The organism is Pseudomonas sp. MAG002Y, from assembly GCF_019400845.1.
GTDB classification, from domain to species: domain Bacteria; phylum Pseudomonadota; class Gammaproteobacteria; order Pseudomonadales; family Pseudomonadaceae; genus Chryseomonas; species Chryseomonas luteola.
On sequence record NZ_WOEJ01000003.1, the window covers coordinates 284,532 to 366,585 of the forward strand.

The 82,054-nt window shown below is 59.2% G+C and carries 88 protein-coding genes and 1 pseudogene (1 of these 89 running past the window's edge); 41 read left to right on the forward strand and 48 right to left on the reverse strand.

Translation table 11 applies throughout. From position 1 onward, the window contains the following. Positions 1–396, reverse strand: partial view of a diaminopimelate decarboxylase gene (lysA, locus tag GM154_RS06520; protein ID WP_219651444.1) — the 5' portion only. Its footprint begins 852 nt before the window's first position; the window shows 396 of its 1,248 coding nt (coding positions 1–396); it begins with the start codon at positions 394–396; its stop codon lies beyond the left edge, outside the window. A 14-nt stretch (positions 397–410) separates the two neighbouring features. Further along, entirely contained in the window at positions 411–536 is a 126-nt protein-coding gene (locus tag GM154_RS06525; protein ID WP_010796522.1) for a lipoprotein, read from the reverse strand. A gap of 175 nt (positions 537–711) precedes the next feature. Between GM154_RS06525 and cyaY the strand changes: the two genes are divergently transcribed. The 3 genes from cyaY (at position 712) to rnk (ending at position 1,831) form a co-directional block, all read left to right on the forward strand. Continuing rightward, positions 712–1,047 (forward strand): iron donor protein CyaY, encoded by a 336-nt coding sequence (gene cyaY / locus GM154_RS06530; protein WP_219651446.1) that lies wholly within the window; start codon positions 712–714, stop codon positions 1,045–1,047. Continuing rightward, positions 1,022–1,249: a DUF1289 domain-containing protein gene (locus tag GM154_RS06535; RefSeq protein ID WP_219651448.1), complete on the forward strand. Its 228-nt coding sequence runs from the start codon at positions 1,022–1,024 to the stop codon at positions 1,247–1,249. The genes cyaY and GM154_RS06535 overlap by 26 nt, the downstream gene beginning before the upstream one ends. A 186-nt stretch (positions 1,250–1,435) precedes the next feature. Further along, entirely contained in the window at positions 1,436–1,831 is a 396-nt protein-coding gene (rnk, locus tag GM154_RS06540; RefSeq protein WP_074821715.1) for a nucleoside diphosphate kinase regulator, read from the forward strand. On the opposite strand, the gene GM154_RS06545 is transcribed toward rnk, so the two are convergent. Together GM154_RS06545 and GM154_RS06550 are read right to left on the reverse strand one after the other, a co-directional pair. Further along, positions 1,832–4,687 (reverse strand): class I adenylate cyclase, encoded by a 2,856-nt coding sequence (locus GM154_RS06545; RefSeq protein WP_219651450.1) that lies wholly within the window; start codon positions 4,685–4,687, stop codon positions 1,832–1,834. Between the two features lie 125 nt (positions 4,688–4,812). Further along, entirely contained in the window at positions 4,813–5,097 is a 285-nt protein-coding gene (locus GM154_RS06550; protein ID WP_219651452.1) for a hypothetical protein, read from the reverse strand. Between the two features lie 62 nt (positions 5,098–5,159). Between GM154_RS06550 and GM154_RS06555 the strand changes: the two genes are divergently transcribed. Then, on the forward strand, positions 5,160–6,146 hold the full coding sequence (locus tag GM154_RS06555) for a magnesium transporter CorA family protein (protein ID WP_010796528.1): 987 nt from the start codon (positions 5,160–5,162) through the stop codon (positions 6,144–6,146). Between the two features lie 3 nt (positions 6,147–6,149). Here GM154_RS06555 and GM154_RS06560 read toward each other — a convergent pair whose 3' ends face one another. Together GM154_RS06560 and GM154_RS06565 are read right to left on the reverse strand one after the other, a co-directional pair. After that, positions 6,150–6,587 (reverse strand): FlxA-like family protein, encoded by a 438-nt coding sequence (locus tag GM154_RS06560; RefSeq protein ID WP_219651454.1) that lies wholly within the window; start codon positions 6,585–6,587, stop codon positions 6,150–6,152. A 168-nt stretch (positions 6,588–6,755) separates the two neighbouring features. Continuing rightward, a complete protein-coding gene (locus GM154_RS06565; protein ID WP_125888128.1) occupies positions 6,756–7,280 on the reverse strand; it encodes a hypothetical protein in 525 nt (174 codons plus the stop codon). Positions 7,281–7,447: 167 nt separating this feature from the next. Here GM154_RS06565 and GM154_RS06570 point away from each other — a divergent pair, with 167 nt between their 5' ends. After that, entirely contained in the window at positions 7,448–8,116 is a 669-nt protein-coding gene (locus GM154_RS06570; protein ID WP_074821277.1) for a glutathione S-transferase family protein, read from the forward strand. Between the two features lie 85 nt (positions 8,117–8,201). Beyond that, positions 8,202–9,077: an NAD(P)-dependent oxidoreductase gene (locus GM154_RS06575; RefSeq protein WP_010796532.1), complete on the forward strand. Its 876-nt coding sequence runs from the start codon at positions 8,202–8,204 to the stop codon at positions 9,075–9,077. 41 nt (positions 9,078–9,118) lie between these two features. Here GM154_RS06575 and argH read toward each other — a convergent pair whose 3' ends face one another. Then, positions 9,119–10,513, reverse strand: coding sequence for an argininosuccinate lyase (gene argH / locus GM154_RS06580; RefSeq protein WP_219651456.1), 1,395 nt, complete (start codon positions 10,511–10,513; stop codon positions 9,119–9,121). Positions 10,514–10,655: 142 nt separating this feature from the next. Between argH and GM154_RS06585 the strand changes: the two genes are divergently transcribed. The 8 genes from GM154_RS06585 (at position 10,656) to GM154_RS06620 (ending at position 18,052) form a co-directional block, all read left to right on the forward strand. After that, entirely contained in the window at positions 10,656–11,732 is a 1,077-nt protein-coding gene (locus tag GM154_RS06585) for a sensor histidine kinase (protein WP_125888131.1), read from the forward strand. 4 nt (positions 11,733–11,736) lie between these two features. After that, positions 11,737–12,483: a LytTR family DNA-binding domain-containing protein gene (locus tag GM154_RS06590; RefSeq protein ID WP_010796535.1), complete on the forward strand. Its 747-nt coding sequence runs from the start codon at positions 11,737–11,739 to the stop codon at positions 12,481–12,483. 108 nt (positions 12,484–12,591) lie between these two features. Further along, positions 12,592–13,554 carry a hydroxymethylbilane synthase gene (gene hemC, locus GM154_RS06595; RefSeq protein WP_230382228.1) on the forward strand — a complete coding sequence of 321 codons (963 nt, stop codon included), beginning with the start codon at positions 12,592–12,594 and terminating at the stop codon, positions 13,552–13,554. Then, the gene (locus GM154_RS06600) at positions 13,551–14,312 is read left to right on the forward strand and encodes a uroporphyrinogen-III synthase (RefSeq protein ID WP_219651458.1); all 762 of its coding nucleotides are present in this window, start codon (positions 13,551–13,553) and stop codon (positions 14,310–14,312) included. The genes hemC and GM154_RS06600 overlap by 4 nt, the downstream gene beginning before the upstream one ends. Positions 14,313–14,335: 23 nt before the next feature. Continuing rightward, entirely contained in the window at positions 14,336–15,505 is a 1,170-nt protein-coding gene (locus tag GM154_RS06605; protein ID WP_308460597.1) for a uroporphyrinogen-III C-methyltransferase, read from the forward strand. After that, entirely contained in the window at positions 15,502–16,713 is a 1,212-nt protein-coding gene (locus GM154_RS06610; RefSeq protein ID WP_219651460.1) for a heme biosynthesis protein HemY, read from the forward strand. The genes GM154_RS06605 and GM154_RS06610 overlap by 4 nt, the downstream gene beginning before the upstream one ends. 160 nt (positions 16,714–16,873) lie before the next feature. Continuing rightward, the gene (locus GM154_RS06615; RefSeq protein WP_037030661.1) at positions 16,874–17,383 is read left to right on the forward strand and encodes a disulfide bond formation protein B; all 510 of its coding nucleotides are present in this window, start codon (positions 16,874–16,876) and stop codon (positions 17,381–17,383) included. Positions 17,384–17,545: 162 nt separating this feature from the next. Next, positions 17,546–18,052 carry an Rsd/AlgQ family anti-sigma factor gene (locus tag GM154_RS06620; protein WP_010796541.1) on the forward strand — a complete coding sequence of 169 codons (507 nt, stop codon included), beginning with the start codon at positions 17,546–17,548 and terminating at the stop codon, positions 18,050–18,052. Between the two features lie 63 nt (positions 18,053–18,115). Here the strand turns inward: GM154_RS06620 and GM154_RS06625 are convergent, their stop codons facing one another. Next, positions 18,116–18,943: an aldo/keto reductase gene (locus GM154_RS06625; protein ID WP_219651462.1), complete on the reverse strand. Its 828-nt coding sequence runs from the start codon at positions 18,941–18,943 to the stop codon at positions 18,116–18,118. Positions 18,944–19,019: 76 nt separating this feature from the next. Then, positions 19,020–19,949 carry a LysR substrate-binding domain-containing protein gene (locus GM154_RS06630; protein WP_219651464.1) on the reverse strand — a complete coding sequence of 310 codons (930 nt, stop codon included), beginning with the start codon at positions 19,947–19,949 and terminating at the stop codon, positions 19,020–19,022. 110 nt (positions 19,950–20,059) lie between these two features. Between GM154_RS06630 and GM154_RS06635 the strand changes: the two genes are divergently transcribed. Continuing rightward, complete coding sequence (locus GM154_RS06635; RefSeq protein WP_074821298.1) at positions 20,060–21,139, forward strand: tartrate dehydrogenase; 1,080 nt, start codon at positions 20,060–20,062, stop codon at positions 21,137–21,139. 61 nt (positions 21,140–21,200) lie between these two features. On the opposite strand, the gene znuB is transcribed toward GM154_RS06635, so the two are convergent. Genes znuB through GM154_RS06650 form a run of 3 tightly spaced genes read right to left on the reverse strand, consistent with a single transcriptional unit; the run spans position 21,201 to position 23,231 of the window. Beyond that, the gene (gene znuB / locus GM154_RS06640) at positions 21,201–21,986 is read right to left on the reverse strand and encodes a zinc ABC transporter permease subunit ZnuB (RefSeq protein ID WP_219651466.1); all 786 of its coding nucleotides are present in this window, start codon (positions 21,984–21,986) and stop codon (positions 21,201–21,203) included. Further along, positions 21,979–22,749, reverse strand: coding sequence for a zinc ABC transporter ATP-binding protein ZnuC (gene znuC / locus GM154_RS06645; protein ID WP_010796546.1), 771 nt, complete (start codon positions 22,747–22,749; stop codon positions 21,979–21,981). Before znuC ends, znuB begins: the two co-directional genes overlap by 8 nt. Further along, on the reverse strand, positions 22,746–23,231 hold the full coding sequence (locus GM154_RS06650; protein ID WP_010796547.1) for a Fur family transcriptional regulator: 486 nt from the start codon (positions 23,229–23,231) through the stop codon (positions 22,746–22,748). Before GM154_RS06650 ends, znuC begins: the two co-directional genes overlap by 4 nt. Before the next feature lie 65 nt (positions 23,232–23,296). On the opposite strand from GM154_RS06650, the gene GM154_RS06655 reads away from it, so the two are divergent. Then, complete coding sequence (locus tag GM154_RS06655) at positions 23,297–24,241, forward strand: zinc ABC transporter substrate-binding protein (RefSeq protein WP_374940301.1); 945 nt, start codon at positions 23,297–23,299, stop codon at positions 24,239–24,241. Between the two features lie 71 nt (positions 24,242–24,312). On the opposite strand, the gene GM154_RS06660 is transcribed toward GM154_RS06655, so the two are convergent. Further along, positions 24,313–25,263 (reverse strand): homoserine kinase, encoded by a 951-nt coding sequence (locus GM154_RS06660; protein ID WP_219651468.1) that lies wholly within the window; start codon positions 25,261–25,263, stop codon positions 24,313–24,315. Positions 25,264–25,385: 122 nt separating this feature from the next. Then, the gene (locus GM154_RS06665; RefSeq protein WP_010796550.1) at positions 25,386–25,667 is read right to left on the reverse strand and encodes a DUF2782 domain-containing protein; all 282 of its coding nucleotides are present in this window, start codon (positions 25,665–25,667) and stop codon (positions 25,386–25,388) included. 72 nt (positions 25,668–25,739) lie between these two features. Here GM154_RS06665 and polA point away from each other — a divergent pair, with 72 nt between their 5' ends. Next, positions 25,740–28,481 (forward strand): DNA polymerase I, encoded by a 2,742-nt coding sequence (gene polA, locus GM154_RS06670; protein ID WP_219651470.1) that lies wholly within the window; start codon positions 25,740–25,742, stop codon positions 28,479–28,481. A gap of 425 nt (positions 28,482–28,906) precedes the next feature. On the opposite strand, the gene yihA is transcribed toward polA, so the two are convergent. Continuing rightward, a complete protein-coding gene (gene yihA, locus GM154_RS06675; protein ID WP_074821308.1) occupies positions 28,907–29,551 on the reverse strand; it encodes a ribosome biogenesis GTP-binding protein YihA/YsxC in 645 nt (214 codons plus the stop codon). Positions 29,552–29,700: 149 nt separating this feature from the next. Here yihA and GM154_RS06680 point away from each other — a divergent pair, with 149 nt between their 5' ends. The 4 genes from GM154_RS06680 (at position 29,701) to GM154_RS06695 (ending at position 34,322) form a co-directional block, all read left to right on the forward strand. Next, the gene (locus tag GM154_RS06680; RefSeq protein ID WP_219651471.1) at positions 29,701–30,306 is read left to right on the forward strand and encodes a cytochrome c; all 606 of its coding nucleotides are present in this window, start codon (positions 29,701–29,703) and stop codon (positions 30,304–30,306) included. A gap of 216 nt (positions 30,307–30,522) precedes the next feature. Next, a complete protein-coding gene (locus tag GM154_RS06685) occupies positions 30,523–31,152 on the forward strand; it encodes a thiol:disulfide interchange protein DsbA/DsbL (protein WP_010796554.1) in 630 nt (209 codons plus the stop codon). Positions 31,153–31,408: 256 nt separating this feature from the next. After that, entirely contained in the window at positions 31,409–33,499 is a 2,091-nt protein-coding gene (locus GM154_RS06690) for a GGDEF domain-containing protein (RefSeq protein WP_219651472.1), read from the forward strand. Positions 33,500–33,542: 43 nt separating this feature from the next. Continuing rightward, a complete protein-coding gene (locus GM154_RS06695) occupies positions 33,543–34,322 on the forward strand; it encodes an N-acetylmuramoyl-L-alanine amidase (RefSeq protein ID WP_219651474.1) in 780 nt (259 codons plus the stop codon). Here GM154_RS06695 and GM154_RS06700 read toward each other — a convergent pair. Continuing rightward, positions 34,319–34,747, reverse strand: a complete 429-nt coding sequence (locus tag GM154_RS06700) for a MarR family winged helix-turn-helix transcriptional regulator (RefSeq protein WP_074821319.1) — start codon at positions 34,745–34,747, stop codon at positions 34,319–34,321. The two genes, GM154_RS06695 and GM154_RS06700, sit on opposite strands and share 4 nt — an antisense overlap. Positions 34,748–34,802: 55 nt before the next feature. Between GM154_RS06700 and GM154_RS06705 the strand changes: the two genes are divergently transcribed. Both GM154_RS06705 and GM154_RS06710 read left to right on the forward strand, forming a co-directional pair. Then, entirely contained in the window at positions 34,803–35,600 is a 798-nt protein-coding gene (locus GM154_RS06705; RefSeq protein WP_258019735.1) for a siderophore-interacting protein, read from the forward strand. Beyond that, a complete protein-coding gene (locus tag GM154_RS06710) occupies positions 35,597–36,970 on the forward strand; it encodes an MFS transporter (RefSeq protein WP_219651478.1) in 1,374 nt (457 codons plus the stop codon). The genes GM154_RS06705 and GM154_RS06710 overlap by 4 nt, the downstream gene beginning before the upstream one ends. Before the next feature lie 29 nt (positions 36,971–36,999). Here the strand turns inward: GM154_RS06710 and GM154_RS06715 are convergent, their stop codons facing one another. Then, complete coding sequence (locus GM154_RS06715; protein WP_219651480.1) at positions 37,000–38,790, reverse strand: ATP-binding protein; 1,791 nt, start codon at positions 38,788–38,790, stop codon at positions 37,000–37,002. Continuing rightward, positions 38,787–40,130, reverse strand: coding sequence for a sigma-54-dependent response regulator transcription factor AlgB (gene algB, locus GM154_RS06720; protein WP_010796561.1), 1,344 nt, complete (start codon positions 40,128–40,130; stop codon positions 38,787–38,789). The genes GM154_RS06715 and algB overlap by 4 nt, the downstream gene beginning before the upstream one ends. Positions 40,131–40,656: 526 nt before the next feature. Between algB and GM154_RS06725 the strand changes: the two genes are divergently transcribed. Then, positions 40,657–40,902 carry a hypothetical protein gene (locus GM154_RS06725; RefSeq protein ID WP_010796562.1) on the forward strand — a complete coding sequence of 82 codons (246 nt, stop codon included), beginning with the start codon at positions 40,657–40,659 and terminating at the stop codon, positions 40,900–40,902. Positions 40,903–41,200: 298 nt separating this feature from the next. Then, positions 41,201–41,362: a DUF1328 domain-containing protein gene (locus tag GM154_RS06730; protein WP_010796564.1), complete on the forward strand. Its 162-nt coding sequence runs from the start codon at positions 41,201–41,203 to the stop codon at positions 41,360–41,362. Positions 41,363–41,609: 247 nt separating this feature from the next. Here the strand turns inward: GM154_RS06730 and wrbA are convergent, their stop codons facing one another. Continuing rightward, positions 41,610–42,206, reverse strand: coding sequence for an NAD(P)H:quinone oxidoreductase (gene wrbA, locus GM154_RS06735; RefSeq protein ID WP_150348269.1), 597 nt, complete (start codon positions 42,204–42,206; stop codon positions 41,610–41,612). 224 nt (positions 42,207–42,430) lie between these two features. On the opposite strand from wrbA, the gene GM154_RS06740 reads away from it, so the two are divergent. Continuing rightward, entirely contained in the window at positions 42,431–43,660 is a 1,230-nt protein-coding gene (locus GM154_RS06740; protein WP_219651482.1) for a nucleoside recognition domain-containing protein, read from the forward strand. Between the two features lie 4 nt (positions 43,661–43,664). Here GM154_RS06740 and GM154_RS06745 read toward each other — a convergent pair whose 3' ends face one another. Further along, positions 43,665–44,312, reverse strand: coding sequence for a hypothetical protein (locus GM154_RS06745; RefSeq protein WP_073450068.1), 648 nt, complete (start codon positions 44,310–44,312; stop codon positions 43,665–43,667). A 156-nt stretch (positions 44,313–44,468) separates the two neighbouring features. Here GM154_RS06745 and GM154_RS06750 point away from each other — a divergent pair, with 156 nt between their 5' ends. Next, positions 44,469–44,702 carry a DUF1161 domain-containing protein gene (locus GM154_RS06750; RefSeq protein WP_010796568.1) on the forward strand — a complete coding sequence of 78 codons (234 nt, stop codon included), beginning with the start codon at positions 44,469–44,471 and terminating at the stop codon, positions 44,700–44,702. On the opposite strand, the gene GM154_RS06755 is transcribed toward GM154_RS06750, so the two are convergent. Further along, positions 44,699–45,136 carry a hypothetical protein gene (locus tag GM154_RS06755; protein WP_219651483.1) on the reverse strand — a complete coding sequence of 146 codons (438 nt, stop codon included), beginning with the start codon at positions 45,134–45,136 and terminating at the stop codon, positions 44,699–44,701. The two genes, GM154_RS06750 and GM154_RS06755, sit on opposite strands and share 4 nt — an antisense overlap. Positions 45,137–45,171: 35 nt before the next feature. Then, complete coding sequence (locus tag GM154_RS06760; RefSeq protein ID WP_010796570.1) at positions 45,172–45,591, reverse strand: hypothetical protein; 420 nt, start codon at positions 45,589–45,591, stop codon at positions 45,172–45,174. A 130-nt stretch (positions 45,592–45,721) separates the two neighbouring features. On the opposite strand from GM154_RS06760, the gene GM154_RS06765 reads away from it, so the two are divergent. Continuing rightward, the gene (locus GM154_RS06765) at positions 45,722–46,810 is read left to right on the forward strand and encodes an aminopeptidase (RefSeq protein WP_219651485.1); all 1,089 of its coding nucleotides are present in this window, start codon (positions 45,722–45,724) and stop codon (positions 46,808–46,810) included. Here the strand turns inward: GM154_RS06765 and GM154_RS06770 are convergent. Together GM154_RS06770 and GM154_RS06775 are read right to left on the reverse strand one after the other, a co-directional pair. Then, the gene (locus tag GM154_RS06770; protein ID WP_010796572.1) at positions 46,807–47,712 is read right to left on the reverse strand and encodes a D-hexose-6-phosphate mutarotase; all 906 of its coding nucleotides are present in this window, start codon (positions 47,710–47,712) and stop codon (positions 46,807–46,809) included. The two genes, GM154_RS06765 and GM154_RS06770, sit on opposite strands and share 4 nt — an antisense overlap. A 145-nt stretch (positions 47,713–47,857) precedes the next feature. Then, the gene (locus GM154_RS06775) at positions 47,858–49,528 is read right to left on the reverse strand and encodes a Na/Pi cotransporter family protein (protein ID WP_219651487.1); all 1,671 of its coding nucleotides are present in this window, start codon (positions 49,526–49,528) and stop codon (positions 47,858–47,860) included. Positions 49,529–50,042: 514 nt separating this feature from the next. Here GM154_RS06775 and GM154_RS06780 point away from each other — a divergent pair. From GM154_RS06780 to GM154_RS06795, 4 genes are all read left to right on the forward strand, one after another. After that, complete coding sequence (locus GM154_RS06780; protein WP_010796574.1) at positions 50,043–51,050, forward strand: methionine ABC transporter ATP-binding protein; 1,008 nt, start codon at positions 50,043–50,045, stop codon at positions 51,048–51,050. After that, positions 51,050–51,724 (forward strand): methionine ABC transporter permease, encoded by a 675-nt coding sequence (locus GM154_RS06785; RefSeq protein WP_219651489.1) that lies wholly within the window; start codon positions 51,050–51,052, stop codon positions 51,722–51,724. The genes GM154_RS06780 and GM154_RS06785 overlap by 1 nt, the downstream gene beginning before the upstream one ends. A gap of 89 nt (positions 51,725–51,813) precedes the next feature. Beyond that, positions 51,814–52,593, forward strand: a complete 780-nt coding sequence (locus tag GM154_RS06790) for a MetQ/NlpA family ABC transporter substrate-binding protein (protein WP_219651561.1) — start codon at positions 51,814–51,816, stop codon at positions 52,591–52,593. A 117-nt stretch (positions 52,594–52,710) separates the two neighbouring features. Next, positions 52,711–53,487, forward strand: a complete 777-nt coding sequence (locus GM154_RS06795; RefSeq protein WP_125888148.1) for a MetQ/NlpA family ABC transporter substrate-binding protein — start codon at positions 52,711–52,713, stop codon at positions 53,485–53,487. A 61-nt stretch (positions 53,488–53,548) separates the two neighbouring features. Here the strand turns inward: GM154_RS06795 and GM154_RS06800 are convergent, their stop codons facing one another. The 3 genes from GM154_RS06800 to GM154_RS06810 form a co-directional block, all read right to left on the reverse strand. Continuing rightward, complete coding sequence (locus tag GM154_RS06800; RefSeq protein ID WP_219651491.1) at positions 53,549–53,986, reverse strand: VOC family protein; 438 nt, start codon at positions 53,984–53,986, stop codon at positions 53,549–53,551. Positions 53,987–54,074: 88 nt separating this feature from the next. After that, positions 54,075–55,235: an MFS transporter gene (locus GM154_RS06805; RefSeq protein ID WP_150348261.1), complete on the reverse strand. Its 1,161-nt coding sequence runs from the start codon at positions 55,233–55,235 to the stop codon at positions 54,075–54,077. Positions 55,236–55,286: 51 nt separating this feature from the next. After that, positions 55,287–55,661 (reverse strand): MarR family winged helix-turn-helix transcriptional regulator, encoded by a 375-nt coding sequence (locus GM154_RS06810; protein WP_010796582.1) that lies wholly within the window; start codon positions 55,659–55,661, stop codon positions 55,287–55,289. A 337-nt stretch (positions 55,662–55,998) separates the two neighbouring features. Here GM154_RS06810 and GM154_RS06815 point away from each other — a divergent pair, with 337 nt between their 5' ends. The 3 genes from GM154_RS06815 to GM154_RS06825 all read left to right on the forward strand — a co-directional run bounded on the left by GM154_RS06815 (position 55,999) and on the right by GM154_RS06825 (position 57,926). Continuing rightward, positions 55,999–56,166 (forward strand): rubredoxin, encoded by a 168-nt coding sequence (locus GM154_RS06815; RefSeq protein ID WP_010796583.1) that lies wholly within the window; start codon positions 55,999–56,001, stop codon positions 56,164–56,166. A 148-nt stretch (positions 56,167–56,314) separates the two neighbouring features. After that, positions 56,315–57,469 carry an NAD(P)/FAD-dependent oxidoreductase gene (locus GM154_RS06820; RefSeq protein ID WP_219651493.1) on the forward strand — a complete coding sequence of 385 codons (1,155 nt, stop codon included), beginning with the start codon at positions 56,315–56,317 and terminating at the stop codon, positions 57,467–57,469. Between the two features lie 184 nt (positions 57,470–57,653). Beyond that, a complete protein-coding gene (locus tag GM154_RS06825; protein ID WP_010796585.1) occupies positions 57,654–57,926 on the forward strand; it encodes an HU family DNA-binding protein in 273 nt (90 codons plus the stop codon). 148 nt (positions 57,927–58,074) lie between these two features. Here the strand turns inward: GM154_RS06825 and GM154_RS06830 are convergent, their stop codons facing one another. The 3 genes from GM154_RS06830 to GM154_RS06840 all read right to left on the reverse strand — a co-directional run bounded on the left by GM154_RS06830 (position 58,075) and on the right by GM154_RS06840 (position 61,458). After that, a complete protein-coding gene (locus tag GM154_RS06830; protein ID WP_197872362.1) occupies positions 58,075–59,661 on the reverse strand; it encodes a SulP family inorganic anion transporter in 1,587 nt (528 codons plus the stop codon). A 200-nt stretch (positions 59,662–59,861) separates the two neighbouring features. Next, positions 59,862–60,572: a carbonic anhydrase gene (locus GM154_RS06835; RefSeq protein ID WP_074821361.1), complete on the reverse strand. Its 711-nt coding sequence runs from the start codon at positions 60,570–60,572 to the stop codon at positions 59,862–59,864. A gap of 487 nt (positions 60,573–61,059) precedes the next feature. Further along, complete coding sequence (locus GM154_RS06840; RefSeq protein ID WP_010796588.1) at positions 61,060–61,458, reverse strand: hypothetical protein; 399 nt, start codon at positions 61,456–61,458, stop codon at positions 61,060–61,062. A gap of 170 nt (positions 61,459–61,628) precedes the next feature. Between GM154_RS06840 and GM154_RS06845 the strand changes: the two genes are divergently transcribed. Both GM154_RS06845 and GM154_RS25585 read left to right on the forward strand, forming a co-directional pair. Beyond that, a complete protein-coding gene (locus GM154_RS06845) occupies positions 61,629–62,273 on the forward strand; it encodes a hypothetical protein (RefSeq protein ID WP_219651495.1) in 645 nt (214 codons plus the stop codon). Positions 62,274–62,365: 92 nt separating this feature from the next. Further along, positions 62,366–62,836: a hypothetical protein gene (locus GM154_RS25585; RefSeq protein WP_239382346.1), complete on the forward strand. Its 471-nt coding sequence runs from the start codon at positions 62,366–62,368 to the stop codon at positions 62,834–62,836. A gap of 36 nt (positions 62,837–62,872) precedes the next feature. Here GM154_RS25585 and ybaL read toward each other — a convergent pair whose 3' ends face one another. The 5 genes from ybaL to GM154_RS06875 all read right to left on the reverse strand — a co-directional run bounded on the left by ybaL (position 62,873) and on the right by GM154_RS06875 (position 68,658). Then, positions 62,873–64,579 carry a YbaL family putative K(+) efflux transporter gene (gene ybaL, locus GM154_RS06855; RefSeq protein WP_219651497.1) on the reverse strand — a complete coding sequence of 569 codons (1,707 nt, stop codon included), beginning with the start codon at positions 64,577–64,579 and terminating at the stop codon, positions 62,873–62,875. Positions 64,580–64,883: 304 nt separating this feature from the next. After that, positions 64,884–65,945, reverse strand: coding sequence for a PA0069 family radical SAM protein (locus GM154_RS06860; RefSeq protein ID WP_219651499.1), 1,062 nt, complete (start codon positions 65,943–65,945; stop codon positions 64,884–64,886). Positions 65,946–66,058: 113 nt separating this feature from the next. Further along, positions 66,059–66,586, reverse strand: coding sequence for a lactoylglutathione lyase (gloA, locus tag GM154_RS06865; RefSeq protein ID WP_122041061.1), 528 nt, complete (start codon positions 66,584–66,586; stop codon positions 66,059–66,061). Positions 66,587–66,704: 118 nt separating this feature from the next. After that, entirely contained in the window at positions 66,705–67,730 is a 1,026-nt protein-coding gene (locus GM154_RS06870; protein WP_219651501.1) for an LLM class flavin-dependent oxidoreductase, read from the reverse strand. A gap of 196 nt (positions 67,731–67,926) precedes the next feature. After that, complete coding sequence (locus GM154_RS06875) at positions 67,927–68,658, reverse strand: glutathione S-transferase (RefSeq protein ID WP_219651502.1); 732 nt, start codon at positions 68,656–68,658, stop codon at positions 67,927–67,929. 257 nt (positions 68,659–68,915) lie between these two features. Between GM154_RS06875 and GM154_RS06880 the strand changes: the two genes are divergently transcribed. Then, on the forward strand, positions 68,916–69,794 hold the full coding sequence (locus GM154_RS06880; RefSeq protein ID WP_010796596.1) for a YihY/virulence factor BrkB family protein: 879 nt from the start codon (positions 68,916–68,918) through the stop codon (positions 69,792–69,794). An 11-nt stretch (positions 69,795–69,805) separates the two neighbouring features. On the opposite strand, the gene GM154_RS06885 is transcribed toward GM154_RS06880, so the two are convergent. From GM154_RS06885 to GM154_RS06935, 11 genes are all read right to left on the reverse strand, one after another. Further along, positions 69,806–70,369 carry a GNAT family N-acetyltransferase gene (locus tag GM154_RS06885; protein ID WP_219651504.1) on the reverse strand — a complete coding sequence of 188 codons (564 nt, stop codon included), beginning with the start codon at positions 70,367–70,369 and terminating at the stop codon, positions 69,806–69,808. 4 nt (positions 70,370–70,373) lie between these two features. Next, positions 70,374–71,000, reverse strand: coding sequence for a LysE family translocator (locus GM154_RS06890; RefSeq protein WP_010796598.1), 627 nt, complete (start codon positions 70,998–71,000; stop codon positions 70,374–70,376). Positions 71,001–71,025: 25 nt separating this feature from the next. Next, a complete protein-coding gene (locus tag GM154_RS06895; RefSeq protein WP_219651506.1) occupies positions 71,026–71,292 on the reverse strand; it encodes a hypothetical protein in 267 nt (88 codons plus the stop codon). An 86-nt stretch (positions 71,293–71,378) separates the two neighbouring features. Continuing rightward, positions 71,379–71,747, reverse strand: coding sequence for a hypothetical protein (locus GM154_RS06900; RefSeq protein ID WP_219651508.1), 369 nt, complete (start codon positions 71,745–71,747; stop codon positions 71,379–71,381). 144 nt (positions 71,748–71,891) lie between these two features. Further along, positions 71,892–72,374, reverse strand: coding sequence for an AAA family ATPase (locus GM154_RS06905; RefSeq protein WP_219651510.1), 483 nt, complete (start codon positions 72,372–72,374; stop codon positions 71,892–71,894). An 11-nt stretch (positions 72,375–72,385) separates the two neighbouring features. Then, on the reverse strand, positions 72,386–72,955 hold the full coding sequence (locus tag GM154_RS06910; RefSeq protein ID WP_219651512.1) for a GNAT family N-acetyltransferase: 570 nt from the start codon (positions 72,953–72,955) through the stop codon (positions 72,386–72,388). Positions 72,956–72,980: 25 nt separating this feature from the next. After that, positions 72,981–73,538: a ribosomal protein S5-alanine N-acetyltransferase gene (gene rimJ / locus GM154_RS06915; protein ID WP_010796603.1), complete on the reverse strand. Its 558-nt coding sequence runs from the start codon at positions 73,536–73,538 to the stop codon at positions 72,981–72,983. Positions 73,539–73,616: 78 nt separating this feature from the next. Further along, complete coding sequence (locus GM154_RS06920; RefSeq protein WP_219651515.1) at positions 73,617–74,120, reverse strand: GNAT family N-acetyltransferase; 504 nt, start codon at positions 74,118–74,120, stop codon at positions 73,617–73,619. Positions 74,121–74,130: 10 nt separating this feature from the next. Continuing rightward, on the reverse strand, positions 74,131–74,442 hold the full coding sequence (locus GM154_RS06925; RefSeq protein ID WP_219651517.1) for a cupin: 312 nt from the start codon (positions 74,440–74,442) through the stop codon (positions 74,131–74,133). A gap of 18 nt (positions 74,443–74,460) precedes the next feature. Next, entirely contained in the window at positions 74,461–74,697 is a 237-nt protein-coding gene (locus tag GM154_RS06930) for a hypothetical protein (RefSeq protein ID WP_010796606.1), read from the reverse strand. 29 nt (positions 74,698–74,726) lie between these two features. After that, the gene (locus tag GM154_RS06935; RefSeq protein WP_219651519.1) at positions 74,727–75,344 is read right to left on the reverse strand and encodes a glutathione S-transferase; all 618 of its coding nucleotides are present in this window, start codon (positions 75,342–75,344) and stop codon (positions 74,727–74,729) included. 1,234 nt (positions 75,345–76,578) lie between these two features. Here GM154_RS06935 and GM154_RS25910 point away from each other — a divergent pair. From GM154_RS25910 to GM154_RS06945, 3 genes and pseudogenes are all read left to right on the forward strand, one after another. Then, positions 76,579–76,875: pseudogene (locus tag GM154_RS25910) on the forward strand (HAMP domain-containing protein); the annotation flags it as partial. A gap of 99 nt (positions 76,876–76,974) precedes the next feature. Then, complete coding sequence (locus tag GM154_RS25915; RefSeq protein ID WP_374940304.1) at positions 76,975–77,730, forward strand: methyl-accepting chemotaxis protein; 756 nt, start codon at positions 76,975–76,977, stop codon at positions 77,728–77,730. 7 nt (positions 77,731–77,737) lie between these two features. After that, positions 77,738–78,655 (forward strand): substrate-binding domain-containing protein, encoded by a 918-nt coding sequence (locus GM154_RS06945; protein ID WP_219651526.1) that lies wholly within the window; start codon positions 77,738–77,740, stop codon positions 78,653–78,655. 41 nt (positions 78,656–78,696) lie between these two features. Here GM154_RS06945 and GM154_RS06950 read toward each other — a convergent pair whose 3' ends face one another. Next, on the reverse strand, positions 78,697–80,286 hold the full coding sequence (locus GM154_RS06950; RefSeq protein ID WP_219651527.1) for a gamma-glutamyltransferase family protein: 1,590 nt from the start codon (positions 80,284–80,286) through the stop codon (positions 78,697–78,699). Positions 80,287–80,371: 85 nt separating this feature from the next. Then, positions 80,372–81,655 (reverse strand): oxalate/formate MFS antiporter, encoded by a 1,284-nt coding sequence (oxlT, locus tag GM154_RS06955; RefSeq protein ID WP_074821412.1) that lies wholly within the window; start codon positions 81,653–81,655, stop codon positions 80,372–80,374. Positions 81,656–82,054 lie beyond the last annotated feature (399 nt).

Below are 82,054 nucleotides of genomic sequence, written 5' to 3' on the forward strand. Positions count from 1 at the left end.
GCGCTCAAGCTCCACCCGGGACTCCACATTGAAGCAGTGCACGCCGACTTCCAGCGCGCGGCGCATGTCGTCACGGGTCTTGCCGACCCCGGAGAACACCACCTTGGTGGCTTCGCCGCCAGCGGCCAGTACACGCTCCAGCTCGCCACGGGACACGATGTCGAACCCTGCACCCATCCGTGCCAGGACGTTAAGAACGCCCAGGTTGGAGTTGGCCTTGACGGCAAAGCAGACGAGATGGGGCAGCCCGGCCAGCGCATCGGTATAGGCGCGGTACTGGCCCTCGATGTGTGCCCGGGAATACACGTAAGTGGGCGTGCCGAAGCGCTCTGCAATAGCGCTCAGCGGCACACCTTCCGCATGCAGGCTACCTGCGCGGGATGTAAATGACTCCATGGAAGGCTCCCTGGTCAGAACGTGTCGTGGCGATGCTCGTGAGCCGCTTTTTCATCGTCCGGAAGGTACAGGTCACCTTTTTGGCCGCAGCCTGCCAGCAGGCATGCGAAAGCAATTAGAGCAAGGGAAAGGCGCTTCATGGCGAATCCTTTGAAAAGCATGATTGACCCGGAGTATACCCGGCACCTGCCCCCTTGCCTATGTAACGCCGCGCGTGCCTGACAGGCCTGGGCGGTGCAGCCGTCTTTGCGACTGGACGAGGGGCGGTCGCCGGGGTAACGTCGAGGTCTTTTCAATACCGATTCAAGGAATCCCATGAGCAGTCTGAGCGAAGCCCGCTTCCACGATCTTGTCGATACTACCCAGCAGGCGGTCGAAGACATCCTCGACGACAGCGATCTGGACCTGGATCTGGAGAACAGCGCCGGTGTCCTCACGATTCGCCTGGAAAACGGCAGTCAGGTCATTCTGAGTCGTCAGCCTCCGCTACGGCAGCTCTGGGTGGCGGCCCGCTCGGGCGGCTATCACTTCGATTATGACGAGGCGGGCAACCGGTGGATCTGCGACAGCACCCAGGAGCCGCTGGGCGAACTGCTGACCCGTGTCATTCGCGAGCAGACGGGCGATGAGCTCGATTTCAGCCAGCTCTGATCCTGCGTCATCAGGCGAGGACGCCGAATCGGTGCCCTCGCCCTGCGTTCGGCGCTGTTGCCTGGACGATCACGATATCTGTCTGGGCTGCGGTCGCACGCTGGATGAGATTCTGGCCTGGGGCGAAGCGTCAGCCGAAGCGCGTCGGGCCATCATTCTGACCGCACAGGCGCGCAGGGACCATCGATCCAACACTGGCTGACCGGTGGTTCCGTCTACCCTGATCCCTGTGTTACGGTCAGGCCATCCGCAGCCGAAGGGCTGCACTCCCAACGCCGCCCGTGCGGCATCCGTTTCGGCATGAGACATGCTGTTCAGTACCTCGAAGCGCCGCCTGCAGCCGTTGCTGCAAGCGCGTTTCCGACATCCAGCCGCCAAAGGAGGCATCATGCGCCAGATCGCTCAGCCCATCATTACGCAGACTGACTACCAGCAGCTCGACCGCCTGCTCGATAGCCTTGAGGAATTTGGCCCGGCTGCCGAGGCGCTCGAAGAGGAGCTGGAGCGCGCCAAGGTGGTACCGCCTGATGAGGCGGAAGGTGTTGTGACCATGCATTCCCAAGTGCATTGCCGTGAAGAAGGCAGTGGCAAGGAATACCATCTGCGTCTGGTGTATCCCAACGAAGCCCGGGAAGAAGGCACCGTATCCGTGCTAACGCCCGTGGGCAGTGCACTGCTAGGGCAGACGGTAGGTCAGCGCGTTGAGTGCACGGCACCCGGCGGGAAAACGCTGCACCTGTCGCTACTGGAGCTGGAGCCGACGGCCAAGGCAGTCGGCTACTGATCAGACTGCCATGAATGCCTGGTTGAGCGCCTCTTCCAGCTCTGCCTTGAGCCTCAGGTAGGCCAGGGTGTGCGGGCGAGGCTCGCCAGGCACGTGCAGAAGATCCAGATCCGTCAGGTAGCAGCGATAACGTTCTCCGGTACGGCGGCGCGCCAGGATATGGCGTGCCACCTCCTGGTACAGCCGTGGGCCGTAGTCGAGCTCGGAAAACTCACGGTGATCGCAATATAGGGTTACCAGACGGCGCCCGGCCTTGGTGGCGGTCACAATGGCCTGAACCGCATAGTACGGCACCGTTTCCAGGGGCAGATCAATCTGTCGCCGCTCCAGATGCCGCGCCCGTTGAGGTGCTGGGGGCAGGACTTGGAAATAGTGCATCTCAGCCAGCGGCACCCGACTGGCTTCTAGGGGCATCTGGGCACTCTGCCGGCGGTGAATGGAATGCAGGAAACGCTGCAGGGGGGCCAGCAGCGTCTGCTCATCATGGAAAGGCAAGCGCTGTGACCAGAGGGCGTTGTGCTCATCCAGTACGTAGACACGTGCCGTTTCACCTTCCTGTCGATAAAATACCTGAATGCTGCCGGTACGGCCCAGCGGCAGGATAAGGCCGAGTTCGTCACCCTCTAATGCATGGGGGTCCAGACTCAGGGGCGTCCATTCCTGCTTTGGAGCGGACAGGTGCAGCAACAGCGAGTCCCGGTCGGCCAGGGGGGTATGGCTCAGCTTGCCCTCGCGCAGCTCGAGCATGTGGAAACGCTGCTGGATCTGGAGCAGATAGCGCGTTTTGTGCTCACGCAGCATGGCCGTGCGGACTTCGTCGAACACTGCTTCCACGCGTTCTACGATCAGCGGTGCCCGGTTCCGGCAAAAGCTGCGTATCGACAGGCGAGGCAATGACTCCTGATCGCCAGAGGGCAGGCTGTTGAAGTAGGCGCATAAGCAGTCGAGCAGGGCATTGGCCCCTTCGAAGCGGTTGACGTACAGTTCGTTCCAGCTGTTGAGAGTGATCTGGTCCAACGTCATCACCAGGTTTTCACGCATCCCGGCGTAGCCCAGGGCGTCGATACGATCGCTGGTGAGGTAGACGTTGCGCTGACTGTGCTGGTAGAGCGGATCGATCCCTACGTTGATCAGCAGCAACACCTCGCGGGGCGCGGCCGGACGAAGCAGGACGGCTTCCGGTACGGTGTCCGGTCGGTCGTTGAAGCTCTGCTGGAAACTCTGGATCAGGTTGTTGAGTTCGAACGGGGTAAGGTCGCTCTCGCCGGCATGCAAGGTCAGGCGGGTGGCATTGTCGATAATGCCGTTGTAGCGACACCAGGCCAGCAGCTCGGCCAGTTCCCAGGTGCGCTTGAGTGGGGAGTGCGAATGGCACTCTTCCGCCGTCAGGTTGCCACGGTGCAATGACCACGGGCGGCGGCGCTCGCCAAAGGGGCGCTCTTCCTGCACCAGGGTAACGAACTCTTCGGCCAGTTCTGGCGCAATGCCCGGGTTGATAAAGTCGATTTTGCCCGCCTTGCGCTCGAACGCCGCATACAGGCGGCGCCCCAGAATACTCAGGTCGCGCGGGGCGAGGTGGCTTTCAACCTGCTGTTGCTGGGCGAACTGCGCCAGGAAGCGGTAGCTGTGAGTCAGGGCATTGACCAGAATCCTACGCTCGGCGCTGACGTCATCTACCTTCCAGCCCTGGCGCTCGTCCAGCTTGCGCAGCATATGCTCATCCCAGCCCCAGGACTGGGTCAGCTTTTCCATCAGCAGACGTTGCCAGCTCTTGCGGCCTTGCCGGGGCGGACGGCTCAGGGGCTTGCCAACCTTGAGGTACAGGCAACGACGGACCAGCTCGAGCCGATCCAGGTCGCCGCGCAGGAGCAGATATTCTTCCAGGCGCTGGTACACCAGCCTATAGGGATCGACCTGATCGAGATCCGTGACGCCCGAATGGACCAGCTGTTTGAGGCGTCGGCTGAGCGTGACCGTGTGCGGGTGCTCGCAGGCGTACAGTTCGGTCACCATGAGTTTCAGGACTGATTTGTAGGGCGAGCTGATCCCTTTGAATAGTTGCCACAGCCCGGCGCCAATGTATTCGCCTGGAGGGATGTGGTCGATATGGCCGAAATCCAGTACCTCGCGCGCCTTGATGAAGCGATGGTGCAATAGTCGCTGGGTAAAGCCTTCGTAGTCGCTCTCCTCCTGAGCGACCGGCACCTGCCACCATAACGGCGTACGGCCGCCTAGCCAGATGGCGGTGCGATAGAACTCGTCGAGTAGCAGAAAGTGCTGCGCCGTACCGCAATCGTCCGACGTCAGGAGCCCCGGGCGCTGGCCCTGGCTGAACTGGTCGGCGTCAATCAGAAAGATGTGCAGCTCGGCATTGAGCGAGGCCGCCCAGGTTTCAAGCAGGGCGCACTTGCGCTTCAACTCGGCGAGCGCCTGTGCACTCATGCCGGGGGCATGGCAGAGCCAGATATCCAGGTCGCTGCTGTCGGCCTGGGTCAGGGTGCCCAGGCTGCCCATGAGGTAAAGGCCATGCAGCGGCTCGTCCCGATGTGTACGTGCGGGCTTATAGGCAAACGAGCGGGTAAGGCGACGGGCTTCTGCCAGCTGTTCGTCCGTCGGCTCAAAGCCGGTCAGGCCGGCCGGCGTACTGGCCGAGACATAGCCCGGCAGCATGGGATGGTTGACGTGCAGCAACAGGGGCAGCAGGGTCAATACCGGCTGCTGTCGGCTGGGCAGGCCTTCCAGAGCGCGAACGAGGCGACCAGTGTTGATGGTCAGAAAGCGCGCGCGTACCTGCTTGAGGGCTTTGCGATCAATGCCCTCGTCGTCATCCAGTTGAAGGTCAGGGAAACGGGTCATGACGGGTCCATAGCTAAGCCGCAAGCGTACCAGTCGTACCCATAAAGTACGACTGGTTCACAGTGCGTTCATCTCGCTGGACGCTACCGCCTGTCCAAAACCACCGGTGGGCGGTTCGCTCTGCGCTACTCCACGTCCGCACCGGTTTCCGGTAAATCCGGCAGCGCCCGCAGCAATTGTTCGTAGCGGGTCGTGTCGAAGGGGCGGTCTTCGGTCATCATGGTTTCGATCTCGTTGGCCAGCACAATCGCCATCAGGTGGACGATTTCCTCACGTTCGTGCCCTACCAGGGTCAGTTTATTGAAGACGGCCTGTGTAAAAGGCGGTTCGCCGGCCGCCAACTGGTTCTCGATCGCCGAGATCAGATGGGATTCGACAAAGGATTCTTCGTTGTCATCATGGTCAGACATGGTATTGGTTCACTCAGGATAGTTGATGCCAGTCACTGGCAGATAATGGAGTTCAAGCAGCAATGATTACCTGCTACACCCTCGTTAACGGTATGTTAACCCCTAAGACCATTACGCCCGACGAGCCTTTCCCTCAGGATGCCTTGTGGATCGATCTTTTATCGCCTACCGATGAGGAAGAGCAGTTCCTGGAAAAGAGCCTGGCGGTAAACATTCCGACCCGGGAAGAGATGGCCGAAATCGAAGAGTCGTCCCGTCTGTACGAGAGTGAGCGGGCCCTGCACATGACGACAACGGTCGTCAGCGGATTCAGCGAACACCAGCCGACGGCTTCGGTGCTCAACTTTGTTTTGACGCCCGAGTGGCTGGTAACGGTGCGTTACGCTGAGCTATCAGCCTTTCGTGCCTTTCGCACCAAGCTCAGCCAGCACCCCGGACTGCACAAGCGCAGCGATACCATTTTCATCTCGCTGCTCGACAGCCTGGTCGACCGGATTGCCGATATTCTCGAATCGGTTCAGGCCCATCATAACCGGCTGGCCAATGCCATTTTCCGGGAGCCCAAGCCTGATGACGAAGGGCCCAAGGCGCCCAAGTCGGATCTGCAATCCATTCTGAAGCAGTTGGGGCGCAGCAGCCTGTTGCTGGCCCGGTTGAGCGATAGCCTTCTGGGCATCAATCGATTGCTCAGCTACCTGCGCCGAGCCGCCAGCGAGTGGATCTGTCGTGAAGCCAAAGCCTGGATGAAAACCGTCGAGCGTGACTCCCGCTCGCTGGGGGACTACCAGAACCGCATGAACAACGAAATCAGCTTTCTACTTGATGCCACCCTGGGCCTGATCAATATCGAGCAGAACGGCATCATCAAGGTGTTCTCGATTGCTGCCGTTCTGTTCCTGCCGCCCACGCTGGTCGGTACGGTGTACGGGATGAACTTTGAAAACATGCCCGAACTGAGCTGGCACTTCGGTTATCCTCTTGCCCTGGTGGCCATGGTGGTATCGGCCATCATTCCATATGCCTGGTTCAAATTCCGCGACTGGCTGTAAGGGTCAGGCCGTTGTGCTGACAACGGAGCCCGTGCTACCGCTGGTGGCCTGCAGCAGCGCCGCATAGGCCTGTTGCAGCGAGGCACTGAGGCTGCTGATCTGGGTTTGTACCGCCTGTATCCGTACTTGTTTTTCTTCTTCGGAAGCGTTGCTGGCTTGGACTTGTTGCAGCTCTTTCTGGGCCTGCTGCAACTGCTTTTCCAGATCCTTGATGGTCTTTTTCAGCTTTTCGAGAGTGGTCTCGGACTCGCCGCCGCTTTGAACCTCACCACTACCAGCAGGCCCATGCTTGAGTGTCAGGCCTTGATCGGTTTTCCCGCTCTTTTCCACAGACGTCGTAGAGGTGTCATTGTCTGCAGAAGTGGCAGATGAAGGCGAAGTGGATGGCGGTTGGAAGGCAACGTTCAGCGAGGTGGCGAGTCGGTCGGTTATTGTGGACATGGCATCCTGTCTCTTCGAAAGGGTGCCATGCCATCGGCTGGTTATCGCGGAAGTTGATTCAATAGTGATGAGTGGTTGCTAACCGTTACTCGCCGGTCGTAACGGCGTTGTTGGCAACGTTTGTAGAGGCTGACCGATGATCAGCAGCTCACATCCGTAGCCTTTTACTTAGCCGTACAGCAGATGCAGCGAGACCGCCAGCACACCCAGAAACGCCCATACCACACTAAAGATAAGCGGGGAGCGCAGCGAAAACAGCAGCGATTTTCGGTAACGGCTGCCATTGAGAGGCTCGTTTCCTGCGCCGTAAAGCGGCGTCACGCGGGTTACACAGGGTTCGTTCAGGGTGTCCAGCAGCTCGCATTGTTTGCGGTGCCAATGCTCGATTACATCAAAGGCAGCCTTGATGCCAGGCCAGGCGTGGATCGATGTCACCAACCCCAACAATGCCAGCAGAGTGGGCACATATAGGGTGAACTGAGTGCCCCATTGGCTGTTGGTATTGCTCATTGAAGACGCGAACGCAATCATCAGAAAGGACTGCGACGACAGATAGGCGTTGGTCCGGTTGGACAACATCGACGACTCGAACTGGATCTCCGCGCGGTAGAAATCAAGCTGCTCCCGGAGGCTGCCAAAGAGTGTTTCCGCCTTGTCCGTACGGGGATGCGCGGCTCCCGTAGGGCTCATCATGTGGATCGCTCCTGCTCAAAAAAGCTCTCTTGTAGGGCTTTTAAGACCGTGTAGAGTTCCGTTTCAAAGGCAACGGGCGAAGCCTTGTACAAGAAAAACTTTTCACCGACGCATTGGGCGTCTACGGTTATCTGGCTTATCTGTCCAATGCCTTGGAGGCATGTCGAATGCTCAAGCTCTATGGGTTTCCCGTCAGCAACTACTACAACATGGTCAAGTTTGCGTTGCTCGAAAAGGGGCTGGAATTCGAATCCGTCACGGTTTTCCCCAGCCAGGACGAACAGTTTCTTACCATCAGCCCCTGCGGCAAGGTGCCGGTGCTGGAAACCGAACATGGCTTTATCAGCGAAACCAGCGTGATTCTCGAGTACATCGAGGAAACCCAACCGGGAACGCCGCTGTTGCCGACCGATCCGTTCGCGCGTGCCCGCGTGCGTACCCTCATGCGCGAGATCGAACTCTATATCGAGCTGCCGGCGCGTCAGTGTTACCCAGAGGTATTCTTTGGCGCCAAGGTCGACGAAGCCATCAAGGAAAAGGCCCGTCACGAATTAAGATCCGGTATCGCCACGCTCAAGCGGCAGGGGGCGTTCTCGCCTTATGTGGCAGGCGATACGCTGACCCTGGCCGATGTCTACTTTCTCTACAGCATCGACCTTGCCCGTGGGGTTGCCGAGCAATTGTTCAGCCTTGACCTTATGGCAGGCTTTCCGGCTGCCCAGTCGCTGCTGGATCGCCTGAAGCAGAACGCCCATGTGCAGCGGCTGTATGAAGAAAAGGCCCAATCCATGAGCAGTTTCCTGGCCATGGTTCGCAAGCGTCTGGAAAGCGCCTGACCCAAGCGTTTTGTCGGTCGCAGGGCACGCCTGTCTGGCATGATGGTCAATCCAGCACTTAGCCATCAGCAACGAGGACATTGTCATGCGTATCGGATTCATCGGTTTGGGTGGAATGGGCAAGGGCATGGCCGGCAACCTGATCAAGGCCGGCCATGAGGTCCTGGTCTGGAATCGCTCGCAGCAGGCGGTTCAGGAAATGGTCAGCCAGGGTGCCAAGGCCGCCAGCGAGCCCGCGGACGCATTTGATGCCGAGGTGGTGGTGTCCATGCTGGCGGACGATGCCTCTACCCGCGCCGTCATTCTCGACAGTGGCGCGCTGGACCGTGCCCGCGCGGGGGCAATCCACCTCAGCATGGCCACGCTGTCGGTTGCCTTTGTAGCCGAATTGATCGAGCGTCATGCCAAGGCAGGCGTCGACTACATCTCCGCGCCGGTCTTCGGGCGTACCGATGTGGCCGTAGCCGGCAAGCTGAACATTGTGGTGGCCGGCCCGCAGGCTGCGGTGGATAAGGTCCAACCGTTGCTGGATGCCATGGGCCAAACGACATGGCCGCTGGGTGAGGACCCGCTACGGGCCAATATCGTCAAGATTGCCGGTAATTTCATGCTGGCAAGCGCTATCGAGACGATGGGCGAAGCGTCCGCCTTGACCAAGAGTTATGGCGTCGAGCCAGCGGATCTGCTGAATATCCTCACCAACACCCTGTTTGCGGCACCGGCTTACAAGAATTACGGAGCGATGATTGCCGAGCAGCGCTTCGAGCCGGCTGCCTTCAAGCTGACCCTTGGCCTGAAGGATGTCGGGCTGGCGCTAAGTGCCGGTCAGGCGAAGAACGTACCGCTGCCGTTTGGCAGTGTGCTGCGGGATAACCTGCTGGAAGCCGTTGCCCAGGGCGAGGGGCATCTGGACTGGTCTGCATTGGGCGGTCGTGCGCTCAAGCGCTCCGGGCAGGCATAGGCAGAGCAGGGCGCCATCACGTGTATGGCGCCCGTTCCGGTTTACCGGCTCGCCAGTAATTCCCGGCCGCGCTGAACGGCGGCGCGGACCTGCGCCGGTGCGGTGCCGCCGATGTGGTCACGGGCGTTGACCGAGCCTTCCAGGGTGAGGACGTCAAACACGTCCTGCTCAATCTGATCGCTGAAACGGCGTAGTTCTTCCAGGCTCATCTCGGCCAGATCCTTGCCGGAGTCCACTCCATACTTCACGGCGTGTCCCACGATCTCGTGGCAATCACGGAAGGGCAGCCCCTTGCGCACCAGATAATCAGCCAGGTCGGTAGCCGTGGAGAAACCACGACGGGCGGCTTCACGCATAACGTCGCGCTTGGGCCTGATAGCCGGGATCATATCGGCAAAGGCGCGCAGGGAATCACGCAGCGTGTCGGCAGCGTCGAACAGCGGCTCCTTGTCTTCCTGGTTGTCCTTGTTGTAGGCCAGGGGCTGGCCCTTCATCAGCGTCAGCAGGCCCGTCAGGGCGCCAAACACCCGGCCCGTCTTGCCACGCACCAGCTCCGGTACGTCCGGGTTTTTCTTCTGCGGCATGATCGAGGAGCCCGTGCAGAAGCGGTCGGGCAGATCGATGAACTGGAACTGGGCGCTCGTCCACAGTACTAGCTCTTCAGAGAAGCGCGACAGGTGCATCATGGCCAGCGAGGCAGCCGAGCAGAATTCGATGGCGAAGTCGCGATCGGATACACCGTCCAGCGAATTGCCGCCAACGGCCTCGAAGCCCAGCAGCTCACGTGTGATCTCGCGTTGGATCGGGTACGTGGTTCCGGCCAGGGCGGCGCTGCCCAGCGGCATGCGGTTCACGCGCTTGCGGCAGTCCACCAGACGCTCATGGTCGCGTGACAGCATCTCGAACCAGGCCAGCAGGTGATGCCCGAACGTCACGGGCTGCGCGGTCTGCAAATGGGTGAAGCCGGGCATGATGGTGTCGGCTTCACGCTCGGCCTGCTCCAGCATACCCTGCTGCAAGCGGGTGATCTCCGCGAGGATTACATCGATCTCGTCGCGTAGCCACAACCGAATGTCTGTCGCGACTTGATCATTTCGGCTGCGACCGGTGTGAAGTTTTTTACCAGTGATGCCGATACGGTCAGTAAGACGGGCTTCGATGTTCATGTGCACGTCTTCGAGATCGACGCGCCATTCGAACTGGCCTGTCTCGATTTCGTGCTGGATCTGGTTCAGTCCGTCTGCGATGGCGTCGCGTTCGGCATCCGTCAATACACCCACTTTGGCCAGCATGGTGGCGTGAGCGATGGAGCCCATGATGTCGTGGCGGTACAGGCGCTTATCGAAGTCGACCGAAGCGGTAAAACGTGCGACGAAGGCGTCGACGGGTTCGCTGAAGCGACCGCCCCAGGATTGATTGGTTTTTTCGTTGCTCATTGGTGGGCTCGCAAATGGCACTGAACGTGAATGGACGTAACGGGATGATAACAGCCTTGCGCTGGTGCAACGTGCACCACAGTTATCCCGTTAACTTTAAAACAACCTTGCCGTTCGTCGGATAGTAGTAAACACTTTGACCATGCCTATCAAATACCTGACCAAGCGCCGGCCTGCCCCGGTCGATGAGTTTTTCGTACCGGAGCTATGCGAGTCGGAAGCCCTGCTTGTCCTGATTGTGCTGGCGGAACTGCTGGTCCTGGTGCTCGTTTTGGCCGATCCCCTGACCACATCCTTCAACTGGGTACGGTTGGCGCTGGTCTCGCTGTTCGTGCAATGGAACGTGCTGCTCTCGGCCGCTGTTCTCTGCCGTTTGCGGCCTTTTCTGGCACGCCTGAAGCCGGCATTGGCTGGAGTTATCTGCTGCGCCCTGGTGGTGGGGCTGACCCTGGCCTGCACTGCCGTGGCTGACTGGCTGGAGCTGGCCGGCCCTATGCAGCAGTCCGGCGAGGTCAAGCTGTATGAGCGGCATGCCCTTATTGCGCTGATCATGTCGGCCCTGATGCTGCGGTATTTCTATCTGCAGAGCCAGTGGCGGCGCCAGCAGCAGGCCGAACTCAAGGCACGGATCGAGTCGCTTCAGGCCCGTATCCGTCCGCATTTTCTATTCAACAGTCTCAACAGTATTGCCAGCCTGATCGCCATCGACGCCGACAAGGCTGAACGTGCCGTGCTAGACCTGTCCAGCCTGTTCCGGGCCAGCCTGTCCAAGCCTGGAACACGGATTCGCTGGTCGGAAGAGCTGGAGCTGTCACGTCGCTACCTGGAGATCGAGAAGCTACGCTTGGGAGATCGTCTTCAGGTCGACTGGCGCATCGATGGTGTGCCGGATGATCTGCCGATCCCGCAGTTGACGCTGCAACCGCTTCTGGAAAACGCCTTGATTTACGGGATTGCGCCGCGGATCGAGGGTGGATGTGTGGTGGTCGAGGCGACCTATGTCGCAGGGATATTCGAATTATCGATGAGCAATCCATTCGATGAGCAGGCCGAGCAACATCCTCGGCCGCCAAAAGGTACGAAACAGGCTTTAACCAATATCGAATCGCGACTAACGGCACTTTTCGGCCCGGGAGCGAGTCTCAAAATCGAACGCCGTGACCAACGGCACATAACCTGTCTTCGCTATCCATGCGAGCGACTCACGCAGGAAGCCTGAGCCTATGAACGTCCTAATCGTCGATGACGAACCGTTGGCGCGCGAGCGTCTGGCCCGTCTGGTTGGGCAACTAGACGGCTATAAAGTCTTGGAGCCCTCCGCCAGCAATGGCGAAGAAGCGTTGGCCCTGGTCGAAAGCCTGAAGCCGGATATCGTATTGCTCGATATTCGTATGCCAGGTCTGGACGGGCTACAAGTAGCTGCCCGACTATGCGAGCGAGAAGCACCGCCTGCGGTTATTTTCGTAACCGCCCATGATGAATTTGCACTGGAGGCCTTCAAGGTCAGTGCCGTGGGGTATCTGGTCAAGCCGGTACGCCAGGAAGATCTTGAGGAGGCCCTGAAAAAAGCCGAACGCCCTAATCGCGTTCAGCTGGCTGCACTGACCAAGCCGCCGTCCAGCGGCGGTCCGGGGCCGCGCAGCCATATCAGCGCCCGGACCCGCAAGGGCATCGAGCTGATTCCGCTGGATGATGTCGTTTATTTCATTGCCGATCACAAATACGTGACCCTGCGTCACGGCAACGGTGAAGTCCTGCTGGACGAGCCGCTGAAGGCGCTGGAAGACGAGTTCGGTGACCGGTTCGTCCGTATCCACCGCAATGCCCTGGTGGCGCGGGAGAGGATCGAGCGCTTGCAGCGTACGCCGCTGGGCCATTTCCAGCTGTATCTGAAAGGGCTCAATGGCGATGCGTTGACGGTCAGCCGACGACATGTAGCCGGTGTACGACGCCTGATGCAGAACCTGTGACGCTGAGGGGCAGGACCTGCCGTTCTGTGCGCACGGCGCGCGGACGATTGGTCTTGCCTATCAGGGCGAAAGCGGCTTGCGACAGGAGAGCCTGTTATCATTCCGGTCATGTTTCAATCCCGGAATAGGCTCATGAACCGCGAGATTCGCATTGCCACGCGTCAAAGTGCGCTTGCCCTGTGGCAGGCCGAGTATGTAAAGGCCCGTCTGGAGGCAGCCCACCCGGGGTTGCACGTCAGTCTGTTGCCGATGACCAGCCGGGGCGACAAGCTGCTCGATGCACCGCTGGCGAAGATTGGTGGCAAGGGCTTGTTCGTCAAGGAGTTGGAAACGGCGCTGCTCGAAGGCGAGGCCGACATTGCCGTGCATTCCATGAAGGATGTGCCGATGGAGTTTCCCGAAGGCCTTGGGCTCTACGCCATCTGCGAGCGGGAAGATGCACGCGATGCCTTCGTTTCCAACACCTATTCCAGTCTGGCGGATCTGCCGGCCGGTAGCATTGTGGGTACTTCCAGTCTGCGCCGTCAGGCCCAGCTGCTGGCCCAACGCCCAGACCTTGAGATCCGTTTCCTAAGGGGCAACGTCAATACGCGCCTTGCCAAGCTGGATGCAGGCGATTATCACGCCATCATTCTGGCAGCGGCCGGGCTGATCCGTCTGGGCTTTCAGGACCGCATCCGTGAATCTATCAGTGTCGAAGACAGCCTTCCGGCAGGTGGACAGGGCGCGGTAGGCATCGAGTGCCGCACGGACGATGCCGAAGTCCACGAACTCCTGAAGCCGCTCCATCATCTGGAGACCGAGCAGCGCGTCATTGCCGAGCGCGCCATGAACCGCCATCTCAACGGCGGCTGCCAGGTGCCCATTGCCTGCTATGCCATCCGCGAAGGCGAAGAACTCTGGTTGCGTGGCCTGGTGGGTCAGCCGGATGGCACCCTGCTGCTGCGCGCCGAGGCGCGGGGATCGGTTATCGACCCGTCTGCATTGGGTATCCAGGTTGCGGATGAGCTACTTGCCCAGGGCGCCGGTGACATTCTACGGGCCGTTTACGACGAGGCTGCCCAGCCATGACGGCCTGGCGGCTGCTTCTGACCCGCCCGGCCGAAGAGTGCATACCTCTGGCGGCTGCACTGGACGAGCGGGGCATTCACAGCGCCAGCCTGCCGTTACTGGCCATCGAGCCGCTGCCTGAGACACCGGAGCAGCGCACCCTCATGCTGGATCTGGACCGCTACAAGGCGGTCATCGTGGTCAGCAAGCCGGCCGCCCGGCTCGGCCTGGAGCGGCTTGACCGGTACTGGCCGCAGCCGCCTATTAACCAGACCTGGTTCGCTGTAGGCGCCGCCACGGCGGATATTCTCGAAGCCTATGGCCTTTCGGTCATCACGCCCGACCAGAGCGAAGACAGCGAGGGCATCCTGGCCTTGCCGCAGCTTGATCAAGCCTTGCAGGAGGCTGATCCCCGCGTGCTAATCCTGCGGGGCGAAAGTGGCCGGGAAACCATGGCCGACACGCTGCGTGAGCGAGGCGTGCAGGTCGACTACCTTGAGTTGTACCGGCGCGTATTGCCGGATCATCCACAAAATGCCCTGACCGAGTGCCTTGCAGCGGAACGCCTCAATGGCATCATGGTCAGCAGTGGGCAGAGTTTCGCGCACCTGCGTACCCTGGCCGGCTCTGCATGGCCGGACGTGTGTTCGGTGCCGCTGCTGGTACCCAGCGAGCGTGTGGCCGAGCAGGCCCGCGCGGCCGGTATCCAGCGTGTCATTACCTGTCATGGCGTCAGTACCGCTGCGGTACTGGCGGCGCTTGAAGAGCATCATCCTTGAATAACCGATCAAAGGAAGGACTTGTGAGCGAAACAGTCACTCCCACTGACGATGCCGTACCGGCATCTGGCGAGACCGTCAACGCGACGCCTCCACCTGCCCCGACTCCGGAAAAGCCCCGGCGTGGCAGTGCCGGGCTGGCTCTGCTGGCATTACTGGTAGGTTCTGCTGGCCTGGCGGCAGGTGGCTGGAGCCTCTGGCAGACACGGACCCTGCATGAGCAGGATCATGCCCAGCTGGCTCAGCTTGAAGATGCCCGTAGCCTGACGCGTCAGGTCGAGCAGCGTGAGCAGGCTCTGGCCGCTCAGCTGGAAAAGCTGCCCAATGCAGAAGATTTCGAAAGCCGCCGCCGGCTGATGAGCCAGCTGCAGGCCGACCAGCAGCACCTGGCCCAGCAATTCAATGAAGTGGTTGGGCAGAGCCGGCAAGTCTGGCGCCTGACCGAGGCCGAGCACCTGATGCGCATGGCCACGCTGCGCCTGACAGCGTTGCAGGATGTGCCCAGCGCGCAAAACCTGCTCCAGGCGGTCGATGAGATTCTCAAGTCGCAGAACGATCCGGGCGCCTTTGCCGTGCGCCAGCAGCTGGCGAGCAGTCAGCAGGCGCTGCGCCAGCTGCCGGATCTGGACCGCACCGGCCTGTTCGTTCAGCTGTCCGCTTTGCGAGATCAGGTACAGACGCTTGAGCCGCTGCCGCCGCGCTTTGTGCACCCCGAAGGGGATCAGCCCGGTGTCCAGGCCAGCGAGGAAAGCACGAACCGCTTCGTGCGTGCCTGGCAGCGCCTGCGCGAGCGTGTTTCCGGCTATTTCCGGATCGATTTTTCGGCGGACAAACCCATCAAGCCGCTGCTGGCTGAGGAAAGCCTTGCCCAGGTCCGCCTGGCCATGAACCTGGCCCTTGAGCAAGCTCAGTGGGGAGCACTCAATGGCAACCAGGCGGTTTACCAGCGTGCGCTGACCCAGGCGCAAGGCGTTCTTGAGGCTCACTTCAATAGCCAGAACGCTGAAAGCCGCGCGGTTCGTGAGACCTTGAGCGAGCTGGCGGACAAGCCTGTAACGCTCAATCCACCGGATCTCAGCCCGACGCTGTCGGCTCTTCAGGCGTATATCGCCCGCCGTCAGCAACCTAAATCGACTACTTCTGCCCAGCCTGCACCCCCGGCTGCGTCGCCTGCCCAGGAGGAGCAACTGTGAAACGACTGACTCTGCTGTTCCTATTTGCCGTACTGGTTGCCCTCGGGGTAGCCGTCATCATGGCGGATGAGCCAGGCTATGTGCTGTTCTCCTACAACAGCTTCCGTTACGAATCGAGCTTCTGGGGGTTCCTCGCCCTGATCGTAGCGGCCGTGATCGTCCTGTACCTGTTGCGGCTGGCCTTGTCGGCCCTTGGCGTTTCGGGCCGAGTGGTCAATCCCTGGTCGCGTTACAACAAGCAGCGCCGTGTCGCCCAGGCCGCTCATCGTGGTCAGCTGGAGCTGGCTGAAGGTGACTGGTCGTCAGCGCTCAAGCACCTGAAGACTGCAGCGGAAAGCGATGCACACCCGCTGACTCACTATCTGGGTGCCGCCCGGGCTGCCAACGAGATGGGTCAGTACGAAGAAAGCGACGCGCTTCTGCAGAAGGCCCGAGAGCGCGAGCCCCATGCCGATGTGGCCATCGGTCTGACTCAGACTCAATTGCAGATCCATCGGGCGCAGTATTCCGAGGCACTGGCAAGCCTGGCGCCTTTGCATGCAAAGTATCCCAAGCATCCCTACGTACTCTCACTGATGCAGCGCCTATATGTGACCACGCGTGATTGGCCGGCACTGATCGGCCTGTTGCCGGAGTTGCGCAAACAGCGGGTTCTGGGCGAATCGGAATTAAGTGATCTTGAGCGCCGCGCCTGGTTGGCCTCGCTGGATGAGGTTAGCCCCATTGGCGATGAGGCACCTACACAGGCAATAGCGCGCCAATGGCAGCAGGTCCCCAGTGCGCTGAAAAGCGACGTGGAAATCGCCCATGCCTACGCGGCTCGTTTGCATGAGCTGAACCGAGAGGATGATGCCGAGGACGTACTGCGTGCTGCCATCAAGCGTAATTACGACGACCGGTTGGTCCGCCTGTATGGCTACATCAAGAGCCGTGACCCGGCCAAACAGCTGCAGTTGGCCGAGGGTTGGCTGCGCAACCGTCCAAACGACCCCGTTCTGTTGCTGACGCTGGGCCGTCTGTGTCAGACCAACCAACTCTGGGGTAAGGCGCGGGATTATCTTGAGGCCAGCCTGAGCGCCCAGCGCACACCCGAGGCCTGCGGTGAATTGGCACGTCTTCTGACCCATCTGGGCGAGACGGATCGCAGCAACCAATTGCTGCTGGAAAGCACCGGCAGCCGCCCGACTCCTCCGGCGCTGCGGGCCTAAGAGGTGTTTATGCAGGGTCTGGTGCGCTTCTTCACGCCAGATCCTTTATCCCCCTTGCAGCACCTCTCATCCGCCCTACCGCGTATAAGCTGCTTTACTTCGCTTGAAAGGCCGCAACGCTTTCACTACCGTAGCGACCTCTATTTCTTTTGGAGCCGTCCTGCTCGTGACTAGCCCGCGTTTTATTTTTTCGCTAATCGCTATTGCTTGCGCCGTGCTCATGGCCGCCGGCCTTTACCTTGAGCACGTCCTCGGCCTTGAACCCTGCCCGCTCTGTATCGTCCAGCGGATATTCTTCATCATCGCCGGCATCCTGGCGTTCATCGCGGCCCTGCATAATCCGGCTACCCGCGGCCAGCGTGTCTATGCGGTCCTGATCTTTCTGTCCTCGGCCCTGGGCGCTGCGACCGCCGGTCGGCAAGTGTGGCTGCAGACGTTACCGGCCGACCAGCTGCCTGCCTGCCTGCCCAGCCTGGATTACATGATGCAGGCCCTGCCATTCCAAGACGTTGTGCGCCTGGTTCTGCATGGCACAGCCGATTGCGCCGAAGTGAACTGGACATTGTTTGGCATGAGCGTGCCGGAGTGGAGCCTGCTGGCCTTTACCGGCTTTATTCTGCTTTCGATCTATCAGTTTTTCCGCCGCTCCCGTGGTGTCATTGTCCGATAATCGGAATGCCGTTCAGCAGGTCGCAGGGGTTGCAGTCGATCACTGAACGGCACTACTCTGCTTCGACGGTGTCCGAACAGTCTCTGGTTGGATTAACCGGGTCGAACGCCTTACGACGAAGACCGTCGGGGCTATTGTTTCGCCGCTGAGGAAGAGTTCGTCATGCTTGAACGTTGCCGAAATGCACAAGAACGTTGGGGTGGGGTGCACCAGATGATCGATCGCTGGTTGCAGGAACGTCAAAAACTGGTAACGGCATATCAAGCCCTGCAGCTAGAGCCTCAGTTGGCTCCGATGGTAAACCACAAGGGCCTTGAGCAGCTGTGCGATCTGCTCGTGGACTATGTATCGGCAGGGCACTTCGAAATCTATGAGCAACTGATGAACGAGGCAAAGGCCTTTGATGATCAGCGTGCCATGGAATTTGCCCATACCGTTTATCCACGCCTGCAGGCCTTGACCGAGGCTGCCCTGAATTTCAATGACCGTTGCGACAGTGGCGACTGTCATGAGCCGGCTCGCCTGCTGGTTGAGCTGCAGCAACTGGGCAAACTGCTCGATGAGCGCTTCGAGCTTGAAGACTGCCTGATCGAAGTGCTGCACAATTCGCATCAGTTGCAGCCAATGTCCACGCCCGGCGTGGCCGCGTCCCAACAGCCGGTCTATTGAGTGACGCTCTGATCGATGCGTATGAAAAACCCCGCCTAAGCGGGGTTTTTTGTGCCCGATGGATTAGCAGAATTCTGCCGGATCCGGGCCCAGGCGCTTGCCTTCATCCAGAGCGGCGATCTTTTGCATGTCATCGCTGTCGAGGCTGAAGTCGAAAATATCGGCGTTTTCGCGGATACGCTCGGGGTTGGTGGATTTGGGAAAGATGATTGAGCCAAGCTCGACATGCCAGCGCAGGATGACCTGAGCAGGCGTCTTGTCATGCTTTTTCGCCAGTTCCTGGAACAAAGGATGCTTGAGCAGCTCGCCGCCCTGAGCCAACGGGCTCCAGGCTTCGGTCAGGATATTCTTCTGACGGTTCACTTCGCGCAGGGCATTTTGCTGCAGTAGCGGATGAACTTCGATCTGATTCACCACTGGGGTTACGCCGGTTTCCAGAATGATCTGCTCCAGATCTTCCTGGCGGAAGTTGGAGACGCCTACCGAGCGAACGCGACCCTCTTCACGCAGGCGCAGGAACGCTTTCCAGGTATCCAGAAACTTGCCAGCCTTGGGGCAGGGCCAGTGAATGAGGTAGAGGTCTACGTAGTCCAGCTTGAGTTTGGACAGGCTCTCGTCAAAGGCCTTGAGGGTTTCGTCGAAGCCCTGGCGCTCGTTCCACAGCTTGGTTGTCACGAAGAGTTCGCTGCGGTCGATGCCGGATTCGGCGATGCCCTGGCCTACGCCTTCCTCGTTGTTATAGGCAGCCGCTGTATCGATGTGGCGGTAGCCCATTTCGAGGGCTGAGCGGATCAGCTGGGGCGCTTCTTCGTTCGGGGTTTTCCAGGTACCCAGGCCGAACTGGGGAATATGGTGACCGTCATTGAGTTGAAGGCTCGGAATCGAGGACATGATTACTCCTGTGTCGAGATGAAGGGAGTCGTATATTTCCGGCGGTATCGGTGATACGACCGGGGAGGAGCCGTTTCTATCCCGGCGCGTTACGAACGGGCTCAGGAGCATGGGGCAGACGCGCCTCCAACGCCTGGGTCAGATAGCGGACAAAGACCTTGATACGGCGAGGCACGTGCCGGCGGTACGGGTAGACCGCGTAGATGTCGGCACGGGGTGCCTCGTACGCGGTCAGCAGCGGCAGCAAGGCGCCCGAGGCGAGGTGCTCATGGACGTCCCACCAGGAGCGCAGAATCAGGCCATGGCCGTCCAGCGCCCATTGCAGGGCAACTTCTCCATCATTGCTCGACAGGCTGCCGCTGACCTTGTGGGCGTACTCACGGCCCTCCTTATGGAAGCGCCAGATAGCGTAGTCGCTGCCATCCTGGCGCAGCACGATGCAGTTATGTGCACTCAGCTCGGATACCTCATGGGGCGTACCGGCGCGGCTCAGATAGGCTGGAGAGGCACAGAGCAGGCGCGAATTGCCCAGCAGGCGATGGCCGACCAAGCGTGAGTCCGGCGGCTCGCCCATGCGAATACCGATATCCATGCCCTGGTCTAGCAGGCTGAGCGGCTGGCTGGTCAGCTCAAGGGATAGCTCGACATCAGGGTACTCCTGGGCGAAGCGAGACAGGACAGGGGCGAGGTGGCGTCGCCCAAAGCCAAAGGTTGCGTTGATTCTGAGCTGCCCGCGCAAGGTCTGGCGTTGGTTGCCCAAGGCGCTTTCTAGCTCCTCCAGCTGCTGGAGAATCGGCCGGGCGCCCTCCAGGTACAGCTCACCTTCTGCCGTCAGGTCAAGCCGTCTCGTCGTGCGTTGTACCAGCTGAACACCCAGGCGCTGTTCCAGCTGCGTCAGGCGCTTGCTTACTGCAGGGAGTGACAGCCCCAGCTCACGCGCCACGGCGGTAAGGCTGCCCCGTGTGGCGACGCGCTGGAAAAAGCTGAGGTCATCGATGGCGGACATGCAATTCTTTACCTGAATTCAATAATGGCTTTCTTCAAAGGCGAATTGTGCGGATCGGAGGAGTGAATAACACTGGCCGGACTGTGTATCAACTACAAGAGGATTCGCCCATGAGCACGCCCTGTTACCGGATTGCAGTCATTCCCGGCGATGGCATCGGCAAGGAAGTCATGCCTGAGGGCATTCGGGTCATGGATGCCGCTGCAAAGGCATTCAACCTGACACTGCAATGGGACTGGTTTGATTTTGCCTGTGCGGATTACTACGTGAAGCACGGCAAGATGATGCCGGACAACTGGTTCGAACGGCTCAAGGGCTACGACGCGATTTACTTTGGCGCGGTGGGCTGGCCCGAGGTGGTTCCTGATCATGTCTCCTTGTGGGAGTCGCTGCTGAAATTCCGCCGTGACTTTGATCAGTATGTGAATTTGCGTCCCTGCCGCCTGATGCCGGGCGTGAGAAGCCCGCTGGCCAACCGCAAGCCGGGTGATATCGATTTCTATGTGGTGCGCGAGAATACCGAAGGCGAATACTCCAGCATCGGCGGCAAGATGTTTGCTGGCACCGAGCGCGAAGTGGTCATGCAGGAAACGGTTATGAGCCGTATCGGGGTTGATCGCATCCTCAAGTTCGCCTTTGAACTGGCGCAGCGGCGTCCGAAGAAACACCTGACCTCGGCCACCAAATCCAACGGCATTTCCATCACCATGCCTTACTGGGACGAGCGGGTAGAGGCTATGGCGGCAGGTTATCCAGAGGTCAAGGTCGACAAGTACCACATTGATATCCTGACGGCGAATTTTGTGCTGCATCCGGACTGGTTCGACGTCGTCGTGGCAAGCAATCTGTTCGGGGACATTCTTTCCGACCTTGGCCCGGCCTGCACGGGTACGATCGGTATTGCGCCTTCGGCCAACATCAATCCGGACCGCCGCTTCCCTAGCCTGTTCGAGCCCGTCCATGGCTCGGCGCCGGATATCGCAGGCCAGGGGATTGCCAATCCCATCGGGCAGATCTGGTGCGGCGCGATGATGCTGGAGCACTTGGGCCACCATGACGCTGGCGCGGCAGTACTGGCTGCCATCGAGACCGTTCTGGCAAAAGGTCCGGACAATGCACCGCTGACACGGGATATTGGCGGGACGGGAACGACCGAGGCGCTTGGCAAGGCCATTGCCGCGCAGTTCTAAAGAGTGTTCTCTGACCAATAAAAAGCCCCGCCTAGGCGGGGCTTTTCAGTTTCGGTGTAACTTACGCCCGTCTGGGCAGCATAAAGCTGAGCAGGAAGAGCGCTGCGGCCGAGACCACGATGGATGGACCGGCAGGCGTGTCCTGATACCACGACAGCGACAGGCCCAGACACACTGCAATGATACCCAGCACACTGGCGCCAAAGGCCATCTGCTCAGGGCTGCGGGCATGGCGCTGCGCGGCAGCGGCGGGAATGATGAGCAGCGACGTGATCAGCAGGACGCCGACGATTTTCATCGCGACCGCAATCACGATGGCAATGAGCAGCATCAGGGCCATGCGGATGGCCGTAACCGGCAGGCCTTCCACCTGGGCCAATTCCTCGTGGACGGTAATGGCCAGCAGAGGGCGCCAGAGCGCGGCCAGCGCGGCCAGTACGATCACGCTGCCGATCAGAATCCACCACAGATCGCTCTGGCTGACGGCAAGCAGATCCCCAAAGAGATAGCTCATCAGGTCGATCCGTACGTCCTTCATGAAGGACAGAGCCACCAGGCCCAGCGACAGGGTGCTGTGGGACATGATGCCCAGCAGCGTATCGGCGGCCAGGCCCCGGCGGCGCTGGAGCAATACCAGAAGGACAGCCAGAACGACGCAGCCAACGGTAACCGCCAGGGTCGGGCTGACATCGAGCAAAAAGCCCATTGCCACACCGAGCAGGGCTGCGTGGGAAAGGGTGTCGCCAAAATAGGCCATACGTCGCCAGACCACGAACGAGCCCAGCGGCCCGGCAACAATCGCCAATGCAAGCCCGGCGAGCAAGGCGTAAAGAAGAAAATCAGCCATGCTTGCAGTGTTCACCATGGACGTGGGGTTTCATCACGACGCCGCCATGCAGTTCATGGGCATGGTCGTGGTGATGGTGGTAGATCGCGAGGCTGCGCGCGTCCTGGCCGAACAGTTCGACAAAGGCCGGATCGCCGCTGACCTGCTCAGGATGGCCGGAGCAGCAGATGTGATGATTCAGGCAGACGACCTGATCAGTGGTGCTCATGACCAGATGCAGGTCATGGGAAACCATCAGCACGCCACAGCCGTAGCGGTTGCGCAATTGGGTAATGAGCCGATAAAGCTCCGCCTGACCGCTTACGTCCACACCCTGGACCGGCTCGTCGAGCACCAGCAGCTCGGGCTTGCGCAAGAGCGCACGGGCCAGCAGCACGCGCTGCAACTCGCCTCCGGAAATGGTTTGCAAGGGGCTGTCGAGTAAGTGATCTGCACCTACCTCAGCCAGGGCGCTGGCGGCACTTGTACGGTCTACACCCGGCACGAGCCGCAGGAACCGCAGCACAGAGAGCGGAAGCGTTGCGTCTACGTGCAGCTTTTGCGGCATGTAGCCAATCGTCAGGCGTGGCTGACGCCAGACGCTGCCGGTGTCCGGCTTGAGCAGACCCAGCACGGTGCGTACCAGCGTTGTCTTGCCAGCCCCGTTGGGCCCGATCAGCGTGACGATTTCGCCACGCGTGAGGGTCAGGTTTACCTGATCAAGAATGTTCTGCCCGGAAAAGCGCACGCCCACATCGGACAGCTGGATCAGCGCATCGCTCATTGAGCGTCCTGGCAGGCAGAGCAGAGGCCGATGACTTCGACCGTCTGGCCTTCGACCTTGAAGCCGACCGTGCCGGCACCTGCCTGAATAGCCTCATGAATGGCTGGCTGTTCAAGCTCGATCGCCACATGGCAATGGCGGCAAATCAGGAACTGACCCTGGTGGGCATGCCCTGGGTGATTGCAGCCAATAAAGGCGTTCAAGGAGGCGATGCGGTGCACCAAGCCGTTTTCGAGCAGGAAATCCAGCGCACGATAAACGGTCGGCGGTGCAGCCCGGCGGCCGTCCTGCTCGCTAAGGACCGCCAGGATGTCATAGGCCCCGAGCGGCTTGTGGCTTTGCCAGACCAGCTCCAGTACGCGGCGGCGCAGGTCGGTCAGGCGTACACCGGACTTCGTGCACAGCGATTCGGCTTCACCCAGCGCATGGGTGACGCAATGGGAATGGTCATGCGGGCGAGAAGCCAGAGGGATACTCGTCATTGAAATGAGCCGTTTATGAATAGGGACGTTATTATATTGCAAACGTACTGCTTTGAGACCCTTCCGTGATCCGATCCCTGATTGCCGGCGCTCTGTTCGGCCTGACCGCTTTTGCAGCCTCGGCCCATGCCGAGGTCAACGTACTGACCAGCATCAAACCCCTACAGCTGATTGCTGCGGCGGTGCAAGTGGGTGTCGATACGCCCGATGTCCTGCTGCCACCAGGCGCCTCCCCGCACAACTACGCCCTGCGGCCTTCCGACATACGGCGCATCCGCGAGGCGCAGCTGTTCTATTGGGTAGGGCCGGACATGGAAGTCTTTCTCAAGGATGTGCTGCCCGGCCGGGACAAGCCCAGCGTCGCTATACAGGAGCTACCTGATCTGCACCTGCGGCGCTTCGTCAATTTCAGCGCCGAAGCAGATCACGAGCACGAACACGACCATGGCCATGACGAAGCTTTCGAGCACGACCATGACCATCGTCCCGGCTCCATCGATGCGCATCTCTGGCTCTCGCTGAACAACGCACGTGTGATCGCTGCCAGGATGGCAGCTGATCTTTCGGCCCAGGACAGTGCCAACGCCGACCGCTACAAGGCGAATCTGGCAGCCTTCAATCAGCGGCTCGACCGCCTCGATGGCCAGCTCAAGCAGGATCTGACGCCCTTGATCGGCAAGCCGTATTTCGTCTTCCATGAGGCCTTCGACTACCTCGAGGAAGCCTACGGCCTGTCACACCGTGGTGTATTTGCCATCAGTGGGGATGTGCAGCCGGGCGCCCGCCATGTTGCCGCCATGCGCGCCATGCTCAAGAGCGCCGGGCCCACTTGTGTCTTTACCGAGCCGCCGCTGCGCCCGCGTCTGGCCGATACGCTAAGCCAGGGCCTGCCAGTCACGCTGTCCGAACTGGATCCGCTGGGCGCTGATGCGCCAGTCAATGCCTCCGGTTATGAGACGCTGCTGATCAACCTGACGGGCAAGCTGACGGATTGCCTGGGTAAAATTTAGGCAAAGGCGATTTTGACTAGCTGAGTCGTTGAGGCAGGGGCTTCGTACACAGGACGAAGCCCTCGAAAAGCTTACAGCGACAGGGGGAGCCGCAGCGCAACACTCTGGCGCTGGGCGAGACGGTGCTCGAACTCGGCAGGGTCGTGGATCAGCACATCCTGACCGGCAAAGGCCTTGGCGGCAATTAGGCGGGACAGCCAGAAGCGTACGCAGGCAATCCGCAGCATAACCGGCCAGAGTTCGACTTCGAGCGGCGTGAAGCGGCGCTTGGCGGCATAGGCGGCCAGTAATGAGCGGGCGCGCGGCTCGTCGAGCGAGCCGTCTTCGCGGGAGCACCAGTCATTCACCGTGATGGCGAGGTCATAGAGCATCCAGCCTGAGCAGGCATTGTAGAAGTCGATTACGCCAGACAGGTGCGGCCCGTCGAACATCACGTTGTCGCGGAACAGGTCGGCATGCAGGTTGGCGCATGGCAGGCTGGGGTTTCGCTCCTGCAGCGCGCGAATCTCATCCAGTGTGTTATGCAACATCGCCTGGGCCGATTCGGGTAGCTCGTTTGCCAGTTGTGGGCCCTGCTCCAGCATCCAGGCAAGACCCCGGTCGCTTGGGCGCTCGATGATTCGATCGCGTGTTGCCAAGTGGATGCAGGCCAGCAGCGAGCCGACTTCCTGGCAGTGATGAGGGTTCGGTGCGCGCTCATGCTTGCCCGGTAGCCGCGGCTGCAACAGGGCAGGCTTGCCCTTCAGGGTCCGTAGTCCGTCTCCCGCCTCGGTGCGCAGCGCATACGGCACTGGCAAATCGGCTTCATGCAGCACATCCAGGAGCTGGATGAAAAACGGCAGATCGGCTGCCGGACCGCGCTCGACCAGCGTTAGCACGAACTCACCGCCTTCCAGGCTGATAAAGTAGTTGGTGTTCTCGGACCCTTCGGCAATACCGTGAAAGTCGCGCAGGCGGCCAAGGCCATAGTCTGCCAGGAAAGCTTCAAGCGTCGGGCGGTCGAGCGGGGTAAAGACGGACATGGGGTGAAGCTTTCCTCAAAGCGTCATGGACGAGAACGGCCTGCAAGCCGAAAAACGGCGGGCAGTTTACCGCCTGCTGCCGCCTGAGGAACAGCCACCCGTACCGACAGGGCCGAATAAAATCACCAGCGGAAGATTTCCCATTGGGGAATCAGCATGTCGGGCTGGTCCGAGCGGATGAAATTGCTGTCGCCATCGGCGCGCACCAGAAAATACGGCTTGCCGTGCTTGGGAGTGATTTTGATGGCATACAGAAAACCGTTCACGCGGTATTCCTGGATGGTCTTGTCGCCATCATGACGGATAGTCACGTCCGGCTCGGGCGAAGGGTCCTCCTGGGCCAGTACGGGTACGGTAGGGGCAGCTAAAAGACCGATGAGTAAAAGTCTGCTGAGCACTCGCATGGTAACCTTGTCCTTTTGAATAGGTCAGAGGAAATTCTACCTCTAGGCCTCGCGAAAAGGTTGATCTCGCTCATGAGCCAAGCGCCTCTCGTCCTGGTGGACGGTTCCTCCTATCTCTACCGTGCCTTCCATGCCCTGCCGCCGTTGATGACATCGACCGGCCGGCCGACCGGCGCCGTGAAAGGCGTCCTCAACATGTTGCTGTCCCTGCGCAGACAATACCCGGACAGCCCCTTTGCCGTAGTCTTCGATGCCAAGGGCCCAACGTTCCGCGATGAACTCTTCGCCGACTACAAGGCCCATCGCCCGGCCATGCCCGATGACCTGCGCAGTCAGGTCGAGCCGCTGCACGCCTGCATTCGCGCCCTGGGCCTGCCGCTGCTCAATGTGGAAGGCGTCGAGGCGGACGATGTGATCGGCACTCTGGCCCGCAGCTGCGCAGCTGCTTCTCGTCCGGTGGTGATTTCCACAGGCGACAAGGACATGGCCCAGCTGGTCTGCGAACATGTCACGCTGGTCAACACCATGAGCGGCAGCGTGCTGGACGTCGATGGTGTGAAAGAGAAGTTTGGTGTGGGGCCTGAGCACATTATCGACTTCCTGGCACTCATGGGCGACAAGATCGACAACATTCCCGGCGTACCGGGCATTGGCGAGAAGACGGCCTGTGGCCTGCTCAACGGGATTGGCGGCGGCTTGGACGCGCTGTATGCCAATTTGGACAAGGTGGCTACGCTACCGATCCGCGGCGCCAAGTCGCTGGCGGCCAAGCTCGAGCAGCACCGCGATCAGGCGTATCTTTCGTATCAGCTGGCAACTATCAAGATCGATGTTCCGCTCGACGTAAAATTCGATGAGCTGATGCCGGAGGAACCTCACCGCGAAGCGCTGATCGCCCTGTACAAGGAAATGGAATTCAAATCCTGGCTGGACGACCTGCTGCGGGAGGCCAAGGACAGCGGCGAACCGCTGCCACTGGGTGAAAGCGAGCAGGCGACGCTGGAGCTCGATTACCAAACGGTCCTGACCCAGGACGAATTCGACGCCTGGCTGGAAAAGCTGAAGGCGGCCGACCTGTTTGCCCTGGACACCGAAACCAACAGCCTGGACGCTCATCAGGCGGATCTGGCCGGTATCTCGTTCGCGGTAACAGCAGGCGAGGCGGCCTATGTGCCGGTTGCGCACAATTACATGGGGGCGCCCGCCCAGCTTGACCGTGACGCCGTACTGGCTGCGCTCAAGCCGCTACTGGAAGACGAGACCAAGCTCAAGGTCATGCAGCACGGCAAGTACGACAAGAACGTTTTTGCCCGCTATGGCATCACCCTGCGCGGCATTGCCTTCGACACCATGCTCGAATCCTACGTGCTGGACGCCACCGCCACCCGTCATGACATGGACAGCCTGGCGCTCAAATACCTTGGCCATAGCACCATCCGCTTCGAGGACATTGCCGGCAAGGGCGCCAAGCAGCTGACCTTTGACCAGATTGCCCTGGAGCAGGCCGGCCCTTACGCCGCCGAAGATGCTGACGTTACCCTGCGCCTGCATCAGGCCCTCTGGCCCAAGCTGGAGGCCGTTCCGGCACTGGCCAGCGTGCTGAAAGACATCGAGATGCCACTGGTGCCGGTATTGGCGCGTATCGAGCAGAACGGGGCCTATGTGGACCGCGATCTGCTTGGCGTGCAGAGCCGCGAGCTGGGTGAAAAGATGATCGCTTTGGAAAAAGAGGCCTACGAATTGGCAGGCCAGGAGTTCAACCTGGGCTCGCCCAAGCAGCTCGGTGAGATCCTGTTTGTGAAGCTAGGCCTGCCGGTGGTATCCAAGACCGCGTCCGGCCAGCCGTCCACGGCCGAAGCCGTGTTGCAGGAGTTGGCTGATCAGGACTACCCACTGCCCAAGGTCATCATGCAGCACCGCTCGATGAGCAAGCTCAAGAGCACCTATACCGATAAGCTGCCCCAGCAGATCAATCCGCATACCGGGCGCATCCACACCTCCTATCATCAGGCGGTGACGGCGACGGGACGGCTGTCTTCGTCTGACCCGAACCTGCAGAATATCCCGATCCGCACCGCCGAGGGCCGCCGCATCCGTCAGGCCTTTATCGCGCCCAAGGGATACAAGCTGATGGCGGCGGACTATTCGCAGATTGAGCTGCGCATCATGGCGCATCTGGCCCAGGACGAAGGCCTTTTGCATGCATTCCAGAACGACCTGGACGTACATCGTGCCACGGCTGCCGAAGTCATGGGCGTAAGCCTGGACGAGGTAACCAACGAGCAGCGTCGCCGCGCCAAGGCGATCAACTTTGGCTTGATCTACGGCATGAGTTCGTTTGGCCTGGCCAAGCAGATCGGTGTGGATCGCAAGGAGGCCCAGGCCTATATCGACCGATACTTCCTGCGTTACCCCGGCGTGCTGGCCTACATGGAGCGCACCCGCGCCCAGGTCGTGGATCAGGGCTATGTGGAAACGCTGTTTGGCCGCCGTCTGTACCTGCCGGATATTCACTCCAAGAACCAGAACATCCGTCGTGGTGCCGAACGTGCGGCGATCAACGCGCCCATGCAGGGCACGGCGGCAGACATCATGAAGCGCGCCATGGTGCGTGTGGATGATTGGCTACAGCGTTCGGGTATTGATGCCCGCGTCATTTTGCAGGTACACGACGAACTGGTACTGGAAGTACGGGAAGATCTCGTCGAGACCGTACGTGAAGAGCTCTGTCCGTTGATGAGTGGTGCGGCTGAACTGGACGTACCGCTGCTGGTGGAAGCAGGCATTGGCTGTAATTGGGACGAGGCGCACTAAGAAGACATGCAGAAGGCTCCGCTGGGGCTTTTTGCAGCGTTTTATGGCGAAATAATGGCTAAAATGAGCGAATTGGCCAGCATCTTGAGGTTCAGGAATGAGCCTTCGAAAAAATAACAAGCGGTTATGACATTTTTTCGATGAACGGAGAACTTTTGTGAACCCGTTCTGTCTGATTTTGTGAATGGCTTGGAGAAGCCCTTCGATGCTCCTTTGCTGTTTAGTGTTGGCAGATTAACGGACCCCGCCCTAGCGGTCCGAACTTAAACCCCGATCTTTTCCCCTCCCCAATGAAGATCGGGGTTTTTTTTGCGTCCGGAAAAGTGCGGCAGAGGTTTTTGCCTGAACAAGAGCGGTAGCGCTTCGATGGACATGTGCTGCCTGCCTATGGCGCACCCACAATTCAGTGCGCCATGTTCCTGTGCTTATTCCACGTCGCTGGCCGCTTCGTCCTCAAGCAGCCCCAGCCATTGAGCCAACACCTTGTGGGCTTCTTCGATTCCCTGACGCTTGGGAGCCGAGAACAGCTGTACGCTGGCGTTGTCGCCCCAGCCTTTCTTGATGTCGCGCTGCACCTTGAGCAGTGCATTCTTGGCTGCGCCAAAAGCCAGCTTGTCGGCCTTGGTCAACAGAACATGGATCGGCATATGGCTTGCCTTGCCCCAGTCCAGCATCAGGAGGTCGAACTCGGTCAGTGGGTGGCGTATATCCATCAGCAAGACGATACCCACAAGGCTCTCACGGCTGCCCAGATAGGCTTCCAGGTGCTGCTGCCAGTGCTGTTTGAGCGGAATCGGGACCTTGGCATAGCCATAGCCAGGCAGGTCGACCAGACGTCGCTCCTCATCCAACTGGAAGAAGTTGAGCATCTGGGTACGGCCAGGGGTTTTGGAGGTACGGGCCAGGCTGGCATGGGTCAGGGTATTGAGTGCACTGGATTTGCCCGCGTTAGAGCGGCCGGCAAAGGCGACTTCGTAGCCAATATCCGGCGGGCACTGGTCCACCCGGGTGGCGCTGATCTGGTAGGTCGCTTGTTGGCAAAGGCCGATAATAGGGTTTTTAAACGTCATAGTAGGTCTCGATGGCGCCGCAGCGCTGCGACTCCCGCTTTCGCTCAGCGGAGCCGTCTCTATAGAATGATGCAGATTCTGTACGCATAGTATGCCTGGGGTCGAGCAGGCTGGCTTGCGTCCCGTACACAGGCGTAATGGATCGACGGATGAAAACACTGATGGTGAGCCTTTTGCTCACCCTGGGAATCAGCATGACGGCCCAGGCCGCAGGCGATGTTGCCGCCGGACAAAGCAAGTCGATGGTCTGTGGTGCCTGCCATGGTCCCGATGGTAACAGCCCTATACCCAATTTTCCCAAGATTGCCGGTCAGGGCGAGCGCTATCTGATCAAACAGCTCCACGATATCAAGAGCGGCGCCCGGCCCGTGCCTGAAATGATGGCGTTCATGCCAGGCCTGAGCGATCAGGATATAGAAGACCTGGCGGCCTATTTTGCCTCCCAGAAGCCAGTGATCGGCGCCGCTGACCCTGCGCTTGTGGCTGCTGGCGAAGCGCTTTATCGAGGCGGACGTCTGGAGACGGGTCTGCCTGCCTGTACGGGCTGTCATGCGCCGGATGGTGTCGGCAATCGCCAGGCCGGTTTTCCATTGCTTTCAGGCCAGCACGCCGCTTATACCCTCAAGCAGCTGACCGCTTTTCGCGAAGGACAGCGCACCAATGATGGCGAAGCCATGATGATGCGCAGCATTGCCAGCAAGCTGTCTGACCAGGATATTTCAGCCTTGGCAACCTATATTGAAGGATTGCACTAGAGCTGTTTACGGTGCGTCCCATTGGGTGGACGCGTTGAGAAGTTGAATCAAGCCTGAATGTCACGTTAAAAAGCGCCGCAGCAGCCCTCATTTTGGTGGTTATGACCGCTACAATGGCAGACCCCGTCGCATGCTTCGATTGAAGCATGGCTTTATCCGGCGTGGCCTGCCTGCTGCGGGCTTCGCAGCATGGCCTTTCAGCCCAGGAGTAGATTAATGCGTAACCTGATTCTTACCGCTGTATTAGCCTTTTCCGGCCTGTTTGGTACGTTTGCCAACGCCCAGGAGATTGAGGCTGGCAAACAATACACGGAAATGAGCAACCCGGTCCCAGTGGCTACACCGGGCAAGATCGAAGTGGTCGAACTGTTCTGGTATGGCTGCCCGCACTGCTATGCCTTCGAGCCGACGTTGAATGCCTGGGCCAAAAAGCTGCCTGACGATGTGAGTTTCCGTCGCGTGCCGGCCATGTTTGGTGGTGTCTGGAACGTTCATGGCCAGCTGTTCGTGACGCTGGAAGCCATGGGCGTCGAGCAGAAGGTGCATGAGGCGATTTTTGCGACCATTCATAACGGCCAACAGAAGCTGGCCACTCCTGAGGAGATGGCGGACTTTCTGGCCAATCAGGGTGTTGATCGCGAGAAATTCCTGAGCACCTACAATTCCTTCGCTGTGAAGGGACAGGTCGAGAAGGACAAGAAACTGGCAATGGCCTACCAGATCAGCGGCGTTCCGACCATGGTCGTCAACGGTAAATACCGCTTTGACTTGGGTAGTGCAGGTGGTCCGGACCAGGCCCTGCAAGTGGCTGATTTCTTGATCCAGAAGGAACGCGCCGCCAAGTAATACCCTGCCGGGCCTGCCATTCTGGCGGGCCCTTCCAGGCGGCGCTGCTGGCTGGATCTTCTATGCTGCCCAACCAGCTGGCGTAAATCTGTCGCTATTTACAACCTGTATCACACTTCTGCTGTGTACGTTAAAGGCCGGGTTATTTCGGCCGTTACAACTGCCATGAACCTTATCGAAGCGATACAACCTGTGGCGTCTGCTAAAACATGCATAACGCTTTAGATTTACCCATGCTCTTTTCTCGGGGCCTGACATGAGCCAGGACGATCTCGAACGCTGGAAAAACAAGTACCTGGAGGTCGTCGAGCGCCAGGAAGAAGTGGAGGCGCGCTGGGAAGCGCGTCTTGACCTGGTACGCCGCGGCTTGACCCGCACCAGTATCGCAGCCGAAGGCAACGACAAGGCTGTGGATGAGTGTCTCCATGATCTGCGCAATATCCTGCGCCATGAGAACATGGACGACGAGCTCTCACGCATGATCCCGCGTCTGGAGAAAACTGTACTCGAGTCGGAGCGTCGCCGTAGCGAGCGCGCCGAGCATGCAGCCAAGGCCTTTGCGGACCTGTCTCATATGCTGATGGCGCTACCGCTGCCTCGGGATATCCGCAAGTCGCTGAAGCGCTTTGCCAAGAAGGCGGCCAATTCAGCCGAGCAGCCAGGTGATTTCCCCAAACTGGTGATCGAGTTGAGCCGACTGCAGCGTCAGGCCCTGGAGGCTCAGGCCAATGCCCAGCCCCATAAGCCTGGTTTTCTGGAGCGGCTGCTGGGTAAGGGAAAGGAGGAGGCGCCTGTTGTTGCCAAACCCGTACCGGCCCGGCATGACGAGGCGGATGACGAAGACGACCTGGATGACGAGCCGGCTTCGAACGCTGCCGACCTGCCAGTGGTTGCGGAGCCCGCTACGCCTGAGCAAGTCGTACTGCCCGTAGCAGAGGTGCCTCAGCCCTCGCCTATCACTGTGCCGATCGAGGGAGCCAGCTCTGCGGGCGAGCAGGAACCGCTTGCCGAGCCTACTGCTCAGGCTGCGCCGATTGCTGCCATCGCACCGGATGTACCCAGCGAGACGCCAGCCAGCACAGCCGTTGAGGCTGAGGCCGATAAGCTTGAGGTCGCTGAGCCTACAGAAACTGCTATTGAAACCGCTACTGTCGAAGACGAGAAGCCCGCCGAGCTAGAAGCCGCAGTAGAAGAGCCGTCTCAAGTCATGGAAAGTGCTGAGGCCGAGCAGCCCGAAGCGGACACGACTGACGCCACGCCAGACGAGTCCCATTTTGATCTGCCACCACCGCCAGAGCCTGGATACAGCGCTATCGCTCCGCATATCGAGGCGACGCTGATTCATCTATTGGACGAGCTGCAGCTGCCGGATAGCCACAAACCGCAGGCTGAAGCCTTGCGACAGCGCATGTTCGGACGGTTGAACTGGTATGAGCTGGTGCCGTTGCTGGATGACCTGTCGGGCCTGGTGCTTTCACTCAACGACCAAGGCCATCGCGAGTTCGAGGGCTATCTCAAGCAGCTCAATCAGCGCCTGGACAGCTTCCAGAATCACCTGCAACAGGTCAACGAAGGCCATGACGAGGCTCGTGAGCAAGAGCGCTCCTTCAGCGAAGAGCTCCGTGAGCAGGTCAGCGACCTGCAGACTCATGTGCAGGAAGCCGCTGAGCCGGATAATGTGAAAAGGGCGCTGGAAAGCCGCCTGGATGGCATGCTGACTCACATGGAGCAGTATCAGCAGCAGCGTGAGGCGCGCGAGCTGGAAATGGCCGAGCGGCTGAAAACGCTTTCGGAGCGTGTGGTCAGCATGGAGCAGGAGGCCAACGACTATCGCTCCCACGTCGAAGAGCAGCGCAAGAAAGCTCTGACCGATCCGCTGACCGGCCTGCCTAACCGTGCGGCCTGGACCGAGCGCCTGGATGCCGAGGTCTCGCTCTGGCAGCGTTACCACAACAGTCTGCTGCTGGCGGTGATCGACGTGGATCACTTCAAGCGGGTCAACGATGATTTCGGCCATCTGGCGGGAGACAAGGTGCTCAAGATCATCGGTACCCAGTTGAGCAAGAAGTTACGGCGGACCGACTTTATCGCTCGCTTCGGTGGAGAGGAATTTGTCGTCCTGTTGCCTAACACGTCCATGGAGGAGGGTGAGCCCCTGATTCAGGCCTTACGTGCAGCCATTGAAGCCTGCCCGTTCCATTTCAAGGGCGAGCGCGTCACCATAACCTGCTCGGCCGGCCTCACGGCGTTTCAGATAGGCGAAGGCAGCAAGCAGGCTTTCGAACGTGCGGATCAGGCGCTTTACCGCGCCAAGCGCGGAGGGCGGAACCGAATCGAGCTGGCCTGACGGCCTGCCATACCCTACAAAAGTTGTCCGAGGTTCTTGCGTCATGCGTCTGCTACTGCCCTTGTTATTGCTCTTCAGCACCTTGCTCGCCGGTTGTGCCGGCGGGCTTCGCATCAATACGGACCACACGGCCAAGGATCAGGACAGTCGTGTGCAGTACATCGTGCTGCACTACACCGCATCGGACTCGCAACGCTCCCTGGCCATGCTGACCCATGGCGGTGTAAGCGCCCACTACATGATTGACCAGGAAGGCACGATCTACCGGTTGGTCGACGAAAATCGCCGTGCCTGGCACGCCGGGGAGAGCGAGTGGGAAGGGCGGACCTGGCTCAACGCGACGTCCATCGGGATCGAGATGGTAAACCTGGGCTTCCGTGACACGCCCACAGGACGTCAGTGGTATCCCTTCACGGAAGAGCAGATCAAGGCGCTTATCCCGCTACTCAAGGATATCCAGCAGCGTCACCGCCTGGGGCCGAATGCCGTGATTGGCCACAGCGACATCGCACCGTCCCGCAAGCAGGACCCGGGCCCGATGTTCCCTTGGGCGCGTCTGGCCGCTGCCGGTATCATCAACTGGCCAACCCCGGCCACGGTCACACAGCGGCAGGCCAGCCTGGGTGGCGTTCTCCCTCCGCCTGCGTGGTTCCAGCAGCAGCTGGCCCGTGTTGGTTATGCCATACCGCAGACCGGCCTGCTGGATAAGGCGACCCGCGATGTGATTGCGGCCTTCCAGATGAAGTACCGCCCAGGTCGATTCGACGGTGAGCCGGATCTGCAGACGGCAGCCTTGCTGCTCAGCCTGCCAACGGGCCGTTAACCTCCCTTCGGGTTCGCGTCACGAACCTTGCCTAGCAGGCGCAGCAGCTGCGCCTGCTCATCGGCTTCAAGCGGTGCAAAGACAGCCTCCAATGCCTGCCGACGGGGTGCCTGCGCGAGCGTAAGTGCGTGCCGGCCGGCATCAGTCAGGTGCACCAGGACTGCCCGGCGGTCATCCGGGTGGGGCTCACGGCGAACCAGTCCGTCACGTTCCAGCGCATCAATGGCATCTGTCAGGGTGCGGGGCGCGTGCTTCAAATGTTCCGCAAGCACACCGGGGCGACAGGGGCCGAGCTTATCCAGAAGGCTCATGACCTTATAACGGGCAAACGAGAGCCCCGAGGCTTGCAGAGCGCTATCCAGATGCTGACGCATGCTGCGCTTGATGTCGTGCAGGGCTTCGGCAATTTCAAAAATGGTTGACATGGTGCATCACTTATCTTGAATATAGTGAGGAACCTCAATGAATGGGTCCTCTTTAATGACTGCATCATTTCATAGCCGCACGGCAGATTCCAGTACACGTCACGTTTTTCAGCGCGTCCGCCATGAACTCAAACGTCGCTGGGCCCAGGTCGTACGCCGTGAAAGCCTGGGTGGCGATATGCTGCGCCTGACCTTTGGCGGCCCGGATCTCGCGGATTTCAACAGCCCGGCCTTCGATGACCATATCAAACTGTTTCTCCCAGCCGATGGGGCGCCTATCCGCAGCGTTCCGCTGGATAGGCTTGTGGGCCGCCATTACACGCCGCGCCGCTATGACTCTGCTACCGGTGAACTCGACATCGACTTTTACCTGCACGAAACAGGTGTAGTCACCGCGTGGGCTGCCCAGGCCCAGCCGGGCGATGAGATCGTGATTGGCGGTCCCAGAGGCTCAATGCTTCCGCCCAGCGACTTTGACTGGTATCTGCTGGCTGGTGACGAAACGGCCCTGCCGGCCATGGCACGCCGTCTTGAGGAGCTGCCCGCCGACAAGACAGCTATTGCGCTGTTAGAGGTAGCCCGACCAGGCGGCGAAATCCCCTTGCCGAGTCAGGCGGCCGTGACGCTGATCTGGGTCTACCGCGAGACGACGAGTGATTCGCTGGCGGACTCGCTGGCGCGATTGCAACTGCCCGCAGGTGAAGGCTACGCCTGGATCGCCAGTGAAGCCGGTGCTGCACGCGCCGCTCGGCAGGTGATGATCGAACAGCACGGACTGCCTCGCGAATGGGTCAAGGCAGCCGGCTACTGGAAACGCGGCGAAAGCGATCAGCACGTGAAGCTTGAAGATTGAACACAACCACCTCTTCCTCAGCTCCTGCGGGCAGTGATGGCCTGCCAACGCCCCGGCGCTATCAGGCCATTGCGGCGCTGCTGGCGGCCATCAGCATGACAGTTCTGGATTCGGGCATTGCCAATCTGGCGCTGCCTACCATTGCCCAGGCACTTGATGTTTCCGCCGCGCAGTCAGTCTGGATCGTCAGTGCCTATCAGCTGGCGCTGGTGGCCCTGCTGCTGCCCTTGGCAGCGTTGTCCGAGCGGATCAGTCTGCGCCGTGTATTCGGCGCCGGGGTCTGTCTGTTCAGCCTGGCGTCGCTCGGGTGTGCCCTGGCGCCGGATCTCTTCTGGCTGGTGCTGGCGCGAGCACTTCAGGGCATTGGGGCTGCTGCCATCATGTGTGTCAGCGCTGGCATCGTAAAGCTGACCTATCCCAGGCATCTGCTGGGACGGGGCATCGGTATCAATGCGCTTTGCGTTGCCCTGGGATCAGCCCTGGCACCCAGCCTGGGCGCCGGCATCCTGGCCTTGGGTGGATGGCCCTGGCTGTTTGCGATCAATCTGCCCATAGGACTGGCTGTTCTGATGCTGCTCAAGGCCTTGCCGGATAACCCACGGGCGCAACGCCGTATCGATCCACTCAGCGCACTGCTCAATGTCGCCTTGTTCTGCGGTGCCATCGGTGGGCTTGAGCGACTGGCAGTAGAGCCCCTGCAAGGTGCTGCGCTATTGCTCGTGGCGGTCGGCTGCCTGTGGGGGTTGTTACGTCGTGAACGGGGTCAGACGGCGCCGCTGCTGCCGGTGGATCTGCTTGAACACTCAGCGTTCCGCCATGCGATCATGGCGTCCATCTGCTCGTTCGCTGCACAAATGCTGTGCTTTCTGGCTATTCCGTTTTACCTGCAGCATCAGCTGGGGCTCACACCGGTACACGTAGCCTTGCTGATGCTGTCCTGGCCGCTGACGGTGGCCGTGGCCGCTCAGGTCGCCGGGCGTCTGGCGGATCGTTACCGCCCCCAGACACTGTGCATGCTGGGTGGATTGGGTATCGCCCTGGGATTGGGAATTACCGCGGTCTGGCCGCTGGCACAAGGGCAAGGCCCACTGGTGGCTTTCATGATCATCGGCGGGCTGGGCTTCGGCTTTTTTCAGGTGCCCAACAACCGGGTCATGCTGACGTCCACGCCGTCTTCCCGGACCGGAGCGACAGGAGGCATGCAGGCGACTGCACGGCAGACCGGCATGGCCCTGGGCGCCGCCGCGCTGGCCATCCTGCTGCATCTGTGGCCGGAGGGAGCGCCTCGTCTGGGATTGGCCCTGGCTTCGGCATTGGGTCTGTTAGCGGCCTGGGTCAATTGGCACGTGCCAAAAGAAGATCAGGCATAAAAAAGCCGCCTAGTAGGCGGCTTTTGCGTTCAGGTTGGCAGGGTCATGAAGAATTGCGTTCCCTGGCCCGGTCGCGAGACGACGCCAATACGCCCGCCGTGGAGCTGAATGATCTCCTTGCAGAGCGCAAGGCCAAGACCGGCACCGCCTTTCTTGGTACCAATCTGCACAAACGGCTCGAATACCCGGCCTTGTTGGGCATAGGCGATCCCTTCACCGTTGTCCTGTACAGCCATAAGCAGGCGATCGTTCTGACGCATGGCCTGAAGCGAGACGCGGCCACCTGCAGGGGTATGGCGAAGGGCATTGCTGATGAGGTTGTCCAGCACCCGGCCCATTTGTGCCGGGTCCAGCGTGACGCGGGGAAGCGGGGTATGCAGCAGTTCCACCACCAGTTCGACCGACTTGTCCCGAGCGGCATCGGCATGCCGTGCGCGGGCCTGATCGAGCAGCTCGCTAACTTCACTCGGGACCTTCTCGGGACGTTGCAGGCCGCTCTGATAGCGTGAGAAGTCCAGCAGGTCGTTGATCAGGCGGACCAGGCGATGGGTTTCCTCATCCACTGTCTGCAGCAGGTAAGCCTCACGCGAGTCTTCGGGAAACTTCAGGCGCTCCTGCAACAGGGCAAAGGCCATGTGCATGCCGGTTACCGGCGTCCGTAGCTCATGGGAGGCTCGCAGGACGAACTCGTTGCGGACCCGGTCGAAGGCACGCTGCTCGGTCACATCACGCAGGACCATCAAGGCACCAACACTGCGGCCGTCGGCATGGTTGACCGGCGTGACTGTCCAGGCGAGCAGGCGTGTCTCACCCGCAATATCGATCTGCAGATCTTCCGGGACAGCTTCCAGCGTCTTGCCGGACAGGACACGCTGGACGGCTTCGTCGATATCCGGGCGTTGCAGGGCCGCGCCCAGGAGCTGACCCTGACGCTCGTCATCCCAACCTAGCTGACGGTTCGCCACCGGGTTGGCATGTTCGATATGTCCGAGGTAGTCGAGGATGATCAGGCCGTAGTCGATACTGTCCAGCACCGCTTGAAGACGACGTTGCCCGGCCACCAGGGCCTCGATGTTGGTCTGGCTCAGCTGACGCAGGGACTCGGCCATGGAGCCGAAGCGGCGACTCAGCAAGGCCAGCTCGGTCACCTTGGAGGTCGGCAGGGTAATGTCGAAATGCCCTTGGCTGATCTGGTCGGCTGCCTTGGCCAGCGAGTCGATAGGACCGCCAAAGCGACGTGCAATGGTGTTGGCCGTTGCAAATCCAATCCCCAGGATAGCCAGCCCGACGAGCCCCAGCAGGACGGCAATCAGCGTGGCCCGGTTATGGGCGTGTTGCTGGGTACTGTCCATGTCGCTGATAAAGCTGGTCTGCAGGTCATACACCTGATTGCGCAGGCTGTTGACCAGGTCCAGAAAAACCTTGTTCTCCCTGAGCGCAGAGTATCCATCCGGTGGATTGCCCAGCATTTTGTAGTACTGGTTGTACTTGCTCTCGAGCTGACTCAGCTGCTGGATATCGTCCGGATGGCTGACCAGGCTCTGGGTCGTGGCCAGGTAGTTGCGAAACTCCTGATCATGATTGCGAAGCTGATTAGCGTCCGGCGCCCCATCCATGAGCGAGTACAGCTCGTTGCTCAGCTCCTGCCGCATGCCCAGTGAGGCGTTGATGAACAGCAGCGTGTGCTTGTTGTAACTCTCCTGGCTATTGGAGAACTGCAGGACACTGACCAACCCGATAATGAGTCCGAGCAGCGCAACGGTAATGAGCGCGGAAATGCTCAGGAACAGGCGTGTCCTAAGTTTTATCGGAAGCTTCATAGCCCGTACTGCTTGCGTTTACGGTAGAGCGTCGACGAGTCGATGCCGAGAATTTTGGCGGCCTGATCCAACGTCTCGCTTGTCGCCATGACTGCCGCAATATGCGCCTTCTCGAGCGCTTCCAGGCTCATGGTCTCACCCACACGCGGAGCGCTACTGGCGGAGCTGGGCTGTTCGGTCAGGCCAAGGTTGGTAACGTCCACCAGATCCTTGCTGCAGATAATGCTGGCGCGCTCGATTACGTTGCGCAGCTCGCGGACGTTGCCGGGCCAGTCATACTTACGCAGCGCTTCCTTGGCTTCCTCACTGAATCCATGGGCCGGACGGCCATAGTCCTTGACGAAGCGGGCCAGGAAACGCTCGGCCAGATCAATGATGTCTTCCTTACGCTCGCGAAGCGGCGGCAGGGTCAGCACGATGACGTTCAGGCGGTAGAGCAGGTCTTCGCGGAACTCACCTTCCGCCACCATCTGCTCGAGGTTGCGGTTGGTCGCGGCAAGAATGCGTACATCGGCACGGCGCGTGACCGGATCGCCCACCCGCTCATATTCCTTATCCTGGATGAAGCGCAGCAGCTTGGGTTGCAGGGCAAGCGGGAAATCACCGATTTCGTCGAGAAACAGAGTACCGCCATCGGCTTGGCTGACGCGACCCAGGGTGCTTTCACTGGCTCCGGTAAACGCGCCGCGGGTGTGGCCAAACAACTCGCTTTCCATCAGGTCGGCGGACAGGGACGGGCAATTGATGGTGACAAAGGTTTTCTTGGCGCGGCGGCTCCAGGCATGGATGGAGCGGGCCAGCTCACCCTTGCCGGAACCGGATTCGCCCAGAATAAGAATATTGGCGTCGGTCGTAGCGACCTGTCGGGCCGTTTCCAGTATCGACATCATGGCCGGACTACGAGATTCCAGACCCAGGCTGGACTTGCGTACTTCACCTTCGAGCGCTTCAAGGCGAGCGGACAGCTGGCGAAACTCCAGCTGCTTGGCCGCGGCCATGCGCAGCTGATCAGGGCTGCAAGGTTTAACCAGGTAATCGGCAGCACCAGCCTGCATGGCATCGACCGCTGTATCCACCGCCGAATGGGCGGTAACGATGACTACCCGCATCCAGGGTGCCTGGATACGCATCTGTTGCAATACATCCAGACCGTTGTCCTCGCCCAGGCGTAGGTCGAGAAAACAAAGGTCGTATACCTGCCGCAGCAGCAGGGCTTCGGCCTGAGCGGCCGAGTTGGCCGTAGCGACACTATAACCAGCATCTTCAAGGCAGAAACGGAAAGTACGCAGGATCGCTGCCTCGTCATCGACGAGAAGAATCCTTCCGCTCGGTTGATCCATGGAATGTTCTCCGTAGGTACATCCCGCACCTATATAAACAGAAGGGGGCGGGAGGTCTGTGCCTTAGTCAGTTGTGAGTCGTGCAAGTTGCAATATGCACGACAAACGATGCAAGTCTTTTGATGAGATGTCATGACGCGCTGACAGGGGCAGATGGAGGAGGGGCCATGCAAATTGCAGGGAAGCCTCGAAAAACACCAGCCTTACTACCGATCCGGCCAGGAATTCGGTACAGACAACGAGGCACTGACGCTGAGGTTTCGCCTTTTCCTTTAAGGAAGGCAACACAAGTAGAGGCCGTTTGGCTTGAGAAGTTCGCCAGGACGGTCAGTTTTTCTCTATAGGCATCATGCAAAACGCAATGCTTGAAACCCTGCATCTTGCAGTATGCAAGCGGCAGAAAGCGGATCTAGTTTTTAACTTATTGATTTTAAAGGATTTTTTTTATTCAAAAACTTGGCATGCCGTCTGCAATATCTCTTGCATAGAGCCTGAAACGGCCAATAACAGTTGAAGGAGTAAACCCATGGTCAGCCAGATTGCACGTAACAATATGATCTGTTCGGCATTCTTCGCAGGTGTAGCAGCAGTGCTGTTCACCACTGGCCATACCTCTACTCCTGTTGCTGCTCCGCAAGCCGTACCTCACATTGAAGTGAAGGCACCGGCGGCCAAGCCTCTGGCAAGCCATGTAAGCGTCGAGCAGCAAAAAGCCATTCCGGCTCAATCTACTGTTGACCGTTTCCCCCGTCAGACTCGCTGGGTTTTCTAAGGAGACGCTTGCGATGTTCGGGACCTACACAACCTTCGCTTTGACCTTCGCCAGCGCGATAGTTCTATTGGGCCTTGTAGCCAGCATGATTTTGATCGGCCGTGCGTTAAAACAGACGGATAGCCGGAACACACGCGATTTAGAAGTATCCATACCGAGGAGCCTATCTTTCTCGGAAAGCGGTGCCAGAGAGTCTCGGATAAGACAGTCGGCCTGGCCTGAGAAAGTAAGTGTGTCTCGATAATCAACTAGAAATCCAAACTAGAAACCAGAGAAAAGTAAGACGAGGAGAATCATCATGCTGAGCTGGGCTATCACGTTTCTAATCATCGCTATCATCGCAGGTGTTTTGGGCTTCGGCGGCATCGCCGGTACAGCAGCAGGTATTGCCAAGATCCTGTTCGTTCTGTTCCTGATCCTGTTTGTGGTGTCCTTCTTCTTCGGTCGCCGCCGACCCTGACACAGGGCCTGCGATTGTCATCAAATCGTAGCCGTAGGCCGGTTTAATGACCTGACCGAACACACGCCCCGACTTGTCGGGGCGTTTAGGCCAAGGGGCTTGGGTGCTTTGCGGTAAGAGGAGCATCCTCAGGGTACAGGGAGTACCTTCGTCGTTACGAGCCAGGCTGGACGATATATCCCCCAGACGTTTTGGGCCTCGACCGTGGGTCTTGAGGACTAAAACGCCTGGGGGACATAATTTTGGGTTACTGCATTTTTACCGCCAGCTTGGCGACATGCTCGCCCTGATGGCTCGCCAGTTGTAGTTCCTTGGCGCTGGGCAATCGAGAGCCATCGGCTCCTGCCAGCGTGGCTGCGCCGTAAGGCGAGCCTCCCCTCACTTCAGTAATATCCGCCAGCATGGGGTCGGTATAAGGCATACCGACAATCAACATGCCATGGTGCGCCAGCGTGTTCCAGAAGGACGTAATGGTAGTCTCACTACCGCCCCCGGTTCCCGTCGAAACGAACACACTGCCCAGCTTGCCCACCAATGCACCCTTGACCCACAGACCGCCCGTCTGATCGAGGAAGGTGCGCATCTGGCCCGCCATGTTGCCGAAACGGGTTGGTGTTCCAAAGATGATTGCATCGTAGTCAGCCAGCTCTTGAGGCGTGGCGACTGGCGCTGCCTGATCAAGCTTGGCGCCAGCATTGCGGGCCACGTCTTCAGGCATGGTTTCGGGGACGCGCTTGATCGTCACTTCAACGCCCGGTACACGTCGCGCACCTTCTGCCATGGCTTCAGCCAGGCGCTCGATATGTCCATACATGGAATAGTACAGAACCAGAACTTTCTTCATGTCGTCTCCTTGGTTAAAACAGAGGGCCGAGTGACGGCCTTTTGATGGCTTAAGAAAGGACAACAGCGGTCAGGAATCGTCGGCAGGTTTCTCTTCCTGAACCATCTCAATTCTGGTTGATACCTATCGACGCGTTCGACTTTTTACAGGCGCAGGGCTGCTCGACCTTCGCCATCGGGAGTCAACCCTCGTATCATCCCCGGCTGGTTTCGGGGAGATGCATCATGCTGAACGGGTTATGGCTGGGCTTTTTCATCGTGGCGGCGATCAGTGCGCTGGGAAGATGGTTGATCGGAGACGATGCAGGCGTGTTTGCAGCCATGGTCGAGAGCCTGTTTGCCATGGCCAAGCTGTCGGTAGAGGTGATGATCCTGTTATTCGGCACACTGACGCTCTGGCTGGGTATCCTGCGTATTGCCGAGAAGGCCGGTCTGGTCGAAAAACTGGCTTATGTCCTTGGGCCGCTGTTCCGCCGTTTGATGCCGGAAGTACCTGCCGGCCACCCGGCGCTGGGGCTGATTACGCTCAACTTTGCAGCTAACGGCCTGGGTCTCGATAATGCGGCCACGCCTATTGGCCTCAAGGCCATGCGGGCTTTACAGGACCTGAATCCCAAGCCGGAAACGGCCAGTAATGCACAGATTCTATTCCTGGTGCTCAATGCGTCCTCCCTGACGTTACTGCCCGTCACTATCTTCATGTATCGCGCCCAACAGGGTGCGCCTGATCCAACCTTGGTCTTCCTGCCTATCCTGCTGGCGACCAGTGTCTCCTCACTGGTCGGGCTGCTATCCGTTTCGTTCATGCAACGGCTCAAGCTGTGGGATCCGGTCGTCCTGGCGTGGCTGGGTGGCGGCGCACTGCTTCTGGGCGGCTTCATGAGCATTCTGGTCACCTTGTCGGCAACGGCCCTGGCGGCATTGTCGTCGCTATTAGGTAATCTGGTGCTGTTCGGCCTGATCCTGATGTTCCTGATCTTTGGCGCGCTCAAGCGGGTGCCGGTTTACGAAACCTTTGTAGAGGGTGCAAAAGAAGGATTCGAGGTTGCCAAGAACCTGTTGCCCTATCTGGTTGCCATGTTGTGCGCGGTGGGCGTGTTACGGGCATCAGGCGCACTGGAAATCATTCTTGACGGTGTTCGCCATGCAGTGGCCTGGCTGGGTTGGGACACCCGCTTTGTCGATGCGCTGCCTACAGCACTGGTCAAGCCGTTTTCGGGCAGCGCCGCCCGCGCCATGCTGATCGAGACGATGCAGGCCAAAGGCGTGGACAGTTTTCCAGCCTTGATTGCGGCCACTGTCCAAGGCAGTACCGAGACGACCTTTTATGTGCTGGCTGTCTACTTTGGTTCGGTAGGTATCCAACGGGCTCGCCATGCTGTCGGATGCGCACTATTGGCCGATGGCGCCGGGGTGCTGGCGTCTATCCTGGTCTGCTATTGGTTTTTCGGCTGAGTCATCAATTTTCGAATTCCGCCATCCAGTGCTTGCGAACGATGCGGCGCTGGCGACGGGTCGTGAACTGTTCTGTCTGCCGGCTTTCGGCAATCAGTGAACAGTAATGCCCTTTGTACTGACCCAGGCGGAAGCGGCGGCGTACACCGATGGGGTGCCTGTCGGAGCCATAAAATGCGATCACGTGGATTTCCAGACCATCAAAGACCCAGCCTTCTGGCGGGTGCATGCCATTGAGTTCCAGATCGTGTGCAGCGGCTACCCGGGAGATCAATCGTTGAAAGGTGCCAATGTGCGTAAAGTCACCCGTTTTCAGCGGTCCCTGGCGGGTGGCTTTATACAGCTCGGCATCCTGATCGAAATCATCCTCGCTGCTCTCGCGAACATCCGTCACATCCGCCTTGAGCGTACCGCGCGAGGTGTGCAGGTGCACGATCAGCTGGTTAATGAAGATCGGCTCGGCACTCATGTTGGAAAGCAGGCACAGGGCGCCTACCCCCTTGCCGGCGCCGCGGTTGATAATGAGCCGCGGTTGACGCTGGCGCTTGAAGCCGCTCAGCAGCAGCTGTGCATAAAAGATCCATACCAGCAACGTGCAGCCGGAGATGAACAGGGTTAGGACGTCACGGTACTCGCGTAACCAATCCAGCATTGGGCTACCTTTAAGGGAAAATTTGCACCTTATTGGAAGAGCCCCCGGTAGGCTGGTTCCCCGCGTGGTGCCTTTCCGTGACGGGGTACTAGAAACTCAATGTGACGGCCCTAGTCAAAATCAAGAAGGGCATTGCCCGCTCAAGGAGTGAAACCTATGAAAACGCTTGGATTGTTCGTTGCAGCCAGCCTGTTTACAGCCCCGCTCTGGGCGGCACCGTTACCATGCGATCAGCTCAAATCTGAGATCGAGGTAAAGATCCAGGCCGCCGGAGTCAGCTCGTACACGCTGGAAATCGTACCGAACGCAGACGTCACCGATCCCAACATGGTGGTGGGTAGCTGTGAAAACGGCACCAAGAAGATCATTTACCAGCGTAACGATGGCTAGAGCGGAATGCACTGACGCTGACGAACCGTTCCAACCGACTGCCCCCGGCTATCGTGCAGCTCCAGCCGGGGCTGGTCCATGTAGGCTGATGCCTCGATGCGGTAGCGTTCGCCTGCCTTGAAATCACCGTACTGGACGATCATGTAGCAGTTGATCTCCACCGGCTCGTAGCCAAAGCCCATCATGCCGCCGCCCGGAACCATGCCGCCCAGCTCGAACTGATAGCGAACCTGTAGCTCATGCGCGCCGGGCGAGACCTGGAAGTAGCGTCCGTCGTCGAGCCGCTTGCCATCCAGACGATCCGCCATCAGCACGTTGCCTACCGAGGCCATCTGTATGTGCAGATCCACCCAGGCCATATTGGGGTCCTTGGGAGGAAGAGGACTGGCGCAGCCTGCCAGCAGTACGGCGGCGAACAACAGGTGCTTTTTCATGGCCTTTAGCCCGAGCGAGTCTGTGAGAGTATCGATTAGACATCGCCGCAGCGACTTTCTCCACCCCGTGCGACTTCCTGCTGACTGGCATCGTACAGCTTGGCCCAGGCGCGGAACCCGGCTTGCTCAGCCTGTAGCCGATAGCGTTCGCCCGCCGAGAAATCCTTGTAATGGACATTGAGCAGGCAAGTGCGGACCAGGGGCGTGGCACTGGGGCCGATATTGGCCGGATCGACCTTGAACTGGTAGCGCACCTGAAGATCATGGCTACCGGGTTGCACCTGGAAGTAACGGTCGTCCTCAAGGGTCTGGCGATCGGCTTGCTGGGCTTGGAGCAGATCCGGTTTTTCGGTCTTGAGGTCGATCCAGGCCTGGGAAGGGTCCGGCTTGGGCAGCGGCATCAGGGAACAGGCAGTCAGTGCCAGGGCAGGGCACAACAGGAGAATACGACGCATGAGTGAGCTCCAGACAAAGGTAATGCAACGGGGCAGGATTCTCGGCTTCCTTCCTCAGTGCCGGTTTCCATGGGGCCGATACTCATACTAGAGTGTCGCCTCCTCATACCGGCGCTCCAGGTTATTTACCATGTCCCGTCTCTGGTTAGCCCAAGTCGACCTTAAAAGCTTGAGATGGGTTCCATTTATCGCGGCCCTTTGGCTGTGCGGCTGCTCGTCTGTCGGATATTACGGGCAGATGGCAAAGGGGCAGGCGGCCCTGTTATGGCAGCGCACACCCATCACCCAGGTCATTGATGATCCTTCTACCGATCCGGCCCTGAGGCGTCGCCTTGAGCTGGCCCTGCGCGCCCGTGAGTTCGCCAGTCAGCAATTGGGCTTGCCGGATAACCGCAGCTATCGTCTGTTCGTAAAGCTGGACCGGCCCTACGTTGTCTGGAATGTCTTTGCAGCACCGGAGTTCTCACTCTCGCCCCTGACGCATTGCTTTCCCATTGCCGGTTGCGTGGCGTATCGCGGTTACTACCATGAAGAGGCAGCGCAAAAGGCGGCAGAGCCGCTCAAGGCCAAGGGGTGGGATACCTATGTGGCAGGTGTGCCAGCGTATTCGACGCTGGGATGGTTCGATGACCCGCTGCTCAGCAGCATGCTGCGTTGGGATGACGATCAGTTGATTGCAACGATCTTCCACGAGCTGGCCCATCAGAACCTCTATGTGCAGGACGACACGACCTTTAATGAGTCCTATGCCAACTTCGTCCAGCAGGAAGGGCTTCGCCAGTGGTGTGCGGCTCAAGGGTTACCGCCACCTGATCCGCTCCGCGAACAACAGTACCGGCAATTCGTAGGGCTGATACTGGATACACGTAAGCAGCTTGAGTCGCTTTATGCTCAGCCGCTTGCAGCCGAGGCGATGCGACAAGCAAAGGGCAAGGTATTCGAGACGATGCGGCGTGACTATGCACAGCTGAGGGATACACAGTGGCGAGGCGATCACCGCTTTGATGCCTGGATGGCAGGTCCGCTAAATAACGCAAAGCTCTTACCGTTCGGGCTATATGAGCAGTGGGTGCCGGCCTTTGCTGCCTTGTATGCCGAGCATCCCGGAAACTGGCCAGCCTTTTATGCACGTGTCCGGGCGTTGGTAGCGTTACCAGCCGCCGACCGCCAGGCTCGGTTGAAAGCCCTGGCGGAGCGGCAGGCAGAACAGAACGATTAGAGCGGTTCGCTCCAGAGCGTGGCGCTGATCTGACCGGTCTCGCCGGGAGCCAGCACCATCACATCGTCCATGACACGGGCGGTCTCGATGCACAGCATGCGCTGCCAGGCATCATCGGCGAACGGTGTCAGACGCTTGGATTTTTCGATCCAGGGGTTCCATAGGACCGCAGACGAGGTGTTCTTGGTCTCGATGAAAATACGGCGATTCCACTGAGGGTCACGAATCCCCAGGCGTGAGGGCAGCCCCTGATAGACGCGGTCCACTTCCTGGTCGATGACCGGCTCGCCGTTCTGGCGCTTGCGCTCCCAGCCGTCGAGGCAATCGTAGTAGTCAGCGTGGGTAAAGCCCTCAATACCGACCTGACGGGAGTCGCTCACAGCAAAGTAGGTGTGCAGGGCCTGGCTCAGGGTCAGCGTCTGATCACCAATGTTGCGAGTGGTAAGCGTCATAGTGAGACGATCGCTCACCTCAACCGACAGGGTCAAGTCGGCGGCATGGGGCCAGCCAGGCATGTGGGCGGCAGAGGTCTGGTAGTGGAAGTCCAGGCGGACGCGGTCCACATCCACATCCATGTCACCGGTTGCCCACCCGGCCTGACGAACGAGGCCATGCTGCGGGGCGCCTTCTACCTCGGTCAGCATGTGCTGAACGGCCGGCGGGTTACGCTTGATATCGCCAAACCAGGGCCAGCAGACCGGTACGCCGCCACGAATGGGTTGGCCATGAATGAATTCGGCATCCGGATTGTCCCAGATGATCGGCTGCTCGCCATCAAGGCCGAAGCTGAGGATATGGGCGCCCTGGCAGGCAATCACGGCTTCGGCACGGCCGATACGGATACGCCAGCAGGGCAATTCGCCCTTCTGGATCTGTTCAACGAGGGGAGCGGCTTGGGTCATCAATAATTCCTTGGTCGTTATTATCAGTGAGCGCTGGGCCTGTTCGGTTTGGCCGCGTCAATCGGTTCCGGCAGGACATGACAAGACCTGCCGGATAAGGTGAGTAGAGTAGCGCTATCTCGCGCCACGGTGTGCGTTTCGAAGGCTACGACTCATGAAGGTCGGGTGGGGTTTCCATTGAAGCTGCGTGCTCGGTCTCATATCCGGATTCCGCCTGCTCCAGGACGCCATAGGCGATACTGCAGAACAGCGAATTGAGACGCTTCATGTCTGACAGCAGGCCAAGGTGTAGCGAGCTGGTCTCGATGCTTTGTACGACCTGATGGTGCAGACGCTCCACATGGGCGTGGGCGTATCGCCGCTCCAGGACGCGAAAGCGCTGCTTGGCACGCCGCAGGCGACGGGCCGAGTCGGCATCGCCAGACAGAAAGACTGACAGGCATAGCCTCAGGTTGGCCATCAGGTAGCCGTGCAATGCGGCGAGTTCTTCAAGGCCTTGCTCGGAAAAGGAGCGATTGGCCGAGATTTTCTTGTTTTCCAAATCACTGGCCATGCGCTCGATGATATCTCCGGCCTGCTCAAGGTTGATGGCCAGTTCGATGATCTGCGCCCAGCGACGGCTGTCCCGATCCCCCAGATCTTCTCGCGGAATACGGGCCAGATAGAGCTTGATGGCGGTGTAGAGCGCATCAACATCATCATCCAGGCGGCGGACTTCCCGTCCCTGGGCCTTGGTGCCACCGCTTATCAAGGCCATCAGCTCCGTGAGCATATGCTCTACCACATCGCCCATACGCAGCGCCTCACGGGCGGCGTTGGCAAGCGCCAGGGCGGGGGTATCCAGTACGGACGTATCCAGATGACGTGGGTTCATGGTGATGTCTGCCTGCGGCCGATCCGGCAGGACGAGCGTACAGAAGCGCGCCATCGGACGTGTCAGGGGCAGGAACACCACACAGCGGACGAGGTTGTAGAGTACGTGGAAGCCGATCACCAGCTCTGCGGCCGCCAGTTCCCAGTTGTCCATCCAGTCGGCCACGGTGTCGACCCACGGCAGTACCAGCGCGCAGCCGGCCAGCTTGAACAGCAGGCTGCCCAGGGCTACCCGTCGACCGGCCGGGGTCTGGCGAGACGCACTCAGCATGGCCAGAAGACCGCTGCCCAGATTGGCACCCACCACCAGGCAGAGGGCCACTTTCAGCGAAATGACGCCTGAGCCGGCCAGCGTTGCCGTCAGCAGGACAGCCGCAAGACTGGAATAGGAAATCATGGCGAACAGAGCCCCGGTCAGGGCGTCGAGCATTTCGTCTCCGGTCAGTGAGGAGAACAGCACCTTGACGCCCGCAGCCTGGGTCATGGGTGTTGCGGCCGCTACGATCAGCTCCAGCGCCAGAATGATCAGTCCCAGCCCGATCGCCACTCGGCCCAATTGCCCGGGACGGGACTGCTTGTGACCAATGAAAAGAATGACGCCCACCAGGATCAGCAGCGGAGAAAGCCACGACAGATCAAAGGTGAGCACACGGGCCATTAGTGCCGTCCCTACGTCGGCGCCCAACATGATCGCAAGGGCAGGCCTGAGGGTCATAAGCCCCTGGCCTACGAAGGAGGTTGCCAGCAGCGCGGTGGCATTGCTGCTTTGCACGAGTGCGGTAACCCCAATGCCAGCGGCAAAGGCTAGCGGGGTGTGACGTACGCTGCGGCTGAGTACGCGACGCAGGTTCGCCCCGTAGACCCGCATGATGCCGGTCCGGACGATGTGCGTTCCCCATACCAGCAGGGCCACCGCAGAAAGAAGGTTCAGTAGTGTCAGCATTCAGGCGCCCTCCCGGCGCAACTGCTTCCCGGCTGCCTGGCCAGGCTGTAACAAAAGTTTCACATTCATATGACATGCAGGCCGCAGCGTCTGCTGAGACGGCAGGACGGTAATCGGGGCTATACAGGGTTAGTCGCCTGTGTAAGGCATATGTTCAGCCTGTGGAGAGCGGCCTTTTTCGCGCTAGGGGCGCAGGAGCACACCGTAAACGCTCTAGCTCGGCAGACGGCGCGAGTTAGGTCGGGAGTGTTTTCGCTGAATATGGCGTCTGACTGATTGTGAATCGACACAAGGTAAGGTGTTCGCGGCAGGGGTGCGTTATAGTCCGCCGCCGTGTCCATATGCCATTTTTGCCACTGCATTTAGAAAACAAATATTAAGAAGATATAAACAGCCGCGGTAAACTGTGCGTTTATGTGGGCGCTTTGCCAGCGTCATATCGATAAATCAGGAGGCACAGCCGCTTATCAGGGCTGACCACGCCTACAGCAATACCCACAAGGTTTCGCGTTAAGTGATCGAATTTCAGAACGTTCAAAAGACCTACCTCGTTTCAGGTCGCCAGGTGCCGGCGCTCCAGTCGACCAACCTGCGCGTCGAGGCGGGCGAAGTCTTCGGCCTCATCGGCCACTCCGGGGCCGGCAAGAGCACCATGCTGCGCCTGATCAACCGGCTGGAAGCACCCAGCGGCGGCCGGATCATTGTGGATGGCGAAGACGTCACCGCGCTGGACAGCGCCGGTCTACGTGCCTTCCGCCGTCGCGTCGGCATGATCTTTCAGCATTTCAATCTGCTGTCATCCAAGACCGTGGCGGCCAATATCGCCATGCCGCTTGAGCTGGCAGGTGGACATTCCCGCGCCGAGATCAACGCGCGCGTGGATGAATTGCTGGCCCGTGTTGGCCTGACTGACCATGCCCGCAAATACCCGGCACAGCTCTCGGGCGGCCAGAAACAGCGGGTCGGCATTGCCCGTGCGCTGGCGACGCGGCCAAAGATCCTGTTGTGCGACGAGGCCACCAGTGCTCTCGACCCGCAGACCACCGGACAGGTGCTGCAGCTGCTGGCGGAGATCAACCGTGAGCTGGGTCTGACCATTGTGCTTATCACCCATGAGATGGATGTGATCCGTCGCGTCTGTGACCGCGTGGCGGTACTGGATGCCGGCACAGTTGTCGAGCAGGGCACAGTGGCGGATGTCTTCCTGCATCCCAAACATGCTACCACTCGGCGCTTTGTGTTCGAGGCCGAACACGTGGACGAGGGCGATCTGATGTCGTCCTACAGCCATGTGGAGGGTCGTATCTTGCGCCTGACCTTCCGTGGCGAAGCCACCTATGCGCCTCTTCTGGGTCAGGTAGCCCGGGAAACCGGCGTGGATTACAGCATTCTGGGCGGTCGAATCGACCGTATTCGCGAAGAACCCTACGGCCAGCTGACCATTGCCCTCGTGGGAGGGGATCTGGACGCCGCTCTGGCTCGTTTCGACGCCGCTGATGTAACCGTGGAGGTCATTCGTTGATGGACGCTTTTCTCGCCTTTTTTGCCGATATCGACTGGCCTGAAATCTGGCAGGCTACCCTCGACACCCTGCAAATGCTGGGCTGGTCGATGTTGTTTACCGTACTGCTCGGCTTGCCGCTGGGCGTTCTGCTCTTTTTGACCGGCAAGCGGCAGTTGCTGGAACAGCCCATCGTGTATGGCCTGCTGTCGTTCCTGGTGAACGTCCTGCGTTCGATTCCCTTCATTATCCTGTTGATTCTGATGATCCCGATTTCCGTATGGCTGATCGGCACCTCGCTGGGCGTCGAGGGTGCTATTCCGCCGCTGGTGGTGGGGGCTGCGCCCTTCCTGGCACGTCTGGTCGAGACGGCGCTGCGCGAAGTGGATCGTGGCATCATCGAGGCAACCCAGGCCATGGGCGCAAGCCTCTGGCAGATCGTGACCCGTACCCTGCTGCCCGAGGCCCTGCCTGGCCTGATCGCCGCTGCAACCGTTACAGCGATTGCGCTGGTGTCCTACACGGCCATGGCGGGCGTGATCGGTGGCGGTGGTTTGGGTGATCTGGCGATCCGCTTCGGATACCAGCGCTTCCAGACCAATGTCATGGTGGTCACCGTCGTGCTTCTGCTGATCCTGGTACAGGTGCTGCAGATGGTCGGTGACCGCCTGGTTGTAAAGTTCAGCCGCCGCTAACAGGCTGTCCGCCGGGCCTCAAGGTCCGGCGGAAAATACTAGCATTACACGCTGTTCCCTCTTATTTTCGAAAGGAATCCGCTATGTCTCTGAAACGTACCCTGCTTTCCGTTGCGCTTGGTTTTGGTCTGGTGACAGCGGCTCATGCCGAGACCCTGAAGGTGGCAGCGAGCCCTATTCCCCACGCGGAGATCCTTGAGCTGGTCAAACCCCAGCTGGCAAAGGAAGGTGTAGATCTGGAGGTCAAGGTCTTCAACGACTATATCCAGCCGGATCGCCAGACCGACCAGAAGCAGGTCGATGCCAACTATTTCCAGAGCAAGCCCTATTACGAGTCCTACCAGAAGAGCAACAAGGACAGTAATCAGGTGCCGGTCGTAGCCGTACACGTCGAGCCGTTTGGCGCCTATTCCCAGAAGATCAAGTCGGTTTCCGAACTGAAAGACGGCGCGACCATTGCCATTCCCAACGATCCAACCAACTCCGGTCGCGCGCTGCTGCTGATCGCCAAGCAGGGTTTGATCACCCTGAAAGATCCGAACAACATCTCTGCCACCCAGCGCGACATCGTGGATAACCCCAAGCACCTGAAGTTCAAGGAGCTTGAAGCCGCTACGCTGCCGCGTGTACTGAACCAAGTGGACCTGGCGCTGATCAACGCCAACTACGCGCTGCAGGCCAAGCTGGTACCGACCAAGGATGCGCTGTTCATCGAAAGCGCCGAGTCGCCCTACGCCAACTACCTGTACACCCGTGCGGAAAAAGCCAACGATCCAGCCATCCAGAAGCTGGCCAAGGCCCTGACCACGCCTGAAGTGAAGAAATTCATTCAGGAGAAATATCAGGGTGGCGTTGTTCCCGCGTTCTGATCGTAATGACCTGATCGGGTATGAGGAGAGGGGTTGAGGGGTAGACCTTGAACCCCCATCTCCTGGACTGATCCGCGTGTCGTTGACATGCTTTTGAATCTGCCGAGGAGTTTGACCATGAAGAAACTGATTGCCGCTGCTGCCCTGCTGGCTGCCGCCGTCACTGCCCATGCGGCAGAAAAGCTGAGCGTGGCGGCAACGCCTGTTCCGCATGCCGAGATTCTGGAATTCGTAAAGCCCCAGCTGGCGAAGGAAGGCGTGGACCTGGACGTCAAGATTTTCACTGACTACGTTCAGCCCAACCTGCAGGTGGCCCAGAAGCGTCTGGATGCCAACTTCTATCAGCACAAGCCTTACCTGGACGAATTCAACAAGAGCCGCGGAACCGATCTGGTGCCGGTCGCTCAAGTGCATGTGGAGCCGTTCGGTATCTACTCCCAGAAGGTCAAAAGCCTGGATGAGGTCAAGGAAGGCGCAACCGTTGCCATTCCCAGCGACGCCACCAATGGCGGCCGTGCCTTGCTGCTCCTGGAAAAAGCCGGTCTGATCACGCTCAAGGATAACTCCAATATCCTGGCTACCCCGCGTGACATCGCCACCAATCCCAAGAAGCTCAAGTTCAAGGAGCTGGAGGCCGCTACGCTGCCGCGTGTGCTGAACCAGGTGGACCTGGCGCTGATCAACACCAACTATGCGCTGGAAGCCAAGCTGAACCCGACCAAGGATGCGCTGCTGCTGGAAGGCAAGGAATCGCCTTATGCCAACCTGCTGGTTGCCCGCCCGGACAACAAGGACAGCGATGCCATGCAAAAGCTGGCCAAGGCCCTGACCAGCCCGGAAACCAAGAAATTCATCGAAGACAAGTACAACGGTGCGGTTGCTCCGGCGTTCTGATCGCTTCGATAACAAAAAGCCCGCCCTGAACCGGCGGGCTTTTTTATGGGTACGATCCGGATTAGCCGGGCTGCATCAGCTCAACCACAACCCGATCGGGCCCGTGGATCGTCACGACTTGCCAGCCCTCACGGGGACCCTGGGTAATGATACGGGGCGCTGGCGCCTCATACCCCGCCTTGCGAATGTGCACCAGTCGCGCCTCAAGGTCATGGACCTGAAACAGGAGGGGAACGACCGCAGGGATTTCAGGCTCCGGTAGCTGATGCACAGGAATAGGCTGCTCGATCAGCAGCACACGGTAGTCATGAGCTTCCAGCTCGACAACAGCGGTCGCCTGGAGGCTCGAAAGCGCTTCATCAGCAGCTGATTCGCTTCGGCGACTGAGCGTGAAGCCAAGGGCAACCGCCCAAAAATTCAGCGACTCGGCTAGTGACGGAACAACAAGTCTGAGGTGATCGGAACGGCGTAAGACGGTAAGAGGCTCGCTTGAAAACATCAAAAATATCCATGGCTAGTCGCCTAAGGGTATCTCGTTGAGCCTGCTAGGCTGAGAACCGGTAAGTAAAGATTGAGTAAAGCCTGTCTCATTTTGAACCTTCGAAGGACTCAGCTTCGGGCACCGGTAAAGCGCCGCGGATCTGCACGATAATGATCATGACCAGCGCCCCCGCAGCCAGCAGCAAAGGCATGGCGTGGCCGGTCAGCCATTGGCTGGCGGCTCCGGTGGTTAAGGGGCCGAGCAGGCAGCCGAAGCCCCAGAGCTGGGCGATACGGGCATTGGCCTGGACCAGCTCGGCGTCCCGGTAACGTTCGCCAATCAGGATCAGGGCGAGGGTGAAAATACCACCGGCGCTGGCACCAAAGATCACCAGTAACGGCCAGATGTAGGTGGTGTGCAGCAGGAGCGGCATGGCGAGGCTGGTCAGCAGCAGTGTGACACCACATGCCTTGAACAGACCGGTGCGCGAAACACGGTCAGCCAGTGCGCCCAGCGGCAGTTGTAGCAGGGCGTCTCCGGTCACGACCGTGCTGGCCATGAGCAGGGCGGTACGCTGGTCAAAGCCTTGGTTCAATGCGTACACCGGCAGCAGTGTCAGCATCATGGCCTCGAAGGCGGCAAATAGCACAACTGCCCAGGCGATGGCGGGGAGTTGCCGGCAAAAGCGCAAAAGGCCGCGGCCAATGGAGCCATGATCGCTGGCTTTGGGCGCACCGCTGCGGCCTACAAGCGCAAGGGAGCCCATGATGAGCAGGGCGGTACTGATCCAGAAGCCGCCGTTGCCTTCAGTGCCAATCAGGGTCAGAACCAAGGGGCCGGTCAGCTGGCTCAGGGCATAGGCGCTGCCATACAACGCCACCAGTTTGCCGCGCCACTGTTCAACGATGATCTGGTTGATCCAGCTTTCACCGAGCACGAAGATCATGGTCAGAATAACGCCCAGCAGTAACCGGAGCAGTACCCAGACGCTGTAATAGGGCAGGAGGGACAGCAGCAGTACGGACAGCGCACCCGCCAGAAGGCAGAGCTGCATCAGCCGCGGCGTACCGATACGAGCGGCCAGGCGTCCGGTTATACCGGCCCCCACGATGATACCGATGGCCGGCGTGGCCGCCATGAACCCAATGGCGAACGGGCCGTAGCCCCAGTTTTCCAGCCTCAATGATACCAGCGGCATGGTGATGCCCAATGCCAGACCCACACTGATGATGGCGCCCAGCACGGCAAAATAGGTCCCCCAGCGCATGAGCGCTCCTTGTGGTGCAGAGGGTAATAGGACAGCACGTGCCGGCGAGAGTTACGCCTTGTTCAGCTTGCCGAAATGCTCGCAGGCGGCATCGCAGAAACGCTCCAGCCGGTCGACGATATCCGGTGTCAGGCTGACCCAGCGCACCCGACGGTCAACATCGCCATTGGTTTCAGTCAGATAGCCCCGGTCGATCAGATGCTGGACATATTTGACGGCGGTGCGCCGGCTGATGCTGGGCATGAACGCATAGAGATCGGTTTTGCGCAGGGATTGATCCTGCCGCTGCCACATGTTGATGAACAGGTCGGAGTAGCTGAGATCGCTTAGCCCCAAATCGCCGAAATGAGCAATCCAGCTGTTGTCCATGGCCAGAATGGCGTGTGCAACAGCGCGGCGTTTGGTTTGACTGAAGCGACGGGTCATGATCGTTACCGGTAAGTGCAGACAGGCAGGGCCTGTTTGTTGGCTTTCTTGTCTCGGTGGCTAGCGCTTGGCACCCACCGTTTACAGGGCAACACAGGTTAAGCGGCTCGCGGCAGCTGACGAGCACGCGCAGTGTAATGGCTGGACGATATCCGCCGGTAGCGTTTGTATACAGGCGCGCGCCTGTTGTGCGCTAGTGGTCATGCGTGACACGCAGGACAGATGAACTAGAGGAGAAAATACGTTTCCGATAGGCTGAGAAGAACCGGTGACATGTGTGATGCCCAGAGCCTCACCGGATCACCAGCCCTGATGAGTTTTTAAGGACACGATAACGATGCGTAAGTGGCAATGTATTGTCTGCGGTTACATTTATGACGAAGCGGCAGGCTGGCCGGATGATGGTATTGCGCCTGGGACCCGTTGGGAGGATGTTCCGGAAGACTGGATGTGTCCGGATTGCGGCGTCGGCAAATCCGATTTTGAAATGATCGAGATCGCCTGATCCGCTCCTTCCCAAGCGGCCGACCGGTTGCTGTCTTCGTCCCGGGTCTGCGTTGATGACAGGCCCGGTGACACATTCAATAATGCGTGAACCTATCTGAGCGGGGCGCCCGGTGACGCCACGCCTGAACCAACGCAGAGAGAACGTTATGAGCGAAATTTTACCCCTGGTCATCATCGGCACAGGGTTGGCGGGCTACAACCTGGCCAAGGAATGGCGCAAGCTCGATAGCCAGACTCCTCTACTCATGATTACGGCCGATGACGGGCGTTCCTATTCCAAGCCCATGCTGTCCAACGGCTATGCCAAGAACAAGCAACCTGATGAGCTGGTCATGGCGGAGCCGGGGGCAATAGCTGATCAGTTCAATGCCCGGATCTTTACCAATACCCGCGTTACGGCTATCGACCCTGGCCACAAGCGAATCTGGCTGGGTGAGGAAGAGGTTCGCTACGAAAACCTTGTCCTGGCCTGGGGCGCAGAACCTATTCAGGTGCCCGTTGCAGGAGGGTGCGAGGACGCTTTCTTCCCAATCAACGACCTGCAGGACTACGCCCGTTTTCGTCAGGCAGCTGAAGGCAAGCAGCGCGTGCTGATTCTGGGGGCCGGGTTGATTGGCTGTGAGTTTGCCAATGACCTGCGAAGCGGCGGCTATGACGTGGATGTGGTCGCACCGTGTGAGCAGGTCATGCCCAATCTTGTTCCTGCCCAGGTGGCAGCAGCCGTTCAGAGCGGGTTGGAAAGCATTGGCGCGCGGTTTCACCTGGGGCAGACGGTGACACGGCTGGAGCGCGAAGGGGATGGGTATCTGGCGCACCTTTCCGATGGTGCGACTCTACCCTGCGACGTAGTGGTGTCGGCTGTAGGTCTCAAACCACGGGTTGATCTGGCGCAGGCGGCAGGCCTTGAGGTCGAGCGCGGCATTGTGGTCAATCGCGAGCTGCGTACCTCCCATGAAAACATCTATGCCCTGGGAGACTGCGCCGAAGTGGAAGGGCAAAGCCTGATGTATGTGATGCCGCTGATGGCCTGTGCCCGTGCTCTGGCCCAAACGCTGGCCGGAAAGCTCACGGCAGTTACTTATGGTCCGATGCCAGTAACGGTAAAAACGCCAGCCTGCCCGCTGGTTGTCGCATTGGTCAACAAAGGGGCCAAGGGTGAATGGCGGGTTGAAGGAAGTGGAGCGGATATCAAGGCGTTGTGCGTTGATAGTGAAGGTAAATTGCTGGGTTATGCCTTGAGCGGAGCAGCCGTCAGCGAAAAATTGGCGTTAAACAAGCAATTACCACCCGTTCTGGCGTAATGACTGAAATACAACGTTACATTCAAGACGCGTCAGTCGTATGGAAAAAGCGCTGAATGCGACTGGCGCGCGGGTTTGGGCCGTGCCATGCTCAGAGTGCCTGCTTAAACGCGGCTGCTCCGCTCCAGACAAGGGGTGGAGAGTACGGATACAACAACAATAAACACCTACAAGAGGCATCTTTATGCGCAAACCGGAACTCGCCAGCGCCATCGCTGAAAAAGTCGGTCTTTCCAAGGAACAGGCCAATACCGTTCTCAATGCCGTGCTTGATGAAATTGCCAATGCATTGCACCGCAAGGATAACGTCACGTTGGTAGGCTTCGGTACTTTCCTTCCCCGCCATCGCGGAGCCCGTACAGGCAAGAACCCGCAAACCGGTGAACCGGTCAAGATTCGCGCCAGCAATACCGTGGCTTTCAAGCCCGGCAAGGCCTTGCGCGACAGCATCAGCTGATCCCTTGCGCACTGCCTGTATCGGCGTGCTGGGTATGAACTGTCTGGCCCTCTCCCGCCTTCCAGACCGCTATACCCGAAGCTCACCGCTACAGGGCATCTGCGTCTAACTATCCGGCGGGCACCTCTGTACCCGCCGGACACACAGGCTAGGCGGCCGTCTGCACGGCGCCTGTCGAGGGTGATCCGCCCAGCGAAGCCGCTTTATGGTAGCGACCTTCCAGACGACGCTTGAGCGCGCGAGGCTCAATGATCAGCTTGACGCCATTGGACTCGTTGGTCCGTTCCCAGTCTGCCAGCAGCTCCATGCAGGCATGATCGATATAGCTCACGCGATCCAGTGGTACATGCAGGGTTGTACCCGGCTTAACGCCTTCCAGCACTTGAGTGATTTTGGGCACCTTCAGGAAGGTGGCCGAGCCGCTCATGCGCAGTTCTGCCTGGGTCTCGTCTTCCTTGTCATAGACCAGAGCTACTTTAAGGCGTGAGGCCTTGAACGCCAGGGTGGCTACCGACAGGGCAAAGCCTAGAACGACACCCGTGAGCAGGTCGGTAAAGACAATGGTCAGCGCCGTCACGGCATAGATCAGGATAGGCGTACGTCCATACTGCTTCAGGCCTTGCAACGCCGAAGGACTGGCCAGTTTTACGCCGGTATAGACCAGGACGCCTGCCAGGCTGGCAATCGGGATTTGCTTGAGCACGAAGGGGAGCGCGGCGACGAACGCCAGGAGCCAGGCACCATGCATAATGGCCGATGCACGTGTTTTAGCGCCAGCCTGAACATTGGCTGAGCTACGAACGATTACCCCGGTCATAGGCAGCGCACCGACGATACCGCACAGCAGGTTACCGACGCCCTGGGCTGACAGCTCACGATCGAACTGGGAACGGGGCCCCTGGTGCATCCGGTCAACCGCTGCGGCGGACAGCAGCGTTTCGGCACTGGCAATAAACGCCATGGCAACCGCTGCCATGAACAGTGTCGGGTTGGTCAGCATGCCCAGGTCGGCAAAGGTAATCCAGTCAATGGCATCGCCGAGGTTGTCCGGCACGTTGACCCGGTTGACGTCCAGATTCATCCACAGGCTGGCCATCGTAGCTGCCGTTACGGCGATCAGCGCGCCTGGCAAAAAGCGTAGCGAATGTGGCCGTTTCTTCTCCCAAAGCCACATGATGGCGATGGTGGCGATACCCAGCATGGCCGCATAGGCACCGCTGCCCTCGTGTCCGCCCCATTCACCGGCTGCCTGTACGGCGGCCTTCGGAAAACCGACCAGGTTGGAAAGGCCCGACGCTTGCGGTGAGGCATCGAGCATCACATGGACTTGGGACAAGACAATCAGAATACCGATACCGGCCAACATGCCATACACCACGGCAGGCGAGGTGACGCGGAACCAGGCGCCCAGCCGGGCAAAGCCCGCTGCGACCTGAATGATCCCGGCCAGGATCAGCACCGGCCCGAGGGCCTTCATGCCATGCTGGTTGACCAGTTCGAATACCAGTACGGCAAGCCCTGCGGCCGGGCCGCTGACCTGCAAGGGGGAGCCGGCCAGAAAGCCGACGATGAGGCCACCAATGATGCCGGTCACCAAGCCCTTGGCTGGCGGCATTCCGGAGGCGATGGCGATGCCCATGCACAAAGGCAGGGCAACGAGAAAGACTACCAGCGAGGCCAAGGCATCGCGTGGAAAGGTCTGCTTGAGTGATGCTGCAGAAGTGTTTCCGAGCATGGTCCTATCCTCCGTAAAAACGCATAGCAACCTGTGCCAGAACCCTTCCTAACCGGCTCTGGCAGAGTCGTTTACCCACACGAAGACGGACAGCGCCCATGACTGCAGGCAGCCATGGGCCTCGTCTGAAAATGACCAGCTATGTTGTTTTTATTGAGGTGCTGGCGACTTCGGCGCGCAAGGCGCGCCGAAGGCTTGGATCAGTTTGAGTTCAAACGGGGACGTGGCGTGGCGATTGGCATCGGACCTTCTCCATCCAAGGGACGGAAGCGGCCTTCGATAGCGTCGTATGCCTTGATTTCACTGGTTTCGATCGAATAGACCCAGCCGTGAATGAACAATTGTCCACTTGCCAGACGCGAAGCCACGGATGGATGCGTTTGCAGGTGAGTCAACTGCGCCACAACGTTTTCCTCGGTGAGGAAGTTCAGCTCTCCATCATGAGTGTGTTCACACATCTGGTGGTCGGCAACAACCGTTCTGGCAATTTCAGCATGGCGTAGCCAGGCTCTCACAGTAGGCATTTTTTCCAGCGATGCCGGGTTCAACACCGCTTTCATGGCGCCGCAGTCGGAGTGACCGCAGACAATGATGTGCTGGACACCCAGTGCCGATACGGCGTATTCGATCGCCGTCGAAACACCGCCATTCATTTGCCCATAGGGCGGAACGACGTTTCCAACGTTACGGGTAACGAACAGATCGCCTGGGGAGCTCTGGGTGATCAGCTCAGGCACGATGCGCGAGTCGGCACACGTAATAAACATGGCGCGTGGCGATTGTGCATTGGCCAGCTTTTTAAATAACTCCTCCTGTTCTGGGAACACTTCCTTTCGGAAGCGCTTGAAGCCATCGACAATTTGTTGCAAGGCGTCATCCGCACAAGGGACGTTCATGTTTTTCTCGTTCATGGTCCAACCTCTTTACGTGGACGAAACAACTAACCATTGTCCGATCGGGTACTGCTTGAAGCAGACGTTGCCCACCAACGTCTGGTTACAGCTTAATCCCGAAACCCTCCGGACCACGTAGCGTTGGGCATATGCCCCAGGCTCGAAACAAGCCTAGAGCGCGAAGCTTAATTCACCCTGAAGAAAAAGTAGTGAAAGGAACAGTTTGAAGATATTTCCAAATTTTATTGCGATCAAATAGCCATCATGTGGTGGCTAATTGCTTAAAAGAGGTTTTTGGAGCTATTGGATTTTTTAAGGCGGGGGTTAAATTTGGAATAGTTCACAGATAGAACATTTTTATTCAATGCTGAGGTGAGCAAATGTCTATTGCGCCACATTGCACGGCTTGAAGTGAGATAAAGGTGTAATGGGTTATCAGGTAAAGCAGTACGGCAGTATCAAGATACCGGGCAGGTAGATCATCAACCTGCCCAGCGAAATCCGATCAGCGGACACCGATTCCGCGCATGGCCGCGTCCAGCGCGTTAGCACTCAGGTACTGATGATCGGCGCCCAGACCACTCTGCAGGGCCTCTTCCAATGCAGGACGCAGCCGATTCCACTTGTGCTCATCCTCCATCCACTCGAACAGCTCTTGCCCCAGCGGCTTGATACCCCTGACCTCCGAATCTTTCTCGAACGGATAAGGCGCGTCGATAAAGCCGTTGCGGACCAGTTCATCCGCTGCTTTGAGAATGGCTTCGATGACTTGAGGGTCATCGGCAGATGTGTCCTGACGGCGGGCAACGTCTACCGCAATGGTGCGTACCGAGACGCTATCCTCGCGGGTGCCTGCGCGTAGTACGTCACGGGTGGTATCCCAATCAACCTTCAGCTTTTGCATGGTTCCTCCTGTAATTCAGGTAGTGGCTATAACTCCTGACCACAGAAAGAGGCCTTCGGCTCGTTCCAGCGATCGGCAGTCCACCATTAGACCGGCGGCATGGGCAGGGGTGAGTGTCGGGTGGAACGCAAGGTCCAACCGTTTACACGCCTGGTTTTTCTGGAGGCCCTATGCCGTTGCCTGACATCCAGCTGATCGAGTCGGCTGCCTTGCCGTGCCTGCTTTCCGTGCCCGAGGGCCTTCCACCCACGGAAGGTTGGCCGGTGCTCTGTTTTCTGCATGGCTACGATGAGGGCGCGCCCATGGCGATCCATAAGGCGTTGACGGTGCATGGTCCGCTCAACCCGGGCAATCCGGAACAGGTAAGGGAGACCTTTATTGTGGTGGCGCCACAGATGCCATCCAAGGGTGATCGCTGGCATCGCTTTGCTGATGAGGTCAGCCGCCTTGTGGCAGACGTACAGACAGTTCATCACGGCGACCGCAGGCGAACCTACCTGACCGGCTTTAGCTTTGGCGGAAACGGTGTATTCGATCTGGCGCTCTCCCAGCCTGACTTCTGGGCGGCGTTATGGCCGGTAGACCTGACGCGTGTACCTCAATCCGATCCGCAACGACCGGTCTGGATCAGTGTTGGCGAGGTGACGCGCCGGGCAACGCCTGCCTTTATCAGCCGCCTGGGCCTGACCTCGGCTGAGACCTTCCAGGAGGGAGACCGCCTGTATCTGGATCAGGGGCAGGACCATGTAGGTGCTGCTCGCCTGGCTTATCGGGACATGCGAATCTACCAGTGGCTGCTGGCCAGGCAGCTGTAACAGAATACCTCCTGGCTTGCCGACAGGAAGGATGCTCAAGGCTGAACTACGCTGTGCAGAGGGCTTGATGTGCCCTTCAAGGAGAACCCGCAGTGAGATTTGCCCGACGTATCGCCCTTGCCCTTCCGGCTTGCCTGCTGGCCACACTGACCTTGGCGGCCGAGCCGTCACAGCCACCGTCCAGCCCTGAAAAGACCACGCAACCGATGCCTGCATCGTCACCAGCCTCGCCAGCCGATACAGGCGCGTCGGGGAGCACGGCTTCAGGCGTGCTGCTGACCATTATCCTGCGGCACGACCAGTCCAAGCCGCTGACCGAAACCAAGCAGGAGCTCAGGCGTCAGGGCTTTTTTGACAATTTTCCGCCCCTGGGCACGGAGGTGGTGTCCTGGTATGTGGTGATGGGAATTGGTCAGATCGTGACCCTGCGCGTACCGCCGGACAAACTGCCGGACGTGAACATGGCGGTGGAAAAGGGCGCCTGGGGCTCCTTTCATACCGAGTTCTATCCGACCTATGACTACCGCGAGGCTGCCAAGAGCGAATACAAGTCGCTCAAGTAGACAGGGCGGGAGCCGGTGGGCTCCCGCTGTCGCCCATTAGCCAGGATGCGGATGCAGGTCTTCTCCACGCTCTTGGGTGGGCAGGCCCAGCTCGGTAAACATGCCTCGGGCAATCTCGCGCTCGCCCATGATGACAACGTTAGCGCCACTTTCCTGCAGGTGCTGCACCAACTCGTCGTAATGGGCGCGGGAAACGATATTGAGGGACGCATTCAGCTCTCGCGCACGCCTCGAGACCTCGCAGGCCTCAATCCCGTTCGGGATGGCGATTAGCAGCGTATGCGCCTGCTCGATATGAGCCTTTTGAAGCACGTTCGGCTGCGCAGCATTACCCAGCACGGCACTGATCTGATCTGCCCGCAGCTCCTCGATATGATCGCGATCATTCTCGATCACCACGAACGGCATGTGCTCACGGCGCAGGCGAGCACTGACCAGCCTGCCAACCCGGCCATGGCCGACCAGAACCACATGATCGGTTTCGGTAATGGGTGGCGGCTCTACCACTTCGGGCGCATGGGGCGCCTTGGCATTGGGAAGCGCCTGCCCTTCGCGTCGCTCGAGCCATGGCTGGAGACGGTCGATAATGCTGAACAGCGCAGGGTTCAGAATGATGGAAATGATCGCACCGCCCAGAATCAGGTCGCGACCTTCCTCCGGCAGCAGCTCCAGGCTGACGCCCAGGCTCGCCAGGATGAATGAAAACTCACCAATCTGGGCAAGGCTTGCTGAAATGGTCAGGGCTACGCTGAGCGGGCGCCGGGCCAGCAGTACGATGATCAGCGCCGCCAGGGACTTGCCAACGATGATGATCAGCACTGTGGCCAACAGGTGCAGCGGGTGCGAGAGTAGCACCTCCGGATTGAACAGCATGCCGACGGAAAAGAAGAACAGCACGGCAAAGGCTTCACGCAACGGCAGGGAATTGTCGGCTGCCTCGTGACTGAGTTCCGACTCGTTCAGGACCATGCCGGCAAAGAAGGCACCCAGCGCAAAGGACACGCCGAACAGGACCGATGAACCAAAGGCAATCCCCATGGCCAGTGCCAGTACGGCGAGGGTAAACAACTCCCGTGATCCGGTGCGGGCGACACGCTTGAGTAGCCACGGGACGACTCTCCGGCCCACGATCAGCATCAGCGCTACGAAGGCGCTCACTTTCACCAGCGTCAGCAGGAGTTGCATGCTCAGGCTAGTGTCGCTTGCAGCGGCTTTGCCGCCCAGCATGCCGGAGAGCGCCGGTAGCAGAACCAACGCCAGCACCATCATCAGGTCTTCCACAATAAGCCAGCCGACGGCGATGCGACCGCGGCGACTTTCCATCATCTGTCGTTCCTCCATGGCCCTGAGCAGCACCACGGTACTGGCGACCGAGAGTGACAGGCCAAAGACCAGCCCTGCACCCAACCCCCAGCCCAGGAGGTGCGCAAGGCCCATCCCCATAAGCGTGGCTACGGCAATTTGTCCAATGGCACCGGGAATCGCGATTTTGCGGACCGACATCAGGTCCTTGATGGAAAAATGCAGGCCTACGCCAAACATCAGCAGAATCACACCGATTTCGGACAGCTCATGGGCAATATCACTGTCGGCTACAAAGCCTGGCGTAAAGGGGCCGGCCAGTACGCCGGCCAGAAGATAGCCCGCCAGAGGAGGCAGGCGCAGGCGGTTGGCGAGGAGGCCCAGAAAAAAGGCCAGAACCAAGCCGGCGGCCAAGGTAGTAATCAGGGGCATTTCATGCATGCGGTGGCTCCATGTGGGGCTGGGGCAAAAAGAACCCGCAAGGCTTGGAGACCCAGCCTATGGACTGGCCTCACCATGGCGCTCAGATATTCAAGGCATCATGCACGCAGCGATAAAGTACGCACCGTATTGGAGTTATAGCTACAAAAATGCTGGCGCCAAACCTTATAAGGCCAGGCAGGGTGTAGTAAGGACAAGCGGTAAAGGCTGAAAGTTGCCGTTCTCTTTTCAGCGTGTCTGAATAAAGCGTTTTCAGGGTTATCTCAGATATTTCCCGATATTACGCACGCTTTACCAGCAAGGGTCAGAACAGTGGCATCTGCTGACCGGGAGGGCTGAACTGAGTGCAGTCCAGTGAGATGCGTGCTTCGCGACGATTCAGGCCCAGGCGGCGCAGGGCGATACGAAATCGCTGCTCAAGCAGATCGGCAAATACCCCTTCGCCATGCATGCGCGTGGTAAAGCGACTGTCGTAGACCTCACCACCTCGGCTTTGGCGAATCAGGCTCATAACATGGGCCGCACGCTGCGGATAGTGAGCTTCAAGCCATTCCTCGAACAAAGGGGCCACCTCCCGCGGCAGGCGCAGCAGGACATACCCTGCCGAGCGGGCTCCGGCGTCATGGGCTGCTTCAAGCAGATGCTCCAGTTCGCGGTCGTTGATCATTGGAATAATCGGGGCGCACATGACGCCAACCGGAACCTCGGCCTCACGTAGGGTGCGAATAACCTTGAGCCGCGCGGACGGGGCCGCTGCCCTGGGCTCCAAGGTACGTTTCAGCTCATCGTCCAGTGTGGTCAGGCTGATCCCGACCTTGATCAGGCCACGGGCCGCCAGCTCGCCCAACAGGTCAAGGTCACGCAGGATAAGCGTACCCTTGGTGATGATCGTAGCCGGATGCCGATACCGGAGGAGTACCTCAAGCGCCTGGCGCGTCAGGCGCTGCTCGCGTTCGATGGGCTGATAGGGATCGGTATTACCCCCGATGGCGATGGGCTTGCAGACATAACCCGGTTTGGACAGCTCCCTCTCCAGAGCTTCGGCCAGATTGGTCTTGGCAATCAGCCGGGTCTCGAAGTCGAGGCCGGGCGAGAGGTCCCAATAGGCATGGGTTGGACGGGCATAGCAGTAGATACAGCCATGTTCGCAGCCGCGATAGGGATTAAGAGACTGTTCGAAGGGAATGTCCGGCGAGGTATTGCGCGAGATAACCGTCTTGGCCGTTTCCAGCCGAATCTCGGTTGCCTGGGTGGAAGGAAGATCCTGAAACCAGCCATCGTCATAGGCTTCCGACCGGGTAGGGGCATAGCGGTTGTGCGGATTACTACCGATCCCCCGACCGCGTGGGGGCTTTTGATGGGTCATGACCTTGTCTCAGAATATATACTGTTTGAATATACAGTATATCTTGAGCAGGCATTAAGCCAGAGGGTACGGCAGAAAAAGGCAGGACGGCGCGGGGCGCCGTCCTGGAGGTCTTACGCGACCGGCGTGAACTGGATGATTTCTACCCAGTAGCCATCGGGGTCCTTGATAAACGCGATGTCTTTCATGCTGCCGTCGGTCAGGCGCTTCTGGAAGGTAACGCCCAGCTCTTCGAAGCGCGCGCAGGCGGCGTGGATATCCGGTACGGCAACGCACAGGTGGCCAAAACCGCGCGGATCGCTGTTACCACTGTGGTAGCTGAAGTCCGCATCATCTTCGGTGCCGTGGTTGTGGGTCAGCTCCAGAATGCCTGGAATGGACTTACGCCAGCGGTGACGCTCTTCCGGATCCGTCGGGATCTGGGACTTGTCGGCAATCAGTGCCAGGAAGTACAGGCTGAATTTGGCAGCCGGAAAGTCTTTCTTTTCCAGCATGGTGAAGCCCAGGACACGGGTATAGAAGTCCAGGGACTTCTCGATATCCTTCACCCGGACCATGGTGTGGTTGTAGACGTATTCGGCAGTGGCCGCGTCAGGCTGGGCCGTGACGCCCGGCAGGTTGTTCAGTTCATTCAAGGTCATCGTATTTCTCCAGACGATCAATCCAGACGTTACTTAGATAGCCAGCTTATCACTTTCGCGTGTCGTTTAGGCTGAGTAGGCCCTAGCTGTGGCAAATGGCCACGAAGGCCGTTGAATTTCAGGACGATTCCAGCAAGACCTGCTGCTTCGCTTGCCAGACGATCTCATAGGACCGCAGACGCTCCTTAAAGTCATAGGTCTCGGTATGAATCAGGAGTTCATCGGCTTGGGTGCTTTCCAGCAATTTCTGCAAACCTGCCCGCACCTCACCAGGGTCTCCAATGATGGCCGCTGCATACTGGTCTTCCACGGCCAGCCGCTCTTGAGGCGTCCACTCGATCGTTTCGGGCGGAGGCTTCAGCCGGCTGGAGCGGCCACGCCCGAGATCCAGCGCCTTTTGATACAGGGAGTGCATCAAACGCTTGGCTCTTGAGCGGGTATCCGCCGCCATGACGGGAACAGCCACGATGACCCGCGGCCGCGGCTGGTGCAGAGAAGGTTTGAAATGCTCGCGATAGGCCGCTATCGCCTCATGCAGGCGGGCCGGCGAAAAATGCGCGGCAAACGCATAGGGCAGCCCAAGCTCAGCGGCCAAGCGAGCACTGATCAGGCTGGAGCCCAGCATCCAGATCGGAACGCTCAGCCCTTCGCCTGGGGCGCGTGTGAAGGGCTGCGTATTCAAGGCTGATTCCGTGCCTTCGTCGAATAGCGCAAGCAGTTCACGGACGCGCTCAGGAAATTCCCGGCTCGCCGTGATCATGTTGACCCGCAGCGCTTCCATGGTGGCGTAATCCCCGCCGGGAGAGCGACCTATACCCAAATCGATGCGGCCTGGGTACAGGATTTCCAGCGTACCGAACTGCTCGGCCACGTATTGGGGGGTATGGTTCGGCAGCATGACACCGCCTGCCCCCACACGGATACGGTGGGTGGCAGCCGCTACCTGCCCGATCAGCACGGCGGTGGCCGAGGCGGCTACACCGTCCATGTTGTGGTGTTCGGACAACCAGTAACGGTGATAACCCCAGCGATCGGCCTGCTCGGCCAGGGTAAGGATGTTGCGCAGGGCCTCGCCTACCGACTGGCCAGCCGTGACAGGGGCAAGATCAAGTATCGACAGGCGGGTCTTGGCTAATGTCCGCATGGGCCTCTCCTTGATGATCGGCAGCGCAACAGGCGCTTTCAGACAGAATCCGAGAGTCGCGTACGATGCGCTGCTCAGGCGGGAGAATCAAGGCGTGCAGGTGGTTGATGCCAAAAAGATCGCACACGTCTGGCATGTTCAGACCCGATGGAAACGGTTGGACTGAAGGCCCGGATCTGTCGAGCCTTCAGTTGGATCACACCTCGTCGAGCTCAGGATAATGGCGGAAGATGCCATTTTCGCTGAAGGGCAGGCGTCGATCGGAGGCCAGATAGGCCTTGATATTGGGACGCTGGGCTATCCGGGAGACCAGATCGACGACTTTGGGCATATCCGCCTCGATCCGCTGCATGGCCTTGGGCAGGGCATAACGCAGCCCGCTCACGACCTGAAACAGCGACAGGTCGACATAGGAGAGCGAGTCTCCGACCAGATAACGATCTCCCTTGGGGTTGTCCTCTAGAACGTGCTCGAAATAGTCGAGAAACTTGGGGATACGTTCCTTGATGAACCCTTCTGCACGGCGCTTGGCTTCCGCCTTCTGGTCTTCGTAATACAACGAGGAGCCTATGGGATGATGAATGTCGTGGGCTTCGGTTACAAGGTCGGCAAGGGTCAGTTGCAGACCATGGGCCCATAGGCGTGAAGCCTCATCTTCTGGAGCCAGCCCGAGGCGGGGTCCCAGGAACTGCAGGATATTGGCAACATGGGAGACGATCAGATCGCCCGCCTTGAGAAACGGCAGGGCGAAGGGGGGAAAGGGCGTTGCCTCACCGTTCAGATAGGATTCCATGGCAGGCATGCCCAGGTCATCCTCTTCGGAGCCATTGCCCACATCCACGTAGTCAGCGCCGGCTTCTTCCAGCGCGAGGCGGATGAACTCGCCTCGTCCCTGAATGGTGGGCCAGTAATGCAGTTCGTAACGCATTGCTCGTCTCCTTTCAATGAGGGTCTCCCTGTGGGACAGACGATCCCTTCAGGAGTTGTTTGCCTGTTTTCACGAACGAACAGCCGTCACAGTATCGGATTGCTCGGCTTATGGCGGGAAGGCGCGCGAACAGCCGTTTGATTCTTCTGCGGTGACATCTGCCGCTCAGTCCGGTCTACCCCCTACAAGGCTATGCCTTCACCTTTACAAACAGCCAAGTCCGGTTGCCTGTAGATAAAGTATGAGAGGAGATGGGGATGTTGGGATTCAGTCTTCGTGGGTTGGGCCCGCTGGACGTACTCAAGCGGGCGGTCAAGGAATTCAATGAAGACGATATGGCGACTTATGCTTCGGCATTGGCCTATCAGATGTTCTTTTCGATGTTTCCTTTCATTCTGTTCCTGATCTCGCTGGTGGGCTTTCTGCATCTGCCCGACTTCTTCAACTGGCTACGCGAGCAGGCCAACTATGTCCTGCCGGCGCAGGCACTGGAGCAGGTCAATCCAGTGATCGATCAGCTTCAGCAAAATCAGCAGGGCGGCTTGCTGTCGGTAGGGATCATCGTGGCGCTGTGGTCAGCTTCTGCGGCAGTGCGCTCGCTGATGACGGCCCTGAACATGGCCTATGATGTCGAGGAAGGACGACCCGTCTGGAAGCGGTTACCACTGTCGGTGTTTTATACTATCGGGCTGGCGCTGATGCTCATCAGCGCTGCCGCCCTGATGGTTACTGGCCCGCAGTTCCTGAATTGGCTGACCAGCTACATTGGCCTTGAACAGGTCTTTATCACGGTCTGGACCTGGATCCGCTGGCCCGTTGCTGTGATCCTCCTGATGCTGGCCGTGGCGATCATTTATTACGCAGCGCCCGATGTGGAGCAGGACTTTCGGTTCATTACACCCGGCTCGGTGCTTGCTGTAGTGGTTTGGATTGCCGCCTCCTTGGGCTTTGCCTTTTACGTCCAGAACTTTGGCAACTACAACGCCATGTATGGCGGGATCGGCACGATCATCATCATGCTCTTATACCTGTACATCTCATCAGCAGTGCTGCTGTTTGGCGCGGAAATCAACGCGGTGATCGAGCATCACTCCAACGAGGGCAAAGAAAAGGGCGACAAGAAGCTGGACGAGTAAACCGCTCTAAGTCAAGGGCGCTGCCAGTCCGCATGGGTGAGCCGGTACAGGCAGTGCCGGCGCAAGGGGTGGCCAGCAGGGACATGGGGATGATCGAAATCTTCCTGAGTATTTCGCATTCCGAGCCGCTCCATCACGGCTCGGGAGCGCTGATTGCTCAAGGCTGTAAAGGCGACGATCTCGTCCAGAGCCAGTTGCTCGAACCCGATGCGCAAGGCTTCACGCGCGGCCTCTGAGGCATATCCCTTTCCCCAGTAGGCCCTGACCAATCGCCAGCCGATTTCCACGCATGGCGAGCAGGGCAGACCTTCTGAAGCGTTCAGGCCGGTAAAGCCGATGAATGCGCCTGTCTCTTTCAGTTCGACTGCCCAGAAGCCCCAGCCCTGCTGTTCGATTTTGTCCTGGATACGCTCACGCTCGGCCTCGCTGCTGGCAAAATCCAGTACACCCGGAAAGTATTCACGTACCTCTGGATCAGAGTTCAGCGCGGCATAAGGGAGACGGTCTTCGTCACGCCATGGGCGAAGCCGCAGGCGGGCCGTTTCGTAAAGGGCAGGCTCCAGAGGCGGGTGCATATGGCTACCTTTGTTGCAGGGCCGCCACGGTCAGGCCGGACGTGATGAAGGCAATACCCGCACCCCAATTGAGACCGCCTACGACGCGTGGGCGATGCTTTAGCCAGCGGGCCAGCCGCGAAGCACAGGAGCCCATGATGGAAAAGCCGATAAAGGTCAGCAAGGCAAACCAGGCGCCGTAGACCAGCATCTGGATCGTCACGGAGCCGCGGGCAGGGCTTACGAACTGGGGTAGAAAGGCCAGGACAAACAGGCCCGGCTTGGGGTTGAGCACAGCCGACAGCAGACCGGTAAGGAAGATGGTTTTCAGCGGCTGGTGAGCTGCCGGGGTGAAGGTAATCAGGTTGCGCGAACGCAATACCTTGATCCCCAGCCACAGCAGGTAGGCGGCGCCCACCAGCTTGACGACCCAAAATGCCACGGCTGATGTTTTCATCAGTAGCGTCAGGCCGAAGGTGGCGGCTGTGACGTGAAACAGGATGCCAACGCCTGAGGACAGTCCGGAAACGATAGCGGCCCGGCTACCCTGGCTCAGGCCACGGCCAATGGCAAGCAGATTGTCCGGGCCGGGAGACAGGATCAACAACGCGCAGGCTGCGGTATAGGCGAGCCAGATATCGATTGGAAACATAATCAGTCCTTGGATATTTTCTTGTTCAGACCCAATAGTGATACAGGCGGATAAAGCCACGCCAGATCATACCCAGCCAACCGGGAAACAGGGTGGGCCAGATGAATGCTGCCAGCAAAAATAATCCCAGGCAGCCCCAGAGGTATCCTGTCCCGAGAAATCCGCCCGTGAAAGCCAGCCCCTGATTGAGCGCAAGCCATAGCAGCACCGCTGTTACCAGGGCAAATGGCAGGGCGGCCAAGAGGCTGATAATGCGGGTTTCAAGTGAGTGTCCGTCGTCCTTGCGGGCCATTGCAACTCCCTATCCATGAAAGCACCTCCAGAGTATGGCAGTGTTCTGGTTGATCCAGCGTGCGGCAGTACCTGAATCGCGCTTATTCAGACGTTGCCCTTGTTGGCTTCGATCAGGCTAGACAATAGCTCGATGGTCCCTTCAGGATGCTCGACTTCGATGATCAGACGTTTGTACTGCTCATCTTCCAGGTCGATGATGATCGCCCGTTCCGCATGGCTGACATCCCAGAATACCTGCTCGCCTTCAAGGTAGAAGGTCCCGGCCGTCAGAATATTCGGAATCTTGGTGCCCGGCGCCTTCCAGCCTTTCCAGCCCTGCAGGACCGTATCGTCCTGGCGAGCGGCCAGGATATGCGACTGGGGAATCGTCAGCTGGCTCTTGAGTGCCCACAGCTTGTGAATGCCTTTGACGGTGAAGACGACGTTATTGCCTTCGATTTCGATCTCGACCATCCGCTGCTCCTCTCATCAGCCCGTTCTACAGTAGGGCTGGCTAATACGTTTCTTGAATAGATAAGGAACAGCGTAGCCGCGGATCGTTCGCCGGGTAGAAAAGTGTCTATGCCGTTTCAAAACAGACAGGCTGGGCCAGAGTGCTCAAGCGTCCGGCACAGAGGATGTTGGCGCTGGGTCAGCGCCGTCTGGCGGCTGATACCGTGAAACCAGAAAGCGGCCATCCGGCTGTAACACAACGCGATGGATCTCATCGAAGCCTTCCTCGAAGCGTGGGCGCTCCAGCCGTTTAAGGGTTCCGAAGAGTCCCGCTGGCGGCACCTGGCGAGCCCGTGCCCGATTTCGCGCCTCGCAGCCGCGAGGGTCCGGCTCGAAGAAATAACCGATCACGGTAAAGCTGGCCGTTCGAGCGGGCTCGATGTAGCGTGCCCGCTCGGCCGCAGTGGGATTGGTGTTATCGATAACCACCTTCTGTTTGCCTTCCAGGCAGGCCGTCAACAGGAGCCGCTCACGGTGGCGGGTGCGCAGCATGTCCCGGTTGATACGGACATGCGTGTCGAAAAAGCAGCGTTGGTAAAACGTCGACTTGCCCGCGGCCTGAATGCCTATGAATACGATCAGCTCCATGGCATCACAGTTCAGGCGATCCGGGCATATACGCGGGTGTTGCGTAGCGTGCCGTCCGGTGCCTTGCGCTCATGGTGCAGTGTCCCTTCAAGGCTGAAGCCTGCCCGTTCGCAGACTCGGCAGGAAGCAAGGTTTTCCTCATCCGTCAGGATCTGGATGCGCTCGGCCTTGAGGTCAGTGAGTGCCAGGTGCGTCATGGCGCTGACCGCTTCGGTGATGTAGCCCTGTCGGCATTGGCTGTCCCGGCACCAATAACCGATCTCCATGCTGGGTACGTTCCAGTCGATATGGTGAAAGCTGGCGCAGCCCACCAGCATGCCGGTGGTTTTGTCGATCAACAGAAACGGCAGATCCTTGCGTACGATAAAGCTCGATGCCGCAAGGCGGCAGTAGGCTTCGGACGTATCGACTGACGGCTCTGTCATCACCCATGGCAGCGAGGCCGGAAAGCGGCGCAGCGAGGCAAGCGACTCCACCACGGCTGCGTAGACCATGGCACCATCACCGGCACGGGGAACCCGTAGCAGCAGACGTTCGGTTTCAAACTGTTCAGGAATGGTGCGTAGCAAGGGAGGAGTCATCGCAGTCCTTGGGGTATGTAATGGTTTAGACGCTGCTGGCCGGGTTGATCAAGGCGTTGAGGACGTGATCCTCCCAGACGCCATTGATCTTGAGATAGGCCCGTGCGTACCCCTCACGCTCGAAACCCAGACGCTTGAGCAGCCGCGCGCTGCGCTCGTTATGGGGAATGTAATTGGCCATGATGCGATGCAGTCTGCGCTGGGTGAACATGTAATCGATGCCGGTCCTGGCCGCTTCGAACATGAACCCCTTGCCCTGATGGCTTTCAGCGATGGAATAACCCAGGTGGCAGGCCAGAAACGAGCCCCGGATGATATTGGAAAAGTTGCAGCAGCCGATGATCGCCTCGGTGCGCTTGTCGACAATGCTGAAACAGCAGGAGGCACCGGCCATGAAATCCTGCAGGTTCAGGCGAATCCGCTGGCGAACCGTCTCGGGTGTGTAGAAGGTCTCCTCCCGCAAGGGCTCCCAGATGCGCAGATGCTCGCGGTTTTCAAGCTCGAACCGCCGTCGCCGCACGACATCACGCTCGGTGGGGATGATCAGTCGGACCCGCTCTGCCTCTAACGTCAGGATGCTCATGGACTTTTATCTCTTATAAGCGCCTGAGCGTTATAACCGGAACATCACCCGGTTTTGTAGCGTTTTGGCAGATAAACCTTAACGGGCAAGCTCAAGGCGCATACGCTGTGGCTGATCTTCCCGCCCATCAGGCATGACGCGACCGGGCAGGTCGTGTTGCCACTTGAACCCGTGCGCTGCGTATACATGAATGGCCCGCCGATTGGATTTATAGACATCCAGCTCAAGCGCGATAAAGCCGAATGCCCGGCTGCTTTCGATAAGTGTGCCCAGCAGGCGTGTGCCAAACCCCTGGTTACGAAAGGCTTTGTGAATCTGCATGCCCAGAAAACCCACTGAATCATCCCGTTCCTTCTGACCACAAACACTGGCCGGAAAGACTTCTCCCGAGCCGATAATCTGGCCCTCATGCTCGATGACTTGATTGGGCCAGCCATGCGCCAGAGCCTGCATCAGGCTTTTCAGAATACGCTCCCGGGCAGGCGGCAGTTGCCGGTGAGTGTACAGTCCCTCCGCGCAGACGGAGGCGAAGAGACTGTAAAAGCCATCAAGGTCGGCAAGCTCCGTCTGGCGTATCAGCATACGAGTCCTTTCAGACGCTGCCCTCGCGCTCCACCACCAGAATGCGCGCCTCGCCATGAGGATGTGCGACATGCTCACAGCCGATTCCGGCAAAGAACACATCTCCTGTTTCCAGGCGTACGGATTTCTCCTCTCCGGCTTCGCGGTAATGCATATCGACAACGCCGTCGAGAACAGCAAAGACCTCCTCGCCATCGTTGACATGCCATTTGTAGGGCTGATCCGTCCAGTGCAGACGGGTAGTGACTCCGCCCATGTTGGCAATGTCGAGCGCTCCCCAGGCTCGGCTGGCAGTAAAGTGCTTGCTGCGGATGATGTTCATGTAGACCTTGTATGCGGCTCAGGGGTGGAATTGGCCCAACGCAGCCATGAGTGACACGGCCAACGCAGCGATAGCAGTGGCTCGAACGCAGTTGGCTTGCATCGTCTCGTCCAGACATTTCTGGCCATGAGGATAGCGACCCAAGGTCAGAACCTTGACGATGGGCCAGCCGATCCAGAACAGAATGGCCGCGAAAAGGGTGCCGAAAACGAACTCCAGAATGAAGTTGCCAATGACACTCAGAAGTCCATCCATGGTTCGCCTGCCTCCATCAATCAGTGGTCCTAGACAAAGACCGTTGCCTTGAACGCGTCGAGTGTTTCTGCCTGCGCCGACAGCTCGCGCAGGTGTGGAAAGCTGTCGGCAATAACGGCATTGGGCGTCATGTGCTGGGTAAAGCGCCACGCTACAGCCGTGGTGATGCCAGCCTGATTGATGTCGTCGGCGCCTGCCTTGAGCGGGCGGTTAGCCACTTCGGCTTCCAGCGTACCGTAGGCAGCCAGCAACTGCCCCGTGACGCGGTCAATCCAGGGTTCATGCACCTTGTCAGCCGGGCGCAGCTTGCGCTCGTAGACGATCTGGACGGTTTTCTCACAGGCGGTCAAGGCGAGCCCGATGATGCGCAGCGCATGCTGACGCTCGGCCAGATCGCGTGGCATGAGGGTGCGTCCCGATTCGGCCGCCAGCGCCTCCACGTAATCCAGGATCAATGTCGAGTCCATCAGCACCGTGCCGTCATCGCACACCAGTGACGGTGCCTTCACGACCGGGTTGATTGACCGGAACTCCTCGAAGGCGCTGAAGACCGAAAGGGGGTTGTGCTCGAAGGGCTGGTCCAGCAGGTTCAGCGAGACGGCTACGCGACGGACGTAGGGCGAGTCGAACATTCCGATCAGTTGCATGGTGGCTCCTGTGAGGTAGAGGCAAATCCTTTTCCTTATAACGGCTGCCGAGGCGGACTGCACGCGTTGTGCTCGTGCCTTGGATGTCAGGTACAGGCCCTTGAAGCATGGAGACCGCACTGTGCGCTGGGACAGGCGTTCAGAACAGCCATGACCGTTCGTCGCCAGGGCTAACGGGTCCATCTAAAGCACATCCGCTCTAGCCTGCGGTTGCCTGGTGGCCAACGGCTGCCATTGATCCCCAGCCCCTTCAAAACCGCTGAAAATGACCTTCAGGCCGCTTCAGTCGGCATGATGTCAAGCCGATAGCCTGGAAGTGAAAAGCCGGAATGCCTTCGATTCTGGCGCCTCGCGCAGTGTTGTTGACCCCTGAATAACGATAAACGTACGGGTTACTATCATGACCATCCTCCAACGTGTGATTGGTGGTTTTGCGCTGCTGTTAGTACTGCTGCTCTCCATTGTGGGCATCAGCTACCAGAGCACGCATTCCATCAGTGACCGGCTTTCCATCATTACCGGGCAATCGGCGCCGCTCAGTCAGGCCGCCAGTGAGCTCAACGTGCATATCCTGCGCGCCAATCAGGCTGTAATGGCCGTTCTTATCAGCCGTGACGGCCAACAGATTGCCGAAGGCAAGAAGCCCTTCGATGAGAGCCTGGGGCGTTTCAATGAGCTCCTGGGAACCACGGCGCGTTACATTGACGATCGTCCCGAACTCAAGGAAAACCTGACTCAGCAGCGTGAGCTGAGCACGGCCTATGCCGAGCAGGCTGCCACGCTGATGAAGCTGCACGGCCAGCAGGTTGCCCTGAACATCCAGGCCCGTACGCTGCAAGGTTTTGCGACTCAGGAAGGCACGCGGCTGTCCAATATGCTGCGGGATTACATGGCCAGGCAGCGTGCCAATGGGTCCACTGACAGTGCAGCCGCTGCCGAGGCGCTGCTGCTGGAAATCGGTAAGACCTATGACCATTTTTCCGCGCATGCGGCCGTTCCTGATATCGATAGGCTCAAACGCGGCTTGACGCTTCAGGATGAAGTCATTCGTGATCGACTCAAGGCTTTTGTCGCACAGGATGCTCGGACTGGCCGGATCGTGACGGTGATGGTGAACCATCTGTTTAGAGATCTGACCGCTGATGATGGTCTGCTCAACGTCTATCAGCAGGATGCAGCGCTGGTGGAGCAGGTTGCAACCCAGCGTCAGGCAATGGATGCCAAGCTGCAAGCCATGCTGACCAAGATCGCCGAGTTTGGTGGTCAGGCTGTAGCCGTAGCCAACAGTGCCAAGGCCGGTGCCGATTCGACCATTTCCACCAGCCGCAGCCTGTTGCTGGTCGCTTGCGTCCTGGCTGTTCTGGCTGCCGTCCTGATCGGTGGTTGGGTATCCCATAGCATTCGGCGTCCGCTGGCAACCTTCCGCGAGGTGCTCAAGCAGGTCACGAGCGGTGACATGCGCGTGCGCTTCGATGTTTCCCGCAAGGATGAGTTTGGCGAGCTGGGCGGCTATCTGAACGAGCTGACCGCCTCTCTGCAGGACACGCTGCGTGAGCTGACCCGCTCAGCCGACAGTCTGGCGCAGACGGCGGACAGCAATGCCGAGATCAGCGAGCGCACTACACGTGCCGTGGATGAGCAGCGCGATCGCCTCAACTCTGCCGCCTCGGCCATGACCGAGATGGAAAGTACCGTGCATGAAGTCGCCAGACGGGCGAACGACACCCGTCAGGCAGTAGACGATACCCACGAGCTGACCAGCAAGGTACAGGAGCGCGTCGCCGAAACCATCAGCAGCATTCGCCTGCAGGCCGACCAGATCAACAAGGCCTCGCTGGAAACCGACGAACTTCAGGGCTACGGAAAGCAGATCGATGGGATTGTGGATGCGATTCGCACCATTGCCGAGCAGACCAACCTGCTGGCCCTCAACGCGGCCATTGAGGCGGCGCGGGCCGGTGAGCAGGGGCGTGGGTTTGCCGTGGTGGCGGACGAGGTGCGCTCCCTGGCGAGTCGTACACAGACCTCCACCAGCGAGATCCAGAAGATGATCGAGCAGATGCAGGGCAAGATCCATTCAGTCGTGAAGGTCATGAATGAGAGCCAGACCCAGTCCAACGACTGTGTTCGCCTGGCCTCCGGCGCAGATGAGCTGCTGGGCTCCATGAGCAGCGCGGTGAACAGCATCCGTGACATGAACATCCAGATCGCGGCGGCCACTGAAGAGCAAAGCGCGACCGTGCAGGAAACCAGCCGCATGGTCACGTACATCAACGATGCGGCCCAGCTGGCCGCCGAGGGCGCCGAGCGTACCGCACAAAGCAGCCAGGGCTTGTCCGAGATGGCTCAGGTGCAGCGTCGGCTGCTTCATCATTTCAGCGTGTGAGGCGAACATGAAACACTGGATGACCTCTCTACTCGGTGCCGGCCTGCTCCTGAGCAGTCTGGCCCAGGCCGCCACGCCATTGATCGGCGTGGGTGTCGCCAAGAACAACGACAACTTCCAGGTCCTGCTGCGCAATAACGTACAGCGCCACGCCAGCAGTCTGGAGGCCGATGTCTTTATGGAGGATGCGCAGGATAACGGCACCTTGCAGATGCGCCAGATTCGCAACCTGATCGCCTCTAAGGTGGATGCCATTATCGTGACCGCGGTGGACATGAAGACCGCACCGGAAATCACCCGGCTCGCCAACGAGGCGAAGATTCCGCTGGTTTTCATCAACCGTAATCCCGAGCCAGCCACCTGGACGCCGCAGACCGCGTTCGTTGGTTCGAATGAGGTCGAGTCCGGCACCCTTCAGATGGAGGAACTAGCGCGCCGGGCCAACTACAAGGGCAACGTCGTTATTCTGGTTGGTGATCCAGGCAACAAGGCTTCGAAAATTCGTACCGAAGACGTAGAAAACGTTGTGGCCAAATACCCGAACATGAAGATCGTACAGAAGACCATTGCCCACTGGCAGCGTAGCGAGGCGGCGAGCACTGTCATGGACTGGCTCAAGCAAGGCGTGAGCTTTGACATCATCGCCGCCAATAATGATGAGATGGCCATCGGCGCTGTGATGGGGCTGGAGAAGGCAGGCAAGAATCCCAAAGACTACCTGATCGGCGGTATCGACGGCACACCCGATGCGCTCAAGTTGATGGATCAGGGCAAGCTGACCGTCAGCGTACTCCAGGATGCGGCAGGGCAAGCCAACGGTGCCGTAGAGGTTGCACTGCACATGATCCGGGGTGAGCGGGTCGAGCCTGTGAACTGGGTGCCTTTCAAGCTGATCACACCGGAAAACCGTAGTCAGTTCCAGTAACACAGACGAAAAAAGACCGGGCCAGGCCCGGTCTTTTGATATCAGTACCCTGCTGCCGCGCCGTTGCTACGGGGATCAAACGCGCCCTCGAACACACCGCTCGGATGGCGTACGGCCGCACCGGCATGGCCCATGGTCTCGCTGAAGGGGGGCAGGCTTTCCACGTCATGACCGCGCGCACGTAGTGCGTCGAACACGTCTGCCGTAAAGCGGGACTCGAGCTTGAGCGTGTCGGTGCTTTCGCCCCAGGTCCGACCCAGCAGCCAGCGGGGCGCAGTGACTGCCTGCTGGAGTGGCTGATTGAAGATGGCGTAGCGGCTGAAAACCGCTGCCTGGGTTTGCGGCTGGCCATCGCCACCCATGGTGCCGTACACCAGGATCCTTCCATCCTTGAGCCGTGCCGCGGCGGGGTTGAGGGTGTGAAAGGGCTTCTTGCCAGGCATGAGGGCCAGCAGATGGTTGGGGTCCAGACTGAACGATGCGCCCCGGTTCTGCCAGTTGAGGCCACTGGCTGGCAAGACCACACCGCTGCCGAACTCATGGTAGATGCTTTGGATAAACGAAACGGCCAGCCCGTTCCCATCGATCACCCCCATCCAGATGGTATCACCCGGCCCTTTGCCTTCGCTCCAGGGCGCCGCCTTTTGCGGGTCGATGGCCCTGGCCAGTCCTTCAAGATAGTCGGGGGTGAGGCACGCCTGTGGGTCAATGGTCATGTGCTCGGGGTCGGTAATGTGCTCATCGCGTACCCGGAAGGCCAGCTTGGTCGCCTCGACCAGCGTATGAATGTGCTCGGCGCTGTCGGCCGTGCAGTTGTCCAGCCCGGCGTGGTCGGCAATGCCAAGAATGAGCTGGGAGACCAGCCCCTGGGATGGAGGTGTCAGGTTGTAGACCATCCCGGCACTATGCTGAAGCGCCAGTGGCTTTACCCGGCGGGCATGATAGGCGGCCAGATCATTGCGTGAAACAGGAGAGCCCAGCGCTTCCAGATCATGGGCGATACTGGCTGCCAGGGCGCCACGGTAGAAGGTATCCAGCCCTTCTTCCGCCAGCTGATGCAGGGTGGCGGCCAGTCGTGGTTGTCTGAATAGGCTTCCGGCTACGGGTGCCTCGCCATTTTCCAGAAAGGTTTCGGCAAAGCCGGGAACAGACTCCAACTCGTGCCGCTTGCTGGAGGTGGCAAGATGCTGGGACAGCGTGACCGGAATACCTTCTGCGGCGTAATGGATGGCATCAGCCAGAAGGCGTGGTAATGGCATCTTACCGCCCAGCTCCCCGGAAACCGCCAACGCCTCCTGCCAGCCACCAACGGTGCCCGCAACGGTAAGCGCGGCTTTCGGGCCGCGTGTTGGAATACGATCCATACCCGCGTAATGCTCGAGGGTGGCGTGGCTGCCTGCCGGGCCGCTGGCATCAATGGCAACCGGATCACCTTCAGGCGGAACGATCAGCCAGAAGCCATCCCCACCCAGGCTGTTCATATGGGGATAGACAACGGCAATGCTGGCCGCCGCGGCGACCATGGCCTCGATGGCATTGCCTCCTTCACGCAGCACGGCCAGGGCCGATTGAGCAGCAAGACTGTGAGGAGCGACGGCAATTCCGCGGGCAGCAACAGTGGTATTAAGCATTCTTCTTTTCCTTGACGAACAAAGGGTCCCGCCGGGAGAGCAGAGGGGGAGACTCCGCTTATCTGGAGCCTCCCAGCCACTTCAGTTAAGCGACGCTGGAGTTCTTGGCGAGCCATTGACGGCGCATGCGTTTGAGCACGAACAGGGCCAGGGCCGCTGTAATGAGGTCAAAGCTGATGGCCACGGCGAACACCGGCATCCAGCTGTCTGTGGACTGGTGGAGCAGGGCGGCCATCGGACCGCCAAAGATGGAGCCGATCCCTTGAGCCATGTACAGGAAACCGTAATTGGTCGTGGCGTTGCGGGTGCCAAAGGTGTCGGTCAGGGTGGAGGGAAACAGGGAGAAGATCTCGCCCCAGCCCAGGAAGACTACACCGGAGAGCAATACGAACAGCACAGGGTTATCGCTGGTCAGCAGCCACAGGGTCATGGCAATGCCTTCTGCGAAAAAGGCGAAGGCCATAGTGTTTTCGCGGCCATATCGGTCCGAGATCCAGCCAAACAGCGGGCGGGTCAGGCCATTGCAGACACGGTCGATGGTCATTGCGAGCGGCAGTGCAGCCATGCCAAAGACCATGACACCGGTCATGCCAAAATCCTTGGCAAAGCTGGCCATCTGCGACGTTACCATCAGGCCTGAGGTCGACATCATCGCGAACATGGCAAACATGAGCCAGAACAGCGGCGTCTTGAGCATGGCCTTGGGTGCAACGTCCGGTGCGGTGCTGGAGGCAGGGCTGGTGTCGGCAATCCGCTCTGCCAACTCGGCTGGCGGTTGGCGCAGGAACTGTGCGGCGAGCAGGCCGACAATCCCCAGGATCAGACCAAAGGTGACCAGGGTATTTTCCATGCCAGCCGCTGCGAGGCTATTGCTGATGGGAAAGGTCGTGATCATCGCACCCATACCGTAACCTGCGGCAACCGCACCGGCTGCCAGCCCCCGGTGATCAGGAAACCAGCGAACCATCAAGCCAACGATGCCCACATACACGATGCCGGTTCCCAAGCCTCCCATCAGGCCGTAGGTCAGGTAGATCATGGCGAGTGAATTGGCCTGACTTGCCAGAATCCAGGACAGCCCTGTGAGGGCACAACCAAAGGCGATCAGTTTGCGTAAGCCGAAACGGTCAATCAGAAAACCTTGTACTGGCGAGAAAAACGTTTGCAGGACGATCAGAATGGAAAAGGTAATCTGGATCTGAGCCAGTGAGACACCCAGCTTTTGGGTCAATGGCGCCGTAAACAATGTCCAGACATATTGCGGGCTTGAAATGGCCATCATGCAGACAACGCCTGCGGCCAGTTGAAACCAGCGAGTGCCCAGAGCGCTGCCTGGCGCGCGACTATCTACCAATATCTTCGTATTCATGGAAGTTTCTGAGGGCTATATAACGATATGAATACGAGAGCAATGGATATGCCAGCTTTATATATTCCTTATGTTTTAAGGCGTTGGCGTTAAAATATAAGGATATGTTCATCCATAAGTATAATTTGCTGCTCTAACTTGGTGCGCTTGGCACTTTTTTGAAGCTATTTAATATATGTGTGAAATAAAAAAGCCCGCTTTAAGGGCGGGCTTTTTTATTCGAAATCAATGGGATGCAGACTTAATAAGTGTGTAAGGTAAATTTGCTCTGCTTCAGGATAAGTTAAGCATTGGTTTGAATACTATATTCAACTAAATATTTAGAGCCGCTAACAAAACCCCCTTGAATCTAAGTTTGGCTATGTCCACGATAGAGGCATGAGACATCGCAAAGAGATT

What these genes read in the sequence shown, in the direction of transcription:
- GM154_RS06525 (WP_010796522.1), bottom strand. Translation starts at nt 536, where the DNA reads ATGAAGCGCCTTTCCCTTGCTCTAATTGCTTTCGCATGCCTGCTGGCA.
- cyaY (WP_219651446.1), top strand. Translation starts at nt 712, where the DNA reads ATGAGCAGTCTGAGCGAAGCCCGCTTCCACGATCTTGTCGATACTACC.
- GM154_RS06535 (WP_219651448.1), top strand. Translation starts at nt 1,022, where the DNA reads ATGAGCTCGATTTCAGCCAGCTCTGATCCTGCGTCATCAGGCGAGGAC.
- rnk (WP_074821715.1), top strand. Translation starts at nt 1,436, where the DNA reads ATGCGCCAGATCGCTCAGCCCATCATTACGCAGACTGACTACCAGCAG.
- GM154_RS06545 (WP_219651450.1), bottom strand. Translation starts at nt 4,687, where the DNA reads ATGACCCGTTTCCCTGACCTTCAACTGGATGACGACGAGGGCATTGAT.
- GM154_RS06550 (WP_219651452.1), bottom strand. Translation starts at nt 5,097, where the DNA reads ATGTCTGACCATGATGACAACGAAGAATCCTTTGTCGAATCCCATCTG.
- GM154_RS06555 (WP_010796528.1), top strand. Translation starts at nt 5,160, where the DNA reads ATGATTACCTGCTACACCCTCGTTAACGGTATGTTAACCCCTAAGACC.
- GM154_RS06560 (WP_219651454.1), bottom strand. Translation starts at nt 6,587, where the DNA reads ATGTCCACAATAACCGACCGACTCGCCACCTCGCTGAACGTTGCCTTC.
- GM154_RS06565 (WP_125888128.1), bottom strand. Translation starts at nt 7,280, where the DNA reads ATGATGAGCCCTACGGGAGCCGCGCATCCCCGTACGGACAAGGCGGAA.
- GM154_RS06570 (WP_074821277.1), top strand. Translation starts at nt 7,448, where the DNA reads ATGCTCAAGCTCTATGGGTTTCCCGTCAGCAACTACTACAACATGGTC.
- GM154_RS06575 (WP_010796532.1), top strand. Translation starts at nt 8,202, where the DNA reads ATGCGTATCGGATTCATCGGTTTGGGTGGAATGGGCAAGGGCATGGCC.
- argH (WP_219651456.1), bottom strand. Translation starts at nt 10,513, where the DNA reads ATGAGCAACGAAAAAACCAATCAATCCTGGGGCGGTCGCTTCAGCGAA.
- GM154_RS06585 (WP_125888131.1), top strand. Translation starts at nt 10,656, where the DNA reads ATGCCTATCAAATACCTGACCAAGCGCCGGCCTGCCCCGGTCGATGAG.
- GM154_RS06590 (WP_010796535.1), top strand. Translation starts at nt 11,737, where the DNA reads ATGAACGTCCTAATCGTCGATGACGAACCGTTGGCGCGCGAGCGTCTG.
- hemC (WP_230382228.1), top strand. Translation starts at nt 12,592, where the DNA reads ATGTTTCAATCCCGGAATAGGCTCATGAACCGCGAGATTCGCATTGCC.
- GM154_RS06600 (WP_219651458.1), top strand. Translation starts at nt 13,551, where the DNA reads ATGACGGCCTGGCGGCTGCTTCTGACCCGCCCGGCCGAAGAGTGCATA.
- GM154_RS06620 (WP_010796541.1), top strand. Translation starts at nt 17,546, where the DNA reads ATGCTTGAACGTTGCCGAAATGCACAAGAACGTTGGGGTGGGGTGCAC.
- GM154_RS06625 (WP_219651462.1), bottom strand. Translation starts at nt 18,943, where the DNA reads ATGTCCTCGATTCCGAGCCTTCAACTCAATGACGGTCACCATATTCCC.
- GM154_RS06630 (WP_219651464.1), bottom strand. Translation starts at nt 19,949, where the DNA reads ATGTCCGCCATCGATGACCTCAGCTTTTTCCAGCGCGTCGCCACACGG.
- GM154_RS06635 (WP_074821298.1), top strand. Translation starts at nt 20,060, where the DNA reads ATGAGCACGCCCTGTTACCGGATTGCAGTCATTCCCGGCGATGGCATC.
- znuB (WP_219651466.1), bottom strand. Translation starts at nt 21,986, where the DNA reads ATGGCTGATTTTCTTCTTTACGCCTTGCTCGCCGGGCTTGCATTGGCG.
- znuC (WP_010796546.1), bottom strand. Translation starts at nt 22,749, where the DNA reads ATGAGCGATGCGCTGATCCAGCTGTCCGATGTGGGCGTGCGCTTTTCC.
- GM154_RS06650 (WP_010796547.1), bottom strand. Translation starts at nt 23,231, where the DNA reads ATGACGAGTATCCCTCTGGCTTCTCGCCCGCATGACCATTCCCATTGC.
- GM154_RS06660 (WP_219651468.1), bottom strand. Translation starts at nt 25,263, where the DNA reads ATGTCCGTCTTTACCCCGCTCGACCGCCCGACGCTTGAAGCTTTCCTG.
- GM154_RS06665 (WP_010796550.1), bottom strand. Translation starts at nt 25,667, where the DNA reads ATGCGAGTGCTCAGCAGACTTTTACTCATCGGTCTTTTAGCTGCCCCT.
- polA (WP_219651470.1), top strand. Translation starts at nt 25,740, where the DNA reads ATGAGCCAAGCGCCTCTCGTCCTGGTGGACGGTTCCTCCTATCTCTAC.
- yihA (WP_074821308.1), bottom strand. Translation starts at nt 29,551, where the DNA reads ATGACGTTTAAAAACCCTATTATCGGCCTTTGCCAACAAGCGACCTAC.
- GM154_RS06680 (WP_219651471.1), top strand. Translation starts at nt 29,701, where the DNA reads ATGAAAACACTGATGGTGAGCCTTTTGCTCACCCTGGGAATCAGCATG.
- GM154_RS06685 (WP_010796554.1), top strand. Translation starts at nt 30,523, where the DNA reads ATGCGTAACCTGATTCTTACCGCTGTATTAGCCTTTTCCGGCCTGTTT.
- GM154_RS06690 (WP_219651472.1), top strand. Translation starts at nt 31,409, where the DNA reads ATGAGCCAGGACGATCTCGAACGCTGGAAAAACAAGTACCTGGAGGTC.
- GM154_RS06695 (WP_219651474.1), top strand. Translation starts at nt 33,543, where the DNA reads ATGCGTCTGCTACTGCCCTTGTTATTGCTCTTCAGCACCTTGCTCGCC.
- GM154_RS06700 (WP_074821319.1), bottom strand. Translation starts at nt 34,747, where the DNA reads ATGTCAACCATTTTTGAAATTGCCGAAGCCCTGCACGACATCAAGCGC.
- GM154_RS06705 (WP_258019735.1), top strand. Translation starts at nt 34,803, where the DNA reads ATGACTGCATCATTTCATAGCCGCACGGCAGATTCCAGTACACGTCAC.
- GM154_RS06715 (WP_219651480.1), bottom strand. Translation starts at nt 38,790, where the DNA reads ATGAAGCTTCCGATAAAACTTAGGACACGCCTGTTCCTGAGCATTTCC.
- algB (WP_010796561.1), bottom strand. Translation starts at nt 40,130, where the DNA reads ATGGATCAACCGAGCGGAAGGATTCTTCTCGTCGATGACGAGGCAGCG.
- GM154_RS06725 (WP_010796562.1), top strand. Translation starts at nt 40,657, where the DNA reads ATGGTCAGCCAGATTGCACGTAACAATATGATCTGTTCGGCATTCTTC.
- GM154_RS06730 (WP_010796564.1), top strand. Translation starts at nt 41,201, where the DNA reads ATGCTGAGCTGGGCTATCACGTTTCTAATCATCGCTATCATCGCAGGT.
- wrbA (WP_150348269.1), bottom strand. Translation starts at nt 42,206, where the DNA reads ATGAAGAAAGTTCTGGTTCTGTACTATTCCATGTATGGACATATCGAG.
- GM154_RS06740 (WP_219651482.1), top strand. Translation starts at nt 42,431, where the DNA reads ATGCTGAACGGGTTATGGCTGGGCTTTTTCATCGTGGCGGCGATCAGT.
- GM154_RS06745 (WP_073450068.1), bottom strand. Translation starts at nt 44,312, where the DNA reads ATGCTGGATTGGTTACGCGAGTACCGTGACGTCCTAACCCTGTTCATC.
- GM154_RS06750 (WP_010796568.1), top strand. Translation starts at nt 44,469, where the DNA reads ATGAAAACGCTTGGATTGTTCGTTGCAGCCAGCCTGTTTACAGCCCCG.
- GM154_RS06755 (WP_219651483.1), bottom strand. Translation starts at nt 45,136, where the DNA reads ATGAAAAAGCACCTGTTGTTCGCCGCCGTACTGCTGGCAGGCTGCGCC.
- GM154_RS06760 (WP_010796570.1), bottom strand. Translation starts at nt 45,591, where the DNA reads ATGCGTCGTATTCTCCTGTTGTGCCCTGCCCTGGCACTGACTGCCTGT.
- GM154_RS06765 (WP_219651485.1), top strand. Translation starts at nt 45,722, where the DNA reads ATGTCCCGTCTCTGGTTAGCCCAAGTCGACCTTAAAAGCTTGAGATGG.
- GM154_RS06770 (WP_010796572.1), bottom strand. Translation starts at nt 47,712, where the DNA reads ATGACCCAAGCCGCTCCCCTCGTTGAACAGATCCAGAAGGGCGAATTG.
- GM154_RS06775 (WP_219651487.1), bottom strand. Translation starts at nt 49,528, where the DNA reads ATGCTGACACTACTGAACCTTCTTTCTGCGGTGGCCCTGCTGGTATGG.
- GM154_RS06785 (WP_219651489.1), top strand. Translation starts at nt 51,050, where the DNA reads ATGGACGCTTTTCTCGCCTTTTTTGCCGATATCGACTGGCCTGAAATC.
- GM154_RS06795 (WP_125888148.1), top strand. Translation starts at nt 52,711, where the DNA reads ATGAAGAAACTGATTGCCGCTGCTGCCCTGCTGGCTGCCGCCGTCACT.
- GM154_RS06800 (WP_219651491.1), bottom strand. Translation starts at nt 53,986, where the DNA reads ATGTTTTCAAGCGAGCCTCTTACCGTCTTACGCCGTTCCGATCACCTC.
- GM154_RS06805 (WP_150348261.1), bottom strand. Translation starts at nt 55,235, where the DNA reads ATGCGCTGGGGGACCTATTTTGCCGTGCTGGGCGCCATCATCAGTGTG.
- GM154_RS06810 (WP_010796582.1), bottom strand. Translation starts at nt 55,661, where the DNA reads ATGACCCGTCGCTTCAGTCAAACCAAACGCCGCGCTGTTGCACACGCC.
- GM154_RS06815 (WP_010796583.1), top strand. Translation starts at nt 55,999, where the DNA reads ATGCGTAAGTGGCAATGTATTGTCTGCGGTTACATTTATGACGAAGCG.
- GM154_RS06820 (WP_219651493.1), top strand. Translation starts at nt 56,315, where the DNA reads ATGAGCGAAATTTTACCCCTGGTCATCATCGGCACAGGGTTGGCGGGC.
- GM154_RS06825 (WP_010796585.1), top strand. Translation starts at nt 57,654, where the DNA reads ATGCGCAAACCGGAACTCGCCAGCGCCATCGCTGAAAAAGTCGGTCTT.
- GM154_RS06830 (WP_197872362.1), bottom strand. Translation starts at nt 59,661, where the DNA reads ATGCTCGGAAACACTTCTGCAGCATCACTCAAGCAGACCTTTCCACGC.
- GM154_RS06835 (WP_074821361.1), bottom strand. Translation starts at nt 60,572, where the DNA reads ATGAACGAGAAAAACATGAACGTCCCTTGTGCGGATGACGCCTTGCAA.
- GM154_RS06840 (WP_010796588.1), bottom strand. Translation starts at nt 61,458, where the DNA reads ATGCAAAAGCTGAAGGTTGATTGGGATACCACCCGTGACGTACTACGC.
- GM154_RS06845 (WP_219651495.1), top strand. Translation starts at nt 61,629, where the DNA reads ATGCCGTTGCCTGACATCCAGCTGATCGAGTCGGCTGCCTTGCCGTGC.
- ybaL (WP_219651497.1), bottom strand. Translation starts at nt 64,579, where the DNA reads ATGCATGAAATGCCCCTGATTACTACCTTGGCCGCCGGCTTGGTTCTG.
- GM154_RS06860 (WP_219651499.1), bottom strand. Translation starts at nt 65,945, where the DNA reads ATGACCCATCAAAAGCCCCCACGCGGTCGGGGGATCGGTAGTAATCCG.
- gloA (WP_122041061.1), bottom strand. Translation starts at nt 66,586, where the DNA reads ATGACCTTGAATGAACTGAACAACCTGCCGGGCGTCACGGCCCAGCCT.
- GM154_RS06870 (WP_219651501.1), bottom strand. Translation starts at nt 67,730, where the DNA reads ATGCGGACATTAGCCAAGACCCGCCTGTCGATACTTGATCTTGCCCCT.
- GM154_RS06875 (WP_219651502.1), bottom strand. Translation starts at nt 68,658, where the DNA reads ATGCGTTACGAACTGCATTACTGGCCCACCATTCAGGGACGAGGCGAG.
- GM154_RS06880 (WP_010796596.1), top strand. Translation starts at nt 68,916, where the DNA reads ATGTTGGGATTCAGTCTTCGTGGGTTGGGCCCGCTGGACGTACTCAAG.
- GM154_RS06885 (WP_219651504.1), bottom strand. Translation starts at nt 70,369, where the DNA reads ATGCACCCGCCTCTGGAGCCTGCCCTTTACGAAACGGCCCGCCTGCGG.
- GM154_RS06890 (WP_010796598.1), bottom strand. Translation starts at nt 71,000, where the DNA reads ATGTTTCCAATCGATATCTGGCTCGCCTATACCGCAGCCTGCGCGTTG.
- GM154_RS06895 (WP_219651506.1), bottom strand. Translation starts at nt 71,292, where the DNA reads ATGGCCCGCAAGGACGACGGACACTCACTTGAAACCCGCATTATCAGC.
- GM154_RS06900 (WP_219651508.1), bottom strand. Translation starts at nt 71,747, where the DNA reads ATGGTCGAGATCGAAATCGAAGGCAATAACGTCGTCTTCACCGTCAAA.
- GM154_RS06905 (WP_219651510.1), bottom strand. Translation starts at nt 72,374, where the DNA reads ATGGAGCTGATCGTATTCATAGGCATTCAGGCCGCGGGCAAGTCGACG.
- GM154_RS06910 (WP_219651512.1), bottom strand. Translation starts at nt 72,955, where the DNA reads ATGACTCCTCCCTTGCTACGCACCATTCCTGAACAGTTTGAAACCGAA.
- rimJ (WP_010796603.1), bottom strand. Translation starts at nt 73,538, where the DNA reads ATGAGCATCCTGACGTTAGAGGCAGAGCGGGTCCGACTGATCATCCCC.
- GM154_RS06920 (WP_219651515.1), bottom strand. Translation starts at nt 74,120, where the DNA reads ATGCTGATACGCCAGACGGAGCTTGCCGACCTTGATGGCTTTTACAGT.
- GM154_RS06925 (WP_219651517.1), bottom strand. Translation starts at nt 74,442, where the DNA reads ATGAACATCATCCGCAGCAAGCACTTTACTGCCAGCCGAGCCTGGGGA.
- GM154_RS06930 (WP_010796606.1), bottom strand. Translation starts at nt 74,697, where the DNA reads ATGGATGGACTTCTGAGTGTCATTGGCAACTTCATTCTGGAGTTCGTT.
- GM154_RS06935 (WP_219651519.1), bottom strand. Translation starts at nt 75,344, where the DNA reads ATGCAACTGATCGGAATGTTCGACTCGCCCTACGTCCGTCGCGTAGCC.
- GM154_RS06945 (WP_219651526.1), top strand. Translation starts at nt 77,738, where the DNA reads ATGAAACACTGGATGACCTCTCTACTCGGTGCCGGCCTGCTCCTGAGC.
- GM154_RS06950 (WP_219651527.1), bottom strand. Translation starts at nt 80,286, where the DNA reads ATGCTTAATACCACTGTTGCTGCCCGCGGAATTGCCGTCGCTCCTCAC.
- oxlT (WP_074821412.1), bottom strand. Translation starts at nt 81,655, where the DNA reads ATGAATACGAAGATATTGGTAGATAGTCGCGCGCCAGGCAGCGCTCTG.